This window comes from Streptomyces sp. NPDC048639, assembly GCF_043199075.1.
In the GTDB taxonomy this organism is placed as follows: Bacteria; Actinomycetota; Actinomycetes; order Streptomycetales; family Streptomycetaceae; genus Streptomyces.
Genome location: NZ_JBICVP010000006.1, coordinates 357,964 through 452,026, shown reverse-complemented (window position 1 = coordinate 452,026; position 94,063 = coordinate 357,964). Strand labels below are relative to the sequence as shown.

The 94,063-nt window shown below is 72.9% G+C and carries 73 protein-coding genes, 1 pseudogene and 1 riboswitch; of the genes and pseudogenes, 42 read left to right on the top strand and 32 right to left on the bottom strand.

All coding sequences use genetic code 11. From position 1 onward, the window contains the following. Window positions 1-190: 190 nt before the first annotated feature. Together otsB and ACGFNH_RS19255 are read left to right on the top strand one after the other, a co-directional pair. Window positions 191-1,051 carry a trehalose-phosphatase gene (otsB, locus tag ACGFNH_RS19260; RefSeq protein WP_393655428.1) on the top strand — a complete coding sequence of 287 codons (861 nt, stop codon included), beginning with the start codon at window positions 191-193 and terminating at the stop codon, window positions 1,049-1,051. Between the two features lie 73 nt (window positions 1,052-1,124). Further along, window positions 1,125-1,634, top strand: a pseudogene (locus ACGFNH_RS19255) (nitroreductase family deazaflavin-dependent oxidoreductase). A 238-nt stretch (window positions 1,635-1,872) separates the two neighbouring features. Here ACGFNH_RS19255 and ACGFNH_RS19250 read toward each other — a convergent pair. Together ACGFNH_RS19250 and ACGFNH_RS19245 are read right to left on the bottom strand one after the other, a co-directional pair. Beyond that, the gene (locus ACGFNH_RS19250) at window positions 1,873-3,330 is read right to left on the bottom strand and encodes a trehalose-6-phosphate synthase (RefSeq protein WP_393655164.1); all 1,458 of its coding nucleotides are present in this window, start codon (window positions 3,328-3,330) and stop codon (window positions 1,873-1,875) included. A 365-nt stretch (window positions 3,331-3,695) separates the two neighbouring features. Next, window positions 3,696-4,724 carry a glucosyl-3-phosphoglycerate synthase gene (locus ACGFNH_RS19245; protein ID WP_393655162.1) on the bottom strand — a complete coding sequence of 343 codons (1,029 nt, stop codon included), beginning with the start codon at window positions 4,722-4,724 and terminating at the stop codon, window positions 3,696-3,698. A 240-nt stretch (window positions 4,725-4,964) separates the two neighbouring features. Next, a riboswitch (SAM riboswitch) is annotated at window positions 4,965-5,108 on the top strand. Between the two features lie 18 nt (window positions 5,109-5,126). Here ACGFNH_RS19245 and thrC point away from each other — a divergent pair. From thrC to groL, 4 genes are all read left to right on the top strand, one after another. Further along, a complete protein-coding gene (thrC, locus tag ACGFNH_RS19240) occupies window positions 5,127-6,413 on the top strand; it encodes a threonine synthase (RefSeq protein WP_393655160.1) in 1,287 nt (428 codons plus the stop codon). Window positions 6,414-6,528: 115 nt separating this feature from the next. After that, entirely contained in the window at window positions 6,529-6,807 is a 279-nt protein-coding gene (locus ACGFNH_RS19235; protein WP_393655158.1) for a ubiquitin-like small modifier protein 1, read from the top strand. A 475-nt stretch (window positions 6,808-7,282) separates the two neighbouring features. After that, entirely contained in the window at window positions 7,283-7,486 is a 204-nt protein-coding gene (locus tag ACGFNH_RS19230) for a cold-shock protein (protein WP_003986833.1), read from the top strand. Between the two features lie 428 nt (window positions 7,487-7,914). Continuing rightward, a complete protein-coding gene (gene groL, locus ACGFNH_RS19225; RefSeq protein WP_393655156.1) occupies window positions 7,915-9,537 on the top strand; it encodes a chaperonin GroEL in 1,623 nt (540 codons plus the stop codon). A 143-nt stretch (window positions 9,538-9,680) separates the two neighbouring features. On the opposite strand, the gene ACGFNH_RS19220 is transcribed toward groL, so the two are convergent. Continuing rightward, window positions 9,681-10,526: a hypothetical protein gene (locus ACGFNH_RS19220; protein WP_393655154.1), complete on the bottom strand. Its 846-nt coding sequence runs from the start codon at window positions 10,524-10,526 to the stop codon at window positions 9,681-9,683. 228 nt (window positions 10,527-10,754) lie between these two features. Between ACGFNH_RS19220 and ACGFNH_RS19215 the strand changes: the two genes are divergently transcribed. Further along, window positions 10,755-11,318: a GNAT family N-acetyltransferase gene (locus ACGFNH_RS19215; RefSeq protein WP_393655152.1), complete on the top strand. Its 564-nt coding sequence runs from the start codon at window positions 10,755-10,757 to the stop codon at window positions 11,316-11,318. Between the two features lie 67 nt (window positions 11,319-11,385). On the opposite strand, the gene ACGFNH_RS19210 is transcribed toward ACGFNH_RS19215, so the two are convergent. The 4 genes from ACGFNH_RS19210 to ACGFNH_RS19195 all read right to left on the bottom strand — a co-directional run bounded on the left by ACGFNH_RS19210 (window position 11,386) and on the right by ACGFNH_RS19195 (window position 15,994). After that, a complete protein-coding gene (locus tag ACGFNH_RS19210; RefSeq protein ID WP_393655150.1) occupies window positions 11,386-11,910 on the bottom strand; it encodes a SixA phosphatase family protein in 525 nt (174 codons plus the stop codon). Further along, window positions 11,907-13,634: a PTS transporter subunit EIIC gene (locus tag ACGFNH_RS19205; protein WP_393655148.1), complete on the bottom strand. Its 1,728-nt coding sequence runs from the start codon at window positions 13,632-13,634 to the stop codon at window positions 11,907-11,909. The genes ACGFNH_RS19210 and ACGFNH_RS19205 overlap by 4 nt, the downstream gene beginning before the upstream one ends. A gap of 123 nt (window positions 13,635-13,757) precedes the next feature. Beyond that, window positions 13,758-14,699 carry an N-acetylmuramic acid 6-phosphate etherase gene (murQ, locus tag ACGFNH_RS19200; protein WP_393655147.1) on the bottom strand — a complete coding sequence of 314 codons (942 nt, stop codon included), beginning with the start codon at window positions 14,697-14,699 and terminating at the stop codon, window positions 13,758-13,760. 338 nt (window positions 14,700-15,037) lie between these two features. Beyond that, window positions 15,038-15,994: a MurR/RpiR family transcriptional regulator gene (locus tag ACGFNH_RS19195; protein ID WP_393655145.1), complete on the bottom strand. Its 957-nt coding sequence runs from the start codon at window positions 15,992-15,994 to the stop codon at window positions 15,038-15,040. Between the two features lie 66 nt (window positions 15,995-16,060). Here ACGFNH_RS19195 and ACGFNH_RS19190 point away from each other — a divergent pair, with 66 nt between their 5' ends. After that, entirely contained in the window at window positions 16,061-16,423 is a 363-nt protein-coding gene (locus ACGFNH_RS19190) for a hypothetical protein (RefSeq protein WP_393655143.1), read from the top strand. 2 nt (window positions 16,424-16,425) lie between these two features. Next, on the top strand, window positions 16,426-16,686 hold the full coding sequence (locus ACGFNH_RS19185; protein WP_393655141.1) for a DUF4031 domain-containing protein: 261 nt from the start codon (window positions 16,426-16,428) through the stop codon (window positions 16,684-16,686). A gap of 151 nt (window positions 16,687-16,837) precedes the next feature. Here the strand turns inward: ACGFNH_RS19185 and ACGFNH_RS19180 are convergent, their stop codons facing one another. Next, window positions 16,838-18,151, bottom strand: coding sequence for a Cmx/CmrA family chloramphenicol efflux MFS transporter (locus tag ACGFNH_RS19180; RefSeq protein ID WP_393655140.1), 1,314 nt, complete (start codon window positions 18,149-18,151; stop codon window positions 16,838-16,840). A 762-nt stretch (window positions 18,152-18,913) separates the two neighbouring features. Between ACGFNH_RS19180 and ACGFNH_RS19175 the strand changes: the two genes are divergently transcribed. Together ACGFNH_RS19175 and ACGFNH_RS19170 are read left to right on the top strand one after the other, a co-directional pair. Next, a complete protein-coding gene (locus ACGFNH_RS19175; protein ID WP_393655139.1) occupies window positions 18,914-21,808 on the top strand; it encodes a helicase-associated domain-containing protein in 2,895 nt (964 codons plus the stop codon). Between the two features lie 270 nt (window positions 21,809-22,078). After that, complete coding sequence (locus tag ACGFNH_RS19170) at window positions 22,079-23,728, top strand: DNA repair helicase XPB (RefSeq protein ID WP_393655137.1); 1,650 nt, start codon at window positions 22,079-22,081, stop codon at window positions 23,726-23,728. A gap of 273 nt (window positions 23,729-24,001) precedes the next feature. On the opposite strand, the gene ACGFNH_RS19165 is transcribed toward ACGFNH_RS19170, so the two are convergent. Continuing rightward, entirely contained in the window at window positions 24,002-24,193 is a 192-nt protein-coding gene (locus tag ACGFNH_RS19165) for a hypothetical protein (protein WP_393655135.1), read from the bottom strand. Window positions 24,194-24,496: 303 nt separating this feature from the next. Here ACGFNH_RS19165 and ACGFNH_RS19160 point away from each other — a divergent pair, with 303 nt between their 5' ends. Next, the gene (locus ACGFNH_RS19160) at window positions 24,497-26,803 is read left to right on the top strand and encodes a HelD family protein (RefSeq protein WP_393655133.1); all 2,307 of its coding nucleotides are present in this window, start codon (window positions 24,497-24,499) and stop codon (window positions 26,801-26,803) included. A gap of 356 nt (window positions 26,804-27,159) precedes the next feature. Here the strand turns inward: ACGFNH_RS19160 and ACGFNH_RS19155 are convergent, their stop codons facing one another. Then, a complete protein-coding gene (locus tag ACGFNH_RS19155) occupies window positions 27,160-27,858 on the bottom strand; it encodes a copper homeostasis protein CutC (RefSeq protein ID WP_393655131.1) in 699 nt (232 codons plus the stop codon). Window positions 27,859-27,914: 56 nt separating this feature from the next. On the opposite strand from ACGFNH_RS19155, the gene ACGFNH_RS19150 reads away from it, so the two are divergent. Both ACGFNH_RS19150 and ACGFNH_RS19145 read left to right on the top strand, forming a co-directional pair. Next, window positions 27,915-28,604 carry an HD domain-containing protein gene (locus ACGFNH_RS19150; protein ID WP_393655129.1) on the top strand — a complete coding sequence of 230 codons (690 nt, stop codon included), beginning with the start codon at window positions 27,915-27,917 and terminating at the stop codon, window positions 28,602-28,604. A 75-nt stretch (window positions 28,605-28,679) separates the two neighbouring features. Further along, complete coding sequence (locus ACGFNH_RS19145) at window positions 28,680-29,909, top strand: hypothetical protein (RefSeq protein WP_393655127.1); 1,230 nt, start codon at window positions 28,680-28,682, stop codon at window positions 29,907-29,909. Between the two features lie 162 nt (window positions 29,910-30,071). On the opposite strand, the gene ACGFNH_RS19140 is transcribed toward ACGFNH_RS19145, so the two are convergent. The 3 genes from ACGFNH_RS19140 to ACGFNH_RS19130 form a co-directional block, all read right to left on the bottom strand. Then, window positions 30,072-30,959 (bottom strand): ABC transporter ATP-binding protein, encoded by an 888-nt coding sequence (locus tag ACGFNH_RS19140; protein WP_393655125.1) that lies wholly within the window; start codon window positions 30,957-30,959, stop codon window positions 30,072-30,074. Continuing rightward, a complete protein-coding gene (locus ACGFNH_RS19135) occupies window positions 30,956-32,038 on the bottom strand; it encodes a FecCD family ABC transporter permease (RefSeq protein ID WP_393655123.1) in 1,083 nt (360 codons plus the stop codon). Before ACGFNH_RS19135 ends, ACGFNH_RS19140 begins: the two co-directional genes overlap by 4 nt. Window positions 32,039-32,180: 142 nt before the next feature. Next, window positions 32,181-33,209, bottom strand: coding sequence for a FecCD family ABC transporter permease (locus ACGFNH_RS19130; protein ID WP_393655121.1), 1,029 nt, complete (start codon window positions 33,207-33,209; stop codon window positions 32,181-32,183). 204 nt (window positions 33,210-33,413) lie between these two features. On the opposite strand from ACGFNH_RS19130, the gene ACGFNH_RS19125 reads away from it, so the two are divergent. Continuing rightward, window positions 33,414-34,049: an HAD family hydrolase gene (locus ACGFNH_RS19125; protein WP_393655119.1), complete on the top strand. Its 636-nt coding sequence runs from the start codon at window positions 33,414-33,416 to the stop codon at window positions 34,047-34,049. Here the strand turns inward: ACGFNH_RS19125 and ACGFNH_RS19120 are convergent. Next, entirely contained in the window at window positions 34,016-34,276 is a 261-nt protein-coding gene (locus ACGFNH_RS19120; protein ID WP_393655117.1) for a hypothetical protein, read from the bottom strand. The genes ACGFNH_RS19125 and ACGFNH_RS19120 overlap by 34 nt on opposite strands. Window positions 34,277-34,449: 173 nt before the next feature. On the opposite strand from ACGFNH_RS19120, the gene ACGFNH_RS19115 reads away from it, so the two are divergent. Beyond that, window positions 34,450-34,833 carry a cold-shock protein gene (locus ACGFNH_RS19115; RefSeq protein ID WP_393655116.1) on the top strand — a complete coding sequence of 128 codons (384 nt, stop codon included), beginning with the start codon at window positions 34,450-34,452 and terminating at the stop codon, window positions 34,831-34,833. Window positions 34,834-34,932: 99 nt separating this feature from the next. Here ACGFNH_RS19115 and ACGFNH_RS19110 read toward each other — a convergent pair whose 3' ends face one another. The 4 genes from ACGFNH_RS19110 to ACGFNH_RS19095 all read right to left on the bottom strand — a co-directional run bounded on the left by ACGFNH_RS19110 (window position 34,933) and on the right by ACGFNH_RS19095 (window position 38,774). Then, window positions 34,933-35,790, bottom strand: a complete 858-nt coding sequence (locus tag ACGFNH_RS19110; RefSeq protein ID WP_393655114.1) for a 1,4-dihydroxy-6-naphthoate synthase — start codon at window positions 35,788-35,790, stop codon at window positions 34,933-34,935. After that, on the bottom strand, window positions 35,787-36,623 hold the full coding sequence (locus tag ACGFNH_RS19105; RefSeq protein ID WP_393655112.1) for a futalosine hydrolase: 837 nt from the start codon (window positions 36,621-36,623) through the stop codon (window positions 35,787-35,789). Before ACGFNH_RS19105 ends, ACGFNH_RS19110 begins: the two co-directional genes overlap by 4 nt. Window positions 36,624-36,714: 91 nt before the next feature. Continuing rightward, window positions 36,715-37,215, bottom strand: coding sequence for a hypothetical protein (locus tag ACGFNH_RS19100; protein WP_393655110.1), 501 nt, complete (start codon window positions 37,213-37,215; stop codon window positions 36,715-36,717). Window positions 37,216-37,241: 26 nt separating this feature from the next. Further along, window positions 37,242-38,774 carry an MFS transporter gene (locus ACGFNH_RS19095; protein WP_393655108.1) on the bottom strand — a complete coding sequence of 511 codons (1,533 nt, stop codon included), beginning with the start codon at window positions 38,772-38,774 and terminating at the stop codon, window positions 37,242-37,244. 282 nt (window positions 38,775-39,056) lie between these two features. Here ACGFNH_RS19095 and ACGFNH_RS19090 point away from each other — a divergent pair, with 282 nt between their 5' ends. Both ACGFNH_RS19090 and ACGFNH_RS19085 read left to right on the top strand, forming a co-directional pair. Beyond that, complete coding sequence (locus ACGFNH_RS19090) at window positions 39,057-40,067, top strand: DUF3027 domain-containing protein (RefSeq protein WP_393655106.1); 1,011 nt, start codon at window positions 39,057-39,059, stop codon at window positions 40,065-40,067. A gap of 1,332 nt (window positions 40,068-41,399) precedes the next feature. Then, window positions 41,400-44,978: a sacsin N-terminal ATP-binding-like domain-containing protein gene (locus ACGFNH_RS19085; protein ID WP_393655426.1), complete on the top strand. Its 3,579-nt coding sequence runs from the start codon at window positions 41,400-41,402 to the stop codon at window positions 44,976-44,978. A 106-nt stretch (window positions 44,979-45,084) separates the two neighbouring features. On the opposite strand, the gene ACGFNH_RS19080 is transcribed toward ACGFNH_RS19085, so the two are convergent. After that, entirely contained in the window at window positions 45,085-47,907 is a 2,823-nt protein-coding gene (locus ACGFNH_RS19080) for a cation-translocating P-type ATPase (RefSeq protein ID WP_393655104.1), read from the bottom strand. Between the two features lie 217 nt (window positions 47,908-48,124). Next, window positions 48,125-48,394, bottom strand: a complete 270-nt coding sequence (locus ACGFNH_RS19075; protein ID WP_393655103.1) for a DUF2530 domain-containing protein — start codon at window positions 48,392-48,394, stop codon at window positions 48,125-48,127. A gap of 492 nt (window positions 48,395-48,886) precedes the next feature. Between ACGFNH_RS19075 and ACGFNH_RS19070 the strand changes: the two genes are divergently transcribed. Beyond that, window positions 48,887-50,353: an NCS2 family permease gene (locus tag ACGFNH_RS19070; RefSeq protein ID WP_393655101.1), complete on the top strand. Its 1,467-nt coding sequence runs from the start codon at window positions 48,887-48,889 to the stop codon at window positions 50,351-50,353. 55 nt (window positions 50,354-50,408) lie between these two features. Here ACGFNH_RS19070 and ACGFNH_RS19065 read toward each other — a convergent pair whose 3' ends face one another. After that, on the bottom strand, window positions 50,409-50,591 hold the full coding sequence (locus ACGFNH_RS19065) for a ribbon-helix-helix protein, CopG family (RefSeq protein WP_393655425.1): 183 nt from the start codon (window positions 50,589-50,591) through the stop codon (window positions 50,409-50,411). A gap of 172 nt (window positions 50,592-50,763) precedes the next feature. Here ACGFNH_RS19065 and ACGFNH_RS19060 point away from each other — a divergent pair, with 172 nt between their 5' ends. After that, window positions 50,764-51,201 (top strand): MarR family winged helix-turn-helix transcriptional regulator, encoded by a 438-nt coding sequence (locus tag ACGFNH_RS19060; protein WP_393655099.1) that lies wholly within the window; start codon window positions 50,764-50,766, stop codon window positions 51,199-51,201. Between the two features lie 190 nt (window positions 51,202-51,391). Continuing rightward, window positions 51,392-52,957 (top strand): MFS transporter, encoded by a 1,566-nt coding sequence (locus ACGFNH_RS19055; protein ID WP_393655097.1) that lies wholly within the window; start codon window positions 51,392-51,394, stop codon window positions 52,955-52,957. A 153-nt stretch (window positions 52,958-53,110) separates the two neighbouring features. On the opposite strand, the gene ACGFNH_RS19050 is transcribed toward ACGFNH_RS19055, so the two are convergent. Next, window positions 53,111-53,614 (bottom strand): GNAT family N-acetyltransferase, encoded by a 504-nt coding sequence (locus tag ACGFNH_RS19050; RefSeq protein ID WP_393655095.1) that lies wholly within the window; start codon window positions 53,612-53,614, stop codon window positions 53,111-53,113. Window positions 53,615-53,632: 18 nt separating this feature from the next. Here ACGFNH_RS19050 and thpR point away from each other — a divergent pair, with 18 nt between their 5' ends. After that, the gene (thpR, locus tag ACGFNH_RS19045) at window positions 53,633-54,196 is read left to right on the top strand and encodes an RNA 2',3'-cyclic phosphodiesterase (protein ID WP_393655093.1); all 564 of its coding nucleotides are present in this window, start codon (window positions 53,633-53,635) and stop codon (window positions 54,194-54,196) included. A 329-nt stretch (window positions 54,197-54,525) separates the two neighbouring features. Here the strand turns inward: thpR and ACGFNH_RS19040 are convergent, their stop codons facing one another. The 4 genes from ACGFNH_RS19040 to ACGFNH_RS19025 form a co-directional block, all read right to left on the bottom strand. Further along, on the bottom strand, window positions 54,526-55,521 hold the full coding sequence (locus tag ACGFNH_RS19040) for an aldo/keto reductase (RefSeq protein WP_393655091.1): 996 nt from the start codon (window positions 55,519-55,521) through the stop codon (window positions 54,526-54,528). Window positions 55,522-55,713: 192 nt separating this feature from the next. Beyond that, entirely contained in the window at window positions 55,714-56,046 is a 333-nt protein-coding gene (locus tag ACGFNH_RS19035) for a hypothetical protein (RefSeq protein WP_393655089.1), read from the bottom strand. A 42-nt stretch (window positions 56,047-56,088) separates the two neighbouring features. Beyond that, complete coding sequence (locus tag ACGFNH_RS19030; RefSeq protein ID WP_393655087.1) at window positions 56,089-56,514, bottom strand: class I SAM-dependent methyltransferase; 426 nt, start codon at window positions 56,512-56,514, stop codon at window positions 56,089-56,091. 83 nt (window positions 56,515-56,597) lie between these two features. Then, complete coding sequence (locus ACGFNH_RS19025) at window positions 56,598-57,356, bottom strand: GDSL-type esterase/lipase family protein (RefSeq protein WP_393655085.1); 759 nt, start codon at window positions 57,354-57,356, stop codon at window positions 56,598-56,600. A 150-nt stretch (window positions 57,357-57,506) separates the two neighbouring features. On the opposite strand from ACGFNH_RS19025, the gene ACGFNH_RS19020 reads away from it, so the two are divergent. After that, entirely contained in the window at window positions 57,507-58,523 is a 1,017-nt protein-coding gene (locus ACGFNH_RS19020; RefSeq protein ID WP_393655083.1) for a hypothetical protein, read from the top strand. 136 nt (window positions 58,524-58,659) lie between these two features. On the opposite strand, the gene ACGFNH_RS19015 is transcribed toward ACGFNH_RS19020, so the two are convergent. Together ACGFNH_RS19015 and serC are read right to left on the bottom strand one after the other, a co-directional pair. Beyond that, a complete protein-coding gene (locus tag ACGFNH_RS19015) occupies window positions 58,660-59,064 on the bottom strand; it encodes a PPOX class F420-dependent oxidoreductase (protein WP_393655081.1) in 405 nt (134 codons plus the stop codon). Window positions 59,065-59,240: 176 nt separating this feature from the next. Beyond that, window positions 59,241-60,359 carry a phosphoserine transaminase gene (serC, locus tag ACGFNH_RS19010; RefSeq protein WP_393655079.1) on the bottom strand — a complete coding sequence of 373 codons (1,119 nt, stop codon included), beginning with the start codon at window positions 60,357-60,359 and terminating at the stop codon, window positions 59,241-59,243. A 331-nt stretch (window positions 60,360-60,690) separates the two neighbouring features. On the opposite strand from serC, the gene ACGFNH_RS19005 reads away from it, so the two are divergent. The 14 genes from ACGFNH_RS19005 to ACGFNH_RS18940 all read left to right on the top strand — a co-directional run bounded on the left by ACGFNH_RS19005 (window position 60,691) and on the right by ACGFNH_RS18940 (window position 79,271). Further along, entirely contained in the window at window positions 60,691-61,020 is a 330-nt protein-coding gene (locus ACGFNH_RS19005) for a helix-turn-helix transcriptional regulator (RefSeq protein WP_393655077.1), read from the top strand. Next, window positions 61,017-61,541: a hypothetical protein gene (locus tag ACGFNH_RS19000; protein ID WP_393655075.1), complete on the top strand. Its 525-nt coding sequence runs from the start codon at window positions 61,017-61,019 to the stop codon at window positions 61,539-61,541. Before ACGFNH_RS19005 ends, ACGFNH_RS19000 begins: the two co-directional genes overlap by 4 nt. Before the next feature lie 149 nt (window positions 61,542-61,690). After that, complete coding sequence (locus ACGFNH_RS18995) at window positions 61,691-62,203, top strand: hypothetical protein (RefSeq protein WP_393655073.1); 513 nt, start codon at window positions 61,691-61,693, stop codon at window positions 62,201-62,203. 100 nt (window positions 62,204-62,303) lie between these two features. Next, window positions 62,304-65,213: an FAD-binding and (Fe-S)-binding domain-containing protein gene (locus ACGFNH_RS18990; protein WP_393655071.1), complete on the top strand. Its 2,910-nt coding sequence runs from the start codon at window positions 62,304-62,306 to the stop codon at window positions 65,211-65,213. 256 nt (window positions 65,214-65,469) lie between these two features. Beyond that, window positions 65,470-66,396, top strand: coding sequence for a S1 family peptidase (locus ACGFNH_RS18985; protein WP_393655069.1), 927 nt, complete (start codon window positions 65,470-65,472; stop codon window positions 66,394-66,396). Window positions 66,397-67,516: 1,120 nt separating this feature from the next. Continuing rightward, window positions 67,517-68,113, top strand: coding sequence for a gamma carbonic anhydrase family protein (locus ACGFNH_RS18980; protein ID WP_393655067.1), 597 nt, complete (start codon window positions 67,517-67,519; stop codon window positions 68,111-68,113). Window positions 68,114-68,472: 359 nt separating this feature from the next. After that, complete coding sequence (locus tag ACGFNH_RS18975; RefSeq protein WP_393655065.1) at window positions 68,473-69,345, top strand: TIGR03084 family metal-binding protein; 873 nt, start codon at window positions 68,473-68,475, stop codon at window positions 69,343-69,345. Between the two features lie 41 nt (window positions 69,346-69,386). After that, the gene (locus tag ACGFNH_RS18970) at window positions 69,387-71,087 is read left to right on the top strand and encodes an acyclic terpene utilization AtuA family protein (RefSeq protein ID WP_393655423.1); all 1,701 of its coding nucleotides are present in this window, start codon (window positions 69,387-69,389) and stop codon (window positions 71,085-71,087) included. Further along, the gene (locus tag ACGFNH_RS18965; RefSeq protein ID WP_393655063.1) at window positions 71,084-72,679 is read left to right on the top strand and encodes an acyl-CoA carboxylase subunit beta; all 1,596 of its coding nucleotides are present in this window, start codon (window positions 71,084-71,086) and stop codon (window positions 72,677-72,679) included. The genes ACGFNH_RS18970 and ACGFNH_RS18965 overlap by 4 nt, the downstream gene beginning before the upstream one ends. A 44-nt stretch (window positions 72,680-72,723) precedes the next feature. After that, a complete protein-coding gene (locus ACGFNH_RS18960) occupies window positions 72,724-74,784 on the top strand; it encodes a biotin carboxylase N-terminal domain-containing protein (protein ID WP_393655421.1) in 2,061 nt (686 codons plus the stop codon). Window positions 74,785-74,887: 103 nt separating this feature from the next. Then, complete coding sequence (locus ACGFNH_RS18955) at window positions 74,888-76,048, top strand: acyl-CoA dehydrogenase family protein (protein WP_393655061.1); 1,161 nt, start codon at window positions 74,888-74,890, stop codon at window positions 76,046-76,048. A 132-nt stretch (window positions 76,049-76,180) separates the two neighbouring features. Then, complete coding sequence (locus ACGFNH_RS18950; RefSeq protein ID WP_393655419.1) at window positions 76,181-77,761, top strand: 4-coumarate--CoA ligase family protein; 1,581 nt, start codon at window positions 76,181-76,183, stop codon at window positions 77,759-77,761. After that, the gene (locus ACGFNH_RS18945) at window positions 77,758-78,624 is read left to right on the top strand and encodes an enoyl-CoA hydratase family protein (protein WP_393655059.1); all 867 of its coding nucleotides are present in this window, start codon (window positions 77,758-77,760) and stop codon (window positions 78,622-78,624) included. The genes ACGFNH_RS18950 and ACGFNH_RS18945 overlap by 4 nt, the downstream gene beginning before the upstream one ends. Next, window positions 78,612-79,271: a TetR/AcrR family transcriptional regulator gene (locus tag ACGFNH_RS18940; protein ID WP_393655057.1), complete on the top strand. Its 660-nt coding sequence runs from the start codon at window positions 78,612-78,614 to the stop codon at window positions 79,269-79,271. Before ACGFNH_RS18945 ends, ACGFNH_RS18940 begins: the two co-directional genes overlap by 13 nt. Before the next feature lie 143 nt (window positions 79,272-79,414). Here ACGFNH_RS18940 and ACGFNH_RS18935 read toward each other — a convergent pair whose 3' ends face one another. Next, on the bottom strand, window positions 79,415-80,515 hold the full coding sequence (locus ACGFNH_RS18935; protein WP_393655055.1) for a citrate synthase 2: 1,101 nt from the start codon (window positions 80,513-80,515) through the stop codon (window positions 79,415-79,417). A gap of 837 nt (window positions 80,516-81,352) precedes the next feature. Here ACGFNH_RS18935 and pdxH point away from each other — a divergent pair. Next, entirely contained in the window at window positions 81,353-81,982 is a 630-nt protein-coding gene (gene pdxH / locus ACGFNH_RS18930) for a pyridoxamine 5'-phosphate oxidase (protein WP_393655418.1), read from the top strand. A gap of 1,237 nt (window positions 81,983-83,219) precedes the next feature. Next, window positions 83,220-84,590, top strand: a complete 1,371-nt coding sequence (locus ACGFNH_RS18925) for a PAS domain-containing protein (protein ID WP_393655416.1) — start codon at window positions 83,220-83,222, stop codon at window positions 84,588-84,590. A 106-nt stretch (window positions 84,591-84,696) separates the two neighbouring features. Here ACGFNH_RS18925 and ACGFNH_RS18920 read toward each other — a convergent pair whose 3' ends face one another. Continuing rightward, on the bottom strand, window positions 84,697-85,455 hold the full coding sequence (locus tag ACGFNH_RS18920) for an SIS domain-containing protein (RefSeq protein ID WP_393655053.1): 759 nt from the start codon (window positions 85,453-85,455) through the stop codon (window positions 84,697-84,699). Between the two features lie 380 nt (window positions 85,456-85,835). On the opposite strand from ACGFNH_RS18920, the gene ACGFNH_RS18915 reads away from it, so the two are divergent. From ACGFNH_RS18915 to ACGFNH_RS18905, 3 genes are all read left to right on the top strand, one after another. Next, window positions 85,836-86,528: a metal-dependent transcriptional regulator gene (locus ACGFNH_RS18915; RefSeq protein ID WP_393655051.1), complete on the top strand. Its 693-nt coding sequence runs from the start codon at window positions 85,836-85,838 to the stop codon at window positions 86,526-86,528. Between the two features lie 664 nt (window positions 86,529-87,192). Continuing rightward, window positions 87,193-88,056, top strand: coding sequence for an alpha/beta fold hydrolase (locus ACGFNH_RS18910; protein WP_393655414.1), 864 nt, complete (start codon window positions 87,193-87,195; stop codon window positions 88,054-88,056). Window positions 88,057-88,763: 707 nt separating this feature from the next. Next, window positions 88,764-91,133 (top strand): ABC1 kinase family protein, encoded by a 2,370-nt coding sequence (locus ACGFNH_RS18905; protein WP_393655049.1) that lies wholly within the window; start codon window positions 88,764-88,766, stop codon window positions 91,131-91,133. A 147-nt stretch (window positions 91,134-91,280) separates the two neighbouring features. Here ACGFNH_RS18905 and ACGFNH_RS18900 read toward each other — a convergent pair whose 3' ends face one another. After that, window positions 91,281-92,936, bottom strand: a complete 1,656-nt coding sequence (locus ACGFNH_RS18900; protein ID WP_393655047.1) for a transporter — start codon at window positions 92,934-92,936, stop codon at window positions 91,281-91,283. After that, window positions 92,933-93,781, bottom strand: a complete 849-nt coding sequence (locus tag ACGFNH_RS18895; RefSeq protein ID WP_393655045.1) for an ABC transporter ATP-binding protein — start codon at window positions 93,779-93,781, stop codon at window positions 92,933-92,935. Before ACGFNH_RS18895 ends, ACGFNH_RS18900 begins: the two co-directional genes overlap by 4 nt. Between the last annotated feature and the right edge of the window lie 282 nt (window positions 93,782-94,063).

Below are 94,063 nucleotides of genomic sequence, written 5' to 3'. Positions count from 1 at the left end.
ACGCGACCGCCGACCGCCGACCGCCGACCGCCGACCGCCGACCGCCGACCGCCGACCGCCGACCGCCGACCGCCGACCGCCGACCGCCGACCGCCGACCGCCGACCCGGACCGGATCACAGGCCGACGGCCATGGCGCGATCCGCTGCCGCTCGGTCCGCGCCGCGCCCGCCGCCGGTAGGGTCGGCCGCATGGGCATCCCGGAATCCCTGCCGACCCCGGTCACCCCCGCCGGCCGCGACGGCCTTGCCGCACTGCTGGCCCGTCCCGAACGGGCCGTCGTGGGCCTCGACTTCGACGGAACCCTCGCCCCGATCGTCCCCGACCCCGACCAGGCCCGTGCCCACCCGGGCACCGCGCAGGCACTCGCCCGCCTGACCCCGCTCGTCGGCTCGGTCGCCGTGATCACCGGCCGCCCGGCCGAGGTCGCCGTCCGCTACGGCGGCTTCGCGGGCGTCGAGGGCCTGGAGCACCTGGTGGTCCTCGGCGCGTACGGTGCCGAGCATTGGGACGCCGCCTCCGGCGCGCTCCAGGAGCCCGCCCCCCACCCCGGCATCGACGCCGTACGGACCGAGCTGCCGGACGTGCTCGCGCGCGACGGCGGCCGCACCGGCACGCACGTGGAGGACAAGGGCCGGGCCATCGCCGTCCACACACGCCGTACCGACGATCCGCAGGCCGTGTTCGAGGCGCTGCACGAGCCGCTGTACGCCCTGGCCGAGCGGCACGGCCTGATCGTCGAGCCGGGCCGTCTCGTCCTGGAGCTGCGCCCGCCGGGCATGGACAAGGGCGTCGCGCTGGAGGAGCACCTACGGGCCTGCGACGCGAGCGCGGTGCTCTACGCCGGCGACGACCTCGGCGACCTCGCGGCCTTCGCCGCCGTGGAGAAGCTGCGGTCGAACGGCCTGCCGGGCCTCCTGGTCTGCAGCGGCAGCAGCGAGGTCACCGAACTCGCCGCCCGCGCCGACCTGGTGGTCGACGGGCCGCGGGGCGTGGTCGCGCTGCTCAACGCTCTGGCCGACGCGCTCACCACCCCTGGGGCGGGGAGCTAGCGGGCCGCCCGAGCCAGGGGCCGGTTGCGCCAACCGGCGCGATCCGCAGCGGTGTTGAGGCAAGGAGAGAGCGATGTCCGCAAGTCCGCCGCCGCCCGCGACGCCTCCCGGCGAGGAGGAGGTGCTGGACAGTCCGACGGCCTGGGTGGCCCGGCACATCCGTGCCTACGTCGAGTCCGACGGCCGGAAGGGGCACCTCTACCACGGTCTGCCGACGCTGCTGCTGACCACCCGGGGCCGGAAGTCCGGGAAGCTGCGGCGCACCGCGCTGATCTACGGCCAGGAGGGCGATCGCTAACTGCTGGTGGCGTCGAACGGCGGGGCATCGCACGACCCGGCCCGGTACCTCAACCTCGGGGAGCACCCGGAGGTGACACTGCAGGTCGGCGCGGACCCCTTCTCCGGCCGGGCCCGTACGGCCTCAGCGGAGGAGAAGCCCGGCCTGTGGCGGCGGATGGCCACGATCTTCCCGCAGTACGACAGCTACCGGGAGAAGGCCGGACGGGACATCCCGCTCGTGATCGTCGAACGCGACCCGGAACCCGGACCGTCCCAGGGCCTGTCCGATGGGTCAATGCGCTGAGCGCGGCTGAGGGTTGGCGGGGGCTTGCCGCCGGGGTCTGCAGCCCCCGGCAGGCGGATCCGCCGGTCAGCTCAGCCGGGCATCGGCGTAGAAGACGAGCGCATCACGCAGGTGGTCGGCCGGCCCATCGGCGATCTTGTTGAAGTTCGCGCGGAACTGCGGTCATCGACGAAGTGCCGGCCCATCCCCTTGTAGGCGGCAGCGTTCCCGAGGGCCGGCCCGTGGCCGTCGCGAACGGTCAGCCCCCCAGGGCGTTGAGCTGGTCGAGGAACCACTTCTGCGGCGGCAGGGAGGTCGCCGCGGCGGCGAGCCGCTTCGTGCGCTCGGCGCGTTCGCCCGGCGCCATCGTCAGCGCCTGGCGCAGCGCCTCGGCCGTGCCCGTCACGTCGTACGGGTTGACCACGAGCGCCTCCTCGCCGAGCTCCGCGTACGCGCCCGCCTCGCGGGAGAGCACCAGCGCGCAGCCCTCGTCCGAGACGACCGGAATCTCCTTCGCGACGAGATTCATGCCGTCCCGGATCGGATTGACGAGGGCCACGTCGGCGATCCGGTACGCGGCGAGCGAGCGCGCGAAGTCGTCCTTCACGTGCAGGAGCACCGGCTGCCAGGCGTCCGTGCCGAACTCGGCGTTGATCTCGCCGGCGACCCGCTGCACCTCGTCGGTGTAGTCGCGGTAGACCGCGAGATCCTGCCGCGAGGGATAGGCGAAGGCGACGTGGACGACCAGGCCGCGCCACTCCGGATGGTCGGTGAGCAAATGCCGGTACGCGTGCAGGCCGCGCACGATGTTCTTCGACAGCTCGGTCCGGTCGACCCGGACGATCACCCGGCGCTCCCGGCCGCCGATCTGCTCGCGCAGGGCGGCCATGCGCTCGACCACATCAGGGCGGTGCGACCGCTCCCGCAGGAAGTCGGCGTCGGCGCCGAGCCCGTGCACCCCGAGCCGCGTCGTACGGCCCTCGCAGGTGACGGCGTCGGCGCTGCCGTCCGTGGTGTCCACCTGGCCGTCGAGCACCGCCGTGGTGCATGCGGCGAAGGCGTCCGCCCAGCGCTGGGTGAGGAAGCCCGCCCGGTCCGCGCCGAGGATGCCGCGCAGGAGCTGCCGGGCGATGTCGTCGGGCAGCAGCCGGAAGTAGTCCACGGGCGCCCACGGCGTGTGCGAGAAGTGCCCGATGCGCAGATCGGGGCGGCGCCTGCGCAGCATGCCGGGGACCAGGCACAGGTGGTAGTCCTGAACGAGCACCGCGGCACCCTCGGCGGCCTCCTCGGCGAGGGCGTCGGCGAAGGCGGCGTTGTACGCCTCGTAGGCCGCCCACTGGGTGCGGAACTCGGTGTCGAAGGACGGCTCCAGCGGGGTCTGGTAGAGCAGGTGGTGCACGAACCACAGCACGGAGTTCGCGATGCCGTTGTAGGCGGCGGAGAAGACGCCGGGGTCGATGTCGAGCATCCGCACGTGCTGGCCGGCGGTCTCGGCGGGGTCCAGACGGGTGCCGAGGCGGCGTACGGCCTCGCGGTCGCCGTCACCGAGCGCGGCGCACACCCACAGCGCGCCGGCGTCGGGGCCGATGGCCGACAGACCGGATACGAGGCCGCCTCCGCCGCGCTTGGCGTCGAGGGAGCCGTCCTCGCGGACGGTGTGGGAGACCGGGCCGCGGTTGGACGCGACGAGAACCTGGGCAGCCTGCTCTGCGACCATGCGGCGAGCCTAGCCCGTGACAGATCCGCGCAAACGTGCGCTTCACCATCCGGCGGGGCGGCGGGTCGCGGACCCCGTCCGCGTTCCGCGGGGCGAACGCGGGGCAACGGCCGCGCCGACGGCGAGGGACGTTCCGCCGGGCGCCGAGCCGCTCGCGCCGAGCCGCACAAAGCCGCACCCGCCGGGCCGCACGAGCCGAGCACCCGCGCCGAGCACCCGCCCGTCCGCACGCCGGCGGCCGGTGGCCCCCGTCCCGTCCGCACGCCGGCGGCCGGTGGCCGGTGGTCCCCCTCGGTTCCCGCCCCGCGGAACGTGTGCCCACCACCCGTGGCGCTGCCGGGCCGACGTGGGACGGCCCGCGCCGCCTATGCCACGCGGCCGTCCCGCGGCGCCCGCCGCGCCCGGTACTCCGGGATCGTCCCCATCGGGGGCCGCTCCTCCGCCGCCACGTCGTGAACCGTCGGGGTGAAGCCGTCGTCCGTGCGGTCGAACTGCGTCAGCACCGGCCGTACGCGGTGCCCGCGCGCCAGCCGCGCCTGGGCCGTGCGGTAGATCGTCGCCGCCATCCGCCCCAGCGCCTGCCCGTCCTGGTGACGGTGCAGCCGTACGCCGACGTCGACCTGGGCCAGCGCATCGAGCCCGGCCAGGTCGAGCGCATCAATCAGCATCGCCAGTTCGACGCCGTAGCCGACGGGGAAGGGGAGCTGCTCCAGCAGCGAGCGTCGCACCGCGTACTCGCCGCCGAGCGGCTGGACGAAGCCCGCCAGCCGCGGCCAGTGGAGGTTGAGCAGCGGGCGGGCGACCAGCTCGGTGACGCGGCCGCCCTGCTCGACGGAACCGAGCGGGCCGTCCTGTCCGCCGCCCGGTTCCAGCGGGCCTTCCGGCCCACGGCCAGATTCCAGGGGCCGGTCGTACATCGCCTTGACGAGCTGCACATCGGGCTCGGTCAGCAGCGGCCCGGCGATCCCGGACACGAAGCCCGCCGAGAACGCGCGCAGGTCGGCGTCCACGAAGCAGACGATCTCCCCGCTGGTGACCAGCAGCGAGCGCCACAGCACCTCGCCCTTGCCGGGCTCCGCGGGCAGCCGCGGCAGGATCGTGTCGCGGTGCACGACGCGGGCTCCGGCCGCCGCGGCCACCTCGGCCGTACGGTCGGTGGAGCCGGAGTCGATCACCACCAGCTCGTCGACCAGGGGGACGGCCTCGCTCATCAGCTCGCGCCGTATCGTCTCGACGATCGGCCCGACCGTGGCCTCCTCGTCGAGGGCCGGGAGCACGACGCTGACCGTCCCCGCGGCCCCCGCGTTCCGCTTGGCGGCCAGGAGCCGGCTCAGCGGGCGGTCGGCGGCCGACCAGGAGCGGTGCGTCAGCCAGTGCTCCACCTCTTCCAGCACGTCTGCGTCTCTCCCTGGGGTGCCTGGGACCCGCACGGGCCCGTCTGCAATGCTCGGGTCTCGGACCCCGTGAGGGCCCGTGATGCGTCGCGGACCCGGCCGGGTCCGCGATCCGTCTCGCGGTTCGGACGACTATCTCAACCGTCCGCGCCGTCCGTTACAGTCTTGAACAACGCACGTGTCCACTTCATGTCGGGGTGGACGCGGACAAATGCCCGGGCCTGGCGCCCGGCGCCATACCGCTCATCCAGAGGGGCAGAGGGAACGGCCCGTTGAAGCCCCGGCAACCCTCCAGCCGGTCTCGCGCATCGCATGGCGAGGCTCCCGGCTCGGGAAGGTGCCAATTCCGTCTCGTGGCGAAGTCCGTCACGGGGAAGATGAGGAGAAAGGGCCTCGCCATCCATGGCTGTGCAAACCGTTGCAAACAGCACCGACTCCGTCTCGCTGGGACCCGCCGCCGCGCTGTCCTGCCGTGAGTGCGGCGAACGCTTCGCGCTCGGCCCGATCTTCGCGTGCCAGGTGTGTTTCGGGCCGCTCGAGGTGGCGTACGACCTGCCGAGCGGCGACCCCGAGGCCCTGCGGAAGCGCATCGAGGCCGGCCCCGGCAACCTCTGGCGGTACGCCCCGCTGCTCCCCGTCCCTGAGGACGTCGCGAGCAAGCCGAATCTGAACCCGGGCCTGACCAAGCTCGTCAAGGCCGACAACCTGGCGCGCGAGCTGGGCGTCACCGGCGGCCTGCATGTGAAGGACGACTCCGGGAACCCGACGCACTCCTTCAAGGACCGCGTGGTCGCCATCGCCGTCGAGGCCGCGCGCGCCTTCGGCTTCACCACCCTGTCCTGCTCCTCCACGGGGAACCTCGCGGGTGCCGTCGGCGCCGCGGCCGCCCGCGCCGGCTTCCGCTCCTGCGTGTTCATCCCGCACGACCTGGAGGCGGGCAAGGTCGTGATGGCCGCGGTCTACGGCGGTGACCTGGTCGGTATCGAGGGCACGTACGACGACGTGAACCGCTTCTGCAGCGAGCTGATCGGCGACCCGATCGGCGAAGGCTGGGGCTTTGTCAACGTCAACCTGCGCCCGTACTACGGCGAGGGGTCCAAGACGCTGGCGTACGAGATCGCCGAGCAGCTCGGCTGGCGCATCCCGGACAACATCGTGATCCCGATCGCCTCGGGCTCACAGCTCACGAAGATCGACAAGGGGCTCAAGGAGCTGATCGGGCTCGGCCTCGTCGAGGACAAGCCCTACAAGATCTTCGGCGCGCAGGCCGAGGGCTGCTCCCCGGTGTCGCGGGCGTTCAAGGACGGCCACGACGTCGTACGGCCCGTCAAGCCGGACACCATCGCCAAGTCGCTCGCCATCGGCAACCCGGCCGACGGACCGTACGTGCTCGACATCTGCCGCCGTACGGGCGGTGCGGTCGAGGACGTCACCGACGAGCAGGTCGTCGACGCCATCACGCTGCTGGCGCGCACCGAGGGCATCTTCGCGGAGACCGCGGGCGGCGTCACGGTCGGCGTGCTGCGCAAGCTGATCGAGACCGGGCAGCTCGACCCGGCCGGTGAGACGGTCGTGCTCAACACCGGCGACGGGCTGAAGACCCTGGACGCCGTCGCTCCGACCGCGCGGCCCACGGCGACGATCCGGCCGAGCCTCGACGCGTTCCGCGCCGCGGGGCTGACCGGCTGAGGACGCGGGCCGTCGTGCCGCCGGTAGCGTCACGGGCCCGACGGCCCTCCGGTCCGCGTGGGCCGAACGACCCCACCACCTGCTTCGTCCACCCCTCCCACCGAAGGTGAACCGCATGAGCGTCAACGTCCGCATCCCGACCATCCTGCGCACGTACACCGGCGGCCAGGCCGAGGTGAGCGCCGACGGCGCGACTCTCGCCGAGGTCATCGAGTCGCTGGAGAAGAACCACCCGGGCATCGCCGCCCGCGTCCTGGACGACACCGGCAAGCTGCGCCGTTTCGTGAACGTCTACGTCAACGACGACGACGTGCGCTTCGAGGACGGTCTGCAGACGGCGACCCCCGACGGCGCCGGCGTCTCGATCATCCCGGCGGTCGCGGGCGGCTGCTGACAGACCGTCCACCAACAGGCCCCGGGAGAGCGTCGACGGTGAATTTCAACAACCTTTCGTAATCGGGTTCACCCCCTCCGTGAGAGAAACGGAGGGGGCAATTCCGTGCCGTTGAGCGCGGTACAGTTGTGCACATCCCCCCTAGGCGCCTTTGCCGAACGCATATGAGTACCGACAAGTTGTGCCCTCCGTGTGTGCACGAGATGTCGGATTGATGAGCAATGCCCGGCCCGAGTTGCCCCGAATTAGCGGCAATTCTGCGGGAATTGCCGTTCGAGCGCGCCCAGAATTCTCGTCTGATTGACCTGTTGCAGACGGCATTCGTGCAGATACATTCAGCCGCGGTCGACGCGTTCCGGCACCACCTGGAGCACCCCTGTCGATGGCCGGGGGCGCCGTGTGAGGTCTGGGTGAAGTCCGACCCGGGTCCGCGGAGTGCGGTCCTGCGCAAGGGCCAGTAATAGGGGAGTTAGGGATGGCTCAGGGCACCGTCAAGTGGTTCAACGCGGAGAAGGGGTACGGCTTCATCGCGGTCGACGGTGGTGCGGACGTCTTCGTGCACTACAGCGCGATTCAGATGGACGGCTACCGCACCCTCGAAGAAGGTCAGCGGGTCGAGTTCGAGATCTCGCAGGGCCAGAAGGGGCCGCAGGCGGACATGGTCCGTGTAGCGGGCTGACACCAAGGACGCGCCGACTGACCACTGGCGTACGAGCAAGGGCCCGTCCCCTTCGGGGGGCGGGCCCTTCGCCGTGGGCGGACGCGGTCCGGCGGCGTGACGGCCGGGCGGGCGTGGGGCGTTCGCCGTCGGCGGCGCATGGGTAGTGAGCCCGTGCCGTGTCCGCAGCAGGCGGGCCGCGGTCCGGTCGCGGGGGCTGCGGGAGCGCCTGAGGCGCTTGCACTCGATGGCCCCGAGTGCTAATCATTGGCGTTAGCACTCTGAGGTTGAGAGTGACAGAAGGACCGGGTCGGTGAGGCCCGCAGGCCAGGCGGGGCAAGGACCGTCGGGCAGGCAGGCCGTCCGTCGCGGGCGCCACGCGGTCCGGAGCAATCCACCGTCCCCCGGCTTACGGCGGGGGGAACCCCAGTCCGTGGAGGACACTTCACATGGCCAAGATCATCGCGTTCGACGAGGAGGCGCGGCGCGGCCTCGAGCGCGGGATGAACCAGCTCGCCGACGCCGTCAGGGTGACCCTCGGCCCCAAGGGCCGGAACGTCGTCCTCGAGAAGAAGTGGGGCGCCCCCACGATCACCAACGATGGTGTGTCCATCGCCAAGGAGATCGAGCTCGAGGACCCCTACGAGAAGATCGGCGCGGAGCTGGTCAAGGAGGTCGCGAAGAAGACGGACGACGTCGCCGGTGACGGCACGACGACCGCGACCGTTCTCGCCCAGGCTCTCGTCAAGGAGGGCCTCCGCAACGTCGCCGCCGGTGCCAACCCGATGGCCCTGAAGCGTGGCATCGAGAAGGCCGTCGAGGCCGTCTCGACCGCCCTGCTCGAGCAGGCCAAGGACGTGGAGACCAAGGAGCAGATCGCTTCGACGGCCTCCATCTCCGCCGCCGACACCCAGATCGGCGAGCTCATCGCCGAGGCGATGGACAAGGTCGGCAAGGAAGGCGTCATCACCGTCGAGGAGTCGCAGACCTTCGGGCTCGAGCTCGAGCTCACCGAGGGCATGCGCTTCGACAAGGGCTACATCTCCGCCTACTTCGCCACCGACATGGAGCGTATGGAGGCCGTCCTCGACGACCCGTACATCCTGATCGTCAACTCCAAGATCTCCGCGGTGAAGGACCTCCTTCCGCTGCTGGAGAAGGTCATGCAGTCCGGCAAGCCGCTGCTGATCATCGCGGAGGACGTCGAGGGCGAGGCGCTGTCCACCCTGGTCGTCAACAAGATCCGTGGCACCTTCAAGTCCGTTGCCGTCAAGGCCCCGGGCTTCGGTGACCGCCGCAAGGCCATGCTCGGCGACATCGCCATCCTCACCGGTGGCACCGTCATCTCCGAGGAGGTCGGCCTCAAGCTGGAGAACGCGGGTGTCGACCTGCTGGGCCGTGCCCGCAAGGTCGTCATCACCAAGGACGAGACCACCATCGTCGACGGTGCCGGTGACAGCGAGCAGGTCCAGGGCCGGGTCAACCAGATCCGTGCCGAGATCGAGAACTCGGACTCGGACTACGACCGCGAGAAGCTCCAGGAGCGCCTCGCGAAGCTGGCCGGCGGCGTGGCCGTCATCAAGGCCGGTGCCGCGACCGAGGTCGAGCTCAAGGAGCGCAAGCACCGCATCGAGGACGCGGTGCGCAACGCCAAGGCCGCCGTCGAGGAGGGCATCGTCGCCGGTGGTGGCGTGGCTCTGCTCCAGGCTTCCACGGTCTTCGACAAGCTCGAGCTCGAGGGCGACGAGGCCACCGGTGCCCAGGCCGTGCGCCTGGCCCTGGAGGCCCCGCTGAAGCAGATCGCGGTCAACGCCGGCCTCGAGGGCGGCGTGGTTGTGGAGAAGGTGCGCAACCTGACTCCGGGTCACGGCCTCAACGCCGCGACCGGCGAGTACGTCGACCTGGTCGCCGAGGGCATCATCGACCCGGCCAAGGTCACGCGCTCGGCGCTGCAGAACGCCGCGTCCATCGCTGCGCTCTTCCTCACCACCGAGGCCGTCATCGCCGACAAGCCGGAGAAGGCCGCCGCGGCGGCCCCGGGCGGCATGCCGGGCGGTGACATGGACTTCTGATCGACCTTCCAGGTTGATCGACCGTCCTGAACACTGGGGCGGCACCCGTGAGGGTGCCGCCCCAGTGGCGTTGCGGGGGCGTGCGACCCGTGTGACGCATGCGGTGCGGGCGTTGCGGGCGTTGCGTGCGTGCGTTTCCGAGGTCAGGCGTTGTACGGGTTCCCGGGCTGCTGCTGCTGCGGGTGCGGCGGTTGCTGGGTCTGGGGCTGTGGCTGAGCAGGGACGTGCGGCTGCTGCTGCGGCGGGACGTACGGCTGCGCCGGTGGCTGGTGGTACGGCTGTCCGTGCGGTTGCGACGGCGGCTGGTGCGGCGCGGGCGGGCCGTAGGGAGCGCCCTGTTGAGGAAACGGAGCGCCGTACGGGGTGCCGTACTGCGGGGCGGGGGAACCGTGCGGCGGCTGCGGAGCGGGAGCGGCGTACGGCTGGTGCGGCGCCGCCGGTCCGGCCGGGACCTGCTGCGGGAAGCCGGGTCCGGCCTGCTGCGGGGAGCCCGGTGCTGCCTGATGGTGGAAGCCGGGTGCTGCCGGTCCGGGCTGCTGCGGGAAGCCCTGGGCGTACGGCGCGACCGGCGTCCCGTAGGGCGCACCGATGACGAGTGAGATCAGCTCGTCCATCTCATTGCGCCACATGCGGTGGACATTGATACGGGTCGGCGTCTGCTCGCCCGGCAGCGCGAACATGAAGGAACTCCACAGCGGGTTCCGGTTCACCTCGCCGAGCAGCGGCTGTGCCTGAGCACGCGGGATGGCGCACACCAGCTCCTTGGGCCGCTGCGTGAAGCGGTTGAACGTATGGAAGACGACGGCCTGTTCGGTGACCGTGACGAAGTAGAACTTCACCAGGAACTGCCCGATGAGACCGAGGGCGTTCATCAGCCACGGGCTGGCCCCGGTGACGGTGGCGATGGTGACGATCAGCCGGTCGCCCGGCGCAGCCTGCGCGATCGCCTCCGCGACCTGTTCCTTCATCTTCGCCTTGCGGATTGCCATACGGCTGCTCCCCCTGTTGCTCTGCTCGCGATCGAGCGGAGCAGACTACCGGCGTGCGCCGACGTGCAGTTCGCCCGGTCCGCTTGACGAGACATCAAAAGCCTTTGCGTGGCGTGTGGTTCACCTCCACCGGGTGGGTGTCTCCTGGGCGGGAACGTCGGACTGAACGGGGCCGGGCGTCGTGCGGAAGGGCACCGTCCGGGATTCGGAAGCGGAGGGGCGGACGGTATGACAGTGATCGCTGACGGTGTCGCGATGAGGGCGACCGTCCTGGAGGACGCCGGAGCGCTGGCGGAGGCGCTGCTCAGGAACCGTGCGTACATGCGCCCTTGGGAGCACCACCGGCCGGAGGAGTTCTTCACCGAGCACGGCCAGCAGGAGCGGATACGAGTCCAGTTCGCGCAGAGGGAAGCAGGGCACGCCATGCCATGGGTGCTCGTCGAGACGGGCACCGGCCGCATCGTGGGGGCCGTCGCCTTGACCGGGATCACCCTCGGTCCGCTGCGCAGTGCGAGCGTGGGCTACTGGGTCGACAAGGGGCTGGCCGGGCGCGGTCTTGCCACTGCCGCCGTCGAAGCCGCTTGTGCGGCCGCGCGAGAGGAGCTCGCACTGCACCGGGTCGAGGCGGGAACGATGGTGGGCAATGTGGCGTCCCAACGGGTCCTGGTGAAGGCCGGATTCGAGCGGTACGGCCTTGCGCCGAAGTATCTGCACGTCAATGGCGCGTGGCGGGACCACATTCTCCACCAGCGCATCCTGCACGACGAACCGCCGCCCGCGCGGGGCCTGTGACGGGCACAGGACCCCGGCCGGCAGGTGGCGCCGTGCTGATGTTCGCCGGTATGTGACGCGGAGTGGTTCAGCCCTTCTCGCCGCGTGGCACGGTCATCGCCGTCAACTGCGCCGCTCCCGGGGCGAGATCGGGCCATGGGGCCTGGATCCGGAGTACGGCGATGGCCGAGGTGGGGAACTTCTCCTCGGTGCGGGCCAGGGCGTCGGGGTCCCCGTCGACGGCGAGGAGCAGGATCAGGTCCTGCACGCCGGGGCTGTGGCCGACGAGAAGCAATGTGCCGATGTCCTCCGGGGTTTCGCGGACGACGGCGAGCAACTGCTCGGCACCTCCGTGGTAGAGGCGGTCGTCGTAGCGCACGGGCGGGGTGGAGGCCGGTTCCGAGGCGAGGTCCCAGGTCTCGCGCGTGCGCCGGGACGGGGAGCAGAGGACGAGGTCCGGGATGCAGTCCGCCTCGCGCAGCCAGGCTCCGGCCACCGGGGCGTCGCGGAGCCCGCGCGGGGCGAGGGGGCGGTCCGGGTCGGGTACGCCGTCCGGCCGGGCGGACTTGGCGTGCCGCAGGACGACCAGGCGTCGGGTCTCGGTGACGGTCATGGCGTCATCCTTCCCGGGACGGCAGCGTTCTCGTCCTGCTCGTCGTGGACCGGTGCACCGGATGAGTCCGGGGCCTCAGTCGCGGCGGGTTCGGTCGCGTGGCCGGTCGCGTGGGGTTCGGTCGTGGCGGGTTCGGTCGCGTGGCCTTCGGTCGCGTGGGGTTCGGTCGTGGCGGGTGCGGGAGCGACGTTCAGTTCGGCCCGCATCCGCCTGCTGATGCCGAAGAAGTACGTGACGACAAACCCCGCGACATACCCCACCAGCAGCCCAGCAGCGTAGACGCCGAGGGTGGCGGTGAGGCTTGCGCTGCCGTCGAGGAGCGGGAACAGCGCCCAGCCGGACGGGCCGATGGCGGTCGAGCCGACCGTGTCGCCGAGCTGGCCCAGCAGCCCGACGAAGCCGCCACCGAACGCGCCGCCGATGCACGCCGTGACGAAGGGGCGGCCGAGCGGCAGGGAGACGCCGTAGATCAGGGGTTCCCCCACGCCCAGCAGGCCCGCCGGGAGGGCCGACCGGATGGTCCTGCGGATCGAGGTGTTGCGGCGGAGGCGGAGGAGGACGGCGAGTGCGGCGCCCACCTGGCCCGCACCTGCCATGGCGAGGACCGGGAGGAGAAGCGTGTAGCCCTGCTGCTGGATGAGCGTGGTGTGGATGGGGATCAGGGCCTGGTGCAGGCCGAGCATCACCAGGGGCAGGAAGAGGCCGCCGAGTACGAAGCCGGCGACGGCGCCGCCCGTGGACAGCAGCCCGTTCGCGAAGTCGCCGATGGCGGTGGACACTTCACCGGCCAGGAACATCAGGACGAAGAGCGTGGCGAGCCCGGACACCAGCACGGTGAGGGTCGGTGTCAGCAGGACGTCGACCCCCTCGGGCACGCGGCGGCGGCACCACTTCTCGACCTGGACGGCGAGCAGGGCAGCGCCGAGCGCGCCCAGGACACCGCCCTGGCCCGGCGCGAGCTTCTGGTCGAACGCGCTCACCTGGGCCACGCCCGCGTAGACGGTGATCGCGGCGACGGCTCCGCCGAGCACCGGTGTGCCGCCGAACTCCTTGGCCGTGTTGATGCCGACGAAGACGGCGATGAGCGACATGAAGCCGGAGGCGATGGCGGCCAGTGCCGGGACGAGGGACGTCGCCCAGGAGGCGTGCCCGGTGTGGACCAGGTTGGTGAGAAGGCCGTTGATGCCCGCGACGATGCCGCAGCCGATGAGGGCGGGGATGAGCGGGACGAAGATGTTGGCGATCCTGCGCAGGAAGAGCTTGACCGGGGTGGCGTTCCGCCGTTTGTTCTCGGCCCTCATGGCCGCGCCGCGGGTGGCGAGTTCATCGGCTGAGGCGTTGGCGTTGGCGTTGGCGGCGGTCGCGGTCGCGGTCGCGGTCGCGGTGGCGTCCGGGGCTCCGGGGGAGGCAGGGCTGCCGGGGGGCGGGGCGAGTGCTGCGGGCTGCTCGAGTGCCTCGCGCCGCCCGGATTCGACGAGGCGCTCGAACTCGGGCGTCACCCGTGCGACCACACCCGGCCCGAGGACGATCTGGTACGTGTCGTCCTCGACGACGCCCAGAACGGCCGGCAGGGCGCGGAGTTCGGCCTCCCGTACGAGGGACCGGTCGGCGAGGCCCAGGCGGAGCCGGGTCATGCAGTGGGCGACGGAGGTGACGTTCCGCGCTCCTCCGACGAGGGGGAGGAGCGCGGCCGCGGTGGCGGAGTGGTCGCTGTTCTGTGCCATGGGCATTCGTGCCTTGCTGTGCGGGGGGCGAGCCGGGACGTTCGGGCGGAGGCGTCGGTCGTGTCCGCTCACCCTCCCCCAGGCACCCCCGGGTCCTGCGGAACTCAGGCCCGCACATGGCCGTCAGTCGCTCTTCCGGGCGGCGTCCAGGGCTTCGCGCAGATGGCCGCGGGAGGCGGTGAGGAGTTCGGCCGCCGCGGGCGCGTCGACGGCGGCCAGGATGACGAGGATCGCGTGCTTCACCTCGCCGTCCGTCGCGGACAGCGCGGCCTCGATCTCGGCGTCCGGGGCGCCTGTGGCGAGCGAGACGATGCGGCGCGAGCGGGCGCGGAGCTTCTCGTTCGAGGCGCGGACGTCGACCATCAGGTTCCCGTACGTCTTGCCCAGCCGGATCATGGTGATCGTCGAGATCATGTTGAGGACGAGCTTCTGCGCCGTACCCGCCTTGAGACGGGTCGAGCCCGTGAGGAACTCGGGACCGACGACGATCTCGATGCCGTGCTCGGCGGCCGCGGCGAGCTCCGAGCCGGCGTTGCAGGACAGGCCGATGGTGAGCGCCCCGCGGGCGCGGGCGTGCTCGACGGCGCCGACGGCGTACGGGGTGCGGCCCGAGGCGGAGATGCCGACGACGGTGTCCTCCGGCGTGATGCCCAGCGCATCGAGGTCGGCGGCCGCCAGCTCCGCGCTGTCCTCGGCGCCCTCGACCGACGTCACCAGCGCGGGCGGGCCACCGGCGATGAGACCGACCACCTCGTGCGGAGCGGTGTTGAAGGTCGGCGGGCACTCGCTCGCGTCCAGCACGCCGAGCCGCCCGGCCGTGCCCGCGCCCGCGTAGACCAGCCGGCCGCCGCGGGTCATACGGTCCGCGGTGGCGTCGATGGCCGCCGCGATCTGCGGGAGCCCGGCGGCGACGGCGCCGGGGACGGCGGCGTCCTCCCCATTCATGATCTTCGCGATCTCGAGGGTGGGCAGTTGGTCGATGTCCGCCAGCTCGCTGCGGAAGGCCTCGGTGGTGAGGCTGTCGAGCTGGGCGCGCAACTGTGCGTAGTCGGCACTCGATGACATGAGGCAGCCTTCTCGGAGGTGGGTGGGGGGTGGACGCCCCGGCGGGCTGCCGGAGGCATGGACGGGCTCCGGGCTCCGGGCTCCGGGATCCGGGCCGCGGGCGGGGTGGAGCCCGCGGGCACATGGGACTGCCGGTGCCCGGGGTACGGACGCCGTGCACGGACGTGGTGGTCTTCTGTGAGCTGTGAGCTGTGAGCTGTGAGCTGTGAGCTGTGAGCTGTGAGCTGTGCGTTGTGTGCTGTGTGCTCTCGTGCGTGCGGTGTGCAGTTGCAGGTGCGCAGCCGTGGGGCGGTCGGCCCCTCGCGACCTTGCGACTTTGCGAGCTTCCGTCCTCGCGGTCAGGGGCGCTTGGGGCTGTGCCGGTGGGCCAGAGCCTCGTACGACGCGGACAGCGCGGGCGCCGCGGCGTCGTAGGTCTGCTGGGCGACACCTATGAACAGGCAGTCCACGACGAGGAGCTGACTCGTCCTGCTCGACATGGCGGCGGGCCGCAGCTCGCTCTCGCGCGCGGTCGACGTCGTCAGCACGTGGTCCGCGTACTGCGCGACGTCCGCGTCCGGGCGGCCGGTGATCGCCACCGTCGTCGCTCCGTGGTCGAAGGCGACGCGCAGTGGTTCGATGACGTCGGTCGTGCGCCCGGAGTGGGTGATCGCGATGGCGACGTCCCCGGAGCGGAGCTGCACGGCGTTGGTGACCGCGAGGTGCGGGTCGGCGTGGGCGTGCGCTATCAGGCCGATCCGCAGCAGCTTCTGCACCAGGTCCTGGGCGACGAGGTTGGAGGCCCCGATGCCGTACACATCGATGCGGCGGGCCGTGGCGAGCGCGGAGACCGCGGACTCGAGCTGGGTGGTGTCGAGTCCGGCCGCCGTGTCGGCCAGGCACTGCTGTTCCTCCTGCGCGAGCTTGGCCACGACGGAGGAGAGCGGATCGTCGACCGCTATGTCGGCGGTGACGGCGGGCGCGGCCCCGGACTGCTGCTGGGCGGCGAGCCCGGCGAGGGCGAGGCGCAGATCGCGATATCCGGGATAGCCGAGGAGGCGGGCCGTCCGGACGACGGTGGCCTCGCTGGTGCCCGTGCGCTCCGCGAGCCCGGTGACGGTGAGCGCGGCGCAGCCCGCCGGGTCGCCTGCCACGGTCTCGGCAACTCGGTGCATCGAGCGGGTCATTGACGGGCCCAGCGTGCGGACCTTGGCGGCGAGGGCGGCAGGCGCGGGCGGGCCCGGGGGCGGGCTTCCCTCGGGGCCGGCCGGCCGGGCCGCCGAGCCGCTGAAAGTTTCCTTCAGGTGGTTGCGCACTCTTGGAAGGTATTTTCAGCAGGAGGGTGCGTCAACCCCTGTGGACAGGGGCGTGACAATGGTCGTATGGAGCTTGAGCAGGCGCTGCACGCTGCCCGTGCGCTCGTACTGGCCGACCTGTCGGCGGGCGACGTGGCCCGGGCCGACGTCGTCTCGCTGGTCGAGGACTCGGTCGTCCACCGGCGATGGTGGGTCGAGCAGTGGCCTGAGGGCGCGGTCTTCCTGGCCGGCCTGGTCGCGCAGGACGTCCAGGACGCGCTGCTCGACAAGTTCGGCCGCTGGCCCCTGTGCCCCGTGTGCACCGAGAGCGGCGACCCGCACGCCCTGGCCATCGAGCCCGAACTCGGCCCCGATCCGCACTGGGTGTGCCCCGAGGCCGGGGTGACCGTCGCGGCGGTCGGCGGCCTCGGCACCGTCCTGGGCCCCTGAGCGTGGCGGTCTACATCGACCCGCCGAACTGGCCGGGCCACGGGCGGATGTGGTCGCACATGGTGAGCGACGTCTCGTACGAGGAACTGCACGCGTTCGCGGCCCGCCTCGGCTCACCGGCACGGGCCTTCGAACGCGACCACTACGACGTGCCGAGCGAGCGGTACCGCGCCGCGGTGGAACTGGGCGCCGTGGAGGTGACCAGCAAGGAGCTGGTGCGGCTGCTCACGGAGGCGGGGCTGCGGAGGCGCAAGAGCGGCTGAGGTACGCGCAGGCGAGGAGCGCGTAGGTCACCTGCGAGGAGGCTGTACCTCTCCTGCGCGAGGGCGTGCGTACCCGGCGCGCGGACGTGCGTACCCGGAAGCGCGTTCGTGCTCCTGCGCGCAGGAGCACGGGTTGCGCGAGCCGCGCCGCTCATCGGCGGGGCGGCGCGTCCGTGGGTTCGTGCTCCGGGCGGGCTGATGTGGCAGGTGTGGCGGGTGCGGCCGTCCCGGGCGCGTGCTCGACGTGGTCCTCCCCGCGGTGCTCCACCCCGTCCTCCGCTCCGTGGGGCGATCCCGTCACCAGGCGGGTGTTCGCGGCGTGACGCCGGTGCAGGCGGATGCTCCAGACGACCGTCCCCATCGACAGCGCGACCATCACCGCACCCACCAACCCCGTGGAGGAGAAGCCGAACCCCAGGTCGATGGCCCTCCCGCCGATCCACGGCCCGCTGGTGTTGCCGAGGTTGAAGGAAGCGGTGGCGGTCGCCCCGGCGAGGGTCGGCGCGGCGGCCGCGACGTTGAACAGGCGGGCGTTCAGGGCGGGGGCCATGAAGAAGGACGCCACGCCGAGCAGGAACGACACGGCGATCACGGCGACCGCGTTGTGCGCGGTCAGGGCGAGGGCGACGAGGCAGACGGTCGTGGCCGTGCTGCCGGCCAGCAGCACGCCGAAGGGGTGCGCGTCCGCGACCCGCCCGCCGACCGTCGTACCGATCAGCGCGCCGATGCCGAACAGCCCGAGCACCGTGGGGACCCAGTTCTCCCCGAGGCCCGCCACGTCGGTGAGGAGCGGAGCCATGTAGCTGAACGTGCAGAAGACGCCACCCGCGGAGAGCGCGATCGTCGCGATCGCCAGGAGGACCGACCGGTCGCGGTAGATCCGCACCTCCCGGCGGAGCTTCGGCCGCGTCTCGGGGATGGGGATGCGGGGGATCAACGTGACCACGCCGACGAGCGCGACGGCCGACATTCCACCGACCGCCCAGAACGCCGACCGCCAGCCGAAGTGTTCGCCGAGGAAGGCCCCGGCGGGGACGCCGACGACGTTCGCCACACTGAGGCCGCCTATGAGGACGGACAGCGCGCGGGCGCGGGCGTTCCGGGGAACCATCGCGACCGCGACCGCCGCGCCGACGGCCCAGAACCCGGCGCAGGCGAGGGCGCTGATGACGCGCGAGGCGAAGAGGAAACCGTAGTTGGGCGCCATCGCGCCGCCGACCTGGCCGAGGGCGAAGACGGTGAGCAGCGTGACGAGAGTCGTACGGCGGGGGAGCCGGAGGGTCGCGACGGCCAGGAGGGGCGCCCCCACGACCATGCCGATGGCGAACGCCGAGATCAGCAGCCCGGCCTGCGGGATCGTCACGCCCATGTCGTCGGCGATGGGCGGCAGCAGACCGGAGAGCATGAACTCCGAGGTCCCGAGCGAGAACACGCTCAGTCCGAGGACGTGGACAGCCTTGGGCATACGGACGCGCTGGGCTGGGCTCGGCATATCAACTGCCAACGCGCGCACCGCGCAGCGCATTCCGCGCGGGGGAGGCCGGTTCTGCGAGGGGGGGGCCGGTTCCGCGAGGGAGTGGCCGGTTCCGCGAGGGAGTGGGCGGTTCCGTATGGCCACCGTTGTGCGGTACGGCGACCCTTCCGCGCGGGGGTGGCCGGGGCAAAGCGGACCACCGTTGCGCGGCGTGCCGGTCCGCGTGATGCGTCCGCGCCGCGTGTCCGTGCATGCGCCCGCGTTCGCGACCGTGGGTGCGCCCGGCCGATCCGGCCTCCGGCGGGGCCGATCCGGCCTCCGGCGGGGCCGATCCCGCCTCCGGCGATGCGGTCCTAGCGGTCACGGGCCGCGCGGTCCCTGGGGTGACCGCGCCTCGCCACCGCTGACTCGCCGCGCCCCGGCCCCACCCCCGTCGCACTCCACTCGCGGCGTCGCATTCGCTGAAAGCACCGGGAGTGCTTCGCGCACCGGCTCCCATGCCGGTGTCGTTCTCGGCGAGCGCCGACACCGGGACGTCGATAGAGAAGCCCCGAGACAGGTTCGCGTCATGACCGCGACCATCGACCGACGATCATCAATGAGCGTGGGCCCTTGCCACCGACTCGTCTCTACCTGACCCCGGACTGGACGGGGGCTCCGGCTCCGGCTGACCATTCCTGCCCCGGCCCCGCCCGTCCCTCATGGGGGTGTCGGTCCGAGCGGGTACCGTGGTGCGGATGACCACCGGGCCGGATGCGGGAGGTGCGCGTGCCGACTGAGCCCCGCCGCGACAGCGGCCGAGGCGCCTCCGCCGCGCCCCGCACCCTCGCCGAGGAGTTGCGCGCGCGACCCGACGAGGACCTCGCCGCCCTCCTCATGGCGCGCCCCGATCTGCTGTCCCCGGTGCCGGGCGATCTCACCCAGCTCGCCACCCGCGCAGGGACCCGCGCCTCCGTCGTACGCGCCCTGGAGCGCCTCGACCGGTTCACGTTGCAGACCGCGGAGGCGCTCGCGGTCGCACCGGCACCCTGTACGGACGAGGTGCTGCTCGGGCTCATGGCGGGCGACGCCGGTGACGAGGACGTCGCCCGCGCCCTTCCCGGCGCCGTCGCCGCGCTCCGTACACAGGCGCTCCTGTGGGGCGGGGACGACCGTCTGCACCTGGTTCGCACGGCCCGCGAAGTGCTCGCGCCCGGCACCCCCTCAGGCGCGGTCGGCGGTACCGCCGGTCCGTCGCCCACCGGGCTCGGGCCGACCGTCGCCGAGGTGACCGCCGGGATGTCCCCCGGCCGCCTCCAGGAGATCATCGCCACCTGCGGGCTGCCCACGACGCACGACCCGGTGACCGCAGTCGGGGCGCTCGCCGCCCTTTTCCGTGACCGTGAGCGGATGGCGGCGCTGCTCGCGCAGGCGCCGGAGGAGTCGGGCGAGATCCTGGCACGGCTGGTCTGGGGACCGCCGTACGGAACCGTTCCCGCCCAGCCGTCCGCGCCGGTCCGCTGGCTCACCGACCGCGGGCTGCTGCTCCCGACGGCGCCCGGCACCGTCGTCCTGCCGCGCGAGGCCGCGCTGCATCTGCGCGGAGGGCTCGCGCACCGTACGCCGGAGCCGTTGGCGCCGGTGGTCGGGTCGGCGGCCGAACACCGCCCACCCATCGTCGACGCGACCGCCGCGGGCCAGGCGCTCATGGCCGTCGCCACGGTCGAGGACCTTCTCAAGGAGTGGGATCTGGGTGGTCCTTCCGTTCTGCGCGCGGGCGGGCTGAGCGTCCGCGACCTCAAGCGGACCGCGACCGCCCTCGACACCGACGAGACCACCGCCGCCTTCTGGGTCGAACTCGCCTACGCCGCCGGGCTGGTGGCCTCCGACGGCGAGGCGGACGAGCGCTTCGCGCCGACCCCGGCCGGCGACGAGTGGCTCGCACTGCCCGCCGAGCGGCGGTGGGCGGCGCTCGTCGCGCCGTGGCTGACGGCAACCCGTACGGCCGGAACGGTCGGCGGCCAGGACGCGAAGGGCCGGACGCTCTCCGCGCTCGGCCCCGGGCTCGACCGTTCCCCGGCGCCGCTGGTCCGCCACCGCGTACTGGAGCTTCTCGCCGCCCTGCCGGAGGGGCAGGCGGTCGCGCCGGTGACGCTGCTGGCCCGGCTCCGCTGGGAGCACGGCTCCCCGGCCGCCGGGGCCGGAACCGCGGCGCATGCGCCCGCTGCCCGCGCGGCGGCGCACGGATCGTCCGGCCCGGCGATGAACGGCCCCGCGACATCGGCCACTGCGATGAACGGCCCCGCGACGTCCGGCACTTCTGTGAACGGCCCGGCGATCAGCCCTGCGACGAGCGGGACGTCCGGGTCCGCACGCACCGCGGCCAACGGATCCGCGCGCTCCGCGGTGAGCGCCTCCGCCCGGGCGCGTTCCGCCGCCACGCGGATCGCCGCCGCCGACCCGCCGGCCCCGCCGGCCGCCGCCCCGGACGACCTCCGTTCGCGCCTCGCCCGCTGGACCCTGACCGAGGCCGAACTCCTCGGCGTCACCGGTCGCGGCGCCCTCTCCACCCACGGACGCGCCCTGCTGGGCGTCCACGCGGCAGACGCTCCGAACGTCACCCCGCCGGCTGCCCGCGCCGCCGCGACCGCCGCGGCGGTGGCCACCGCCGCCCGCGCCGCCGCGCTCCTCGCCCCGCTGATCCCCGAGCCGCTGGACCATGTGCTGCTCCAGGCCGACCTGACCGCCGTCGCGCCCGGCCCGCTGGAGCGGCCGCTGGCCGCGATGCTGGAGCTCCTCGCGGATGTCGAGTCGAAGGGCGGCGCGACGGTCTACCGCTTCACCCCGGGTTCCGTGCGCCGTGCCCTGGACGCCGGACAGACGGCCGGTGATCTGCACGCGTTCCTCGTACAGCGTTCCCGTACGCCGGTGCCGCAGCCGCTCAGCTATCTGATCGACGACGTGGCGCGCAAGCACGGGCATCTCAGGGTCGGCGCGGCGTTCGCGTACGTCCGATGCGACGATGACGCGCTGCTCGCCGAGATCCTCGCCGACCGCCGCGCGTCCGGGCTGCGTCTGCGTCGCCTCGCCCCGACCGTGCTCGCCGCGCAGGCCACTCCGGACTTGCTGCTCGAGCGGCTGCGCGGGATGGGCTACGCACCGGCCGCGGAGTCGGAGGAGGGCGACGTGGTGGTGGCGCGCGCCGACGCGTACCGGACGCCGCCGCGCACTGCGCCCGTCCCCGTCCAGGGCGGCCCGCCCCTGCCCGATGCCACGCTGCTCGGCGCTGCGGTCAAGGCCGTTCGCGCGGGCGATCTGGCCGCGACGGCGGTGACCAGGCCGGTCGCCGCAGGGGCTGGGACGACCGCGGGCGCAGGCGTGGGCGGGCGTACGACAGGGGCGGCGGGGCGTACGGCATCCGCGGACGGTGGTCTGCCGCGCACGACCTCGGCCGAGACGCTCGCCACCATGCAGGCCGCCGCGCTCACCAGCAGTGTCGTGTGGATCGGCTACGTCAACGCCGACGGCGCGGCCAGCCAGCGGGTCATCGCGCCGGTCCGCGTCGAGGGCGGGTTCGTCACCGCGTACGACCACACCGCCGACGAGGTCCGCACCTTCCCCCTGCACCGCATCACCGGCGTCGCCGAACTCGCCGACGGACCGGCCTAGCGCTCGGACCGTGACGTCACCGGCCGGCCTCACCTGTGACGCCGGTGGCGCACGCGGCTCCGGCCCGTTCCGCCCGTGCGGCACACTGGAGGTTTGGCGGGTCCGTGCCGTGCCCCGCCCCGGGCCGTGCGGCCGCCACCACAGCACGACAGCACGACAGCACCACGGCACCACGGCACCACGGCACCACGGCGCGATGGCACGACGCCCAGCGCGTCGGCACAACCCCGCGGCCGCACCGCACCCCGCAAGGGAAGAAAGGGACGAGGCGTGAACGGACCCCTCATCGTCCAGAGCGACAAGACGCTGCTCCTGGAAGTCGACCACGACCAGGCGGGCGCCTGCCGTCGCGCCATCGCCCCCTTCGCCGAGCTGGAGCGCGCGCCCGAGCACATCCACACCTACCGCGTCACGCCGCTCGGCCTGTGGAACGCCCGCGCCGCCGGTCACGACGCCGAGCAGGTCGTCGACGCGCTCGTCGAGTTCTCGCGCTACCCCGTGCCGCACGCCCTCCTCGTCGACGTCGCCGAGACCATGTCCCGCTACGGGCGGCTCCAGCTGCTCAAGCACCCCACCCACGGTCTCGTCCTGGTCACCACCGACCGTCCGGTCCTGGAGGAGATCCTCCGCTCCAAGCGGGTCCAGCCCCTGGTCGGCGCCCGCCTCGACCCGGACACGGTCGCTGTGCACCCCTCCGAGCGCGGCCAGATCAAGCAGACGCTGCTGAAGCTCGGCTGGCCGGCCGAGGACCTGGCGGGGTACGTGGACGGCGAGGCGCACCCCATCGAGCTGCACGAGGACGGCTGGGCGCTGCGCCCGTACCAGAACCAGGCCGTCGAGAACTTCTGGCACGGCGGCTCCGGCGTCGTCGTCCTGCCCTGTGGCGCGGGCAAGACGCTGGTCGGGGCCGGTGCGATGGCCACGGCGAAGTCGACGACGCTGATCCTGGTGACCAACACGGTCTCCGCCCGCCAGTGGAAGCACGAGCTGATCCGGCGCACCTCGCTGACCGAGGAGGAGATCGGCGAGTACAGCGGTACGCGCAAGGAGATCCGCCCGGTCACCATCGCCACGTACCAGGTCCTCACCACCAAGCGGAAGGGCATCTATTCGCACCTGGAGCTGTTCGACTCCCGCGACTGGGGCCTGATCGTCTACGACGAGGTGCATCTGCTGCCCGCGCCGGTGTTCAAGTTCACCGCCGACCTGCAGGCGCGGCGCCGGCTGGGCCTGACGGCAACGCTCGTACGGGAGGACGGGCGCGAGTCGGACGTCTTCTCGCTCATCGGGCCGAAGCGCTTCGACGCGCCCTGGAAGGAGATCGAGGCGCAGGGCTACATCGCGCCCGCGGACTGCGTCGAGGTCCGGGTCGATCTGACGGACTCCGAGCGTCTGGCGTACGCGACGGCGGAGACGGAGGAGAAGTACCGGTACTGCGCCACGACCGGCAGCAAGCGGCGGGTCACCGAGGCGCTCGTCGAGCGGCACCGCGGGCAGCAGACGCTCGTCATCGGGCAGTACATCGATCAGCTCGACGAACTGGGCGAGCATCTGAACGTGCCGGTGATCAAGGGCGAGACGACGAACGCGCAGCGCGAGAAACTGTTCGAGGCGTTCCGGCAGGGGGAGATCCGCGTCCTCGTCGTGTCCAAGGTCGCCAACTTCTCGGTCGACCTGCCCGAGGCGACGGTCGCGATCCAGGTGTCGGGCACCTTCGGGTCGCGGCAGGAGGAGGCACAGCGGCTGGGGCGGGTGCTGCGGCCGAAGGCGGACGGGCATCCGGCGATCTTCTACTCGGTCGTGGCGCGCGACACCATCGACCAGGACTTCGCCGCCCACCGCCAGCGATTCCTGGCGGAGCAGGGCTACGCGTACCGGATCGTCGACGCGGGCGACCTGCTGGCGACCGACGACGTGTGAACCGACGTCGTGTGGTTCGACGACGTGTGACCGGCGACGTCTGAGGGGCGGGGCAGGGCACAGGGCAGGGCAGGCGGCCGGGTCCGGCTCATGAGGTCCGGTCGCCGAGGTCCGCCGGGACACGGCGGCGCGTGGCCCGCGAGCAAGACCGTTGAGGCCACTGCCGTCCCGGCACCGCTGTCCGTGGCACCACTGTCCCCGGCACCGCTGTCCGTGGCACCACTGTCCCGGGCACCGCTGTCCAGGGCCGTGACAGGTGACAGCCGTGCGGTGTCAGCGGCGGGTCACCGGTGATCTCTCCGCGTACTCCCCGAGGAGCACGACGCGTACGGCGGCGTCGGCGTACACGCGGACCGCCCGCAGGACATTGCCCAGGGCGTGGCGGTTCTCTTCGCGGCCGGAGCCGATGGCGGAGGCGCCCGAGGCGCCCGGACGGGAGGCTGAGGTGATCGATGCTGCGCTCATGTCTTCCATGATGGATTTCACGCGATCGGAGCACATCCGCCCGCGGATGTAAGCGGCGGGGTGCGCCCATCAGCCGCGGGGAGCAGCCCCCGCCATACCTGGGACGGATGGCCCCTGAGGCGGTCTCGGGGGAGTGAGGGGCGGGAGGGGCGTGGCGCGCGCCCGTAAAAACCATTCGCCGTTCCCGGGCGGGATGGCTAATATGCCGCGTCTGCCCGCCTCCCGTACCACCGAGGGAGAGCCCCCGCCCGGTCGGTAACCGGTCGGTGTCCCCGCTCGTACCCACTGCTCGGAGGCATTGCCGTGCCCGCGCACGCCCCAGACCAGGCCCGCGACCGCACCCAGGACCAGAACCCCGGCCGGACGGCCGCCCCGGAGGGCGATCCGCTCCGCCGCGAGCGCGACCACCTCGCCGCCTCCCGTGCCGCGCTGCGCGCCATGCGTGCAGAGGTCGAGGCGCTCGACATCAGCGACACCACTGCGAACTGGGTGAGCGCCCTCATCCTGGAGCGCGAGATCGGCGACCGCATCAAGGCTCTCGCCGACCTCGCCCACGCGCCCCTCTTCTTCGGCCGCCTCGACTACCTCCATGCTCCGGGCTCGGACAAGGCGGAGGGCGGCGAGGGGGAGCGGTTCTACATCGGGCGGCGCCATGTGCACGACGGCGAGGGCGACCCGATGGTCATCGACTGGCGTGCCCCGGTGTCCCAGGCCTTCTACCGGGCCTCCAAGAAGGACCCGATGGACGTGGCGCTCCGGCGCCGCTTCGGCTACACCTGCGGTGACCTGACCGCCTACGAGGACGAGCACCTCACCGACCCGGCGGAGACCGAGAAGGGCACGGCCAGCAAGCTGCTCCAGGCGGAGATCGAGCGCCCCCGCGTCGGCCCCATGCGGGACATCGTCGCGACGATCCAGCCGGAGCAGGACGAGATCGTACGGGCGGGGCTCTCCGGGACCGTGTGCGTGCAGGGCGCGCCCGGCACCGGCAAGACGGCCGTCGGCCTGCACCGGGTGGCGTATCTGCTGTACGCGCACCGGGAGCGGCTGGCCCGCACCGGCACGCTCGTCGTCGGGCCGAACCGCTCCTTCCTCCACTACATCGAGCAAGTGCTGCCCGCCCTGGGGGAGTTGGCAGTCAAGCAGGCGACGGTCGACGACCTCGTGGCGCGCGTCGAGGTCCGCGGCCGGGACACTCCGGTCGCGGCCGGCCTCAAGGGTGACGCGCGGATGGCCCAGGTGCTGCGGCGGGCCGTGCGGTCCGGCGTCACCATGCCCGCCGAACCCTGCGTCGTGGTCCGCGGATCCCGCCGCTGGCGCATCCCGGCCTACGAACTGGAGGAGCTGGTACGAGAGTTGCTTGCGCGCGACATCCGCTACGAGGCCGCGCGCGCCGCCCTCCCGCAGCGCATCGCCCACTCCGTACTCGTCCGGATGGAGGCTGCCGGCGAGGCACCGGACGACCGCGTGCAGGACGCCGTGGCCCGCAATCCGGCCGTGAAGGCGACCGTCAAGACGGTCTGGCCGCAGGTCGATCCGGCGAAGCTCGTGTTCCGGCTGCTGTCCGACCCCGGCTTCCTTGCGGAGCAGGCGGAGGGGCTGCTGACCGCCGAGGAGCAGGCGGAGATCCTCTGGGTGAAGCCTCCCCGCGGCCCGAAGTCGGCGAAGTGGTCGGCGGCCGACGCGGTGCTGATCGACGAGGCGGCGGATCTGGTGGAGCGGACGCCCTCGCTCGGGCACGTGGTGCTCGACGAGGCGCAGGACCTCTCGCCGATGCAGTACCGGGCGGTGGGGCGCCGCTGCTCCACGGGTTCCGCGACGGTGCTCGGCGACCTGGCCCAGGGCACCACGCCCTGGGCGACGGGGAGTTGGCCGGAGGCCCTGACCCATCTGGGGAAGCCGGACGGGCGGATCGAGGAGCTGACGGCGGGCTTTCGCGTCCCGCGCGAGGTCATCGCGTACGCGTCCCGGCTGCTCCCGGCCATCGCCCCGGGCCTGGTGGAGGCCACCTCGGTCCGCGAGGCACCCGGGTCGCTGCGGATCCGTGAGGTGGGGGCGGGGGAGCTGGACGCGGCGTTGGTCGCCGCCTGCCGGGAGGCGCTGACGTTCGAGGGGTCGGTGGGGCTGATCGCGGCCGATGCCCGCATCCCGGCGCTGGTACGGGCGTTGTCCGGCGCGGGGATCGCCCACGCGGCACTCGGTGCGGAACCCCTGGCGACTCCGGTGTCTCCGGTGACTGCGTCGACCCCGGCGGCTGCGCCGACACCGGGGGCCGACGGGGACGCCAAGCTCCCTGGGACCGCGGGGAGTTCGCAGGCGGAGGGGTCTTCGGCCCCTGTCGCGGCGGGGGAGGAGGGCGCCGGGGGCCCGCGCCTCACCCTGGTCCCGGCATCGCTCGCCAAGGGCCTGGAGTACGACTACGTGGTCCTCGACGAACCGGCCGCCGTCGTCGACGGCGAGCCGCCGGCACCCCTGCCGCAGGCGCCGCGGCGTACGGGACTCCGGCGCCTGTACGTGGCGCTGACCCGCGCGGTCTCGGGCCTCACGGTCGTCCACGCCACCCCGCTCCCAAGGGAGTTGGCACCGGGAGATGCGGAGCGCCCCTCCTGACGGAACTATCGGCGGTGCGAACCGTTGCGGACGGCCCGTACGCACGTGGCGGCCCGTACGCACGTGGCGGCCCGTACGCACGTGGCGGCCCGTACGCACGTGGCGGCCCGTACGCACGTGGCGGCCCCTACGGCAGAGGTGGGTCCTGGGGAGCGGCAGCGTCGGGGGCGGTTCGGCCAGGGGCTTTCCGCCCGCGGAGCAGCCGTCCGGTCGAACGGCTCCAACCGCCAGAACCGCCAGAACCGTCTCGAACCGTTCGGGCGGCTCTGGTCGCCGTACTCGTGTCGCTCACCGCACCCCGCCCGTCGGGCCGCTCACCCCGCCCGTCGGGCCGCCCGCCCCGCCCGTCGGGCGGCTCACAGCGCCGTGCGCCACTCCTCGACCACGGCCGCCGAGACCGGCGCGGACCAGCCGCTCGGGCGGGCCGCCGACCCGATGTGGAAGGCGTCGATCCCCGCCTCGCGCAGGCGCGGAAGGTGATCGAGGCGCAGCCCGCCCCCGGCCAGGATCCGCGGCTCGTACCCCGGTTCCCCCGAGCGCGCCGCCTCCGCCAGTAGGACCGGCATGCCCTGGTCGACACCGGCCGCCGACCCGGCGGTCAGATATGTGTCCAGGCCGGGCAGACCTGCCAGTTGCTTGCGCAGAGTGTCACGGTGGGTGGCGCGGTCGATGGCTCGGTGGAAGGTCCACGGGCAGGGTTCGATCACCGCGACGAGCATCTCGACCGCGACCAGGTCCGGGTGGCCTGCGTGGTCGAGGAAGCCGAAGACGAACGCGTCCGCGCCCGTGGCGAGCAGTGCCTCGGCCTGTGCGCACAGGGCGTGCAGTTCCGCGGCGGTGGGGCGCTCGCCGCGCCGGCCGACGGCGTCCGAACGCACCATCACGCGCAGCGGGATGTCCACGGCCGCGCGGATCTCGGCGAAGGCCTCCAGGGACGGCGTGAGGCCGTCGGCCGCCATGTCGGTGACCAGTTCGAGGCGGTCGGCCCCTCCGGCCTGCGCCGCCACCGCGTCGTCGACGTCGAGGGCGATGACCTCGAGGATTGGTCTAGACATATATCCCAGGGTGCCACAGGCGACCCGCACACGGAACCGTGCCACACAATTGATCCATGGCCGACAACGCCGCCCCTCATGCCGATGCCGCAGCCACCCACGACGTTCTGCTCGCGCGCTGGACGCGGCTGCTGAGCCGCTGCCAGGAGCCGGACAGGGCGGAGGGACGCCCGGACCCGGTCCCGTACGGCGAGAACCTCCTCGCCCGCTGGGCCGAGTCCCACCGGCACTACCACACCACCGAGCACCTCCTCGCCGTCCTCGACCGCGTCGAGGAACTGGCCCATCACAGTGCCGACCCGGACGCCGTACGGCTCGCCGCCTGGTTCCACGACGCCGTCTACGACCCGGAGCGCTCCGAGAACGAGGAGCGCAGCGCGCGGCTCGCCGAGCGCGCCCTGCCGGAGGCGGGGGTGTCGGCGGCCCGTGCGGCCGAGGTGGCGCGGCTCGTACGGCTCACCGTCCGCCACGACCCCGAGCCGGGGGACGCCGATGGCGAGGTGCTGTGCGACGCGGACCTCGCCGTGCTCGCCGGCTCCCCCCGGACGTATGCCGCGTACGCCGCCGCCGTACGCCAGGAGTACGGCTTCGTGCCCCACGACGCGTTCCGCGACGGCCGCTCGGCGGTGCTGCGCGAGCTGCTGGAACTGCCGAGCCTGTTCCGTACATCCACGGGGCGCGAGCGCTGGGAGCGGACCGCGCGGTACAACCTGGAGACGGAGCTGCGTCTGCTCAGCGTGAGTTGATACGGCGCCGGAAGGACGGAAAGCGGTACCGTCGGGCAGTGCCATGGTGAAATGCGTGCGCGCGCAGGGGATTTGGTGGGAATCGAGAGCGACAAGCTCGTCTTGGACTACTTGAGCCGGGTCGGTGACCTGGCTCAGCAGCAGCAGTTGCCGTCCGGCGACCGGATGCGTCTGGTCACCCGGCTGCGTACGGAGATCGAGGCGCAGCGCGCCGGTTCGGCCGACTCGGCCGCGTCGGTGAAGCGCATCCTCGGCAAACTGGGTACGCCGTCCGACGTGGTGACCGCCGCGGGCGGCGCGGACACGCGATCCGAGACGCCGAGGCACATGCCCACGGCGGAACCGGGCGACGCGAGGACCGGGGCCCGGAAGTCCGGTGGCAAGAAGCCCGGCGCCAAGAAGCCCGGCACCGAGCGGGACGGAGCCAAGGGCCCCTTCGGCGTAGGTTCCTCCGACGCAGCTTCCTCCGGAGCCGGCCCCTTCGGCTTGAGGCTCGGCGCCAGGAAGGCGGAGAGCCGCAAGGCCGCCGGTGCGGAGACCGGAGACGCGCGGCCGGGCGGGACCGAGGACCCCGCCGCTGAGCGGCGGTCGCCCCTCAGCGGCCGAATCATGGACAAGAGCAACGCCACGGTCCCGCCGCCGCGTTCACCGAACGAGCCGTCGCCCCCGCACCTCGCGGGAGAGGACGAACTCGGCCCGCAGGACGCCACCCCCGACTGGTGGCGCATCGAGTCGGGGCCGTTCGGCGACGTGGGCGAGGTCGTGCCCGGATTCGTCGGTGGTATCGAGGTCCCCGAAATACTGAAACCGCCGCCCGCGCCGGAAGTCGACGCAGAGCGTCTGCGGAAGGCGGAGGCGGAAGCCAGGGCCAAGGCCGCCGAGGAGGCCGCTGCCGAGGCGGCGAACACCGGCCGCGGACCCGGCCTGCTCCGGCGCGTGGTGTTCCGGCGCCGCCGTGAGATGGCGCGGCGCTCCTTCAGCCCCCTCCTGCTGCTGGCCGCCGGACTCCTCGTCGTGGGTGCCGTCCTGGGCTCGCTCGTCCTGCTCGGTGTCGGCTGGCTCATCGCGTACGGCACGCGCGCGTTGACGCGCGGGGAGAACAAGTGGGCGGCCATGGGGCTGCCCGGTGTCGTCGCGGCGGGCGCGGTCGTGTGGCTGTGGGGCCGGTTCGACGGGCGGTGGGGCGAGCCGATCGCGAGGGAGCAGCTGGGCGCCGCGCTCAGCGAGACCTGGCCGATCGCCCTGCGCGCCGCGGCCGTCGCCTCCGCGCTCTACCTGCTCTGGCGCGCCCGGCAGCGCGGCTGAACCACCGGTCGGGGTCCCAACGTCCGCCCCGGGGACGGCGGTTGCCTCGGATGCCCGCAAGGGGTCCGGCGAACACCCCGACGAGTCCGACAGCGACCCGTCGTATCCCCCGAAGATCCTCTACGCGCTGTCCGGCGGCCCGCTACGCGCCCCAGGCGACCGCTACGAACCCACCGGTGACGACGCGTCACGCGCCGCCGCGTCCTCCCGCTCCGCACCCGCACCCGCCTGCCACGGTGTCCCCGGCACCACCAGCGGGCTGCCGGTGACCGGGTCCGGCACGACCACCGAGTCGAGCCCGAAGACGTCCCGCACCAGTTCCGCCGTGACGACCTCGGCCGGCGATCCCTGTGCCACGATCCGCCCGGCCTTCATGGCGACCAGGTGCCCCGCGTACCGGGTGGCCTGGTTGAGGTCGTGCAGCACGGCTACGACGGTCCGTCCGCGTTCGTGGTTCAACTGCCGTACGAGATCCAGGACTTCGACCTGATGGGCGATGTCCAGATAGGTGGTGGGCTCGTCCAGGAGCAGCAGTTCCGTCTCCTGCGCGAGAGCCATCGCGATCCAGACGCGCTGCCGCTGCCCGCCCGACAGCTCGTCGACGGGCCGTGCCGCCAGGTCCGTCACATCCGTACGGGCCATGGCCTCGCCGACCGCCCGCTCGTCATCCTCCGACCACTGCTGCCACCAGTGCTGATGCGGCTGACGGCCCCGCGCGACCAGGTCGGCGACCGTGATCGCCTCGGGCGCGACCGGCGTCTGCGGCAGCAGCCCGACCGACTGGGCGACCTTCCGGGTCGGTATGCGGGCGAGGTCGCGGCCGTCGAGCAGGACGGAGCCGCGGCGCGGCTTGAGGAGCCGGCCCAGAGCGCGCAACAGGGTCGATTTCCCGCAGGCGTTGGGGCCCACGATCACGGTGACCTCGCCGTCCGGCACGGACAGGTCGAGCCCTTCGACGACCGTGCGCTCCTCGTAGGCGAGGGTCAGGTCGCGGGCGGCGAGCCTGCTCGCCGCCGTGCGCCGGGTCTCAGGGTTCTTGGACGCGGTCACGCTCGTCCTCCGGTACGGCTGCGGATGATCAGCAGGATGAGATACGGGGCCCCTATGGCGGCGGTGAGCACACCCACCGGCAGCTCGGTCGGGGCGAACAGGACCCGCGCCGGCAGGTCCGCGGCGACGACGATGAACGCGCCCGTCAACGCCGCGCACAGCAGCGGGATCTGGGCCGTACGCGTCAGGCGCCGGGCGATCTGCGGCGCGAGCAGCGCCACGAAGTCCACGGGCCCCGCGGACGCCGTGGCCACCGAGGCGAGGACGACGCCGAGCAGGACCAGACCGAGCCTGGCGGGTCCCAGGCGGGAGCCGAGCGCGGTGGCCGTGGAGTCGTCGAGCGAGACGAACCGCTGGGCCCGCGCCGCCCACAGCACCGCGGGCAGCAGGGCGAGCAGCGTCCACCCGAGCGGCCCGGCCTCCTCCCAGCCCCGCCCGTTGAGGGAGCCGGTCATCCACACCTGTGCCTGCTGCGCGACGAGGAAGTCCCCCTTGGTGAGGAACAGTTGGGTCACCGAGCGCAGGGCGATGGCGAAGCCGATGCCGATGAGGACGAAGCGCGCGGCGTGCAGCCCGCCGCGCCACGCGAAGACGTACACGAGCGCGGCGGCGCACAAACCGCCGAGGACGGAGAGGTAGGGGAGGACGGTGTACGAGGTGACGCCGAAGGTCAGCGCGCCCACCGTCAGTGCGGTCGCGCCGTGGCTGATGCCGATGACGTCCGGGCTGGCGAGCGGATTGCGCGCAACGGTCTGGATGAGTGCGCCCGCGATGCCGAACGCGGCGCCGACGAGCAGCCCGACGGTCATACGCGGAAGTCGCAGCGTGCCGACGACGAACTCCTCCTGCGAGGGCAGCCCGAGCACGGCCTTCACGGCTTCGACGGGCGCGGCCGTCGACTCCCCGATGCACAGATACGCCAGGCATGCGCCGGCCAGCGCCACCGTCAGCAGTCCGGCGACGACGGCCGCCCGCCGGTGCAGCAGGAACGACCCGCGCCCGGCGCGCAGAACGGTGTAGCCGGCGGGCCGTATGCCGCCCCCGGCACGGGACTTCGCCTTGGTGGCGACCGCCGTCATACGCCCTCCCCGGCGTGCCGGAACCTCGCGAGCTCCTGCCCGAGCCCGCCCCTCATGCGCTCCTGCCCGAGCCCGCCCCTCATGTGCTCCCGGCCGAGCCCGCCCTTGATGCGGATACCGCCCCTCATGCGGATACCGCCCCTCATGCGGATACCGCCCTGCGGCGCACCAGGGCGACCAGGAACGGGACGCCGATCAGGGCCGTGGCCACACCCGCCGGGACCTCCGACGGCGGGAAGACGATCCGGCCGACGACATCCGCGACGAGCAGCATCACCGGCCCGATGAGAGCGGCCATCGGCAGCACCCATCGGTGATCGGTGCCGACGACCGCGCGGGCGATGTGCGGCACCGCGAGGCCGACGAACGCGATGGGGCCGGCGGCGGCGACCCCCACACCGGTGAGGACCGTCGCGCCGAGCCCGCCCACGATCCGTACGGTCGCGACGTTCTGGCCGAGGCCCTTGGCGACGTCCTCGCCCAGGGCGAGCGCGTCGAGGCCGCGGGCGACGGAGAGTACGAGCACGGTGCCCACCACCAGGAACGGCCAGGTCTGGTGGATGACGGCGGCCTCGCGCCCGGAGACCGAGCCCACCTGCCAGAAGCGGAACTCGTCCAGCGTGGCGGCGTCCGTGGTCAGGATGGCGTGAACCACCGAAACGAGAAGGGCGTTGATGGCGGCGCCCGCGAGCGCGAGCTTCACCGGGCTCGCCCCGCCCCGCCCGCTGGAGGCAATGGCGTACACGGCGACGGACGCGATGCCCGCGCCGGCGAACGCGAACCAGACGAAGCCGGTGAGCGAGTGCACCCCGGCGAAGGAGATGGCCAGGACGACACCGACCGCCGCGCCCTGGCTGATGCCGAGGATGCCGGGGTCGGCGATCGGATTCCGGGTGATGCCCTGCATGGCGGTCCCCGCCATCGCGAGGGCGGCGCCGACCATGAGGGCGATGACCGTACGCGGGACGCGCAGGGTGCGGACGATCTCGGCGGTCTCGCCCGTACCGCCGTGCAGCAGGGCGTCGAGGACCGCGGAGGGGGCGATGGCGCGCGCCCCGACGGCGAGGCTCAGCAGCACCGCGAGGAGCAGGGCGGCGACAGCCGCGGTGGTCCAGGCGAGGCGGCGGGCCACCAGAACGCGTCCGGGGCCGGTGGCGGTCGCGGCTGTCATCGGTCCCTTCGCGTTTCTCTCTATCTCTGTGGTCGGGGCTCGGTTGTCCGTGGCCGGCGGTCTGCGGCCCGTTCTCCGTGGGCCGTTGTCCGCGGCCCGTTCGTCCCGCCCGGTGTGATGACCCGATCCTGTGCGGCAGGTTAGGCAAGCCTCAGCATAAGGGGGCCGCGCGTGCCCATGACCGCGGGCGGCACAATGAGGGACATGCCCATACCCGCGCTCACGGTCGGCTTCGACCTCGACATGACGCTGATCGACTCCCGGCCCGGCATCAAGGCCGCGTACGAGGTCCTGGCCGCCGAGACCGGGACGTACATCGACGTCGATCTCGCGATCACCCGGCTCGGGCCGCCGCTGGAGGATGAACTGGCGCACTGGTTCCCCGAGGAGCGGATCGCGGCCATGGGCGACCTCTACCGCTCCCTCTACCCCGCCCACGCCATTGCCCCGACCCTGGCCATGCCGGGCGCGCGCGAGGCCCTGGCCGCGGTGCGGGGGCTGGGCGGCCGCGCCATCGTCGTGACCGCAAAGCACCAGCCCAACGCGGAGATGCACCTGGAGCACCTCGGCATCGAGGCGGACGCGGTGATCGGATGGCTCTGGGCGGAGGCCAAGGCGGAGGCGCTGACCGCGCACGAGGCCGCGGTCTACGTCGGCGACCACACCGGCGACGTGCGCGGTGCCCGTACCGCGGGCGCGCTGTCCGTGGCGGTCGCCACCGGTCCGTGCGACGCGGCCGAACTGCGTACCGCCGGCGCGGATGTCGTGCTGTCCGATCTCACCGGTTTCCCGGCCTGGCTGGAGCGCTACGCGGCCGGCCGCGCCGCGTCCCTGGCCTGACGCCGCTGCGCCGCCACCGAGCGCAGCACGCCGGCCGCGGCGACGGCGAACCCGGCGCCCATGAGCATGGACACGAAGTAGGCGGCCGACGGAAGCGGTTCGGCGCCGAGGAACAGCGGGGTCACGGTGGCCATCGTGGCAACCGCGCCCACGACGAAGACGATCACGCCGATACGGACGAGGCGGTCGCCCGGTCCGGCGGCCGGGCGCTGGGTTTCATGGGTCACCCGACCAGGGTAGGTGGGCTCGGGGAGCGGATCGGAACCACCCGGGGACGTCTTGTCACCGGGCCCCGGGCCATTAGCCTTGGAGTCGGCGGGTCCGACGGGCCCGCCGTACTGCTCTCCGGAGCTGTTTCCGCGTGTGTTTTTCCCCGACGATCACGAGGACGAGGACGGACGTGCCTACCGGCAAGGTCAAGTGGTTCAACAGTGAGAAGGGCTTCGGCTTTCTCTCCCGCGACGACGGCGGCGACGTCTTCGTGCACTCCTCCGTGCTGCCGGACGGAGTGGAGACGCTCAAGCCGGGCCAGCGCGTGGAGTTCGGCGTGGTCGCGGGCCAGCGCGGCGACCAGGCCCTCTCGGTGACCCTGCTCGACCCGGCACCGTCGGTGGCGGCGGCACAGCGCCGCAAGCCGGACGAACTCGCCTCGATCGTCCAGGACCTCACGACCCTGCTGGAGAATGTCGCGCAGCAGCTCGAGCGCGGCCGCTACCCGGACAAGACGCACGGCAACAAGATCGCGGGCATGCTGCGGGCGGTGGCCGACCAACTGGACGTCTAGCACCGGCCCTTACGCGGGCGGCCTTGCGCGGGCCGCCACCGTCGGCGGATCAGCGCGAGTTCAGCGCGCCGGAACCCGGCGATGCAGAAACCCGGCGATTCAGAAGCTCAGCGCATCGCGGTCGAGGGGTGGTACGAGCCCCTCGGCCTCGGCGCGTGTCAGCAGCGCGCGCACCGCGGCGTAGCCCTCGTCGCCGAGACCGGCCGTGAACTCGTTGACGTACAGGGCGATGTGCTGGTCCGCGACGGCCGGATCCATCTCCTGCGCGTGCTCCATCACGTACTCCCGCGACGCCTCCGGGTCGGCCCAGGCCATGCGCACCGAGTCGCGCGCCGCGTCCGCGAGGGCCCGCAGCCGCTCCTCGCCGAGGTCGCGGCGGGCGACGATCGCACCGAGCGGGATCGGCAGACCGGTCGTGGACTCCCAGTGCTCGCCCATGTCCGCGAGGCAGTGCAACCCGAAGTCCTGGTAGGTGAAGCGGGCCTCGTGGATCACGAGCCCGGCGTCGACCTTGCCGTCGCGCACGGCGGGCATGATCTCGTGGAACGGCATCACCACGACCTCGCCCACCCCGCCCGGGACCTTGTCCGCGGCCCAGAGCCGGAAGAGGAGGTAGGCGGTCGACCGCTCGCTCGGCACGGCGACCGTACGGCCGGCGAGGTCCAGGCCCGGCTCGCGGGTGAGCACCAGCGGTCCGCAGCCCCGGCCGAGCGCCCCGCCGCACGGCAGCAGCGCGTACCGGTCGGCGATCCATGGCAGTACGGCGTAGGACACCTTGAGCACGTCCAGTTCGCCGCGCTCGGCCATGCCGTTGGTGAGGTCGATGTCCGCGAAGGTCACGTCCAGCGCGGGCGCGCCGGGGACATGGCCGTGGGCCCACGCGTGGAAGACGAACGTGTCGTTGGGGCACGGCGAGTACGCGATCCGCAGGGCGTCGTCCTGGGCGGCCGGGGTCATCGGAACTCCTCCTCGACGATCGGGGTGAGCAGACGGAACGCCTGCCGCAGCACAGCCAGGGCCTCGCCGATCCGCCAGGCGTCCCGGTCGCGCGGGCCGACGGGGTTGGAGACCGCCCGTACTTCGAGCACGGGCACACCGTGCGCGGCGGCGGCCTCGGCGACCCCGAACCCCTCCATCGCCTCGGCGCCCGCGCCCGGGTGGCGCGCGAGCAGCACGGCGGCGCGCTCGGCGGAGCCGGTCACGGTGGAGACGGTCAGCACGGGCGCGAGCAGGGCCCGCAGGCCGCCGCGCTCCAGCGCCTTCGCGGCGCGCCCGGCAGGCCCGGCCGGGGGGTGGTGCACGGTACGGCCGAAGCCCAACGCGTCGACGGGCACGAACCCGTCGGGGGTCTCGGAGCCCAGATCCGCGGCGACGATCGCGTCCGCGACGACGAGGCTGCCGAGCGGGGCGACAGGCGCGAACCCGCCGCCGATCCCGGCCGAGACGACGACGTCGTACGGGAGGCCCGCGAGCGCGGCGGTGGTCAGCGCCGTCGCGGCGCCGCCGGCGGCGGCCGCGGGGCCGACCCCGGCGGCGAGCACATCGGCGAGGAGCCCGGCGCGGCGCATCCGCCGGAGCGGGGCGTGGGCGGCGGCCGGTACAGCGCCGGACGCATCGGCCCGTACAGCGTGAGGCGCATCGGCCCGTACGCCGGAAGCGGGATCGGCCGGTACGACGGGGGCATCGGCCGTGATGACATGCGCATCGGCCGGTACGGCCCGCGCGTCGCTCAGGCCCGCGGTCACCGCGTCCCCCTCCGCCGTCACGGCGGTGACCACGAGGAGGCGCACCGGCCGCGGTTGCGCGTCCGGCGGTGGTGGCGTGGGCCGTGTCCCCGGCCCGTTCATCGGTCGATGCCCGATCGCCCGGTGCGGCGGTCCGTCAGGACGCCTTGCTGAGGTTGAACTGCCACAGGCCCTTGGGCTTGTCGCCGCCCGTCAGCTCGATGATCGCGACCTTGGCGGTCTTCGGCGCCGTGGCGGCCCCGCCCGGCTGGCCCTGCTGCGGGGCGAAGATCCGGTCGAAGTCGAAGGAGCGGTAGGTGTCCTTGCTCGCCTCGGCCATCGTGGGCTGGCCGTTGACGACCATCACCCAGCCGGACTCGGCGATCTCCGGGTCGACGCCGACGCGGACCTTCTCGCCCTCGTGCACGGTGACCTTCTTGCCCGACTTCTCGGAGAAGCACTCCTGCAGCTTCTTCTGGGAGATCCCCTCGCCGTCGTTGTAGCAGGCGGCCTCGGCGGACGCGGAGTTCGAACCCACGGTGACCGTCGCCAGCGGGGTCGGCTTCTCACAGGCGGAGAGGGCGACGAGGCCGAGAACGGCGGCACCGGCTGCCACAGCGGTGCGGCGGGTCTTGCTCCTGAAAAGCGCAGAGGTCATGCGCGAAGGCTATCTGTCCGTTCCTCTCACGCCACGCGGGGGTGCGGCGAGCCGCGGCGTCCGGCGGTCAGCAGTCCCCGTACGGTCAACGCCGCTCCGGCCGCGCAGATCGCCGCGGCCACCGACATGCCCAGGACGCCGTTGAGCGGCAGCGAGATGCCGACCGCGCCGCCGACGACCCACGCCATCTGCAGCAGCGTCTCGGAGCGCGCGAAGGCGGAGGTGCGCACCGTCTCCGGTACGTCCCGCTGGATCAGCGCGTCCAGCGACAGCTTCGAGAGGGCCTGGGTGAATCCGGCAACGGCGCCCAGCGCCGTGATCGTCACCTGGTTGAAGAACACGGCCGAGACGATCGCGGTGCCCAGCGCGAGAGCGAGCACGGCGGCGATGATCCGCTCCGGCGTACGGGACCTGACCCAGGCGCCGACGGCCGTGCCCAGCGCGTTCCCCACGCCCGCCCCGACGGCCACCATGCCGAGCGAGAACGCCGCGGACCGGTCGCCCAGCGGATGCTCGCGCAGCAGGAACGCCAGGAAGAAGATGAGGAAGCCGGAGAGCGCGCGGTGCGTGGCGTTGGCCTGCAGCCCGTGCAGCACGGACGGGCCCACGCTCCGCAGACCGGGCTTCTTCGGCCGCCGCTCCCCGGAGCCGCCGCGGCGCCTCAGCCTGCCGAACCACACGGGGGCGTGGGCGGCGCGCGAGGCACCGGCACCGGTCACCCCGGTCGGGTGGGACTCCTGTGGCTTGTGGTGCGCGGGGAACGCGTGGGAGATGAAGCGGGCCTTCCCCTCGCCCTTCGCCGAGTCCACCTTGTGCGGCAGCGTGAACGCCAGGAACGCCCCCAGGCAGAACACGACGCATGCGCCGTAGAGCGGCCACCCGGACCCGATCATCTGCAGCCCCGCGCCCACGGGCGCCGCGATGCCCGTGGCCAGCAGACCGCCGAGCGTCACCCGCGAGTTCGCCTTGACCAGCGCGAAGCGCGGTGGGAGCAGTCGCGGTACGACGGCGCTGCGCACCACGCCGTACGCCTTCGACGCCACCAGGACACCCAGCGCCGCCGGGTACAGCTCGATGCCGCCGGTGATCACGGCGTTCGACAGCGTCAGCGCGAGCAGGGCGCGGGCCAGCATGGAGGCCGCCATCGCCGCACGGCGGCCGTGCGGGAAGCGGTCGAGGATCGGGCCGATGACGGGAGCCAGCAGCGCGAAGGGCGCCAGCGTGATCGCCAGATAGAGCGCGACGCGGCCGCGGGCCTCGTCGGTGGGGACCGAGAAGAAGACGGTCGACGCGAGGGCGATGGTGATGAGCATGTCGCCCGCGCCGTTCACGGCGTGCAGTTCGATCAGCTTGCCGAGCCCGGACTCGCCCGCGCCGTGCGCGTGGGTGACGCGGCGGATGGCACGAGCGGTGGCGGTGAACGGCAGATGCAGGGCACGTCCGACCGCCGCGCCGATACGCCGGAGCGGACTCGTGCGTGCGGACGACCAGTCGGCTGCCACCCCGTCATACTGCCCCAACTCGTACAAGGCATGGCTGTTTCGCGGGCCCGGCGGCATGTCAGCTTCCGGTCCGCCGGGCCAAGGAGAGGGGGAGGGTGGGCCGCGCGGCCTCCGGCGGGGTAGCGTGCGTTGCGCGCACCGGCGTCGTTCTTGGCCGCGCACCTGTCGGCGATCCCGCAGAATGGGTTGTAGCAGGTGCGCCCGAGGCCGATCGGGCGCGGACGTCGACGCGGTCCTGCGGTCCGCTCCGTCCGCCGCCCTCCGGCTGTCCGGCCGTCCGGCCGGTGGCCCGGTCCGGCTGGCGCACGCGTGATACGGCGTAGGAGAGAATCGATTCTTGTGAGTGCTGCGACGATGCGAAGCCGTACCCCAGACCGCGTGTGCGCCGAGGCGGTCGAACTCGCCCTCGGCGCGGCCGTCGAGGCCGCGGGCGAGGACTCGGTCGGTGACCACCTCGGGGCCGTGGCGGAAGGTGACCGGGTCGTCACGCACTTCTTCGCGTGCCGCGATGCTGCCTACCGAGGCTGGCGCTGGGCCGTGACCGTCACCCGCGCGTCCCGCGCGAAGGCCGTCACGCTCGACGAGACCGTGCTGCTGCCCGGCCCCGAGGCGCTGCTCGCGCCGGAGTGGGTGCCGTGGAGCGAGCGGCTACGGCCGGGCGACCTCGGCCCCGGCGATCTTCTGCCGATCGAGTCGGACGACCTCCGCCTGGAGCCGGGCTACACCGGCGAGGACGAGCCGCCGCCGAACTCCGTGGTGACGGACGAGGCCGGAATCGAGCGCGACGCGGCCGACGTCACGTCCCGGGCGGGCGACGCCGGGGAACGAGCAGGCGCGGGCAAGGAACGGGCGGGCGACGCAGCCCTCCGGTCGACCGAGGAAGGCGCGGACGCGTCCGCGGCCCCGCACGCCGCGAGGCCGGTTCCCCCGGCGCGCGGCAGCATCTCGGCCCTCGCCGAGGAACTGGGCATGCGCCGCGCCCGTGTCCTCTCCCGCTACGGGCTGCACACGGCCGCGGACCGCTGGGAGGAGGGCTACGGCCCGAAGACCACGATGGCCCAGGCGGCACCCGCGGCGTGCGTCTCCTGCGGCTTCCTGCTTCCGCTCGCCGGCTCGCTGCGGCAGGCGTTCGGCGTCTGCGCGAACGAGTTCTCCCCGGCGGACGGCCGCGTCGTCTCGCTGACGTTCGGCTGCGGCGGCCACTCGGAGGCCGCGGTCATGCCGAAGCCGCCGCGCCCGGCCCCGCCGGTGATCGACGAAACGAAGGTCGACCCCTTCCCGCTCCGCCCGGACCGCACGGGCGGCTCGGTGGAGGACACGGCGCCGGAGGAAGAACTCGGCCACTCCTGACCTGTGGGTCGGGAACGGACCCTGACGTGCTGGTCGGGGGCGGGCTCCGACGTGCCGTTCGGGAACGGACCTGGACGCCCCGGGCGGGATCGGGCTCCGAGGTGCTGGTCGGGGGCGGGTCGTGACGTGCTGGTCGTTGGGCGGGTCGTGACGTGCGGTATCCGGGTTTCGCTCCAGTGAGTCGGGCGCGGGTTCTCGCCTGTCGGTCGGAGGGGTTGCCTGCCGCGAACCGAGGCTGCGTTGCGCGCCGGTCCGCCGTCGAGGCGATCGGGCGGCTGCGGCTTTCGTTTCGCGCCTTCGGCGCAGGGCCGGGCACCAAGGGCGGGGCGGGCTGCTGGGGTGGTCGCTCGGCCGTGAGCTGGGTGTACGGCTGGGGCCAACGCCGGTGGGCTCTGCGAGAAGCGCGGCGGGACGAGGGCACCCGTTGCCGAATGCTTGCCTCGGGTCAAGTAATTCTGCAGAGGGCAACCGAAGGCGGCTGCTTGATGCCCAACTGGTCATCGAGCCGCCGGAATTCGAGGTGGCCTCAGCCGCCCTCATGCTCGGTTTGCGCCCGGAGATGTGAGATGAGACGGGGTGCCGGTGGAGCCGTTGGGTGTCCGTGGTGGTGGTCCGGTTCTTTGCTTGGCGTGTCACCGGGTTGTGGGCGGCAGTGGACCCTTGCCGCCGTCCCCGCCGCCCCCATGCTCGGTTTTGCGCCGGAGGCGCAAGACGAGACCGGGAGCCGGACGAACCGACGGGCATCCGCGGGGGTGGCCCATTTGTGGGTCCCGTCAGAACAGGCCGGCAGGCCTATGGGCTGATGGCCGCCCTGGGCCGATGGCCGCCCATGGGGTTGGTGGCCGCCGGCGGGCTGATCGCCGCCCATGAACTGATGGCCGCCCATGGGCCGATGGCCCCTCACAGCTCGGTGACCGTCCACAGGCCGGTGGATCCGCCCTGCAAGGCCGATGGACACCCGCGGCGTGAGACCGGCGGTCCCCGTACCGCAAGTCCCATGGTCAACCACGGCGTGAGACCGGCCGTCGTCCGCAATGCGGGGCGATGGACATCCGCGAAGCGAGGCCCGCGGTCGTCCGCGCGGTCCGGCTCGCGGGCCCCGCCGCGGCGCCGGTGTGCCGGCGATTCCGGTTCCCGGCCGAAGCCGGCGGCGGTTCCCGACGGTTTGCGTCCGGCCCTGCGGGCAACCGCACCCATGGTGCGGGGTTGCGCCCGGGCGGGTGTTCCGGTTGTGCGCTGGGCGGGGGAACCGGAGACCGCTCGCAAGCGGTACGTTCTGCGCTGACAAGCGGTGGTGCGGCGACAGGGAGACGAAACGTGAGCGGCACGGCGATGGTGCGGGCGACGACCGACGGGGAGGACCCGTTCGGGACGGCGCGGCTGCGGCGCGGCGTGCTGGACGCATGGGCGGCGTCCCCTGCCCGGTTCCGCGAGGACGCGAACGCCGAGGAGGACCTCGCGCTCGGCGGCTACCGCGATCGGCTCGTCGTCGAGCTGGCCCAGAACGCCGCCGATGCCGCCGCCCGCGCCGGGGTTTCCGGGCGCCTCCGGCTCACCCTCCACCCCGCCGGGCCGGGCGACGGGACGGCCGCCGAGAGCACCCCCGCCGTCCTCGTCTCGTCCAACACCGGCGCCTCTCTGGACGCCGCCGGTGTCGAGTCGCTGTCCACCCTCCGCGCCTCCGCCAAGCGCGACGAGGAATCGGCGCAGACCGTCGGCCGCTTCGGCGTCGGCTTCGCGGCCGTCCTCGCCGTCAGTGACGAACCCGCGGTCGTGGGACGCGCGGGCGGCGTCCGGTGGTCCCTCGCCGAGGCCCGCGAACTCGCACGCGAGACCGCCGAGACCGCCGAGACCGCCGAGACCCCCGGGACCGGCCCTGGCGGGACCGGCACCGCCGCGTCCGGCTCCCGCTCCGCATCCGCACTCTCGGACGAACTCCGCCGCCGCGACGGGCACGTGCCCCTCCTGCGTCTGCCGCTGCCCGCCCAGGGCACCGCCCCCGTCGGCTACGACACCTCCGTCGTCCTGCCCCTTCGCGACGGTGCCGCAGCGGACCTCGCCGCCCGGCTCCTCGACGGCGTCGACGACGCGCTGCTCCTCGCCCTCCCCGGCCTGTCCGAGGTCGTGGTGGAAACCCCGGACGGGGTACGGACCTTGACCCGGCGTCAGGACGGCCCGTGCACCGTCGTCGAGGACAGCGCGCACGGCACGACCCGCTGGCGCACCGCCACCGCCGGTGGGGCGCTGGCGCCCGAACTGCTCGCCGACCGGCCCGTGGAGGAGCGGCTGCGCCCGGTCTGGTCGGTGATGTGGGCCGTGCCCGTCGACGAGAACGGGGACGGCGCGCCCGCGCGCCCCGGCACGGTGCCCATGGTCCACGCGCCCACCCCGACCGACGAACCGCTCGACCTGCCCGCGCTGTTGATCGCCTCGTTCCCGCTGGATCCGACCCGCCGTCACGCGGCACCCGGGCCGCTCACGGACTTCCTCGTGCGGCAGGCCGCGGAGTCGTACGCCGCTCTCGTACAGGACTGGCGGCCCGTCGGCACGGGTTCCATCGGCCTTGTGCCCGGCCCGCTCGGCAAGGGCGAACTGGACGGCCGGTTGCGCGGCGAGATCCTGCGCCTGCTGCCGCGCGTGGCGTTCCTGCCCCGGGCCGCGGTGCCCGCGCAGGCCACGGAGACGGCACAGGCTCCGGATGCCGCGCAGACCCCGCAGGCCGCGGAATCCACGGAAGCCAAGGACGCCACGGAGGCCGCACCGGAAGCGGCGGCGGACGCGGGCGAGGCGCGCGGCGACGGCTGGGACGGTGCCGGGCTCGCGCAGAGCGGCCCCGCCGGCGAGGCGACCGGCGCGCTGCGCCCCGTCGACGCCGAGATCGTCGAGGGTGCGGGAGCCGAGACCGTACGTGTTCTGGCCGATCTGTTCCCCAACCTGTTGCCCGCCGGGCTGGAGCGGCGGTCCGAACTGCGGGCGCTGGGCGTCCCGCGCGTCCCGCTCGGCGAGATCATCGACCGGCTCGCGGGCGTCGAGCGCGCGGCCGACTGGTGGTGGCGGCTCTACGACAGCCTCACCGGCGTCGACCCCGACCGCCTCAGCGGCCTGCCCGTGCCGCTGGCCGGGGGCACTCCCCTCGGCTCCGCCGGGGGCACCCCCACCCAGGTCGCAGGCTCCGGGGCAAGCCGTACGACCATCGGGCCCCGCCAGGTGCTGCTGCCGGTCCCTGGTCACGACGACAGTGCGGAGGAGGAGTACCGTCGCGCCGGACGCGCGGACGGCGGCGCGACCCGTATCCCCGCACCGTCCGGCGAGCGCGCCCCGGACCGGCCGTCGGCCGGCGCGGCGACGCTGGCTCGGCTCGGCCTCAAGGTCGCGCATCCCGACGCCGCCCACCCCCTCCTCGAGAAGCTCGGGGCGACGCCCGCCACCCCGCGTGCCGTTCTGACCTCCCCCCAGGTGCGCGCCGCCGTCGCGAACTCCCTGGACAGCGGGGAGATCTGGGACGAGGACGCGGACACGCTCGACGCCGAGGAGCTGGCCGAGGCCGTCCTGGCGCTCGTACGGGACGCCCGGCTCGAACCCGGCGACGAGCCCTGGCTGGCCGCCCTCGCACTCCCCGACGAGGACGGCGAGCTCGCCCCTGCCGGTGAACTCGTCCTTCCCGGCAGCCCGTTCGAGCAGGTGATCCGCGAGGGAGAGCTGGCCGCCTGTGACGCCGATCTGGCCGAGCGGTGGGGTGAACAGCCCCTCACCGCCGTCGGGGTCATGGCCACCTTCGCCCTCGTCCGTGCCACCGACGTGGTTCTCGATCCCGACGAACTCGATCCGCGGGACGCCGACTTCGCCGAGTCCGACGACGTCGGGCTGTGCGACTCGGTCGACGTGTGGTGCGAGGACGTGCTCGACCGGCTGCCGGAGACGCCCGTACCGCCGGTCGCCGCCGAGGTCATCGGTGTCCGTGACCTCGACCTGGTCGACGACGACGCCTGGCCGCAGGCGCTCGCCCTGCTGGCGCAGCCCCCGCTGCGGGAGGCGCTGACGGCGCGGGTGCGCGTACTGCTGCCGGACGGCACGACCGAGACCGTACGCCCGTACACCGCCTGGTGGTTGCGCGGCAATCCCGTGCTCGGCGGACGTCGCCCGGCCGGGCTGCGCGCCGCGGGCAGCGACCCGCTGCTGGCCGGTCTGTACGACCCGGCGGACGCGCAGGGCTTCGACGACGAGCAGGTGCTGCGCGCCCTCGGCGTGCGGACCTCCGTCCGGGCGCTGCTCGACGAACCGGGCGGTGCCGCCGAGCTGCTGGGCCGCCTCGCCGACCCCGACCGTCCCGTCGGCCATGTGCAACTGCACGCGCTCTACGGCGCATTGGCCCTGCTCGAACCGGAACAGGTCACGCTGCCCGACGAGTTGCGGGCGGTCGTCGACGGCGAGGTGCGGGTCGTGGACGCCTCCGACGCCCTCGTCGCGGACGCCCCCGACCTGCTACCGCTCGCGGCGGGCCGCGCCCTGCTGCCCGTACCGCCCGGACGGGCGGCGGACCTGGCCGAGCTGCTGCAGGTACCGCGGCTGGGCGAGGTGTACGAGGGCCGCGTCACCTCACCGGCGGGCGAGGGCGAGGGCGAGGACGACGCCCCGGGCGAGACGTACGAAGTCCCCGACTCCGTACGGACCTTGCTCGGCCCCGCGACCCCCGCCGACTACGTCGAGTACGAGGAGCTGCTCGTCGACGGGGTGCAGGCGGACTGGCGGCTGACCCCGGACGGTGTGCTGCACGCGGCGACCCTGGAGGGCGTCGCGGCGGGCCTGGCGTGGGCGGCCGGTGCGTGGCAGCGGCGCTTCGAGGTCGCGGCGCTCCTGGAGGACGCGTCGCGGACGGAGGAGCTGGCGCGCGACCGCTGGTTCGACCAGTAGGCCCGGGTGCGCCCGGTCCCTGCCGTACTCCAGGTGCGCCCGGTCCCTGCCGTACTCCGGGTGCGCCCGGTTCCTGCCGTACTCCGGGTCCCCTCTGCCGCCGGGATCAGCCGTCCTTGTCGTCCGGGTGCCGGTGATGGACCCACCACCAGGTGCCCTCCAGCACGACCCCGGCAACCGCCGCGATGAAGACGGCGGTCCACGGCATCGTCGTGCCCACCAGCCGGAGTTGGAAGAAGGCCTGCAGCCAGGGGGTGGCGAGGACGACCAGGAAGCAGCCGAGCATCGTCAGGATCAGGGCGACGCGCCACCACGTGTACGGGCGGGCGACGATCGCCAGCACCCACAGGGCGATGAGGAACAGGGCCAGCGTCGCCACGCTCGTCTCGGCCTCCAGCGAACGCGGCCCCGCGTAGTAGTAGCGCGCCAGCAGGTAGGTGGCGAAGGTGGTCAGCCCCGCGATGACACCGGCCGGGACGGCGTACCGCATCACCCGCCGTACGAAGCGGGGCTTCGCGCGCTCCTTGTTGGGGGCGAGCGCCAGGAAGAAGGCCGGGACGCCGATCGTCAGCACCGACAGCAGGGTGAGGTGGCGGGGCAGGAAGGGGTAGGGGACCTGAGCGCAGACGACCAGGATCGCCAGCAGCACCGAGTAGACCGTCTTGGTGAGGAAGAGGGTCGCGACGCGGGTGATGTTGCCGATGACCCGGCGGCCCTCGGCGACCACGGACGGCAGGGTGGCGAAGCTGTTGTTCAGCAGCACGATCTGCGCCACGGCCCGGGTCGCCTCGGAGCCCGAACCCATGGATACGCCGATGTCGGCGTCCTTGAGGGCGAGGACGTCGTTCACGCCGTCGCCGGTCATCGCGACCGTGTGCCGGTGTGACTGCAGCGCGGCCACCATGTCCCGCTTCTGCTGCGGCGTCACCCGCCCGAACACCGCGCCCGCGTCGAGCCCTTCGGCCATCACGTCCCGCTCGGCAGGGAGCGTACGGGCGTCCACGGGGTGCTCGGCGCCCGGCAGGCGGAGCTTCGCGGCGACGGCGCCGACGGATACCGCGTTGTCACCGGAGATCACCTTCGTGGCGACGTTCTGGTCCGCGAAGTAGCGCAGGGTGTCGGATGCGTCCGGGCGCAGCCGCTGTTCCAGGACGACGAGCGCGACGGGCTGCGCGTTCCGGGACACCTCGGGGTCGTCGAGGTCGCGTTCGGAGCGGGCGAGGAGGAGGACGCGCAGGCCCTGGGTGTTGAGGCGGTCTGTGTCGGCGAGGGCGGGGTCGCCGGCGGGGAGGAGGACATCGGGTGCGCCGAGGAGCCAGGTGCTGGTGGCGGGGGCGGTTTCCCGGTCGGCGTCCGCACGGGTTCCATCATCACGGGTTCCGGCCGTACGGGTTCCGGCCGTACGGGTTCCGTCCGCACGGGCCTCTTCGGAGGGGGCCCCGTCCGTGTCGGCCCAGTCCGTACGGGTTCCGTCCGTGCCGGTCCCGTCCGGACGCCTCGCGTCGGGGGACTCGTGCTCCTGGAAGCTCGCGCCGCTGTACTTGCGGGCCGAGGAGAACGGCAGGGACTGCGTGCACCGCCAGCCCGCCCCGTCCGGGTACGCCTCGATGATCGCCCGCAGGCTGGCGTTCGGACGGGGGTCGGACCCGCCGAGCGCGCCGAGGACCGTGCGGAGACGGCCCTCGTCCGCGCCGCCCAGCGGCCGCAGTTCGGATACGTCCATGCCGCCCTCGGTGAGCGTGCCGGTCTTGTCGAGGCAGACCACGTCGACCCGCGCCAGGCCCTCGATCGCGGGCAGCTCCTGGACGAGGCACTGCTTGCGGCCGAGTCGGATGACGCCGATCGCGAAGGCCACCGAGGTGAGCAGCACGAGCCCTTCGGGGACCATGGGCACGATCCCGGCGACCATGCGCCGTACCGCTTCCTTCCAGTCGTGGTCCTCGACGACGGACTGGCTGACGATCAGGCCGATCGCGGTCGGGATCATCATCCACGTCACGTACTTGAGGATCCGGCTGATGCCGCTGCGCAGTTCGGAGGCGACGAGGGTGAAGCGGGTGGCCTCCTCGGCGAGTTGTGCGGCGTAGGCCTCGCGGCCGACCTTCGTCGCGGTGAACGCGCCACCGCCCACGGCGACGAAGCTGCCCGACATCACGTGGTCGCCCGCGTGCTTCAGGACCGGGTCCGCCTCGCCGGTGAGCAGGGACTCGTCGACCTCCAGGCCGTCGGCCTCGGCCACATCGCCGTCGACGACGACCTTGTCGCCCGGGCCCAGCTCGATGAGGTCCCCGAGGACGATCGCGGAGGTGGCGACCTCGGTGGACGTGCCGTCGCGGCGGACGGTGGGGCGGACCTCGCCGATGAGCGCGAGGCTGTCCAGCGTCTTCTTGGCGCGCAGCTCCTGGATGATGCCGATCGCGGTGTTGGCGACGATGACGAAGCCGAAGAGGCCGTCCTGGATCGGGCCGACGACGAGGATGATCAGGAAGAGGACGCCGATGATCGCGTTGAAGCGGGTGAAGACATTGGCGCGGACGATCTCGGCGGTGGAGCGCGAGGACCGTACGGGTACGTCATTGACCTCGCCGCGCGCCACCCGTTCGGCGACTTCGGCGGCGGTCAGCCCGATCGCGGCGGTGCCGGTGGTCGCGACGGGCGGGTCGGTGGCGGTGGTCGCGACGGGCGGGTCGGTGCGGGTGGTCCCGGCGGTCGATGTGGTCCCGGCGGTGGGTTCGGTGCCGGTGGTCGGGGTTCCCCCGGCGGTGGGTTCGGTGTCCCGGCCCTGTGCCGTCCCGGGGTCCCGCACCGGAGGGGAGACGGGGTGTACGGGATCGAGCTCCGCCCCCTCGCCGACGGCCTGCCGCGCCCGGGGCCCGGAGCCGCCCTGTTGCGAGGGCTCTCCGGAGTGGCTCGACGGCCGCTGCCTCATGAGTTCGACGGTACGGGCGGACGGCGTGCCTCACCCGTTGGGACGGTTGCGCTCGCCGCACCCTCCGCGGCGACGTCCGACGTGAGGCTCGCCGCACCCTCCGCGACGACGTCCCTCGTGACGGGGAAGGGCGCGAAAGGCTCGGCCCGGGGGCGGCCCCCCCCACGGATGGTCCCGGGGCGGACCCCACGGATCGGGAGACCCGGCGTGCCCGGCCCTAGGGTCCGGGCTCGACGCCGTCCGCGGCGGCTGCCCGCCGGAGCGCGGCGTCGCGGTGGCGGACGTACCAGACGCCGATGAGACCGAGCCCGCCACCGGCGAGGCAGGTCCACAGCCACCACAGGTGCCCGCGGTCCTCGAACCACGCGTAGAAGGGGAGCTGCACCAGGAAGAGCACGAACCAGAGCGCGGTGCCGCCGGTGATCGTGGCGACGACGTTGCCCTCGAGGGGCTCCGGGGCTTCGTGCCGCGGTGTCCACTTCGCCATCGTCCGGGCGCCTTTCGGTTCGATCGTCGTGGCCCCAAGCTTATGCACCGTGCCGTACGTCCCGTCCCCGGGGGCCGTTGCGTCAGGCGCGCGCAGCTCCGGCAGGCGGACATCGTCGCCGCCGCGGCTCTCGTCCGGGTGGGTGGCTCTCTGGGCCGAACGCCCACGGCCGTGCGGGTGCCCCCTGCAGCTTCACCGCCCGTCCTTCCTCCAGCTCTGCCGCCCGCCCGCGGTTCCACCGCCCGCCCCCGCCGCGGCCGAGCGGGGGCGCGACCGTCTACGCGCGGAGATGGTGATCTCCCGTGTGCGCATTCATACTGACCCGGTCTGGGTCTGACCGGTTTCTTTCGTTGAATCATCCGAGGTCGACCCAGTCGTTCTGTGTTCAGGGCTTCATCGGTGCTCCGCCGCCCGGCCCGGCAGCGCCGCTCGGTGATGCCGTCCGGGAGCCGTTCCGTCGAAGCCGGTACCACCGCACCACCGAGGTCCCCTATGCCCTCCCCGGCCACCGCCCAGGTCGACGCGCCGCAGCCGCCGCCCCATCCGGCGCCGAGCGCGATCGACCGGTTCTTCAAGATCTCCGAGCGGGGGTCGACCGTCCCTCGTGAGATCCGGGGCGGGCTGGCCACCTTCTTCGCCATGGCGTACATCGTCGTGCTGAATCCGATCATTCTCGGTTCTGGAACCGACAAGTTCGGCCATCAGCTCGACACTGCCCAGCTCGTCACGGCCACCGCCCTGCTGGCCGGGTTGACGACGATCCTCATGGGGCTGATCGGCAACGTCCCCATCGCCCTCGCCGCGGGTCTCGGCATCAACGCCGTCGTCTCGCTCCAGCTCGCGCCCAGAATGAGCTGGCCGGACGCGATGGGCATGGTCGTCCTCGCCGGGCTCGTCCTCATGATCCTCGTCGCCTCCGGTCTCCGGCAGCGCGTGCTGGACGCGATCCCGCCCGGGCTCCGGCGGTCGATCGCGATCGGCATCGGCATGTTCATCACGCTGATCGGCCTGGTCGACGCCGGGTTCGTCACCCGTAATCCGGACTCCGCCCACACCACCGTGCCGCTCGGTCTCGGCGTCGCGGGCCGTCTCGAGGGCTGGCCGGTCGTGGTCTTCGTCCTCGGGCTCGCGTTGACGTTCGTGCTGGTCATCCGCAAGACCAAGGGCGCGATCCTGATCAGCATCGTGGCGATGACCGTGCTCGCGATCATCATCCACGCCATCGCCGCCATTCCCGACCAGGCATGGGGACTGACCGTTCCCTCCGTGCCGGACAGGGTCGTGGACACACCCGACTTCGGGCTGATCGGCGAGGTCAGCCTCTTCGGCGGCTTCCACGAAGTCGGGCTGCTCACCGGCTGCCTCTTCGTCTTCACCGTCCTGCTGTCCGGTTTCTTCGACGCGATGGGCACCATCATCGGCGTCGGCGAGGAGGCCGGACTCACCGACGAGGACGGCCAACTGCCCCGCATGGGGCGGGTCCTGATGGTGGACGGCGCCGCCGTCGCGGCCGGCGGTTATGGCTCCGCCTCGGCCACCACCTGTTTCGTGGAGTCCACGGCGGGCGTCGGCGAAGGCGCGCGGACGGGGCTGGCGAACCTGGTGACCGGCGCCGTGTTCCTGCTGGCCCTGGTGTTCACACCGTTGGCGACGGTCGTCCCGTCCCAGGCGGCGACCCCGGCGCTCGTCGTGGTCGGCTACCTGATCATGGCGGGCAACGTCCGGGAGATCGACTGGAGCGACCCCACGATCGCGGCCCCCGCCTTCCTGACCATGGTCTCGATGCCGTTCACGTACAGCATCACCAACGGCATCGGCCTCGGCGTGCTGTCCTTCATCCTGCTGCGGGCGGCCACCGGCAGGTTCCGCACGGTGCCATGGCTGCTGAACGCCGTCGGCGTCTGCTTCCTCGTGTACTTCCTGCTCAGCCCGATCGAGCGGGCACTCGGCGTCGGCTGACGGCGGGCGCCCGTGGCCCACCCCCGGGAGTGGGCGGGCCCGGCCCCGCCGTCCCTCACGTCAGGCCGTAGAACTTCTCCGTCTCGTCGACCGCCGCCTTGAAGCGCTCGTCGAAGTCGTCGCGCGCGAGTGTCCGGACCACGTAGTCCTGGACGCTCATGCCCCGCTTCGCCGCGTGCCGCCGGATCCGTTCGAGAAGGCCGCGATCCATCCGAAGACTGAGCACATCCGATCCCATCGATCCCATACGAGTACGGTCCCGGCCCCGGGTCGTTCCGCGCGTCACTTTCCGGAGCCGTCTCACTCATATGGGTGACCGGGGGTTTGGTCCGTCGAGCCCCTCCGGCCGCCCGTCGGAGCCGCTGTGCACCGGCTGGTCTTTAGCTTGGGTAATGAGTTACGCTAAGGACATGCCGGAATCGAGCAGCGCCGCCGACGCAGCCGCCATCAACGCCCTGCGGTCCTCCGTCATGCGCCTGTCGCGCCGGCTGAAGCACCAGAGGGTCGACGAGTCCCTCAGCCCCACCGAGATGTCGGTGCTCGGCACGCTCGCGCGCTGCGGCTCCGCCACCCCCGGGGAGCTGGCCCGCAAGGAGCACGTCCAGCCGCCGTCGATGACGCGCATCGTGGCCATGCTGGAGGCCAAAGGGCTCGTACGGCTCGAACCGCACCCGGACGACCGCCGGCAGAAGGTCGTCCGGCAGACCGAGCGCGCGGAAAGCATGCTCGAGGAGAGCCGGCGCAGGCGGAATGCCTGGCTCGCCGAGCTCGCGGGGGGCCTCGATGATGAGGAATGGGCCGCGCTGCGCGCCGCCGCGCCCGTCCTGGAGAAACTCGCGCAGTTGTAGGAGCACGAGACCCGCGCCGCCCCACTGCGCAGGGACACAGGCCCCGATCGACGGAACCCCCGTACGGCACCGGGCCACGGCACGGCCCAGGACCCGCCGGGCCGGACCGCACCGAAAACGATGACCGCAGCAGCTGATCGACCAGGCGAAGGACGACCGGACCACGACACGACGAGGAGGCGAACCCACTTTGAGTACGGGACCCGGAGCAGACTCCGCCCCCGCACCTGAATCCCGCCACGACACCACGGGCGCCCCGCACGAGCGCAGCACCCGGCATGAGCGCAGCTCTCCGCATGAGCGCAGCACTCCGCACGAGCCCGGCATTCGCACTCCGCAGGAGAGCTGCACGCCGCAAGCCGAGCCGTGCGCCCCGCAGGACCACACGGTCGCCCGCGACGCCGCTCCCGGCGACGACGCCGACGCCCCGCCCGAGCCGCGCGGGGGCACCTTCCGTTCCCTGAAGGTGCGCAACTACCGGCTCTTCGCCACCGGACAGGTGGTCTCCAACACCGGCACATGGATGCAGCGCATCGCCCAGGACTGGCTGGTGCTCACCCTCACCGGATCGTCCACCGCCGTCGGTATCACCACAGCTCTGCAGTTCCTGCCCATGCTGCTGTTCGGGCTCTACGGAGGCGTCATCGCCGATCGCTTCGGCCGGCGGCAGCTCCTGCTGATCACCCAGACCGCGATGGGCCTGACGGGACTCGCCCTCGCCGTACTGACCTTGAGCGGCCAGGTCCAGGTCTGGCACGTCTATCTCATGGCCTTGCTGCTCGGCATGATCACGGTCGTCGACAACCCCGCGCGCCAGGCGTTCGTCGCCGAGATGGTCGGCCCGCGCGAGTTGCGCAACGCCGTCAGCCTCAACTCCGCCAACTTCCAGTCGGCCCGGCTGGTCGGGCCCGCCGTCGCCGGTGTTCTCATCACCGCCGTCGGCAGCGGCTGGGCCTTCCTGCTCAACGGTCTGTCGTTCCTCGCCCCCATCGCCGGCCTGCTGTTGATGCGGACGGGCGAGCTGCACCCGGTCGACCGTGTGCCGCGCGGAAAGGGCCAGTTGCGGGAGGGGCTGCGCTACGTCGCCGGACGGCCCGAACTGCTCTGGCCCATCGTGCTGGTCGGCTTCATCGGCACCTTCGGCTTCAACTTCCCGATCTGGCTGACCGCGTTCGTGGACGATGTCTTCCACGCGGGCGCCGGTACGTACGGCCTGCTCAACACGCTGATGGCGGGCGGCTCCCTCGTCGGCGCCCTGCTCGCCGCCCGCCGCCGCACCTCGCGCCTGCGGCTGCTGGTCGGCGCGGCCCTGCTGTTCGGCGTGCTGGAGATCACGGCGGCCCTCGCGCCCGCCTTCTGGATCTTCGCCGCGCTGCTGGTGCCGATCGGGATGGTCGGCCTGACGATCAACGTCACCGCCAACTCGAATGTGCAGCTCGCCACCGACCCGGCAATGCGCGGGCGCGTGATGAGCCTGTTCATGATGGTCTTCATGGGCGGTACGCCGCTGGGCGCACCGCTCGTGGGCTGGATCACCGATGTCCACGGCGCCCGGACCGGCTTCCTCGCCGGCGGACTGATCTCGGCCGTTGCGGCCGTCGCCGTGGGGCTGATCCTGGCCCGTGTCGGCGGTCTGCGGCTGAAGGTGGACCTGCGGCGCGGCCACCGGCATGTGACGTTCGTGCCGCGGGTGGAGCAGCACATGGAGCGGGGGGCCGAGCCGGAGTCGGGGAACCGGATGACGCCCGCCGCGTAGGAGCCGTTTACGGAGCCCCGTCCGGGACGGTCCGGCCGAGGCTCGCCGCCCCGCCGTATGTGCCGTGCCCGCCTGCGTCGTTCGTGCGGTACGCCTCCGCCGTACTACGTGCCGTGCGCCTTCGCTGTACGTGCCCTGCCGCCCCGGTCGATGTCAGAGGACCCGTTGTTCCAGGAGCTGTCCGGGCCATTCCCCGATCGTCATGGTCTCGGTGGGCGTGAAGCCGTTGCGCTGGTAGTAGTCGACCAGACGGCCGCCCCCGCCCGCGTAGCAGTCCACGCGCACCAGGGAGATGGCTTGCCGCCGGGCCTCCTCGACGGCGTGCGCGAGCAGCGCGCTCCCCACGCCGTGGCCCGCGTAGCGCCGGTCGGTGACCAGCAGACGCACGAAGACCTCGGGCTCCTCGGCCCGCGGGATGGGATCGGACGGATGCGGAGCGAGGACGAGGGTGCCCGCGGGCACTCCGTCCACCTCGGCCAGCCACGGGGTGCCCGAGCGGACGAGCTCCGCGACCTTCTCCGCACCCCGGGGCCGGGTCGACCACGGCTCGGTTCCCCACTGTCCGGTACGGCCTTCCTCGACGAGCCAGGCGACGGCGCGGTCGAGCATCGTGAGTATCGCGGGGATGTCGTCGGTCCCGCCCTGCCGGATCTTCATCCGGGTGAGACTAGGCCGATGAGACTCTTCGCAGCGATTCTTCCGCCGGATACGGCCGTCGTCGAACTGGCCGACGAGGTCAGGACGTTGCGGCAGATGCCCGGAGCCGACCGGCTGAGCTGGACGGGAGAGCCGGGCTGGCACTTCACGCTCGCCTTCTACGGCGAGGTCGAGGACGGCGTGGTGGCGGAGCTGGAGACCCGCCTCGGCCGGGCGGCCGCCCGCCGCGAACCGTTCGAGCTGCGGCTCCGCCACGGCGGGCGGTTCGGGCACCGCGCGCTGTGGGCGGGCGCCGAGGGCGACCGTACGGAGATGGCCCGGCTGGCCGACGGGGCCGTGGCGGCGGGGCGTCGCGCGGGGATCTCCCGGGAGGAGCACCGCTCGTACACCCCGCATCTGACCCTCGCGCGGAACCGTGCGGACGAGGATCTGCGGCCGTTCGTCGACGCGCTCGCGGAGTTCGAGGGCCAGCCGTGGACGGCGGGTGAGCTGTGCCTGGTCCGCAGCAATCTGCCGGTCGGTGGCCGTCCGGGCGAGAGGCCGCGCTACGAGACGGTGAGGGCGTGGGCGCTCGGCGGCTGACCCGTGCGGATCCGCGGGGTCACGCGAGCGGGGCCGGGGCATGTGCCGTTCCCGGGCAGGCGGTCATGGCCGCACCTGGGCGCGGGGGCCCCTGTGCGCCCCGTTAGTCTCGGAGCGTGGATGCCAAGACCAGAAGCCGGATCGTGAGCGGGACCCTCGTCGTGATACTCGTCGTGGTGATCCTGGCGGCCGCACTCGGCTGAGCGGGGCGCGACAACCGGGACGCCCCATTCCGCTCTGCCCAGGCCCGGTGCGGCCCTGGACACGGGACCGGACCGCGCCCCCGACGTACGGGGACCCGGCCCGGATTCCCACCGTCTCGCCGGCTCCTACCAGGCGAAGGCCTCCGGCGAGGTCCCCGGCCCGGGGAAGATCTCGTCGAGCGAGGCCAGCAGTTCGTCCGACAGCTCCAACTCGACGGCCCGCAGCGCGGACTCCAGCTGTCCTGCCGTACGCGGGCCCACGATCGGGCCGGTCACGCCCGGCCGCGTGAGCAGCCAGGCGAGAGCGACCTCGCCGGGCTCCAGGCCGTGCTTGTCGAGCAGGTCCTCGTACGCCTGGATCTGCTCGCGCTGCTGGGTGTTCTTCAGCGCGTCGGACGACCGTCCCGTCCCGCTGCGCGAGCCTCCGCCCGCGCTCTCCTTGCGGATCGCCCCGCCCAGCAGCCCGCCGTGCAGCGGTGACCAGGCAATGACGCCGAGGCCGTACGCCCGCGCTGCCGGAATGACCTCCATCTCGGCGCGGCGCTCGGCGAGGTTGTAGAGGCACTGCTCGCTGACCAGGCCGTACGTCGTGCGGCGGCGGGCGGTCTCGTTGGCCTGGGCGATGTTCCACCCGGCGAAGTTGCTCGACCCGGCGTAGAGGATCTTGCCCTGCTGGATCAGGACGTCGATCGCCTGCCAGATCTCGTCCCAGGGCGTGTCCCGGTCGATGTGGTGGAACTGGTAGAGGTCGATGTGGTCGGTGCCCAGCCGCTTGAGGCTGGCCTCGACGGCGCGGCGGATGTTGAGGGCGGAGAGCTTGTCCTGATTGGGCCAGGGGGAGCCGGAGCCGCCCATGTTCCCGTACACCTTGGTGGCGAGCACGGCCTTCTCGCGGCGCCCGCCGCCCTGCGCGAACCACGAGCCGAGGATCTCCTCGGTGCGGCCCTTGTTCTCGCCCCAGCCGTAGACGTTGGCGGTGTCGTAGAAGTTGACGCCCGCGTCGAGGGCGGCGTCCATGATCGTGTGGCTCTCGGCCTCGTCGGTGACGGGCCCGAAGTTCATCGTGCCGAGGACCAGGCGGCTGACCTTCAGTCCGGTGCGTCCGAGCTGCGTGTACTTCATGGGAGACAAGCCAACGCCTTGGAGCGCGCTCGAAGCAAGCGTCGAGGCGTCCGGGCGCGCAGGATGACGGGCTCTCCGCGGTGCCGACGCGGCCCGTTGGCCGGACGTGCCCGGGGCTGCCGTCGTACGCCGGTGGCCCCTACGTGTCCGGCGCCGCCGCCGTGCTTTCGCCTGCTCCCGCGGAGGGCGGGCTCAGCCGGAGCCGTGGGCGAGCAGCGCGGCGTGCGGGAGGGCGAGGGTGCCGTCGGGGCGGGCGAATCCGGCGGCCAGCCGCTCGTAGTGGACCTTGACGGCCGCACGGACGTCCGGGGACAGGCGGCCGAGGACGAGTCCGATGGTCGCGATTCCCTCCGCCGCGCCCGACCACCACGTCTCCGGATCCTCCCGGTGGTCCCAGACGACGGAGGCACAGGACACCGCGCCCAGCCCGGCCCCGGTCAGCAGCTCCGCGAAGCCCTCCTCGGTCCGCGGGAAGTCGGCCTCGACCCGGGGGAGTTCGGGCTTCTCGACACCCGCCGCTTCCACGGCCCGCCAGAGCAGTGCCTGTCCGGCCTCGGCCGGGTGGCGTCAGATGGTGACGGCCAGGCGACCGCCGGGGCGCAGGACGCGGCGCATCTCCGCGAGGGCCGTCCCCGCATCGCCGACGTGGTTGACCACGAAGTTCCCGGTCACCGCGTCGAACGTGCCGTCCCCGAAAGGCAGTCGGGGCAGCGTCGCCTGCCGGACGGCGGCACCGGGGACGGCGCGCCGTGCCGCGTCGACCATCTGCGCATCTGCGTCGACGGCGGTGACGCGGGCGCCGCGGGCGGCGGCGGCAGCCGCGACACTGCCGGTGCCCGTGCCGACGTCGAGTACGTGCAGGCCCGCCGTGACGTCCGCGGCATCGAGCAGTCGCGGCACCAGGTGCGCACACAACCGCGCGAACGTACGCCCGTAGGCATCGGCCCGCCCGGCCCACATCTCCCGCTCGTACTGGTCGAATGCCGACTGCATCCGCGTCCTCCCCCTGAAGTGTTCTCCGGCCCCTGAAGTGGTCTCCGGCCGCAGGAGCGTAGCCGGGCGCGGGGAAGCGGGGGTCACGCGGGTTCGGCCACCACCAGGCTGCCGATGCGGTAGGGCGCGCCCAGCTGCCACGCGCGGTGCATGGCGTCGGCGAAGGCTGCCGCGAGCTTGTGCTCCCCGGACGCGCTGGGGTGGGTCCCGTCGTATGTGTCCTGCTCCATGACCCAGTCGGCGGGGGGCGAGGCCAGCACGAGCGGTGAGGCCGGGGTGGCGAGGTCGGCGAACGCCGTGGCCAGCAGGGTGTTGAAGCGCTCGCATGTGGCATCGAACGGCGCGTCGGTGCGGGCGCGGACGTTGGGGATGACGGGGAGGGCGACGATGCGGATCCGCGGATCGGCCGACCGCGCCTCCGTCACGAAGCGGCGTACGTTGGCCGCGGTGCGTTCGGCGTCGGTGTAGAAGCCGAGATCGATCAGACCGAGCGAGACGAGCAGCACGTCGGCGCGGTGCGTGGCGACCGCGTCCCGGATCAGCGGCGCCATGTGCAGCCACCCCTCGCCCCAGCCCGCGAGATGGCGCCGCGCGTCCTCGGGGAAGGCCGGGTCGGCGTAGTCGTGGGAGACCGGGGCGCCGGCGAGGGGGTCGTGGAGGCCGGTGCGCGGTCCGACGAACTGGTACGGGCCGCCGGGCGCGCGCCCCAAGTGCTGCCACATTCGGTGGCGCCAGGTGTGCTCACCCGCGCTGCCGATCGTCATCGAGTCGCCGACGAGCATCATCCGCACCGGAACATCATCGCGGATCGGCTCCCCGACCTGCGACGTGACACTGGCCACCCCGAGCGGGCCCCCGCCGTACGGGCCACCGCCCGGGCCCGCGCCGGGGCTTGGCGCTGCGAAGCCTCAGGGGGCGCAAGCCGGGGCGGGGACACGTCCCGGGTCCGCCCGTGGTGACGGGCCGCCCGGCCCGGATGGCAATCTTGGGGCATGCCTTCGCTTGCTCGCGGCCTCGGCGCCGCCGTCCTGGCCGCCGTCGCCCTGGTCCTCCCCGCCGCCGTTCCGGCCGCGGCGGACGCCGGGTCACCGCAGTCCTTCACCATCGAGGACAAGCGGATAACGGAATCGAGCGGGCTGGCCGCGAGCCGGGCGCATCCCGGGGTGTTCTGGACGCACAACGACAGCGACGACGGCCCGTACGTCTACGCCGTGGACAGCGCCACGGGCCGTACGGTCGCGACCGTCACCCTGAAGGGCATCGACCCGCGCGACGTCGAGGCGGTGTCGGTCGGCCCCGACGGCCAGGTCTACGTCGGGGACATCGGCGACAACCTCGGCGGCACCTGGCCCGAGGTCTGGATCTACCGCTTTCCCGAGCCGAAGAAGCTGAAGGACACCACCGTCACGCCCGTCCGGTACACCGTCCGCTACGACGGAGGGCCCCGCGACGCCGAGTCCCTGATGGTCCATCCGAAGACCGGCCGGGTCTACATCGTCAGCAAGAACGAGGAGGGCGGCGGGCTGTACGAAGGACCGGCCGAGCTGTCCGCGTCCGGAGTGAACACCTTCAAGCGGATCGCCGGCATCGACCTCTGGGCGACCGACGGCGCGTTCTCGCCCGACGGCACACGGCTGGTGGTGCGCAGCTACTTCGAGGCGCGCGCCTACAGCTGGTCGTCGGACGGCAAGGTCGCACCCGTGGGCCGGCCGAGCCTGCCCATGCAGCGCCAGGGCGAGTCGGTGTCCTTCACGCCGGACGGGGCCGCGCTGATGTACGGGACGGAGGGCGCGCAGAGCCGGGTCACGCGGGTGGCGCTGCACGGGAAGATGCTGCCGGTCTCGGCGGCCGAGGCGGCCGAGGACGAGCAGGACGGCGGGGACGGGAAGAATGGCGACGGGGGCGGAGCCGACGGTGACCAGGACCGGAACCTGGTGGTCGGGGCTCTCACCTTCGCCGCGGCCGCGGTGCTGGCCCTCGGGCTGCGGCGGCTGATCCGCCGTCGCTGACGGGCGGAAGCACGGAGGTGCGGAAGCGCGGAGGCGCCGGGCGTTGACGCCGAGGCGCCGAGCGGGTCGTGGAGCGGGCGGCTGCCCGGCTCCGCGGAGGCCCCCCCGCCCGCTCCGTGGGAGCCCTCCCCGGGCGCTACGAGGACGCGTCCTCGTCCGTCAGCCGCAGCTCGTAGTGCAGGGTCGTGTCCCGTTGCAGCCGGTGCGCCGCGGGGACCATGAAGCGCTGCACCACCGGGTACTTGCGCTCGATCAGCTCGGCCGCGTGCGTGTTCTCCCGGCTGCCCTGCTCCAGCAGGCGCACGCGCGCCTTCAGGGCCGGTCCGGTCGGCCTGCCGCGGCGGGTGGAGGGCGCGATCTCCACATCGGGGAAGTTCCGCATCCGCTTCGCCTTGCCCGCCTTGCCGAAGGTCCGGATGTACGCGTGGTCGCCCTCGACGGCGATGTGCACGGGTGTACCGACGGTCGTGCCGTCGCGCTTGCGCGTGCTCAGCAGGATGCAGCCCTGCCGCACGAAGGGGGCGAGTCCTGGAGTGGCCATTCCTCCATGGAGGCACAGGGCGGGCGGACCGTCATCCGGGGATCGTCCATTGCGCGGCGGGGTGTTCGCGAAGGCGGGTGGTGGTCGTGGAGAGGGCCCCGGGCGCAGATCGCGCCGGGGCCCCTCTCTCGCGTACGGCCTGTTCCGTCTCTCGCCTGCGGCTGGGCCCGCTGTCGCTAGAGCTTGTCGACCACGTAGTCGATGCAGGCGGTCAGCGCCTCCACGTCGGCCGGGTCGACGGCCGGGAACATCGCGACCCGGAGCTGGTTGCGGCCCAGCTTGCGGTACGGGTCGGTGTCCACGATCCCGTTCGCGCGCAGCGTCTTGGCGATGGCTGACGCATCGATGTCGTCGGTGAAGTCGATCGTGCCGACGACCTGCGAGCGCTGGGCCGGGTCGGAGACGAACGGCGTGGCGTACGAGACCTTCTCCGCCCACCCGTACAGGCGCGAGGAGGAGTCCGCGGTCCGCTCGGTGGCCCAGGACAGACCGCCTTGCCCGTTCATCCAGTCGAGCTGGTCGGCGAGCAGGAAGAGCGTCGCGAGGGCGGGGGTGTTGTACGTCTGGTTCTTCTTGGAGTTGTCGATCGCGGTCGGCAGCGAGAAGAACTCCGGCACATGCCGGCCCGAGGCGTGGACGCGGGCGGCGCGCTCCAGGGCGGCGGGCGAGAAGGCCGCCAGCCACAGACCGCCGTCGGCGGCGAAGGACTTCTGCGGCGCGAAGTAGTAGACGTCCGTCTCGCGGATGTCGACGGGCAGGCCGCCGGCGCCGGAGGTCGCGTCCACCAGGACGAGTGAACCCTCGTCGGCTCCGGCCACCCGCTTCAGGGGCGCGGCGACACCGGTCGAGGTCTCGTTGTGCGTGAGGGCGTACACGTCGACGCCCGCCTCGGCCCGCGGCTGCGGGTGCGTGCCGGGGTCGGAGGCGATGACGGTCGGATCCTCCAGCCAGGGCGCGAGCTTCGCGGCCTTGGCGAACTTCGAGGAGAACTCGCCGAAGGAGAGGTGCTGCGACTTGGTCTCGATCAGGCCGTGGGTGGCGATGTCCCAGAAGGCGGTCGAGCCGCCGTTGCCGAGGACCACCTCGTAGTCGTCGGGCAGCGAGAACAGGGCGCGTACGCCGTCCCGCACCCGGCCGACCAGGTTCTTCACCGGAGCCTGGCGGTGCGAGGTGCCCAGGAGGGAGTCGCCGGTGGCGGCCAGGGCGCTGAGCGCCTCCGTCCGCACCTTGGACGGGCCCGAGCCGAAGCGACCGTCGGCGGGCTTGATGTCAGTGGGAATCCGGATCTCAGCCACGGTCCGAAGCCTAATCCGTTCAGCCCGGTCGCCGGGGGTGCGGTCCATGGACCGAGACGTGGGGCGGGACGCGGGGCGGGGCGGGGGCGGGGCGGGGGCCGGGTCATCGGCCGGGCATCCGAGACGTGATCGGGACGTGGGGCGGGGCATCGGCCGGGAGCGGAGCGGGGCGGCGGGCCGGATGCTGCGGGACGCGGAGCGGGGATCGGATGGGGTTCGGAATCGGTGGAGGTGTTCAACTCCCGTTCCCCCGGCCGCTGTTGTCTGCACCTCATGGACCTTCTGCTGTTTTGGTTGACCAGTGTGTTGTATAAATGCAACACTCTGCCGCATGAGGAAAGCACGAGGGTCCGAGGATCAGGAGATCCGGATCTACAACCGGCTCGCGATGCTGCGTGCCGAGCGAGGCTGGTCGCGCCGTGATCTCGCCGAGGTCACCGGCGTGAACTACCAGACGATCGGCTATCTGGAGCGGGGCGACTACAACCCCAGCCTCGAACTGGTCTTCCGCATCTGCGGCTGCTTCGGCCTGCCCGTCGAGGCCGTCTTCTCCCCGCGCCCGTTCCCCCGGCTCACCGGGGACGCCCTCACCTCCGGCGACTCCCCGGACGCGGCGGGCACCCACGTCATATCCGCCTCCCCGGAGGAGAACACGCCATGAAGTTCAACACCCTGCTGCGCAACGACCGCCTGTTCCTGCTCGGGCAGACGGCCCCCGAGCCGCAGCTGCGCCGCCGCACCCGGCGCATCATGCTCGTCGCCCTGGCACTTGCGGTGGTCGCCCTGCTGACCGGGTCGTTGCTGTCCGAGGTGAACCTGGGATTCCCGGTGCTCATCGGCCTGGTCGTCCTTCAGGGGACGTTCCGCTGGCTCGCCTGGCGTGGCACCAGGGCGCTGACGCTCGCCCCCTCCGAACTGCTCGACGAGCTGCAGCTCCAGCAGGTGCACAGCGCGTACCGGCGTGCCTATGGCGTCACGACGGCTGCTCTGGCAGTCCTCGCCCTCGGCGTCTTCCCCTTCGTCGTCTTCACGGTCCAGCCTCACCCGCTCCGGATCGTCTTCCTGGGCGCGTTTCTCGTCCTGGAGATGATGATCTGGATGCCCACGGCCGTCCTCGCCTGGCGCCTGGAGGACGAGGAGCCGGACGAGCATCCGGACGACGCGGCGGCCGTCCCCGCCTGACCCGCGCGGACACGGCGCATCGGCGCACCCCCGCCCCGCGAGCGACCTCCCCGCGTCCCCCCCGGCTCCCCTGGGACGCCCTCACCTCCGGCGACTCCCCGGCCGCCGCCCCCCCCACGCCATACCGCCTCCCCGGAGGAGAACACACCATGAGGTTCAACACCCTGCTGCGCGACCACAGCCTGTTCCTGCGCGGACAGACCGCCCCGACGCCCCAGCTGCGGCGCCGCACCCGGCGCCTCCTGCTCGTCGCCCTGGCGCTCGTCGCCGTCACCCTGGTTCTCACCACGGCGCTGGCCGATGGGTTCCCGGGACTCCCGGTGGCCTGCGGCTGGATCGTCCTGCCGGTGGCGCTCCGCTGGTTCGCCCGGCGCGGCACCAGAGCCCTCTCGCTCGCCCCGTCCGAACTGCTCGACGAGTTGCAGCTCCAGCAGGTGCACAGCGCGTACCGGCGTGCCTACGGCGTCACGACGGCCGCTCAGGCGCTCGTCCTCTTCGGCGCCTTCCCCCTCGTCGCTTTCACGGACCAGCCCCATCCGCTCCGGATGGTCTTCATGGCCGCGTACCTGATCCTGTTGATGATGGTCTGGATGCCCACGGCCGTCCTCGCCTGGAGCCTGGAGGACGAGGAGCCGGACGACGTGGCGGCCGCCCCCGCCTGACCCGGCTGCCGCCTCCCCCGCCCCGCCCGCGACCCGCCGCGCGACGGAACAGCGCGCATCGTCAGGTGCGCGCGGCCCGGTTTCGGGCAGGCTTGGTCGCATGAGCGATCCTCGGAATCTGGCAGGAGCGCTACGGAAGGCGGTGCGCGGCGAGGTCTCCTCCGCCGTCGCGAGCCGGGCGCTGATGACCATGGACGCGTCGAACTACCGGCGGGTGCCCGACGCGGTCGTCGCCCCCCGCGACGCCGACGACGTCGCCGCGACGCTCGCCGTCTGCCGCGAGCACGGGGTGCCGGTCGTGGCGCGCGGCAGCGGCACCTCGATCGCCGGGCAGGCGACCGGCACCGGCGTCGTGCTCGACTTCACCCGCCATATGAACCGGATCCTCTCGGTCGACGCGGATGCCCGTACCGCCGTCGTCCAGCCCGGTGTCATCTGCGACGACGTGCGCCGCGCCGCAGGACCGCACGGGCTGACGTTCGGCCCCGACCCCTCGACCCACAACCGCTGCACGATCGGCGGCATGATCGGCAACAACTCCTGCGGCTCGCACTCGGTCGCCTGGGGCACGACGGCCGACAATGTGCGCGAGCTGGACGTCCTCACCTACGCGGGAGAGCGCGCCCGGCTCGCCCGCGAAGGGCGAGGCGGTTTCGGGGTTTCCGCGACGCAGGTCCCCGCCCGTCTCCGCGAGGGAGCCGCGCGGATCGTGGACGGCCACCTCGCCCGGCTGCGTACCGGCTTCCCCGACCTGCCGCGCCGTATCTCCGGCTACGCCCTCGACGCGCTCCTCCCCGAGAACGGAACCGACTGGGCGCGCGCCTTCACCGGCAGCGAGGGCACGCTCGGCGTGCTCACCGAGGCGGTGGTGGGGCTCGTGCCCGCGCCGGGCGCCCGCGTGCTGGCCGTGCTGGCGTACGAGGACGAGGGGGCGGCCGCGGACGCGGCGCACACCCTCCTCCCGTACGGCCCCCTGACGGTCGAGGGCATGGCCTCCGACCTCGTGCCCGGGGTGGCCGGGGCCGGTCTGCCGAAGGGTGGGGCATGGCTGTTCACCGAGGTCGGCGGCGCCACACCGGAGGAGGCGCGGGCGCGCGCCGAGGAGTTGTGCCGGGCGGCGGCCGGGGGCACCACGGACCACGCGCTCGTCACGGATCCGGCAGGGCAGCGTGCCCTGTGGCGCATCCGGGAGGACGCCTCGGGCACGGCGACGCGTATGCCCGACGGCAGTGAGGCGTGGCCCGGCTGGGAGGACTGCGCGGTGCCGCCCGCCCGGCTCGGCGGGTATCTGCGGGACTTCCGGGAGCTGATGACCCAGCACGGGCTGCGCGGCACGCCGTACGGGCACTTCGGCGACGGCTGCATCCACATCCGGCTCGACTTCGATCTGCTCAGCGAGGAGGGCAAGCGGCGCTTCCGCACGTTCTCCGCCGACCTCGCCGACCTCGTCGTCACCCACGGCGGCTCCCTCTCGGGCGAGCACGGCGACGGGCAGGCGCGGGCGGAGCTGCTGCCGCGGATGTACGGGCCCGAACTGGTCGGCGCCTTCGAGGAGTTCAAGGATCTGTGGGATCCGGCGAACGGGCTGAACCCCGGCATCCTCGCTCGCCCGAACCGGCTGGACGAGAACCTCCGCTTCGATGTGCTGCCGCGCGAACCTGTCGAAGTCGCCTTCGGATACCCGCACGACGGCGGGGACTTCTCCGCGGCGGTGCGCCGGTGCGTCGGCGTCGCCAAGTGCCGTACGACGTCGGTGAGCGGAGCCGCGGTGATGTGCCCGTCGTTCCGGGCGACGGGGGAGGAGCAGCACTCCACGCGCGGGCGGGCCCGGCTGCTGCACGAGATGCTCGGCGGCGAGGTCGTCACGGACGGGTGGCGCTCGGAGGAGGTCCGCGAGGCGCTGGACCTGTGCCTGTCCTGCAAGGGGTGCCGGTCCGACTGTCCGGTGGGCGTCGACATGGCCACGTACAAGGCGGAGTTCCTGCACCACCACTACGAGGGGCGGGTGCGTCCGGCGGCGCACTACGCGATGGGGTGGCTGCCGGTCTGGCTGCGCTCCACGGCCGCGCTGCGACTGAGCCGGGCGGCCAACGCGGCAGCGCGGACAGGGCCGTTGGCGGGTCTGGCGAAGCGGCTCGGCGGCATCGCGCCCGAGCGGACGATCCCGGAACTGGCCCCCGAGCCGTTCACACGGTGGTGGCGGGACCGGCCGACCGCGCACTCCCTGGGCCCTACGGCGGTGAGCGACGGCCGTGAGCGGACGCCGGACGCCTCGGCCGGTGCGCTCCCCACGGTTCTGCTGTGGCCCGACACCTTCACCAACTACCTCTCCCCGTCCGTCGGCCGCGACGCGGTCGCCGTGCTCGAAGCCGCCGGGGTACGGGTCGTCCTGCCGCCGAAGGGCGTGTGCTGCGGCCTGACCTGGGTCTCGACCGGGCAACTCGACCGCGCCCGCAAGGTCATGCGCCGAACGCTCGACGTCATCGCCCCGGCCCTCGACGCGGGCCTCCCCGTCGTCGGGCTCGAACCCAGCTGCACGGCCGCACTGCGGACCGACCTGCCGGAGCTGGTGGGCGGAGAGGATCCGCGGGCCGCCCGGCTCGCCTCGTCCGTGGTCACCTTCGCGCAGGCGCTGGACCGGCTCGCCCCCGACTGGGAGCCGCCCCGTATCGACCGTCCGGTGGCGGGCCAGACCCATTGCCATCAGCATGCCGTCCTGGGGGACGAGGCCGAGCGCAAGCTCCGTCGACGTGCGGGCCTCACCGGCGAGTTGAGCGGAGGCTGCTGCGGCCTCGCGGGCAACTTCGGCTTCGAGCGCGGCCACTACGACGTATCGCGCGCCTGCGCGGAGGAACAACTCCTCCCCACCGTGAGGTCCGCCTCGCCCGAGACCGAGATCCTCGCCGACGGCTTCTCCTGCCGGACGCAGCTCACAGAGCTCGGGGCACGGCCCGGCCGGCATCTCGCCGAGGTGCTCGCCGACGGTCTGAGAAATCCGCGGAACGACTGAACCCGGCGGCCCGGTACGGCGTCTGAGGAATTGGCGGGACGAACGTCCCGCCAATTTCTTCAATCCTGCACGATCCCGAACGACCGCATTTCTGTGGGGAATTCTTTGACGCGGGGACGGATAGAGTTCTAGCGTTTCCCAACATCGCATCTCCGCAAGCCGGTTGGGCTCTGATGTCGAGGCATGGACGCATGCGCTCGCGAGCCCTTCGACGGCCTGCCCGAATTCGTTTTCCGCAGAAGTGGAGCCACCCCCCATGAGAAATTCCCTTTCGCGCCGCCGTGCCAAGCGCATAGCCGCCGCGGGCCTGGCATCGGCCGCCGCGGCGGTTCTGGTCGCCGCTGCCGCCCCGGCAGCGCAGGCCGGCGCGTCGTCGCCGGACGGCGAGCGTTCCAAGCCCAGCGCCCGCATCATCGGCGGCGGCGACGTGTCCAACGACGCGTACCCCTTCATGACGGCCCTCCTCGAGAAGGGCTCCGGCAGCGCGCTCAAGCGCCAGTTCTGCGGCGGCAGCCTCATCAGCCAGGACATCGTGATGACCGCCGCCCACTGCGTCGAGGGCATGAAGGCCAAGGACCTGCAGGTCGCCGTCGGCCGCACCCAGCTCTCCAACTCCCAGCAGGGCCAGATCCGCAACGCCCGCCCGTCCGAGGGCCAGGGGGACCCCGGCGGCATCGTCGTCCATCCCCGCTACACCAAGGGCGACTCGGCCTACGACATGGCCTTCGTCGAACTGGCCAAGCCCGTCAGGGGCATTGCCCCCGTCAAGCTCCCCACCCCGGGCACCGACGCCCTGATCCGCCCCGGCGCCAAGGCCACCGTCACCGGCTGGGGCAACACCGACACCGACATGCCGCACTTCCCGGACCGGCTGCGCGAGGTGAAGGTGCCGCTGCTCTCGCACGACGAGTGCAAGGTCAGCTACGACAGCTACAACAGCAAGGTCAACATCTGCGCCGGCGTCGAGGGCAAGGACTCCTGCCAGGGCGACAGCGGCGGCCCGATGTTCCGCACCGTCCCCGGCCGCGAGCAGCAGATCCAGATCGGCATCGTCTCCTACGGTGACGGCTGCGCCGGCCAGGGCGCCCCGGGCGTCTACACCTCTGTCAGCTCCGCCAAGCTCTGGGACACGCTGGCCGAGTCCCCCGAGGGCAAGAAGCTGAAGGCGAAGCTCGGCCGCTGAAGGGCTGACCGCCCGTAAGGCCACCGGCCCGCCGGGCTACGGCTCATCGGCCCGCCGGGCCTACGGCTCATTCGGCCCCATCGGCACAGCGCTCGCCTCCCCGCATGCGCTGTGCCGATGCGGTGCTCCCTGGGAATGGCCCGGGGGGGGCAAGTGCCCCGAAAAGTCAGGGGAATCGGCAGGATACGAACACGGCGCTGCATTCCCGTTTGCGTCGTGTCCGTGTCCTGCCTTGTCTGTGTCCACGTCCGATTCCACGTCCACGTCCACGTCCGTGTCCGCGTCCGGGCTGTGGTGGGGGTCGGGCTGGTTCGGTCGGTCTCGTGCCCGTCGCTTCGGTTTCTGTGTCGTCTCGCGCCAGCGGCGCAAGGATTGAGCATCGGGGCGCCCGGGGATTGGCCGAGGTCCGCGTCCGCGCTGCGGTCGGTGATGAGCCGAGGTTGCAGCGGGCCCGCTCGGGCCGGCGCTCGCTTCCGGCACCTGTTGTGAACTCGCCTGCTTCAGCACTTGCTTCCGGTCAAGCATTCCGAAAACGGGACACCGGGCACCGGCCCAGATCGACGACCCGGTTCCGTCGTCGCGCTGCCGGACGATCGCCGCTGCCGGACGACGGCCGTCCCTGTGGACGCCGGGCTCAGCCGTGTCTCTGCCCGGCCCGATGCGCAACACGGCCCACCACCGGCTGTCTGGCAGGGGGCCCAGCCGCAACAAGCAGTCCGCCCCGGCCCCCACCCGCCCGCCCCGCGAAGCCGCCAAGTGCGCAACCGGACGACGGCCGTCCCTGCGGACGCCGAGCTCAGCCGCGTCCCCCGCCCGGCCCGATGCTCAATTACCCGCCACCGGCGTACAGATCGGCAACAACCTCCCCTGGCGTTCCGGTCAGCCGTGGATGTCCGGCCCGGTCACTGGTGGATCCTCCGGACGGATCAGGCGCCCGTGCGCCGCGCGGGACGCCGCCGTCTGCCCGTCGGGTCCGTACATGCGGGCCCGTACATGCGGGTCCGTACATGCGGGTCCGTACATGCGGGTCCGCCGGGCGACGCGTCAGGACGGGAGTGCCGCGTGTCAGGACGGGCGTGCCCCGGCAGGGCTGCGGACCGCAGGCCCTAGGCTGCGGCGCATGTTGCTGGAGCATCGCGGCAAGCGGCCCGTGGTTCCGGAGTCGGCGTACGTCGCGCCGTCCGCCGTGCTGTGCGGAGCGGTCGTCCTGGGCGAACGGGCGCGGGTGCTGCACGGCGCCGTCCTCACCGCCGAGAACGGCGAGGTGCGGACGGGCGCGGACGTGGTCGTCATGGAGAACGCACTCGTGCGGGGGCGCGCGGCGCACCCGGCGCTGCTGGGCGACGCCGTGCTCATCGGACCGCACGCCCATGTCAACGGCGCGACCGTGGAGGACGAGGTCTTCGTCGCGACCGGTGCCTCGCTGTTCCCCGGCGCGGTCGCGGGCACCGGTGCCGAACTCCGCATCAACAGCGTCCTCCACGTCAACTCGCGCCTCGCGCCCGGCACTGTGGTACCGATCGGCTGGATCGCCGCGGGCGACCCGGCGCAGCTCTTCTCGCCGGACCGGCACGAGGAGCTGTGGGAACTGCAGCGCGGCCTCGACTTCCCCGGCACGGTGTACGGCTCGCCGCGCGGTACGCCGATGCGCGACATCATGGCGCGCCAGGCCGACTTCTACGGAGCGCACCGGGACGACCGCCTGCTCGGTGAATGACCCGGCCGCCCAGCGCCATGCGAACGGCGGGGCGCCTGGGCGCCTGGGCGCCTGGGCGCCTGGGCGCCTGGGCGCACGGAGCGCACGCCGGGTCGCCGGCGGCCCGTGCGGGGTGCGAATGCCGCCCACCATGCGTAATGGGACACGTCGTTCACATCGCCGCACAGTGTCATCAACTGTCGTGGAACGGCGGCCTTGTCGCCTTCCCGCCACTGGCAGAAAATCATGCAAGCATGCTTGATTGTTTCTTCGGCTGCTGCCACGCTGCTGCTCACCGACGCCACCGCGGGGCCGCTCGCCGGCATGGCGTCGACGTGCCATTCCCGCAGAACACCGCCTGCCGATGAGGGGAGCGCACCGTGGCCGACCCGGGAGTTGTGGTCGACGACCTGCATGCCGAAGGGGAAGACCTCGACCGGATCGTCGCGGGGCTGAGTCCCGCGGAGTGGGCCGCGCCCACGCCCGCCCCCGGGTGGACCATCGCCCACCAGATCGCCCATCTCGCTTGGACCGACGAGCAGGCGGTGAAGTCCGCCACCGAGCCCGGGGCCTTCGCCCGCGAGGCGGAGAAGGCGATGGCCTCGCCGGACACCTTCGTCGACGAAGCGGCCGCACGTGGTGCGGAACTGCCGCCCGCCGAGCTGCTGGAGCGCTGGCGCGAGAACCGGCGGGCGGTGCAGCGGGCGCTCTCCGAGCACCCGTGGGACGTCAAGATGCCCTGGTTCCTGACCACCATGAGCGTCGCCTCGATGGCGACCGGGCGGCTGATGGAGACCTGGGCCCACGGTCAGGACATCGCCGACACGCTCGGCGTCCGGCGTACCCCGACGGCCCGTCTGCGCCACATTGCGCGGATCGGCGTCAGGGCGCGCGGGTACGCGTACTTCATGCGCGGGGAGACTCCGCCCGAGGAGGAGTTCCGGGTCGAACTCACCGCTCCCGACGGGTCGTTGTGGGCCTTCGGCCCGCCGGACGCCGCCCAGCGCGTCACCGGGCCCGCGCTCGACTTCTGCCTGCTGGCCACGCAGCGCGCCCACCGTGCCGACCTCGCCGTACGCGCCGAGGGAGCGGACGCCGACCACTGGCTCGACATCGCCCAGGCGTTCGCGGGACCGCCCGGCCAGGGCCGTGAACCGGCCCGGTCCGGCGACACCGACCCGTCCGGCGACACCGACCCGTCCGGCGACACCGACCCGTCCGGCGACACCGGTACGGCCGGGGGCGAGGCGTGACCCCCAACGGCGCGACCTCGGGCCCGCCCCCCACCGGCTCCCTGCCCGGCGGCGGGACCGCCCCCCTCCGGATCGGCAACGCCTCCGGCTTCTACGGCGACCGCTTCGACGCCGTCCGCGAGATGCTCACCGGCGGCCCGCTCGACATCCTCACCGGCGACTACCTCGCCGAGCTGACCATGCTCATCCTCGGCCGCGACCGCATGAAGGACCCGGGGTTCGGCTACGCCAAGACCTTCCTGCGGCAGCTCGAGGAGGGGCTCGGCCTGGCAGCCGACCGGGGCGTGCGCATCGTCACCAACGCGGGCGGGCTGAACCCGGCCGGACTGGCCGACGCGATACGGGAGTTGGCCGATCGCGTCGGCGTCCCCGTACGCGTCGCCCATGTCGAGGGCGACGACCTGCGCGAGGCCCGTGACTGGGGCCCCGGCGTGCTCACCGCCAACGCCTACCTCGGGGGCGCCGGCATCGCCGCGTGCCTGCGCGAGGGCGCGGACGTCGTCGTCACCGGCCGGGTCACCGACGCCGCCCTGGTCACGGGCCCCGCCGCCGCCCACTTCGGCTGGGCGCCCGATGCCTGGGACGCCCTCGCGGGAGCCGTCGTCGCCGGCCACGTCCTGGAGTGCGGCACCCAGACCACCGGCGGCAACTACGCCTTCTTCGCCGAGCACGACGTGCGCCGCCCCGGTTTCCCGCTCGCCGAGATCCACGAGGACGGCTCGTCCGTCATCACCAAGCACCCTGACACCGGCGGTGCCGTCACCGTCGGCACCGTCACCGCGCAGCTCCTCTACGAGACCGCGGGCCCCCGCTACGCCGGGCCGGACGTGACCGCGCGCCTGGACTCCGTACGGCTCACCCAGGAGGGGCCGGACCGGGTCAGGATCGGCGGCGTCCGCGGAGAGGCGCCGCCGCCGACCCTCAAGACCGGCCTCACCCGTATCGGCGGCTGGCGCAACGAGGTCGTCTTCGTCCTCACCGGCCTGGGCGTCGAGGACAAGGCCGCGCTGGTGAAGGACCAGATGGAGGCCGGGTTCGCCAAGCGCCGCCCGGCCGAGGTGCGGTGGACCCTCGCCCGTACGGACCGGGCCGATGCCGAGGTGGAGGAGGAGGCGAGCGCGCTGCTGCGGCTGGTGGTCCGCGACCCCGACGCGGAGGCCGTCGGCAGGGCGGTGAGCAGCGCCGCCATCGAACTGGGCCTCGCCAGCTACCCCGGCTTCCACGTCACGGCGCCGCCCGGCAAGGGCTCCCCGTACGGAGTCTTCGAGGCGGCCTTCGTGGACGCGGCCGACGTCCCCCACACGGCGGTGCTGCCGGACGGGCGGCGCGTGAGTGTCCCGCCGGCGCCGCGGACCCGTGAGCTCGCCGAGCCCGAACAGCCCTCCCTGCCCGATCCGTTGCCGCCGGGACCGACGCGTCGCGCGCCGCTCGGCCTGGTGGCGGGCGCCCGCAGCGGCGACAAGGGCGGCAGCGCCAATACGGGCGTGTGGGCGCGCTCGGAGGAGGCGTGGCGCTGGCTCGCGCACACCCTGACCGTGGAGCGCTTCCGCGAACTGCTGCCCGAGACACGGGACCTGGCCGTCACCCGCCACGTCCTGCCCAACCTCCGCGCGCTCAACTTCACCGTCGACGGGCTGCTGGGGGAGGGCGTCGCCTCCCAGGCCCGTTTCGACCCGCAGGCCAAGGCGCTGGGGGAGTGGCTGCGCTCACGCCACCTGGACATCCCGGAGGTACTGCTGTGACCGTCCTCGCGTCCGCGCTCGACCCGACGGGCCCCGACCACACCGCGCACCGCGAGGCGATGCTCGCCAAGCTCGCCGAGCTGGAGACCGAGCACGCCAAGGCGGTGGAGGGCGGCGGCGAGAAGTACGTCGCCCGCCACCGCAAGCGCGGCAAGCTGCTGGCCCGTGAACGCATCGAGCTGCTGCTCGACCCGGACACCCCGTTCCTGGAGCTGTCGCCGCTCGCCGCGTGGGGCAGCGACTACAAGGTCGGCGCGTCCATGGTCACCGGCATCGGCGTCGTCGAGGGCGTCGAGTGCGTGGTGACGGCGAGCGACCCGACCGTACGCGGCGGGGCCAGCAATCCGTGGACGCTGAAGAAGGCGCTGCGCGCGCACGAGGTCGCGTTCGCCAACCGGCTCCCGCTGGTCAGCCTTGTCGAGTCCGGCGGCGCCGACCTGCCGAGCCAGAAGGAGATCTTCATCCCGGGCGGGGCGGTGTTCCGGGATCTCACCCGGCTGTCCGCCGCCGGGATCCCCACGATCGCCGTGGTGTTCGGCAACTCGACGGCCGGCGGCGCGTACGTGCCCGGCATGTCCGATCACGTGATCATGGTCAAGGAGCGGTCGAAGGTCTTCCTCGGCGGGCCGCCCCTGGTCAAGATGGCGACAGGTGAGGAGAGCGACGACGAGTCGCTCGGCGGCGCGGAGATGCACGCCCGTACCTCCGGCCTCGCCGACTACTTCGCGGTCGACGAGCCCGACGCGCTGCGCCAGGCCCGACGCGTCGTCGCCCGCCTCAACTGGCGCAAGGCGTACGGCAGCCCGCCGGTCGCCGAGCCGCCGAAGTACGACGAGGACGAACTCCTCGGCATCGTCCCCGGCGACCTCAAGGTGCCCTTCGACCCGCGCGAGGTCATCGCCCGTGTCGCCGACGGCTCCGACTTCGACGAGTTCAAGCCGCTGTACGGGCCCAGCCTGGTGACGGGCTGGGCGGCGCTCCACGGCTACCCGGTCGGCATCCTCGCCAACGCGCAGGGTGTGCTGTTCAGCGAGGAGTCCCAGAAGGCCGCGCAGTTCATCCAGCTCGCCAACCAGCGCGACATCCCGCTGGTCTTCCTGCACAACACCACCGGCTACATGGTGGGCCGGGAGTACGAGCAGGGCGGCATCATCAAGCACGGCTCGATGATGATCAACGCGGTGTCCAACTCGAAGGTCCCGCATCTGTCCGTGCTGATGGGCGCGAGCTACGGAGCCGGCCACTACGGCATGTGCGGCCGCGCCTACGACCCGCGTTTCCTCTTCGCCTGGCCCAGCGCCAAGTCGGCCGTCATGGGCCCGCAGCAGCTCGCGGGCGTGCTGTCGATCGTGGCGCGCGAGTCGGCGGCGGCCAAGGGGCAGCCGTACGACGACGAGGCGGACGCGGCCCTGCGCGCCATGGTGGAGCAGCAGATCGAGTCGGAGTCGCTGCCCATGTTCCTGTCCGGCCGGCTGTACGACGACGGGGTCATCGATCCGCGCGACACCCGCACCGTGCTCGGCCTCTGCCTTTCGGCCATCCACACCGCTCCCGTCGAAGGCGCCCGCGGTTTCGGCGTCTTCCGGATGTGAGGCAGGTGAGGAGCATCGTGACCGCATCGACCCGAGGGGCCCAGGTGATCCAGTCCGTCCTCGTCGCGAACCGCGGCGAGATCGCCCGCCGCGTCTTCCGCACCTGCCGCGAACTGGGCATCGCCACCGTGGCCGTGCACTCCGACGCGGACGCGGACGCGCCGCACGTCATGGAGGCGGACGCGGCCGTACGGCTGCCAGGAAATGCGCCCGCCGAGACGTATCTGCGCGGCGATCTGATCGTGAAGGCCGCCCTCGCCGCCGGCGCCGACGCCGTCCATCCGGGCTACGGATTCCTGTCGGAGAACGCCGGGTTCGCGCGCGCCGTCCTCGACGCCGGCCTGACCTGGATCGGCCCGTCGCCGGACGCGATCGAGGCCATGGCCTCCAAGACACGCGCCAAGGAGCTGATGCGCGAGGCGGGCGTGCCGCTGCTCGCCCCCGTCGACCCGGACGCCGCCACCGAGGCCGATCTGCCGCTGCTGGTGAAGGCGGCGGCGGGCGGCGGCGGACGGGGTATGCGGGTCGTCCGCGAACTCGACGCCCTGCCCGAGGAGTTGAAGGCCGCCGCGGCCGAGGCCGCCTCCGCCTTCGGCGACGGCGAGGTCTTCGCCGAGCCGTACGTCGAACACGGCCGCCACGTCGAGGTGCAGATCCTCGCCGACGGCGACGGCACGGTGTGGGCGCTCGGCACCCGCGACTGCTCCCTCCAGCGCCGCCACCAGAAGGTCATCGAGGAGGCCCCCGCCCCCGGTCTCGGCGACGCGCTGCGGCGCAGGCTGCACACGTCGGCCGCCGGTGCCGCGCGTGCCATCGGCTACACGGGCGCGGGCACGGTCGAGTTCCTCGTCTCCGCGGACGGACGCCCGTACTTCCTGGAGATGAACACCCGCCTCCAGGTCGAACACCCGGTGACGGAGGAGGTGTTCGGCCTCGACCTCGTCGCCCTGCAACTGCGCGTCGCCGAGGGCGGGCTGCTGGCGGACGCGCCGCCGGAACCCTCGGGCCATGCGATCGAGGCGCGGCTTTACGCGGAGGACCCCGCGCGCGGGTGGCAACCGCAGACCGGTGTGCTGCACCGCTTCGCGGTGGACCAGCCCGCGGGCGGAAACGGCGGCCTGCGCGTCGACTCCGGCTACGCGGACGGCGACGAGATCGGGGTCCACTACGACCCGATGATCGCGAAGGTCATCGCCTGGGCCCCGACGCGGGCCGAGGCCGTCCGCAAGCTCGCCCGCGCCCTGGAACGCGCCCGCCTCCACGGGCCCGTCACCAACCGCGAACTGCTCGTACGCGCCCTGCGGCACCCCGAGTTCGGGGACGTCCGGTTCGACACCGGCTGGCTGGAGCGCAATCTGTCCGGGCTCACCGAGGGCGGCGACAGTCCGTCCGCTCCGGGCCCCTCGGCCGTACGGGTCTCGGCCCTGGCCGCCGCGCTCGCGGACGCCGCGACCCGGTCCGGTGCCGCCGCACGCTCCGGCAGCGCCGCACGCTCCGGCGGAGCGGCGCCGTCCGGCGGATCGACCGGCTCCGCCCCCGCGACCGTCACCGCCCGCCTCGGCGGCTGGCGCAACGTCCCCTCCCAGCCCCAGTCCAAGCGCTACCGCGGCGAGCCCGACGGCACCGAGCACGAGGTGCGCTACCGCCTCACCCGCGACGGCCTGACGGTGGAGGACTGCCCCGGGGTACGGCTGCTCGCCACGGCCCCGGCCCGGGTCGTCCTCGAAGTCGAGGGCGTCCGGCGGGAGTTCCGCGTCGCCTCCTACGGCACGCGCCTGCACGTCGACTCCCCGCTCGGCACCTTCGCCTTCACCGCCCTGTCCCGCTTCCCCGAACCCACCGCCCGTACCGAGCCCGGCTCACTGCTCGCACCGATGCCGGGAACGGTGGTCCGCGTGGCGGAGGTCGCGGTCGGCGACACCGTCGCCGCCGGACAGCCGCTGCTCTGGCTGGAGGCGATGAAGATGGAGCACAAGGTCTCCGCGCCCACCGCCGGAACGCTCACCGAACTGCACGCCGTACCGGGCCGCCAGGTCGAGGTCGGCGCGCTCCTCGCCGTCGTCACCGAAGCGGCGGACCCCGCCGCGCCGGCCGACGGTACGTAGCCCGCCGACCCGCTGCCCCCACGGACCGCCGCCCCGAACTCCCGCGTACGTCACCCCCCTTGCTCCGCGCACCTCACCCGCCCCGCCCGAGGAGGAGTCCCGCATGACCGCTGTCATCGAGTCCGCCGAGAACAAGGACCTCCGCGCCGCCGTCGCCGCGCTCGGCGCCCGCTACGGACACGACTACTTCAACACCGTCACCCGCGAGGGCCGGCACACCGACGAACTGTGGGCCGAGGCCGCCAAGCTGGGCTACCTCGGCGTCAACCTCCCCGAGGAGTACGGCGGCGGGGGCGGCGGCATCGTCGAGCTGTCCATCGTCCTGGAGGAACTGGGCGCCGCGGGCTGCCCGCTGCTGATGATGGTCGTCTCGCCGGCCATCTGCGGCACCGTCATCGCACGCTTCGGCACCGAGGAGCAGAAGCGGCGGTGGCTGCCGGGATTCGCCGACGGCAGCAAGCTGATGGCGTTCGGCATCACCGAGCCCGACGCCGGCTCCAACTCCCACCGCATCGTCACCACCGCCCGCCGCGACGGGAGCGACTGGCTGCTCACCGGCCGCAAGGTGTTCATCTCCGGGGTGGACTTCGCCGACGCCACGCTGATCGTGGGCCGCACCGAGGACGCCCGTACGGGCAGACTCAAGCCCTGCCTGTTCATCGTGGACCGCGACACCCCGGGTTTCCGGTACAACCCGATCGACATGGAACTCTCCGCTCCGGAGAAGCAGTTCGAGCTGGTGCTGGATGACGTACGGCTCCCTGCCGAGGCCCTTGTCGGCGACGGGGACGCCGGTCTCCTCCAGCTGTTCGCCGGGCTCAACCCCGAGCGCATCATGACCGCCGCCTTCGCCCTCGGCATGGGCCGCAACGCACTCGGCCGGGCCCTGGACTACGCCAAGACCCGTACGGTCTGGAAGGATCCCATCGGCGCCCACCAGGCCATCGCCCACCCCCTCGCCCAGGCGCACATCGAGATCGAGCTCGCCCGGCTGATGACGCAGAAGGCCGCCCATCTCTACGACGCGGGCGACGACATGGGCGCGGGCGAGGCGGCGAACATGGCCAAGTACGCGGCCGCCGAGGCCGCCGCCCGCGCCGTCGACCAGGCCGTCCACACGCTCGGCGGCAACGGCCTCACCCGCGAGTACGGCCTCGCCAAGCTGATCACCGCCTCGCGCGTGGCCAGGATCGCCCCCGTCAGCCGGGAGATGATCCTCAACTTCGTCTCGCACCAGTCCCTCGGTCTCCCCAAGTCGTACTGATACGGCGAACGGTGGTGTCCCACCGCTGCTCCACCGGCACCACGCGCCAGGCACCGGCCCGGTACTCGTCCGCCACGAGCCCGGGCCCCGCCCGGCTCTCGTCCGGCACCGACGTCGAAAGGGATCGCCATGGTGTTCCGCAGTGAGTACGCCGATGTCCCGCCCATCGACCAGCCCATCCACGACGCCGTCCTCGGCCGGGCCGCCGATTTCGGCGACCTGCCCGCGCTGATCGACGGCGTGGACGGCACGACCCTCAGCCACGCCCGGCTCGACCGCTTCACCCGCCGTATCGCGGCCGCGTTCGCCGAGTCGGGCGTGCGCAAGGGCGACGTCCTCGCGCTGCACAGCCCCAACACGATCGTCTTCCCGGCGGTCTTCTACGGGGCCACCCGCGCCGGAGCCGCCGTCACCACCGTCCATCCGCTCGCCACCGCCGAGGAGTTCGCCCGCCAGCTCCGCGACAGCGGGGCGCGGTGGATCGTCACCGTCTCACCGCTGCTCGACACGGCCCGCCGGGCGGCCGAACGGGCGGGCGGCGTACGGGAGATCCTCGTCTGCGACAGCGCCGACGGGCACCGCTCCGTCCTCGACATGCTGGCCTCGACGGCGCCGGAACCGAACGTCACGATCGACCCGGCCGAGGACCTGGCCGCCCTGCCGTACTCCTCCGGGACGACCGGCATACCCAAGGGCGTGATGCTCACCCACCGCAGCATCGCCACCAACCTCGCGCAGCTCAGCGCCCTCGTGCCCAGCGGACCCGGCGACCGGGCCCTGGCCGTCCTGCCGTTCTTCCACATCTACGGCCTCACGGCCCTGCTCAACGCCCCGCTGCGCACCGGCGCCACGGTCGTCGTCCTGCCCCGCTTCGACCTCGGCCAGTTCCTGGCCGCCATCGAGAAGCACCGGGTCAACGCCCTCTATGTGGCCCCGCCCATCGTGCTGGCGCTCGCCAAGCACCCGGCGGTCGACAGCCACGACCTGTCGTCCCTGGAGTACATCGTCTGCTCGGCGGCACCGCTCGACGCCGAACTCGCCACGGTCTGTTCGCGCCGGCTCGGACTTCCGCCGATCATGCAGGCGTACGGGATGACCGAACTCTCCCCGGGCACGCACGTGGTGCCGCGCCGCGCGCGCGACGCACCGCCCGGAACCGTCGGGAAGCTGATCCCGAACACGCAGATGCGGCTGGTCTCCCTCGACGACCCGGCAAAGGAAGCGGGGCCGGGCGAGGAGGGCGAGATCGTCATCCGGGGCCCCCAGGTGATGAAGGGCTACCTCGGGCAGCAGGAGGCCACCGCCGCGATCGTCGACGAGGACGGCTGGCTGCACACCGGCGACGTGGGCCGGGTGGACGACGACGGCTGGCTCTTCGTCGTCGACCGCGTCAAGGAACTGATCAAGTACAAGGGCTACCAGGTCGCGCCCGCCGAACTGGAGGCCGTCCTGCTCACCCACGAACGGATCGCGGACGCGGCCGTGGTCGGGGTGACGGACGGTGACGGCAACGAGATCCCCAAGGCGTACGTCGTCCCGCAGCAAGGGGCGGCGATCAGCGGCGAGGAGGTCATGGCGTACGTTGCCGAGCGGGTCGCGCCCTACAAGAAGGTGCGCCGGGTCGAGTTTCTCGACACGGTGCCCCGCGCCGTGAGCGGCAAGGTGCTCCGGCGCGAACTGCGGGACCGGGAAAGGAGTTCAGCGCCCTCATGACACGGAACGTGACGGATGCGGCGGACGGGGCGGAGGCCGCGGCGGGGACCGGCGCGGCGACAGCGGGCGCCGGCGGTACGGACGCGGGCGCGGCGCAGGCGGCGCAGCAGCCACTGGTGCACCGCACCCGCGAACGCGGCATCACCACCCTGACCCTCGACTCGCCGCGCAACCGCAACGCGCTCTCCTCGCGCCTGGTGGCCCAGTTGTCCGAGGGACTGGAGGCGGCGGCCGCGGACGAGGAGACGCGGGCGGTGGTCCTGACCCACACCGGCTCCACGTTCTGCGCGGGCGCCGACCTGAGCGAGGCGCGGTCGGGCGTGGCCGGGACGGCCGCACCGCTGGGGCTCGCCCGGCTCATGCGCACGATCGTGGAGCTGCCCAAACCCGTCGTCGCCCGCCTGACCGGCCACGCGATGGCGGGCGGCATCGGCCTGATGGGCTCCTGCGACATCACCGTCGCGGAAAGCGGCGCCCGCTTCGCGTTCACCGAGGCGCGGCTCGGGCTGGCCCCCGCCGTGATCTCGCTGCCGCTGCTGCCCCGGCTCGACGCGCGGGCGGTGGGCCGCTACTACCTCACCGGCGAGCGGTTCGACGCGGCGGAGGCGGCCCGTATCGGCCTGCTGACGCTGGCCGCCGACGACGTGGACGCGGCGCTGGAACCGATCCTCGACGGGCTGCGCAAGGGCTCCCCGCAGGGCCTGGCCGAGTCCAAGCGGCTCGCGACCGCCGGCGTGCTGCGCGCCTTCGACCGGGACACCGAGGGACTGGCCGCGACGTCCGCCCGGTTGTTCACCTCGGACGAGGCCCGCGAGGGCATGACCGCCTTCCTGGAACGACGGAGCCCGGAGTGGGCGCGGTGACCGGCCGGGCAGCCGTACGCGACCCCAAGCAGGACCGCAGCCGGGCCACCCGGCAGCGCCTGCTGGAGGCCGCGGTGGCCTGCCTGGCCGAGCACGGCTGGAGCGGCAGCACCGTCATGGTGGTCGCCGAGCGGGCCGGGGTCTCCCGGGGCGCGGCCCAGCACCACTTCCCCACCCGCGAGGACCTGTTCACCGCGGCGGTCGAGCACGTGGCCGAGATGCGGTCGGGCGCGCTGCGGGAGTTCACCCGCGACCTTCCGGAGCCCGGTACGCCCACCCGCACCTGGATGATCGTCGAGCAGCTCGTCGACCTCTACACCGGTCCGCTGTTCCGGGCCGCGCTCCAGCTCTGGGTGGCGGCCTCCACGCTGCCGGACGACTCCGCGGCGGAGGCGGGCGGCGAGCCGCTGAAGAAGCGGGTGACCGCGCTGGAGGCCCGGGTGGGCCGTGAGACGCACCGGATGGCCGTGGAACTGCTCGGCGCGGACGAGAGCCGGCCGGGCGTCAGGGAGACCGTTCAGGGGCTGCTGGACATGGCGCGCGGGCTGGGTCTGGCGAACCTTCTGACCGACGACACGGCGCGCCGGGCCCGCGTCGTCGAGCAGTGGGCCCGGATCCTGGACGGGACGCTGGACCGTACGGCCTGAGGGGCCGCCGCTCGGGGACGGCTGGGGTGGCCCCGACGGGCCGTCGCCACGGAGCCGCCGGGGCCACCGCCAGGGCCGCCGTGAACGCGCTCACCCGCCCCCAGGGACGGAAGCGGGTGAGCGAGCTGACCGACGTCGGAGACTCAGCGGGCGAGGTCCTCGTAGCCCTCGATGGCGCGCGGGTCGCGCGCCGCGGGCCCCACGTAGCGGGCCGAGGGCCGTACGAGACGCCCCGTCCGCTTCTGCTCCAGGATGTGCGCGCTCCACCCGGCCGTACGGGCGCAGGTGAACATCGACGTGAACATGTGCGCCGGGACCTCGGCGAAGTCCAGCACGATCGCCGCCCAGAACTCGACGTTCGTGGCCAGGACGCGGTCGGGCCGCCGGTTGTGCAGCTCATCCAGCGCGGCGCGCTCCAGCGCCTCCGCGACCTCGAAGCGCGGCGCCGCCAGCTCCTTGGCCGTACGGCGCAGAACGCGCGCCCGCGGGTCCTCCGCGCGGTACACGCGGTGGCCGAAGCCCATGAGCCGCTCGCCCTTGTCCAGTGCCTGCTTCACGTACGCCTCGGCGTCGCCCGTCCGCTCGATCTCCTCGATCATGCCGAGGACGCGGGACGGCGCCCCGCCGTGCAGCGGCCCGGACATGGCACCGACGGCGCCCGACAGCGCCGCGGCGACGTCCGCACCGGTGGAGGCGATGACACGGGCGGTGAAGGTGGAGGCGTTCATGCCGTGCTCGGCCGCGGAGGTCCAGTACGCGTCGACGGCCTTGACGTGCCGCGGGTCCGGCTCGCCGCGCCAGCGCTTCATGAAGCGCTCGACGACCGTGCCGGCCTTGTCGATCTCGTTCTGCGGGACCATCGGCCGGCCCTGCCCGCGTGCGGACTGCGCGACGTAGGACAGCGCCATGACGGCGGCCCGGGCGAGGTCTTCGCGCGCCTGGGCCTCGTCGATGTCGAGCAGCGGTTTCAGGCCCCACACCGGGGCGAGCATGGCGAGCGCCGACTGCACGTCCACCCGGATGTCGCCGGAGTGGACGGGGATCGGGAACGGCTCCGCGGGGGGAAGCCCGGGGTTGAAGCTGCCGTCGACCAGCAGGCCCCAGACGTTCCCGAACGAGACGTGGCCCACCAGATCCTCGATGTCCACGCCTCGGTAGCGGAGCGCGCCGCCTTCCTTGTCGGGTTCGGCGATCTCCGTTTCGAACGCGACGACTCCCTCGAGTCCGGGTACGAAGTCGGACATCTGGCGGCTCCTCGTGGTGTGGTCGACACGCGGCTCGCGGTTGCTCGTGGCGTGCGGCCTTGTGCGACCAGGTGGTCTGGGCGGTCTGGAATCGGGGTGGCCCCGGCTCGGGGTGGTACGGGCTCGGGGTGCTCGGGGTTCGGATCGGTCCGGGGGTCCGGATCGGTCCGGGGGTTCGGACCGTTCCTGATTCCGGGGTCGGCGTGGTCCGAGTTCGGGTCGGTCCGGGGGGTCGGGTCGGTCTGGGTTCGGGGGCTGGGTTGTCGGCGCCGGGCGGGTACGCGGCCTCTGCGGCGGCTCGCGGTCCGTACGGTCATCCCGGTGATGCCCCGCGGGGATGCTGCTCATCCCGGCCCGGGCGGGGCGGGTCGCTCGCCGGTCGATGCAGAGTCCTTACGGGTCCATATGAATCAGTACACGTCAGTACATGCCGGACTCGCCATTCGCTCGGGTCTCCGACCGGCGATAGTGGTCCAGTCGAGAGTTTGACGCGTCCGGCGGGCGCGGGGGAAGCGTGAGAAGCGGCACACCGTGCCGCGGTGGCGTCAGAGGGTTCGCAGGGGCCCGGGCCGGGCAAACTGCGCCACTGCACGGGCGAGCGCAGGTGGGGACGCGCGTACGGGGGTCCGCCCCGGGCGGTGTGGTGGTACGTGCGGGTGCACGGAGTGCCACGCAGACTGTGCCGCCCGGACGCTGTCTTGGATCACCGGTGCCGGAGGTGCCCGGTGGCCGCCCCGGACGATGCTGCAAGATATGTGCGTGGCACACGTCGACCCGGAACACCCGATCAGGCTGGACCAGGAACCCCCGACCAGGCGCTCACTCGACCCGGCCGCCATGCGGGAGCACTACCGGGCGGAGGGGCTGGCGGAATCGGACGCCGCCGCCGGGCCGATGGAACAGTTCGACCGCTGGTTCCAGGCGGTGGTGGCGAGCGGGATCTTCGAGCCGAACGCCGTGATCGTCTCCACCACGGACCCCGCCACACTGCGGCCCAGTTCGCGCACGGTACTGCTGAAGCAGTACGACGAGCGCGGCTTCGTCTTCTACACCAACTACGGCTCGCGCAAGGGCCGCGAACTCACCGCGAACGCGCAGATCTCGCTGCTCTTCCCCTGGCATCCGATCGCTCGCCAGGTCATCGTCGGCGGTGTCGCGGAACGGACGGGCCGCGACGAGACAGCCGCGTACTTCCGCACCCGGCCGCACGGATCCCAGCTCGGCGCGTGGGCGAGCACGCAGTCGTCGGTCGTCGGCTCCCGCGAGGAACTCGACCGGCTCTACGGCGAACTCGCCGACCGCTATCCGGAGGACAGCCAGGTCCCGGTCCCGCCGGAGTGGGGCGGCTACCGCGTCCGCCCGGACACCGTCGAGTTCTGGCAGGGCCGTGCGAACCGCCTCCACGACCGCCTGCGCTACGTCCGCACGGAGGACGACGCCTGGCGCGTGGAGCGGCTCTGCCCGTGAGGGGCGTGAGGGGCGTGAGTTCTCGGGTGCTGCGAGCGGGCCCGGGTGCCGAGCGGTGGCCGGACAGGTCCGGGGCGAGTCGGCCGTCCGGCAGCGTGAGCGAGCCCCGCGCAGAGGCCTGAAAGGCGGCGAGCGCGGCCGGGAACGCCTGTCGCCGCTTCGCGTGAGGCCGCAAGTCCCCTGGATGCGCGTGGACCCCGTGGAGCCGCTTGCGCAGCGGGTGGGCGTGGGGGAGCGGGGCGTGTGGCGCCATTGATGGCCGGACCCGGACCCGGACCCGGACCCGGCGGCCCGGCGCAGGGCGGCACGGCGGCCGGCAGCCGGGTCGTGGGTGGGCGGTTCGGCCGCGGGGATCGACGCCTGCGCGGCATACGCGTCGGGCCTGTGCGCGGGTATCGGGGCCAGGCGCAGGCATCGTGGCGGATGCCCGATACATACGGGCGACGGGCAGTCACGGGAGGTGACGGCCGAAGGGGCCCGGATACGTACGGGCCATGAACCGCCACGGGAACGGGCGGCCGACGGCCGAAGGGCGCGGCGCCCGGGGACGCAAACGCAGACGACCCGCGGGCCTGTTCTCGTGGTCGCCGAGAGGCGCCAGGAGGCCGGTCGGACGTACCGGCAGCCCGCGGGTCGGGTGACTGCGTTGGGATAGGGCCGGCATGCGCGGAATTCTCCGCGCTGTCCGGCGGTGCGCTGAGCGCGACGACGGACTGCTAGCCCGCAGTCACCTCACGCGTCCGGATTTCATACATCTGCCGAACCACCTCCCTTCTCGTGTGCTCCACACGCTAGGCAGGCGCCCCGCCCCGCGACAACCCATTTCCGGCGCGCAACAATTTCTAAGAACACGGTGTGTGCTGCATCACGTTCCACTTGAATGATCCGACGTGCAGTACACGCAGCCACGTCGAGCAGGAGGTGCCAGGTGAACGCTTCCCGGCCGCCCGGCCCCACTCAGCCGGCGGGCGGTGGTTCCGGGTCGCCCGGCCAGGGCTCGTCCGGCTCGTCCGGCTCGGGCTCGTCGGGTCCCGGCGAACCGGCCGGCACCGCCGGCCCCGGGCCTTCCCCGGGGGCCGGAGACGCCGCCGCGGCGACGGACGCGCCCCCGGCCGACGGCTCGCCCGCCGCGGACGACGGGACGACGCCCACCGGCACTGCCGAAGCGGCGCAGCCGCCTGCTGCGAGCCCCCGGGACTCCGAGGACACCGATCTGCTCACCGCGCTGCTGGACGGCATGGACGCGGCTCTCTGGGCCTTCGACGCCGAAGGTGTCGTCACCCACTGGAACCGCGAGGCGCAGCGCATCCTCGGCTGGACCGCCGAGGAGGCCATCGGCCGCCGCGGCCTCTCAGGCTGGGCGGTACGGAGCGCCGACGCCACGGAGGTCGAGGGCCGTCTGCTGTCCGCCATGACGGCCCCTGGCCGCCAGGTCCACGACTTCGCGCTGCTCACCAAGGACGGGGGCCGGGTTCTCGTACGCACCCAGTTCGCGGGCGTGCGCGGCGCGGACGGCCGGCCCGCCGGGGTCTACTGCGCCTTCAGCGAGGTGCACGCCCAGATCGATCTGGAGCGTTCCATCGCGCTGAGCGAGGCCCTGTTCGACGACGCGCCCTGGGGCGCGGTCCTCATCGACGCCGATCTGCGCCCGGCCGTCGCCAACGCGTACGCGGCGCGCGCGCTGCGCGTGGGACGTACGGCGGTCCTCGGGCGCCCCCTGGGGGAGCTCCTGGCGCAGGGCCTGGAGGAGCTGGAGAGCGCGTTCCAGCACGTCCTGGCCGAGGGCGCCCCGGCCGCGCCCTCCGATGTGTGGGTCACGCTGCGCACCCCCGAGGGGCAGGCGGAGGGCGAGCGACGGTGCTGGCGCAGCGGGTTCCTGCGGCTGGCGTCACCCCTCGCGGAAGAACCGGTTCCGCTGGGCGTGAGCTGGGTCTTCCAGGACGTCACCGAGGCCAAGAACCTGGAGCAGGAGAACTCGGTGGTCCGCTTCCGGGCCAACCAGATGCAGCGTGCGGCCCGTACGGCCGCCGACTGCGAGGATCCCCGGGAGGCGGCCACCGTCTTCGTCGACTTCGCCCTCGCGGGCTTCGCCGACCACGCGCTGCTCGACCTGGCCACCGGCGACGAGCCGGTCCGGCTCGTCCGCGCCGCGGCCACGCCTTCGGGCTCCGGCGGCCCCTGTTCCCCGATCACGCACGGCGGCATCCCCGTCCGCTACGACGACGGTCACCCCGCACTCCAGGCCGTGGAGCGCACGGGCGCGGTGCGGGCGAGCGCCGATCCGCTCTACGCGGGCCGGCGCCAGGGCCGTACGGGCGCAGGGCGGGGCGATGCGGCGGACGACGGTTCGGCGGCCGAGCAGGCCCGCCAGTGGGCGCGCGACCGGCAGTGGCCGGACGACTCGCTGCACGCCCTGTGCGTGGTGCTGCGCAGCCGCGGCGGGACGCTGGGTGTCCTGACCTTCCTCCGGTCGACGGGGCGGCGCTCCTTCGACCGGGCCGACGCGGCGTATGCGGAGGACGTCGCGTCGCGCGTGGCCGGAGCGCTCGACCTCTCGGACCATCTGCGCAGACGGTCCGAGCGGTCCGCGCGGTCCGAGCAGGGCTGACGGCCGCCGCGGCGGCTCGCCCCCGGGCGCTGACGGGCCCGCGCGGGCCCGGACGGGCGCGCTGACGCGTGCAGACGGGTGCGGGCGCGAGCGTCCGGTGCCGGGGTTACGCGTGCCGGAAGAAGATCCGGTCCGCGTACTCGGCGAACACCCGCCGGTTCCACTCGTGTCCGCCGTCCACGTTGCCCGAGCGCAGCAGCGGCGGCGTGATGCCCCGGCTTGCCAGGTCGCCCGCGGCGGTGGCCATGACGGCCTGCATGACCGCACTGGTGACGACCGTCGACGCCGGTGCGAAGGGCGCGTCGATGCCCTCGGCGCTCAACTCCGCGTCCCCGATCGCGATCCTGCTGTCGATGACGAGATCGCAGTGGTCCTTCAGATATGTGCCGGACGGATGCCGGGAGGCGGTGCCGTCCGCGTACGCGACCGAGGTCAGGCCGATCACCTTGATGCCCATCTCGCGGGCTGTGAGGGCCATCTCCACGGGGAGTTGATTGCGCCCGGACAGCGAGATGATCACCAGCAGGTCCCCGGACCGGGCCGGGCTGTTCTCCAGGACCGCCGAGGCCAGGCCCTCGACGCGCTCCAGCGCGCTGCCCAGCGTGGCGGGCACGACGTCCACGCCGACGGCGCCGGGCACGGTGAGCAGGTTCATCAGGCCGAGGCCGCCCGCGCGGTAGACGACGTCCTGGGCGGGGAGGGAGGAGTGCCCGGCGCCGAAGGCGAAGAGCCGGCCGCCGTCGGTCACGGTGTCGGCGACCATCTCCCCGGCGGCGCTGATGTGTGCCGCCTCCTCGTCGCGAACCAGCCGCAACAGCTCGATGGCGGCGTCGAAGAACTGCCCTGCCGGCTTGCTCTCGCTCATCGCCGCGGAGCCTTTCTGCCGAGTCGGTGGGTGGTGGGTCGTGGGACGTGGGACGTGGGCCGTGTGCGTGGGACGTGCGGGTCGGTGGGCCGGTCGATGCGGTCGGGGACGTGCCCGTGGGGGTGCCGACGGGCACGAGTGCATAGGTACGTACCAGGGTGGCGTGGATCACGTTGCGGCCAACTTCGGTGCCCTGTCAATACCGCCTCCTGTGCGCGGCCGCGAGCCCGGTGGCCGTGCGGGGGCCGGGCCGGGCGCACGCGGGGCACCGTCGGCAACCCGCGCGCCGGGGCCGGGTACTGCGCACGCGGGGCCCGGTTGTCGGTCGGATGCGTCAGAATTGAGTTCAGGGCCACGGCACGACATACCGAGGGGCACGCATGTCCGGACTCATCGACACCACGGAGATGTATCTCCGCACCATTCTGGAGCTCGAGGAAGAAGGCGTGGTCCCCATGCGCGCCCGGATCGCCGAGCGGCTCGACCAGAGCGGTCCGACGGTCAGCCAGACCGTCGCGCGCATGGAGCGCGACGGCCTCCTCCACGTCGCCGGCGACCGGCATCTGGAGCTCACCGAGGAGGGCCGCAGGCTGGCGACCCGGGTGATGCGCAAGCACCGGCTCGCGGAGTGCCTGCTCGTCGACGTGATCGGCCTGGAGTGGGAGCAGGTGCACGCCGAGGCCTGCCGCTGGGAGCACGTGATGAGCGAGGCCGTGGAGCGCCGCGTGCTGGAGCTGCTGCGCCACCCGACCGAATCGCCGTACGGGAACCCGATTCCGGGCCTGGACGAGCTGGGGGAGAAGGCCGAGGCGGACCCGTTCCTCGACGAGGGCATGGTGAGCCTGGTGGACCTCGACCCCGGTGCGGAGGGCACGACGGCCGTCGTGCGCAGGATCGGCGAGCCGATCCAGACGGACGCGCAGCTCATGTACACGCTGAGGCGGGCCGGTGTGCAGCCGGGCGCGGTGGTCAGCGTGACGGAGTCGGCGGGCGGCGTGCTGGTCGGCAGCAGCGGCGAGGCGGCGGAGCTGGCGTCGGACATCGCGTCGCACGTGTTCGTGGCGAAGCGCTGAGCGGTTTCCCTCTCTGCTCCCGTTTCCGATGAACTCCCTTTCGGGTGCGGGGAGTTGACGCGTCTGCGCCCGGTGCGTGCGCGCGGGCCGGAATCCTCCGGTTTACCGGGCAAACGTTCCGGAACAGCAGCGCTCGCGGGCGGGGCGTGCGACGCTGTTGCTGCGGCATATGGCGCGCGGGCTTTCGGTGGGGGGTGCTTGTGCAGTCGGGCGGTCGGGGAGGGGGGTCCGGATGACGCGATGCGGGTCCATCGGCCATGTCCGTCATGCCGGCTGTTCCCCCATGTCCGCGGCGCTCTGCGCGCCGGCGGCCCCCATGGCGAGGGCCCCGGCGCGATCAGTGCGATCGGCATCCGGGACCCCGCCTCCCCTGGTCCCCCCGAGGCGACCTGGAGCCCCGAGCTCTCCGGGTCGATCCTCACGAGCCCCCTTCCCCACAGGGCCCGCCTCCCGGTCTCTGTCTCCCCTCGGCGTGGATCGTCAATCCTTGAGCGTGGTCACTCGAACGAGGGGTGTTACGCGCCAGAAGCTCTGGTTCGAATAGGGGTTCGATAATGTGGCGGTGTACCACCCCGTACACGAGCTCGGTGTACGGAAGCACATGCGCGAGGACCCTGCAGCCGACGACGCGGAGCGGCCGGAAGGAATGGGGGTGCGAGGACACATGGTGCGGCGCATCGACGTGACCGGAGCCGACGGTGTGCGGCTCGCCGCCTGGGAGTTCGCCGACCCGCCGAAGGACGGGAGGGAGGAGGAGAAGACGCCGGGAGTGCTGTTACTGCACGGCCTGATGGGCCGGGCCTCCCACTGGGCCGGCACGGCCCGCTGGCTCTCCGCCCGCCACCGCGCGGTCGCCCTCGACCAACGCGGCCATGGTCGCAGCGAGAAGCCCTCCGACGGCCCGTACTCCCGTGAGGCGTATGTCGCCGACGCCGTGGCCGCGATCGAGCAGCTCGACCTCGCCCCGGTCATCCTCATCGGCCACTCGATGGGCGCGCTCACCGCCTGGCAACTCGCCGCCCACCGCCCCGACCTCGTCAGCGCCCTGGTCATCTGCGACATGCGGGCCTCGGCGCTGGGCGCCCAGTCGCAGCGCGAGTGGACTGAGTGGTTCACGACCTGGCCCCTGCCCTTCGCCACGCTCGCGGACGTCCGCAAGTGGTTCGGCGAGGACGACCCCTGGCTGGAGCGCCCGCGGCCCTCCCGCGGCGAGTTCTACGCGGAGGTCATGGCCGAACGGGCCGACGGCTGGCGCCCGGTGTTCTCCCCGCGCCAGATGCTGATGGCGCGCGAGACCTGGGTGCACGACGCGCACTGGGAGGAACTGGCCCTGGTCGAGTGCCCGTCCCTCGTCGTCCGCGGTATCGAGGGCGAACTGGGCCGCGCGGAAGCCCAGGAGATGGTCCGCGTCCTCCCGCAAGGCGAGTACGCCGAAATCCCCGAGGCGGGACACCTGGTGCACTATGACCAGCCCGACACCTGGCGTTCGGCCCTGGAACCTTTCCTGACAGCCGCGCTGCGCGCCTGACGCGCCACGTGCGTCCGCCGCCCGCGGCATCTCGCGAAACCCCTGCTCCCGGCGTCCCGCCGAGCCGCATGTCCCTGCGTCCCGCGAACTGCATGTCCCTGCGTCCCGCGAACTGCATGTCCCTGGCGTCCCGCGAATCCCTGCTCCGGGCGTCCTCGAAGCAGCAAGACCCCGTCGTCGCGCAAACCCCTTGTTCCCGTGCCTCGTTCGGGTCGTGCCGTTGCGCGCACCGCCACCGCGAGCCGGCCCCTCCCACGCGCTCGCAGGTCGTGCCGTGTGAGCCCGCTCTGCTGCGCCTGGGTGTGTGTCCGGTGCAGGCGCGTGCCCCGAACTGCCGCCGCAGGTCGTCGTTGCTGCGTTCCGGCAGACAGCGGCGTCCATGTGCTCGCAGGTCGAGCCGTGTGAGCCCGCCCCCTGCGCCGCGGTCCGTATGCCCGGGCGGTCGCGTGTCGTGGGGCTCGTGCCGGGCGCGTTCCGAACTGCCGCCCCGCGCCGTCGTTCCCGCGTTCCGGCAGGCCGCCGCCTGCCCGCGCTCGCGGGTCGCGCCGTGCGCGCTCGCCGCCCTGCCCGCGCAGCGCCGGGGTGCGCGGGGTGCACGGGAGGCGCGGGCCATGCCCTAGGCTCCGGGGGCATTCCGTCGACGCGGAGGCCCCGGCCGCGGACCCGACACCGCCGCCGCTGCCTCCCCCCGGAAGGGGACCTCCACCATGCCGCCGCTGCTGCTGTCCCTGTCGCCGCTGCCGCAGGTGCTCCCGCTGCCGCAGGCGCTTCCGTTCCCGCGGGAACTCCCGCTCCTGCGGGGGCTCGCGCATGGCCACCCGCCGCAAGAGTTCCGGCTGCAGGAGTTCTCCCTCGCGTACGGATCCCCCCATGCCGCCGCGGGCCGCACCGCGACCACCGCCCTGGGCCGCGCCGCGACCGCCGTCGCCACTACGGCTTTCGACCAGGCCGCCCACTGGTTCCTCACCGCCGTCGTCGTCCTCGCCACCGTCGCCATCTTCTTCACCGGCATCTCGGTCGGCGCCCGGCGCCTTCTCGGGATCCGTATCGGCGTGCTGCGCACGCTCGTTGCGTGCGGGGCCGGGATGACCGCGTTCCAGATGTTCAACCGGTCCCTGCACGACACGGACAGCCGTACGGCGCTCTCCACGGTCTCGATCACCGTCTCCCTTCTCGCCGCGATGGCGGTCCTCGTCGTGGTCGAGATCCTCATCCCGTCCGGCAGTTGGCCGCGTCCGGTGCAGTGGACACGCGCCGTACGCCGCCGGCTCACCCATGCCCGCCGCTACTCCCAGATCAGCCGGATCTTCATGCGCCACGGCCTCGGCCGGTACGTCCGCGGCCGCGCCAGCCTCGACCGCGCCGTCGGCGCCGACGCGGCGGGCCGCGAGGCGGCGGTCTCGCTGCGCCTGGCACTGGAGGAGTGCGGCGGCACGTTCATCAAGCTCGGCCAGGTCCTCTCCACGCGCCGGGACCTCCTGCCCCCGCATTTCGTCGTCGAGTTGAGCCGGCTGCAGAGCGACGTACCGCCCGCGCCCTGGGACGGGGTGGAGGAGGTGCTGCGCGAGGAGCTGGGCGCGCCGCTCACCGAGGTGTTCGCGGAGTTCGACCGCGAGCCGCTCGCCGCCGCCTCCATCGCCCAGGTGCACCGGGCGACGCTGCGCGACGGATCGACGGTCGTCGTCAAGGTCCAGCGGCCCGGCATCCGGGAGACGGTCGAGCGCGACCTCGACATCGTGATGGCCATGGCGCAGGGGCTGCATGTCCGGGCACGTTCCGTACGGGGCCTGGGGCTGAGGGAGTTGGCGGACGGCTTCGCGGACGCCGTACGCGAGGAGCTGGACTTCCGTACCGAGGCACGCAACGCGGACGCGGTCGCCGCGGCCGGCGGTGGGCGGGCGTCGGACGCGGCCGTGCGCGTACCGGCCGTGCACCACGAGTTGTCCTCCGCGCGCGTGCTCGTCCAGGAATGGCTGGACGGGGTGACGCTGGACCAGGCGGGCGCCGACGCCGACGCGCGCGGCCTGGACCGGGAGGCGCTGGCCCGCACCGTACTGGGCGCCATGCTCCGCCAGATCATGCGCGACGGCGTCTTCCACGCCGACCCGCACCCAGGCAACATCCTGCTGCTCGCGGCCGACGACGCCCATCAGGGGCCGCGCGTCGGCCTGTTGGACTTCGGTTCGGTGGGCCGGATCGACGCGACGGTGCGGGATGCGATCCAGCATCTGCTGCTGGCCGTCGACCGCGGTGACCCGGCCGGCATGTGCGACGCCCTGCTCGAACTCCTCGGCCCCCGCCCGGACGGGGCCGACCACGACGGGCCGGCGCTCGACGCGCTGGTGCTGGAACGGGAGTTGGGCCGCTTCATGGCCCGCCACCTGGGCCCGTCGAGCCGTCCGGACGCGGAGATGTTCACCGCCCTCTTCCGGCTCCTGGCCCGCTTCGGGCTCGCCGTCCCGCCGGAGGTCGCGGCGGTCTTCCGGGCGCTGGCCACCCTGGAGGGGACGCTGACGCGTATCTCCCCGGGCTTCGAACTGGTCGCGGAGGCACGGCGGGTGGCGACGGCGCTGGTGACGGAACGCCTCGCGTCGGCGCCCGCGAGCCGTCTGGCCTCGCACGCGACGCGCACGTACGCGACGCTGACCGGCACCCCGTACGCCCACGGCGCGCAGGAGGAGACTCCCTGGGACGCGCAGCCGCTGGATGCCGCGGCGCTGACCCGTACGGTCGCCCAGGAGCTGCTGCCGATACTGCCGATGCTGCGCCGTCTGCCGCGGCGGGCGGAACGTATCACCGCATCCGTGGAGCAGGGCCGTCTCACCGCCCGCGTACGGCTGCTGGCCGACGACCGCGACCGCCGGTTCATCGCGGGCCTGGTCCACCAGCTCCTGGTGACGCTCCTGGCGGCGGGCACGGGCCTGATGGCGGTCCTGCTCCTGGCCCTCGGCACGGGCCACGGCCCGCGCGTCACGGACCACTTGGAGCTCTTCCCGCTGCTGGGCTACAACCTGCTCGCGGTGAGCGCGGTCCTGACGCTGCGGGTGCTGTACGCGGCGATGCGACGCGGGCCGTAGCGGCGGTACGGGGGCTGCGGCCCGCGCCTGAACGCCGTCACCGGGGCGGCCCGCGACACGACCGCCCCGAGCGACACGACCGCCCCCGAGCGACACGACCGCCCCGGCCCCTCCCGAGTCCGGCCCGGCCCCCTCAAGCCCGCCGCGTCACCCCTTGCTCACCGCCGCCAGGATCTCCGGCAGCCGCTTCGCCGTCCGCGGGGCCGCGAAGCGCAGCCCCAGCAGGGCCAGCGCCAGGCCGTACGCCGCGCCCAGCGGGAGGATCAGCCACAGCCAGGCGTGGCCGCCCGAGGTGTGGAGCCAGATCGTCAGGCCGAGCAGTGGCGTGCAGAGCAGCCCGCCGACCACCATGCCGCCCATGATGCTGATCCACGCGAGCCCGACCTGCCCTGGTGCGACGTTCTTGTAGCCGCTGTCCTGGGGGATCGAGTACGGGAACAGCGCCGAGGCCGTCGCGCCCGTCGCCAGCAGCGCGCCCAGGAGGCTCAGCGAGATGCCGAGCGCCTCCGGGAAGGCCTCCCACTGGTCCAGGAAGGCGGCCGTCCCCAGCACCACCAGCGTCACGTACGGCAATGCCACGGCGCCCAATGCCAGGGCGCGGCCGCGCAGTTCGAGGTAGGCGTCGCGCGGTGAGGAGATCGTCTGGGCGACCATCCAGAACGCGGAGGTGTCCTGCCCGAACTGGTTGTACATCTGCATGCCCAGCAGCCCCGCCGACCAGCACGCCGTGTAGACGCTGCCGCCGCCCTGCAGCGCCGTCACCACGGGCAGCATCAGTCCGATGGCCAGGGATGTCGCCCAGGCCGCCTTCACCTTGGGGTCCCGCCAGGCGTAGCGCAGGGTGCGCAGCATGACCGTGCCCGTGCGGCCCGGCGGGAGCAGGCGGGCGAGGCCGGAGTCGCGGTCCGCGGTCTTCTCCTCGGTCCCCGTGGACGCCTGGACGGTCGAACCGTCGGGGGCGGTCATCAAGCGGGTGAGGCTGTGCTGCCACCAGCGGACGAGCAGCGCCAGGGCCGCCACGTTGGTCAGCATCTGGACGGCGGCCTGGCCGTACGCGCCCTCGCCCGCCGCCCGTACCGCGTCCACCGCCGAGGCCGGCGGCAGCCAGCGCGCAACGTCGGCGACCGGTTCCAGGACGCTCAGCCCGTCGGGGCGGGCCAGTTTCTGCGCGCCGAGGTTCACGAACTGCGCGCCCACGGCGATGATCAGGCCGCTCAGCACGGCGAGGTCGCGGCCCTTGCGGCTGGTCAGCAGCCGGATGTTGCCGGCCGCGACCGCGCGCGAGAGTGTCACGCAGATCAGCATCACCAGCGGTACGGCGATCACGCCCAGGGCGACGGCCGCCCCGCCGTGCGCGACCGCGATCACCGAGCCGAGCGCGAGCATGAGCGTGAACAGCGGCCCGATGCCGATGAGTGAGGCGGCGAGCAGGGAGACGACGACCGGGCGCGGGTGCAGCGGCAGCATCACCAGTCGCGTCGGGTCCAGGGTCTCGTCGCCGCTGGGGAAGAACAGCGGCATGACGGCCCAGCCGACCGCGATGAGGGCGAGGGCCGTCACGACGAGCGCGGGCGCGTGAGCGTTGCCGCGCAGCGCGATCAGGCCGAGCATCTGCCCCGTCGCGAACAGCAGGACGATGACGATGGACGTGACGAACGCGGCCGTACGGCCCGAGGACTGCCGCAACCCGTTGCGCAGCAGCGTGAGCTTCAGCCGTACGAAGACGGGCGTGATGGCGGACAGCGGAGGTGCGGGGACGGGGGATGCGGGGGTGGTTGTCACGGACGGGGAGGTGGCGGTCATCGGGCGCCGCCGCCCAGCCATTCGAGGCTCTCGCCCGAGGCGCGGCCGTTCGCGCCGACCAGCTCCAGGAACGCCGCCTGGAGCGACGGCGCGTCACCCCGTACGTCCGCCAGCTCGCCCTGCGAGCGGATGCGCCCGGCGGCCATCACCGCCACCCAGTCGCACAGGCTCTCCACCAGTTCCATGACGTGGCTGGAGAAGACGACGGTGGCGCCGGAGCCGGTGTAGCGCTCCAGCACGCCGCGGATGGTCTGCGCCGACACCGGGTCGACGCCCTCGAACGGCTCGTCGAGGAAGAGGACTTGGGGGTTGTGGAGGAGCGCGGCGGCGAGGCCGATCTTCTTCCGCATACCGGTCGAGTAGTCGACGACCAGCTTGTTCTGGGATCCGGCGAGGTCGAGGACGTCCAGGAGCTGGGTGGCGCGCCGGTCCACCTCCTCGCCCGGCAGGCCGCGCAGCCGTCCCGTGTACGCGAGGAGTTCGCGGCCGGAGAGGCGCTCGAAGAGCCGCAGGCCCTCGGGCAGGACACCGATCCGGCTCTTGACGGCGACCGGGTCCTGCCAGACGTCGTGGCCGCCGATCTCGACGCGGCCGGAGTCGGGCCGCAGCAGACCGGTGACCATGGACAGGGTGGTCGTCTTGCCGGCGCCGTTCGGGCCGACGAGACCGATGAACTTGCCCGCGGGCAGTTCGAGATCGATCCCGGCGACCGCGATCTGCTCGCCGAACCTCTTCCAGAGCCCCTCGATACGGACCGCCGGTGGCGCGTCCCCCGCTGCTGTCGATGCCGCTGCCGATGGTGCCGATGCCGCTGTCTGATCGATGTGCTCTGGCTCCCGTGCCACGTGTGGTGCCTTTCGGTCTCCCCGTCGGGACCGGGCATCGGCCCCCGGAGCCACGATACGGGGGGCGGATCGGGGCGGGCAGGGGTCCGCTGCCGCCCGGTACCCCTGGTGAAGAGTCCCCCGAGTCCTCCGCCGGGCCTCTCTTGAGCCGCCCCTCGCACCGTCTCTTGAGGGGGGCGGGCTCCTGTGCCCTATATGTCCAGACCTTTCGTCTAGGTCGATCCCTAAGGTCCGTTTCACGGGGCCGTCTTCCTGTGCGGTGCGGGCCGTCCCCGGGCGGTG

Excerpts from the sequence above, each read along its gene's own strand:
- otsB (WP_393655428.1), top strand. The coding sequence starts at position 191 with ATGGGCATCCCGGAATCCCTGCCGACCCCGGTCACCCCCGCCGGCCGC.
- ACGFNH_RS19250 (WP_393655164.1), bottom strand. The coding sequence starts at position 3,330 with ATGGTCGCAGAGCAGGCTGCCCAGGTTCTCGTCGCGTCCAACCGCGGC.
- thrC (WP_393655160.1), top strand. The coding sequence starts at position 5,127 with ATGGCTGTGCAAACCGTTGCAAACAGCACCGACTCCGTCTCGCTGGGA.
- ACGFNH_RS19235 (WP_393655158.1), top strand. The coding sequence starts at position 6,529 with ATGAGCGTCAACGTCCGCATCCCGACCATCCTGCGCACGTACACCGGC.
- ACGFNH_RS19230 (WP_003986833.1), top strand. The coding sequence starts at position 7,283 with ATGGCTCAGGGCACCGTCAAGTGGTTCAACGCGGAGAAGGGGTACGGC.
- groL (WP_393655156.1), top strand. The coding sequence starts at position 7,915 with ATGGCCAAGATCATCGCGTTCGACGAGGAGGCGCGGCGCGGCCTCGAG.
- ACGFNH_RS19220 (WP_393655154.1), bottom strand. The coding sequence starts at position 10,526 with ATGGCAATCCGCAAGGCGAAGATGAAGGAACAGGTCGCGGAGGCGATC.
- ACGFNH_RS19215 (WP_393655152.1), top strand. The coding sequence starts at position 10,755 with ATGACAGTGATCGCTGACGGTGTCGCGATGAGGGCGACCGTCCTGGAG.
- ACGFNH_RS19210 (WP_393655150.1), bottom strand. The coding sequence starts at position 11,910 with ATGACCGTCACCGAGACCCGACGCCTGGTCGTCCTGCGGCACGCCAAG.
- ACGFNH_RS19205 (WP_393655148.1), bottom strand. The coding sequence starts at position 13,634 with ATGGCACAGAACAGCGACCACTCCGCCACCGCGGCCGCGCTCCTCCCC.
- murQ (WP_393655147.1), bottom strand. The coding sequence starts at position 14,699 with ATGTCATCGAGTGCCGACTACGCACAGTTGCGCGCCCAGCTCGACAGC.
- ACGFNH_RS19190 (WP_393655143.1), top strand. The coding sequence starts at position 16,061 with ATGGAGCTTGAGCAGGCGCTGCACGCTGCCCGTGCGCTCGTACTGGCC.
- ACGFNH_RS19180 (WP_393655140.1), bottom strand. The coding sequence starts at position 18,151 with ATGCCCAAGGCTGTCCACGTCCTCGGACTGAGCGTGTTCTCGCTCGGG.
- ACGFNH_RS19175 (WP_393655139.1), top strand. The coding sequence starts at position 18,914 with ATGCGGGAGGTGCGCGTGCCGACTGAGCCCCGCCGCGACAGCGGCCGA.
- ACGFNH_RS19165 (WP_393655135.1), bottom strand. The coding sequence starts at position 24,193 with ATGAGCGCAGCATCGATCACCTCAGCCTCCCGTCCGGGCGCCTCGGGC.
- ACGFNH_RS19155 (WP_393655131.1), bottom strand. The coding sequence starts at position 27,858 with ATGTCTAGACCAATCCTCGAGGTCATCGCCCTCGACGTCGACGACGCG.
- ACGFNH_RS19150 (WP_393655129.1), top strand. The coding sequence starts at position 27,915 with ATGGCCGACAACGCCGCCCCTCATGCCGATGCCGCAGCCACCCACGAC.
- ACGFNH_RS19135 (WP_393655123.1), bottom strand. The coding sequence starts at position 32,038 with ATGACGGCGGTCGCCACCAAGGCGAAGTCCCGTGCCGGGGGCGGCATA.
- ACGFNH_RS19130 (WP_393655121.1), bottom strand. The coding sequence starts at position 33,209 with ATGACAGCCGCGACCGCCACCGGCCCCGGACGCGTTCTGGTGGCCCGC.
- ACGFNH_RS19125 (WP_393655119.1), top strand. The coding sequence starts at position 33,414 with ATGCCCATACCCGCGCTCACGGTCGGCTTCGACCTCGACATGACGCTG.
- ACGFNH_RS19110 (WP_393655114.1), bottom strand. The coding sequence starts at position 35,790 with ATGACCCCGGCCGCCCAGGACGACGCCCTGCGGATCGCGTACTCGCCG.
- ACGFNH_RS19100 (WP_393655110.1), bottom strand. The coding sequence starts at position 37,215 with ATGACCTCTGCGCTTTTCAGGAGCAAGACCCGCCGCACCGCTGTGGCA.
- ACGFNH_RS19095 (WP_393655108.1), bottom strand. The coding sequence starts at position 38,774 with ATGCCGCCGGGCCCGCGAAACAGCCATGCCTTGTACGAGTTGGGGCAG.
- ACGFNH_RS19085 (WP_393655426.1), top strand. The coding sequence starts at position 41,400 with ATGGTGCGGGCGACGACCGACGGGGAGGACCCGTTCGGGACGGCGCGG.
- ACGFNH_RS19080 (WP_393655104.1), bottom strand. The coding sequence starts at position 47,907 with ATGAGGCAGCGGCCGTCGAGCCACTCCGGAGAGCCCTCGCAACAGGGC.
- ACGFNH_RS19075 (WP_393655103.1), bottom strand. The coding sequence starts at position 48,394 with ATGGCGAAGTGGACACCGCGGCACGAAGCCCCGGAGCCCCTCGAGGGC.
- ACGFNH_RS19070 (WP_393655101.1), top strand. The coding sequence starts at position 48,887 with ATGCCCTCCCCGGCCACCGCCCAGGTCGACGCGCCGCAGCCGCCGCCC.
- ACGFNH_RS19065 (WP_393655425.1), bottom strand. The coding sequence starts at position 50,591 with ATGGGATCGGATGTGCTCAGTCTTCGGATGGATCGCGGCCTTCTCGAA.
- ACGFNH_RS19060 (WP_393655099.1), top strand. The coding sequence starts at position 50,764 with ATGCCGGAATCGAGCAGCGCCGCCGACGCAGCCGCCATCAACGCCCTG.
- ACGFNH_RS19050 (WP_393655095.1), bottom strand. The coding sequence starts at position 53,614 with ATGAAGATCCGGCAGGGCGGGACCGACGACATCCCCGCGATACTCACG.
- thpR (WP_393655093.1), top strand. The coding sequence starts at position 53,633 with ATGAGACTCTTCGCAGCGATTCTTCCGCCGGATACGGCCGTCGTCGAA.
- ACGFNH_RS19040 (WP_393655091.1), bottom strand. The coding sequence starts at position 55,521 with ATGAAGTACACGCAGCTCGGACGCACCGGACTGAAGGTCAGCCGCCTG.
- ACGFNH_RS19030 (WP_393655087.1), bottom strand. The coding sequence starts at position 56,514 with ATGCAGTCGGCATTCGACCAGTACGAGCGGGAGATGTGGGCCGGGCGG.
- ACGFNH_RS19020 (WP_393655083.1), top strand. The coding sequence starts at position 57,507 with ATGCCTTCGCTTGCTCGCGGCCTCGGCGCCGCCGTCCTGGCCGCCGTC.
- ACGFNH_RS19015 (WP_393655081.1), bottom strand. The coding sequence starts at position 59,064 with ATGGCCACTCCAGGACTCGCCCCCTTCGTGCGGCAGGGCTGCATCCTG.
- ACGFNH_RS19005 (WP_393655077.1), top strand. The coding sequence starts at position 60,691 with ATGAGGAAAGCACGAGGGTCCGAGGATCAGGAGATCCGGATCTACAAC.
- ACGFNH_RS19000 (WP_393655075.1), top strand. The coding sequence starts at position 61,017 with ATGAAGTTCAACACCCTGCTGCGCAACGACCGCCTGTTCCTGCTCGGG.
- ACGFNH_RS18995 (WP_393655073.1), top strand. The coding sequence starts at position 61,691 with ATGAGGTTCAACACCCTGCTGCGCGACCACAGCCTGTTCCTGCGCGGA.
- ACGFNH_RS18990 (WP_393655071.1), top strand. The coding sequence starts at position 62,304 with ATGAGCGATCCTCGGAATCTGGCAGGAGCGCTACGGAAGGCGGTGCGC.
- ACGFNH_RS18985 (WP_393655069.1), top strand. The coding sequence starts at position 65,470 with ATGAGAAATTCCCTTTCGCGCCGCCGTGCCAAGCGCATAGCCGCCGCG.
- ACGFNH_RS18980 (WP_393655067.1), top strand. The coding sequence starts at position 67,517 with ATGTTGCTGGAGCATCGCGGCAAGCGGCCCGTGGTTCCGGAGTCGGCG.
- ACGFNH_RS18955 (WP_393655061.1), top strand. The coding sequence starts at position 74,888 with ATGACCGCTGTCATCGAGTCCGCCGAGAACAAGGACCTCCGCGCCGCC.
- ACGFNH_RS18945 (WP_393655059.1), top strand. The coding sequence starts at position 77,758 with ATGACACGGAACGTGACGGATGCGGCGGACGGGGCGGAGGCCGCGGCG.
- ACGFNH_RS18935 (WP_393655055.1), bottom strand. The coding sequence starts at position 80,515 with ATGTCCGACTTCGTACCCGGACTCGAGGGAGTCGTCGCGTTCGAAACG.
- pdxH (WP_393655418.1), top strand. The coding sequence starts at position 81,353 with ATGCGGGAGCACTACCGGGCGGAGGGGCTGGCGGAATCGGACGCCGCC.
- ACGFNH_RS18925 (WP_393655416.1), top strand. The coding sequence starts at position 83,220 with ATGGACGCGGCTCTCTGGGCCTTCGACGCCGAAGGTGTCGTCACCCAC.
- ACGFNH_RS18920 (WP_393655053.1), bottom strand. The coding sequence starts at position 85,455 with ATGAGCGAGAGCAAGCCGGCAGGGCAGTTCTTCGACGCCGCCATCGAG.
- ACGFNH_RS18915 (WP_393655051.1), top strand. The coding sequence starts at position 85,836 with ATGTCCGGACTCATCGACACCACGGAGATGTATCTCCGCACCATTCTG.
- ACGFNH_RS18910 (WP_393655414.1), top strand. The coding sequence starts at position 87,193 with ATGGTGCGGCGCATCGACGTGACCGGAGCCGACGGTGTGCGGCTCGCC.
- ACGFNH_RS18905 (WP_393655049.1), top strand. The coding sequence starts at position 88,764 with ATGCCGCCGCTGCTGCTGTCCCTGTCGCCGCTGCCGCAGGTGCTCCCG.
- ACGFNH_RS18900 (WP_393655047.1), bottom strand. The coding sequence starts at position 92,936 with ATGACCGCCACCTCCCCGTCCGTGACAACCACCCCCGCATCCCCCGTC.